The 111,189-nt window shown below is 63.3% G+C and carries 120 protein-coding genes and 1 pseudogene (1 of these 121 only partly in view); 70 read left to right on the top strand and 51 right to left on the bottom strand.

The features are described from left to right. Positions 1-770, bottom strand: the 5' portion of a protein-coding gene (locus GR167_RS12795; protein ID WP_160974009.1) for a type I glutamate--ammonia ligase. Its footprint begins 520 nt before the window's first position; only the first 770 of its 1,290 coding nucleotides appear in the window; the start codon lies at positions 768-770; its stop codon lies beyond the left edge, outside the window. 11 nt (positions 771-781) lie between these two features. Beyond that, positions 782-2,038 carry a cytochrome P450 gene (locus tag GR167_RS12790; RefSeq protein ID WP_160974008.1) on the bottom strand — a complete coding sequence of 419 codons (1,257 nt, stop codon included), beginning with the start codon at positions 2,036-2,038 and terminating at the stop codon, positions 782-784. Between the two features lie 82 nt (positions 2,039-2,120). Between GR167_RS12790 and GR167_RS12785 the strand changes: the two genes are divergently transcribed. Then, positions 2,121-2,828 (top strand): type 1 glutamine amidotransferase, encoded by a 708-nt coding sequence (locus tag GR167_RS12785; protein ID WP_160974007.1) that lies wholly within the window; start codon positions 2,121-2,123, stop codon positions 2,826-2,828. Positions 2,829-2,892: 64 nt separating this feature from the next. On the opposite strand, the gene GR167_RS12780 is transcribed toward GR167_RS12785, so the two are convergent. Genes GR167_RS12780 through GR167_RS12770 form a run of 3 tightly spaced genes read right to left on the bottom strand, consistent with a single transcriptional unit; the run spans position 2,893 to position 5,732 of the window. After that, a complete protein-coding gene (locus tag GR167_RS12780; RefSeq protein WP_160974006.1) occupies positions 2,893-3,543 on the bottom strand; it encodes a GntR family transcriptional regulator in 651 nt (216 codons plus the stop codon). Between the two features lie 7 nt (positions 3,544-3,550). Next, a complete protein-coding gene (locus GR167_RS12775) occupies positions 3,551-4,315 on the bottom strand; it encodes an aldolase/citrate lyase family protein (protein WP_160974005.1) in 765 nt (254 codons plus the stop codon). Between the two features lies 1 nt (position 4,316). Beyond that, on the bottom strand, positions 4,317-5,732 hold the full coding sequence (locus tag GR167_RS12770) for a pyridoxal phosphate-dependent decarboxylase family protein (protein ID WP_160974004.1): 1,416 nt from the start codon (positions 5,730-5,732) through the stop codon (positions 4,317-4,319). Positions 5,733-5,908: 176 nt separating this feature from the next. Here GR167_RS12770 and GR167_RS12765 point away from each other — a divergent pair, with 176 nt between their 5' ends. Next, positions 5,909-6,634 carry a transporter substrate-binding domain-containing protein gene (locus GR167_RS12765; RefSeq protein ID WP_160974003.1) on the top strand — a complete coding sequence of 242 codons (726 nt, stop codon included), beginning with the start codon at positions 5,909-5,911 and terminating at the stop codon, positions 6,632-6,634. Between the two features lie 72 nt (positions 6,635-6,706). Here the strand turns inward: GR167_RS12765 and GR167_RS12760 are convergent, their stop codons facing one another. The 5 genes from GR167_RS12760 to hmgA form a co-directional block, all read right to left on the bottom strand. Further along, positions 6,707-6,901: a DUF2783 domain-containing protein gene (locus tag GR167_RS12760; protein ID WP_160974002.1), complete on the bottom strand. Its 195-nt coding sequence runs from the start codon at positions 6,899-6,901 to the stop codon at positions 6,707-6,709. A gap of 4 nt (positions 6,902-6,905) precedes the next feature. Next, on the bottom strand, positions 6,906-8,516 hold the full coding sequence (locus tag GR167_RS12755; RefSeq protein WP_160974001.1) for an FAD-dependent oxidoreductase: 1,611 nt from the start codon (positions 8,514-8,516) through the stop codon (positions 6,906-6,908). A 130-nt stretch (positions 8,517-8,646) separates the two neighbouring features. Beyond that, positions 8,647-9,597 carry an MBL fold metallo-hydrolase gene (locus tag GR167_RS12750; protein ID WP_160974000.1) on the bottom strand — a complete coding sequence of 317 codons (951 nt, stop codon included), beginning with the start codon at positions 9,595-9,597 and terminating at the stop codon, positions 8,647-8,649. A gap of 78 nt (positions 9,598-9,675) precedes the next feature. Continuing rightward, positions 9,676-10,932 carry a fumarylacetoacetase gene (gene fahA / locus GR167_RS12745; protein ID WP_160973999.1) on the bottom strand — a complete coding sequence of 419 codons (1,257 nt, stop codon included), beginning with the start codon at positions 10,930-10,932 and terminating at the stop codon, positions 9,676-9,678. 84 nt (positions 10,933-11,016) lie between these two features. Further along, complete coding sequence (gene hmgA / locus GR167_RS12740) at positions 11,017-12,372, bottom strand: homogentisate 1,2-dioxygenase (RefSeq protein ID WP_160973998.1); 1,356 nt, start codon at positions 12,370-12,372, stop codon at positions 11,017-11,019. Between the two features lie 69 nt (positions 12,373-12,441). Between hmgA and GR167_RS12735 the strand changes: the two genes are divergently transcribed. Beyond that, on the top strand, positions 12,442-12,885 hold the full coding sequence (locus GR167_RS12735) for a MarR family winged helix-turn-helix transcriptional regulator (protein ID WP_160973997.1): 444 nt from the start codon (positions 12,442-12,444) through the stop codon (positions 12,883-12,885). Here GR167_RS12735 and GR167_RS12730 read toward each other — a convergent pair. Together GR167_RS12730 and GR167_RS12725 are read right to left on the bottom strand one after the other, a co-directional pair. Beyond that, positions 12,882-13,850: an arginase family protein gene (locus tag GR167_RS12730; protein WP_160973995.1), complete on the bottom strand. Its 969-nt coding sequence runs from the start codon at positions 13,848-13,850 to the stop codon at positions 12,882-12,884. The genes GR167_RS12735 and GR167_RS12730 overlap by 4 nt on opposite strands. Before the next feature lie 7 nt (positions 13,851-13,857). Then, entirely contained in the window at positions 13,858-14,667 is an 810-nt protein-coding gene (locus GR167_RS12725) for a division plane positioning ATPase MipZ (RefSeq protein WP_160973993.1), read from the bottom strand. Between GR167_RS12725 and GR167_RS20155 the strand changes: the two genes are divergently transcribed. The 3 genes from GR167_RS20155 (at position 14,606) to GR167_RS12715 (ending at position 16,638) form a co-directional block, all read left to right on the top strand. After that, positions 14,606-14,881, top strand: a complete 276-nt coding sequence (locus GR167_RS20155; RefSeq protein WP_212769978.1) for a hypothetical protein — start codon at positions 14,606-14,608, stop codon at positions 14,879-14,881. The two genes, GR167_RS12725 and GR167_RS20155, sit on opposite strands and share 62 nt — an antisense overlap. A 93-nt stretch (positions 14,882-14,974) precedes the next feature. Next, a complete protein-coding gene (locus GR167_RS20290) occupies positions 14,975-15,307 on the top strand; it encodes a hypothetical protein (RefSeq protein WP_160973991.1) in 333 nt (110 codons plus the stop codon). A gap of 8 nt (positions 15,308-15,315) precedes the next feature. Next, entirely contained in the window at positions 15,316-16,638 is a 1,323-nt protein-coding gene (locus GR167_RS12715; RefSeq protein ID WP_160973989.1) for a methyl-accepting chemotaxis protein, read from the top strand. A gap of 77 nt (positions 16,639-16,715) precedes the next feature. On the opposite strand, the gene rpmE is transcribed toward GR167_RS12715, so the two are convergent. The 14 genes from rpmE to ffh form a co-directional block, all read right to left on the bottom strand. Next, entirely contained in the window at positions 16,716-16,937 is a 222-nt protein-coding gene (rpmE, locus tag GR167_RS12710) for a 50S ribosomal protein L31 (RefSeq protein WP_160973987.1), read from the bottom strand. An 11-nt stretch (positions 16,938-16,948) separates the two neighbouring features. Then, complete coding sequence (gene rplS, locus GR167_RS12705; protein WP_160973985.1) at positions 16,949-17,332, bottom strand: 50S ribosomal protein L19; 384 nt, start codon at positions 17,330-17,332, stop codon at positions 16,949-16,951. Between the two features lie 308 nt (positions 17,333-17,640). Continuing rightward, complete coding sequence (locus GR167_RS12700; protein WP_160973983.1) at positions 17,641-17,979, bottom strand: YegP family protein; 339 nt, start codon at positions 17,977-17,979, stop codon at positions 17,641-17,643. 154 nt (positions 17,980-18,133) lie between these two features. After that, a complete protein-coding gene (gene trmD, locus GR167_RS12695) occupies positions 18,134-18,934 on the bottom strand; it encodes a tRNA (guanosine(37)-N1)-methyltransferase TrmD (protein WP_160973982.1) in 801 nt (266 codons plus the stop codon). Positions 18,935-18,944: 10 nt separating this feature from the next. Next, positions 18,945-19,784 (bottom strand): hypothetical protein, encoded by an 840-nt coding sequence (locus GR167_RS12690; RefSeq protein WP_160973980.1) that lies wholly within the window; start codon positions 19,782-19,784, stop codon positions 18,945-18,947. Next, a complete protein-coding gene (gene rimM / locus GR167_RS12685; protein WP_160973978.1) occupies positions 19,781-20,299 on the bottom strand; it encodes a ribosome maturation factor RimM in 519 nt (172 codons plus the stop codon). The genes GR167_RS12690 and rimM overlap by 4 nt, the downstream gene beginning before the upstream one ends. A 274-nt stretch (positions 20,300-20,573) precedes the next feature. Continuing rightward, entirely contained in the window at positions 20,574-21,203 is a 630-nt protein-coding gene (bluB, locus tag GR167_RS12680; protein WP_160973977.1) for a 5,6-dimethylbenzimidazole synthase, read from the bottom strand. 17 nt (positions 21,204-21,220) lie between these two features. Then, positions 21,221-21,610 carry a 30S ribosomal protein S16 gene (gene rpsP / locus GR167_RS12675; RefSeq protein ID WP_160973976.1) on the bottom strand — a complete coding sequence of 130 codons (390 nt, stop codon included), beginning with the start codon at positions 21,608-21,610 and terminating at the stop codon, positions 21,221-21,223. Between the two features lie 41 nt (positions 21,611-21,651). After that, positions 21,652-21,948, bottom strand: coding sequence for a chorismate mutase (locus tag GR167_RS12670; protein WP_160973975.1), 297 nt, complete (start codon positions 21,946-21,948; stop codon positions 21,652-21,654). Beyond that, the gene (locus GR167_RS12665) at positions 21,941-22,543 is read right to left on the bottom strand and encodes a GNAT family N-acetyltransferase (RefSeq protein WP_160973974.1); all 603 of its coding nucleotides are present in this window, start codon (positions 22,541-22,543) and stop codon (positions 21,941-21,943) included. The genes GR167_RS12670 and GR167_RS12665 overlap by 8 nt, the downstream gene beginning before the upstream one ends. After that, the gene (locus tag GR167_RS12660; protein ID WP_160973973.1) at positions 22,543-22,809 is read right to left on the bottom strand and encodes a GNAT family N-acetyltransferase; all 267 of its coding nucleotides are present in this window, start codon (positions 22,807-22,809) and stop codon (positions 22,543-22,545) included. Before GR167_RS12660 ends, GR167_RS12665 begins: the two co-directional genes overlap by 1 nt. Further along, positions 22,806-23,351, bottom strand: coding sequence for a GNAT family N-acetyltransferase (locus GR167_RS12655; protein WP_160973972.1), 546 nt, complete (start codon positions 23,349-23,351; stop codon positions 22,806-22,808). The genes GR167_RS12660 and GR167_RS12655 overlap by 4 nt, the downstream gene beginning before the upstream one ends. Then, positions 23,348-23,905, bottom strand: a complete 558-nt coding sequence (locus GR167_RS12650; RefSeq protein WP_160973971.1) for a GNAT family N-acetyltransferase — start codon at positions 23,903-23,905, stop codon at positions 23,348-23,350. The genes GR167_RS12655 and GR167_RS12650 overlap by 4 nt, the downstream gene beginning before the upstream one ends. Positions 23,906-23,909: 4 nt before the next feature. After that, on the bottom strand, positions 23,910-25,433 hold the full coding sequence (ffh, locus tag GR167_RS12645) for a signal recognition particle protein (protein WP_160973970.1): 1,524 nt from the start codon (positions 25,431-25,433) through the stop codon (positions 23,910-23,912). 223 nt (positions 25,434-25,656) lie between these two features. Between ffh and GR167_RS12640 the strand changes: the two genes are divergently transcribed. Beyond that, on the top strand, positions 25,657-26,406 hold the full coding sequence (locus GR167_RS12640; protein WP_235915953.1) for a putative nucleotide-diphospho-sugar transferase: 750 nt from the start codon (positions 25,657-25,659) through the stop codon (positions 26,404-26,406). Between the two features lie 37 nt (positions 26,407-26,443). On the opposite strand, the gene GR167_RS12635 is transcribed toward GR167_RS12640, so the two are convergent. Then, positions 26,444-27,040 (bottom strand): FMN-dependent NADH-azoreductase, encoded by a 597-nt coding sequence (locus tag GR167_RS12635; RefSeq protein WP_160973969.1) that lies wholly within the window; start codon positions 27,038-27,040, stop codon positions 26,444-26,446. 356 nt (positions 27,041-27,396) lie between these two features. Here GR167_RS12635 and GR167_RS12630 point away from each other — a divergent pair, with 356 nt between their 5' ends. The 3 genes from GR167_RS12630 (at position 27,397) to GR167_RS12620 (ending at position 29,523) form a co-directional block, all read left to right on the top strand. Further along, the gene (locus GR167_RS12630; protein WP_160973968.1) at positions 27,397-27,627 is read left to right on the top strand and encodes a hypothetical protein; all 231 of its coding nucleotides are present in this window, start codon (positions 27,397-27,399) and stop codon (positions 27,625-27,627) included. 137 nt (positions 27,628-27,764) lie between these two features. Then, positions 27,765-28,640 (top strand): LysR family transcriptional regulator, encoded by an 876-nt coding sequence (locus GR167_RS12625; RefSeq protein ID WP_160974296.1) that lies wholly within the window; start codon positions 27,765-27,767, stop codon positions 28,638-28,640. 1 nt (position 28,641) lies between these two features. Continuing rightward, positions 28,642-29,523 (top strand): DMT family transporter, encoded by an 882-nt coding sequence (locus tag GR167_RS12620; RefSeq protein ID WP_370741309.1) that lies wholly within the window; start codon positions 28,642-28,644, stop codon positions 29,521-29,523. 12 nt (positions 29,524-29,535) lie between these two features. Here the strand turns inward: GR167_RS12620 and GR167_RS12615 are convergent, their stop codons facing one another. Further along, positions 29,536-29,883 carry an ArsR/SmtB family transcription factor gene (locus GR167_RS12615; protein WP_235915952.1) on the bottom strand — a complete coding sequence of 116 codons (348 nt, stop codon included), beginning with the start codon at positions 29,881-29,883 and terminating at the stop codon, positions 29,536-29,538. A 252-nt stretch (positions 29,884-30,135) separates the two neighbouring features. On the opposite strand from GR167_RS12615, the gene GR167_RS12610 reads away from it, so the two are divergent. The 5 genes from GR167_RS12610 (at position 30,136) to GR167_RS12590 (ending at position 32,710) form a co-directional block, all read left to right on the top strand. Then, a complete protein-coding gene (locus GR167_RS12610; RefSeq protein WP_160973967.1) occupies positions 30,136-30,465 on the top strand; it encodes an AtpZ/AtpI family protein in 330 nt (109 codons plus the stop codon). Positions 30,466-30,518: 53 nt separating this feature from the next. After that, positions 30,519-31,226 (top strand): F0F1 ATP synthase subunit A, encoded by a 708-nt coding sequence (locus tag GR167_RS12605; protein WP_212769967.1) that lies wholly within the window; start codon positions 30,519-30,521, stop codon positions 31,224-31,226. A 53-nt stretch (positions 31,227-31,279) separates the two neighbouring features. Beyond that, entirely contained in the window at positions 31,280-31,504 is a 225-nt protein-coding gene (locus GR167_RS12600) for a F0F1 ATP synthase subunit C (protein ID WP_136340256.1), read from the top strand. Between the two features lie 78 nt (positions 31,505-31,582). Beyond that, the gene (locus GR167_RS12595) at positions 31,583-32,149 is read left to right on the top strand and encodes a F0F1 ATP synthase subunit B' (RefSeq protein WP_160973965.1); all 567 of its coding nucleotides are present in this window, start codon (positions 31,583-31,585) and stop codon (positions 32,147-32,149) included. Positions 32,150-32,152: 3 nt separating this feature from the next. Continuing rightward, on the top strand, positions 32,153-32,710 hold the full coding sequence (locus tag GR167_RS12590; RefSeq protein ID WP_160973964.1) for a F0F1 ATP synthase subunit B: 558 nt from the start codon (positions 32,153-32,155) through the stop codon (positions 32,708-32,710). Between the two features lie 94 nt (positions 32,711-32,804). On the opposite strand, the gene GR167_RS12585 is transcribed toward GR167_RS12590, so the two are convergent. Continuing rightward, complete coding sequence (locus tag GR167_RS12585) at positions 32,805-33,638, bottom strand: prephenate dehydratase (protein ID WP_160973963.1); 834 nt, start codon at positions 33,636-33,638, stop codon at positions 32,805-32,807. Positions 33,639-33,757: 119 nt separating this feature from the next. On the opposite strand from GR167_RS12585, the gene GR167_RS12580 reads away from it, so the two are divergent. From GR167_RS12580 to GR167_RS12555, 6 genes are all read left to right on the top strand, one after another. Continuing rightward, entirely contained in the window at positions 33,758-34,279 is a 522-nt protein-coding gene (locus tag GR167_RS12580) for a c-type cytochrome (protein WP_160973962.1), read from the top strand. Positions 34,280-34,444: 165 nt separating this feature from the next. Beyond that, complete coding sequence (locus GR167_RS12575; RefSeq protein ID WP_160973961.1) at positions 34,445-36,358, top strand: extracellular solute-binding protein; 1,914 nt, start codon at positions 34,445-34,447, stop codon at positions 36,356-36,358. A 9-nt stretch (positions 36,359-36,367) separates the two neighbouring features. Beyond that, a complete protein-coding gene (locus GR167_RS12570) occupies positions 36,368-37,456 on the top strand; it encodes a microcin C ABC transporter permease YejB (RefSeq protein WP_160973960.1) in 1,089 nt (362 codons plus the stop codon). Continuing rightward, positions 37,456-38,568, top strand: a complete 1,113-nt coding sequence (locus GR167_RS12565) for an ABC transporter permease (protein ID WP_160973959.1) — start codon at positions 37,456-37,458, stop codon at positions 38,566-38,568. The genes GR167_RS12570 and GR167_RS12565 overlap by 1 nt, the downstream gene beginning before the upstream one ends. Further along, positions 38,565-38,873 carry a hypothetical protein gene (locus tag GR167_RS12560; RefSeq protein WP_160973958.1) on the top strand — a complete coding sequence of 103 codons (309 nt, stop codon included), beginning with the start codon at positions 38,565-38,567 and terminating at the stop codon, positions 38,871-38,873. The genes GR167_RS12565 and GR167_RS12560 overlap by 4 nt, the downstream gene beginning before the upstream one ends. Continuing rightward, positions 38,870-40,459 (top strand): ABC transporter ATP-binding protein, encoded by a 1,590-nt coding sequence (locus GR167_RS12555; RefSeq protein ID WP_160973957.1) that lies wholly within the window; start codon positions 38,870-38,872, stop codon positions 40,457-40,459. The genes GR167_RS12560 and GR167_RS12555 overlap by 4 nt, the downstream gene beginning before the upstream one ends. Positions 40,460-40,655: 196 nt before the next feature. On the opposite strand, the gene GR167_RS12550 is transcribed toward GR167_RS12555, so the two are convergent. Both GR167_RS12550 and hemN read right to left on the bottom strand, forming a co-directional pair. Beyond that, positions 40,656-41,570 carry an endonuclease/exonuclease/phosphatase family protein gene (locus GR167_RS12550; protein WP_160973955.1) on the bottom strand — a complete coding sequence of 305 codons (915 nt, stop codon included), beginning with the start codon at positions 41,568-41,570 and terminating at the stop codon, positions 40,656-40,658. Positions 41,571-41,656: 86 nt separating this feature from the next. Continuing rightward, positions 41,657-43,012: an oxygen-independent coproporphyrinogen III oxidase gene (gene hemN / locus GR167_RS12545; protein ID WP_160973953.1), complete on the bottom strand. Its 1,356-nt coding sequence runs from the start codon at positions 43,010-43,012 to the stop codon at positions 41,657-41,659. 69 nt (positions 43,013-43,081) lie between these two features. Between hemN and fnrL the strand changes: the two genes are divergently transcribed. Further along, complete coding sequence (gene fnrL, locus GR167_RS12540; RefSeq protein WP_160973951.1) at positions 43,082-43,828, top strand: transcriptional regulator FnrL; 747 nt, start codon at positions 43,082-43,084, stop codon at positions 43,826-43,828. Between the two features lie 69 nt (positions 43,829-43,897). On the opposite strand, the gene GR167_RS12535 is transcribed toward fnrL, so the two are convergent. Continuing rightward, the gene (locus GR167_RS12535; protein WP_160973949.1) at positions 43,898-44,737 is read right to left on the bottom strand and encodes a universal stress protein; all 840 of its coding nucleotides are present in this window, start codon (positions 44,735-44,737) and stop codon (positions 43,898-43,900) included. A 223-nt stretch (positions 44,738-44,960) separates the two neighbouring features. On the opposite strand from GR167_RS12535, the gene ccoN reads away from it, so the two are divergent. From ccoN to ccoS, 9 genes are all read left to right on the top strand, one after another. Continuing rightward, on the top strand, positions 44,961-46,562 hold the full coding sequence (gene ccoN / locus GR167_RS12530) for a cytochrome-c oxidase, cbb3-type subunit I (protein WP_160973947.1): 1,602 nt from the start codon (positions 44,961-44,963) through the stop codon (positions 46,560-46,562). A gap of 14 nt (positions 46,563-46,576) precedes the next feature. Then, a complete protein-coding gene (gene ccoO / locus GR167_RS12525; protein ID WP_160973945.1) occupies positions 46,577-47,308 on the top strand; it encodes a cytochrome-c oxidase, cbb3-type subunit II in 732 nt (243 codons plus the stop codon). Positions 47,309-47,323: 15 nt separating this feature from the next. After that, positions 47,324-47,524 carry a cbb3-type cytochrome c oxidase subunit 3 gene (locus GR167_RS12520; RefSeq protein ID WP_160973943.1) on the top strand — a complete coding sequence of 67 codons (201 nt, stop codon included), beginning with the start codon at positions 47,324-47,326 and terminating at the stop codon, positions 47,522-47,524. Beyond that, a complete protein-coding gene (ccoP, locus tag GR167_RS12515; protein WP_160973941.1) occupies positions 47,517-48,383 on the top strand; it encodes a cytochrome-c oxidase, cbb3-type subunit III in 867 nt (288 codons plus the stop codon). The genes GR167_RS12520 and ccoP overlap by 8 nt, the downstream gene beginning before the upstream one ends. Before the next feature lie 383 nt (positions 48,384-48,766). Further along, a complete protein-coding gene (locus tag GR167_RS12510; protein ID WP_160973939.1) occupies positions 48,767-49,639 on the top strand; it encodes a LysR family transcriptional regulator in 873 nt (290 codons plus the stop codon). A 97-nt stretch (positions 49,640-49,736) separates the two neighbouring features. Then, a complete protein-coding gene (ccoG, locus tag GR167_RS12505) occupies positions 49,737-51,173 on the top strand; it encodes a cytochrome c oxidase accessory protein CcoG (RefSeq protein ID WP_160973937.1) in 1,437 nt (478 codons plus the stop codon). After that, a complete protein-coding gene (locus tag GR167_RS12500) occupies positions 51,173-51,628 on the top strand; it encodes a FixH family protein (protein WP_160973935.1) in 456 nt (151 codons plus the stop codon). Before ccoG ends, GR167_RS12500 begins: the two co-directional genes overlap by 1 nt. A 4-nt stretch (positions 51,629-51,632) precedes the next feature. Further along, positions 51,633-53,822, top strand: coding sequence for a heavy metal translocating P-type ATPase (locus tag GR167_RS12495; protein WP_160973934.1), 2,190 nt, complete (start codon positions 51,633-51,635; stop codon positions 53,820-53,822). A 4-nt stretch (positions 53,823-53,826) separates the two neighbouring features. Beyond that, complete coding sequence (ccoS, locus tag GR167_RS12490) at positions 53,827-53,985, top strand: cbb3-type cytochrome oxidase assembly protein CcoS (RefSeq protein WP_160973932.1); 159 nt, start codon at positions 53,827-53,829, stop codon at positions 53,983-53,985. An 89-nt stretch (positions 53,986-54,074) separates the two neighbouring features. Here the strand turns inward: ccoS and GR167_RS12485 are convergent, their stop codons facing one another. The 4 genes from GR167_RS12485 to GR167_RS12470 all read right to left on the bottom strand — a co-directional run bounded on the left by GR167_RS12485 (position 54,075) and on the right by GR167_RS12470 (position 57,623). After that, on the bottom strand, positions 54,075-55,508 hold the full coding sequence (locus GR167_RS12485; protein WP_370741307.1) for a D-alanyl-D-alanine carboxypeptidase family protein: 1,434 nt from the start codon (positions 55,506-55,508) through the stop codon (positions 54,075-54,077). A 251-nt stretch (positions 55,509-55,759) separates the two neighbouring features. Then, positions 55,760-56,296, bottom strand: a complete 537-nt coding sequence (locus GR167_RS12480; RefSeq protein WP_160973930.1) for a GNAT family N-acetyltransferase — start codon at positions 56,294-56,296, stop codon at positions 55,760-55,762. Between the two features lie 7 nt (positions 56,297-56,303). After that, positions 56,304-56,849 (bottom strand): helix-turn-helix domain-containing protein, encoded by a 546-nt coding sequence (locus tag GR167_RS12475; protein ID WP_160973928.1) that lies wholly within the window; start codon positions 56,847-56,849, stop codon positions 56,304-56,306. Positions 56,850-56,915: 66 nt separating this feature from the next. Then, positions 56,916-57,623, bottom strand: a complete 708-nt coding sequence (locus GR167_RS12470; protein WP_160973927.1) for an HAD family hydrolase — start codon at positions 57,621-57,623, stop codon at positions 56,916-56,918. Positions 57,624-57,742: 119 nt separating this feature from the next. On the opposite strand from GR167_RS12470, the gene clpS reads away from it, so the two are divergent. From clpS to hemF, 4 genes are all read left to right on the top strand, one after another. Further along, positions 57,743-58,060, top strand: coding sequence for an ATP-dependent Clp protease adapter ClpS (gene clpS / locus GR167_RS12465; protein ID WP_370741306.1), 318 nt, complete (start codon positions 57,743-57,745; stop codon positions 58,058-58,060). Positions 58,061-58,088: 28 nt separating this feature from the next. After that, positions 58,089-59,072 (top strand): class I SAM-dependent methyltransferase, encoded by a 984-nt coding sequence (locus tag GR167_RS12460; RefSeq protein WP_160973925.1) that lies wholly within the window; start codon positions 58,089-58,091, stop codon positions 59,070-59,072. Positions 59,073-59,112: 40 nt separating this feature from the next. After that, a complete protein-coding gene (locus GR167_RS12455; protein ID WP_160973924.1) occupies positions 59,113-59,913 on the top strand; it encodes an SDR family NAD(P)-dependent oxidoreductase in 801 nt (266 codons plus the stop codon). Positions 59,914-59,988: 75 nt separating this feature from the next. Beyond that, a complete protein-coding gene (gene hemF, locus GR167_RS12450) occupies positions 59,989-60,882 on the top strand; it encodes an oxygen-dependent coproporphyrinogen oxidase (protein WP_160973922.1) in 894 nt (297 codons plus the stop codon). Between the two features lie 77 nt (positions 60,883-60,959). Here the strand turns inward: hemF and GR167_RS12445 are convergent, their stop codons facing one another. Continuing rightward, the gene (locus GR167_RS12445; protein ID WP_160973920.1) at positions 60,960-61,922 is read right to left on the bottom strand and encodes an acetyl-CoA carboxylase carboxyltransferase subunit alpha; all 963 of its coding nucleotides are present in this window, start codon (positions 61,920-61,922) and stop codon (positions 60,960-60,962) included. Positions 61,923-62,072: 150 nt separating this feature from the next. Between GR167_RS12445 and GR167_RS12440 the strand changes: the two genes are divergently transcribed. Beyond that, on the top strand, positions 62,073-62,708 hold the full coding sequence (locus tag GR167_RS12440) for a GyrI-like domain-containing protein (protein ID WP_160973918.1): 636 nt from the start codon (positions 62,073-62,075) through the stop codon (positions 62,706-62,708). Here GR167_RS12440 and GR167_RS12435 read toward each other — a convergent pair. Next, a complete protein-coding gene (locus GR167_RS12435; RefSeq protein WP_160973916.1) occupies positions 62,695-63,321 on the bottom strand; it encodes a hypothetical protein in 627 nt (208 codons plus the stop codon). The genes GR167_RS12440 and GR167_RS12435 overlap by 14 nt on opposite strands. Continuing rightward, entirely contained in the window at positions 63,318-63,917 is a 600-nt protein-coding gene (locus tag GR167_RS12430; RefSeq protein WP_160973915.1) for a LysE family translocator, read from the bottom strand. Before GR167_RS12430 ends, GR167_RS12435 begins: the two co-directional genes overlap by 4 nt. A 72-nt stretch (positions 63,918-63,989) precedes the next feature. On the opposite strand from GR167_RS12430, the gene GR167_RS12425 reads away from it, so the two are divergent. The 4 genes from GR167_RS12425 to GR167_RS12410 all read left to right on the top strand — a co-directional run bounded on the left by GR167_RS12425 (position 63,990) and on the right by GR167_RS12410 (position 65,743). Beyond that, a complete protein-coding gene (locus GR167_RS12425; RefSeq protein ID WP_160973914.1) occupies positions 63,990-64,442 on the top strand; it encodes an Lrp/AsnC family transcriptional regulator in 453 nt (150 codons plus the stop codon). 118 nt (positions 64,443-64,560) lie between these two features. Beyond that, positions 64,561-64,920, top strand: coding sequence for a GerW family sporulation protein (locus tag GR167_RS12420; RefSeq protein ID WP_160973913.1), 360 nt, complete (start codon positions 64,561-64,563; stop codon positions 64,918-64,920). A gap of 8 nt (positions 64,921-64,928) precedes the next feature. After that, positions 64,929-65,489, top strand: coding sequence for a DUF2953 domain-containing protein (locus tag GR167_RS12415; protein ID WP_160973912.1), 561 nt, complete (start codon positions 64,929-64,931; stop codon positions 65,487-65,489). After that, positions 65,486-65,743 (top strand): hypothetical protein, encoded by a 258-nt coding sequence (locus tag GR167_RS12410; RefSeq protein WP_160973911.1) that lies wholly within the window; start codon positions 65,486-65,488, stop codon positions 65,741-65,743. Before GR167_RS12415 ends, GR167_RS12410 begins: the two co-directional genes overlap by 4 nt. 208 nt (positions 65,744-65,951) lie before the next feature. On the opposite strand, the gene GR167_RS12405 is transcribed toward GR167_RS12410, so the two are convergent. Continuing rightward, the gene (locus GR167_RS12405; protein ID WP_160973910.1) at positions 65,952-66,911 is read right to left on the bottom strand and encodes an L-malyl-CoA/beta-methylmalyl-CoA lyase; all 960 of its coding nucleotides are present in this window, start codon (positions 66,909-66,911) and stop codon (positions 65,952-65,954) included. 274 nt (positions 66,912-67,185) lie between these two features. Here GR167_RS12405 and dgcN point away from each other — a divergent pair, with 274 nt between their 5' ends. The 3 genes from dgcN (at position 67,186) to GR167_RS12390 (ending at position 70,167) form a co-directional block, all read left to right on the top strand. Next, positions 67,186-68,187, top strand: coding sequence for an N-acetyltransferase DgcN (gene dgcN, locus GR167_RS12400; protein ID WP_160973909.1), 1,002 nt, complete (start codon positions 67,186-67,188; stop codon positions 68,185-68,187). A 75-nt stretch (positions 68,188-68,262) separates the two neighbouring features. Then, complete coding sequence (gene dgcA / locus GR167_RS12395; RefSeq protein WP_160973908.1) at positions 68,263-69,228, top strand: N-acetyl-D-Glu racemase DgcA; 966 nt, start codon at positions 68,263-68,265, stop codon at positions 69,226-69,228. Between the two features lie 75 nt (positions 69,229-69,303). Beyond that, positions 69,304-70,167, top strand: coding sequence for a D-amino-acid transaminase (locus tag GR167_RS12390; RefSeq protein WP_160973907.1), 864 nt, complete (start codon positions 69,304-69,306; stop codon positions 70,165-70,167). 5 nt (positions 70,168-70,172) lie between these two features. On the opposite strand, the gene GR167_RS12385 is transcribed toward GR167_RS12390, so the two are convergent. The 9 genes from GR167_RS12385 to GR167_RS12345 all read right to left on the bottom strand — a co-directional run bounded on the left by GR167_RS12385 (position 70,173) and on the right by GR167_RS12345 (position 77,698). Next, the gene (locus GR167_RS12385; protein ID WP_160973906.1) at positions 70,173-70,568 is read right to left on the bottom strand and encodes a hypothetical protein; all 396 of its coding nucleotides are present in this window, start codon (positions 70,566-70,568) and stop codon (positions 70,173-70,175) included. Further along, the gene (locus GR167_RS12380; RefSeq protein ID WP_160973905.1) at positions 70,558-71,193 is read right to left on the bottom strand and encodes a DUF5671 domain-containing protein; all 636 of its coding nucleotides are present in this window, start codon (positions 71,191-71,193) and stop codon (positions 70,558-70,560) included. The genes GR167_RS12385 and GR167_RS12380 overlap by 11 nt, the downstream gene beginning before the upstream one ends. 78 nt (positions 71,194-71,271) lie before the next feature. After that, complete coding sequence (locus GR167_RS12375; RefSeq protein WP_268894240.1) at positions 71,272-72,246, bottom strand: zinc-dependent alcohol dehydrogenase family protein; 975 nt, start codon at positions 72,244-72,246, stop codon at positions 71,272-71,274. Between the two features lie 94 nt (positions 72,247-72,340). Continuing rightward, complete coding sequence (locus GR167_RS12370) at positions 72,341-73,135, bottom strand: DODA-type extradiol aromatic ring-opening family dioxygenase (RefSeq protein ID WP_160973903.1); 795 nt, start codon at positions 73,133-73,135, stop codon at positions 72,341-72,343. Between the two features lie 104 nt (positions 73,136-73,239). Next, positions 73,240-73,665: an EamA family transporter gene (locus GR167_RS12365; RefSeq protein ID WP_160973902.1), complete on the bottom strand. Its 426-nt coding sequence runs from the start codon at positions 73,663-73,665 to the stop codon at positions 73,240-73,242. 114 nt (positions 73,666-73,779) lie between these two features. Continuing rightward, complete coding sequence (locus tag GR167_RS12360) at positions 73,780-74,589, bottom strand: enoyl-CoA hydratase/isomerase family protein (RefSeq protein WP_212769950.1); 810 nt, start codon at positions 74,587-74,589, stop codon at positions 73,780-73,782. Between the two features lie 146 nt (positions 74,590-74,735). Further along, a complete protein-coding gene (locus tag GR167_RS12355) occupies positions 74,736-76,460 on the bottom strand; it encodes a calcium-binding protein (protein ID WP_160973901.1) in 1,725 nt (574 codons plus the stop codon). A 134-nt stretch (positions 76,461-76,594) separates the two neighbouring features. Further along, positions 76,595-76,909 carry a DUF1244 domain-containing protein gene (locus GR167_RS12350; protein ID WP_160973900.1) on the bottom strand — a complete coding sequence of 105 codons (315 nt, stop codon included), beginning with the start codon at positions 76,907-76,909 and terminating at the stop codon, positions 76,595-76,597. A gap of 48 nt (positions 76,910-76,957) precedes the next feature. Further along, positions 76,958-77,698, bottom strand: a complete 741-nt coding sequence (locus GR167_RS12345; RefSeq protein ID WP_160973899.1) for an N-formylglutamate amidohydrolase — start codon at positions 77,696-77,698, stop codon at positions 76,958-76,960. Between the two features lie 119 nt (positions 77,699-77,817). On the opposite strand from GR167_RS12345, the gene pyk reads away from it, so the two are divergent. The 11 genes from pyk (at position 77,818) to GR167_RS12290 (ending at position 89,675) form a co-directional block, all read left to right on the top strand. Next, positions 77,818-79,263 (top strand): pyruvate kinase, encoded by a 1,446-nt coding sequence (gene pyk / locus GR167_RS12340; protein WP_160973898.1) that lies wholly within the window; start codon positions 77,818-77,820, stop codon positions 79,261-79,263. A gap of 30 nt (positions 79,264-79,293) precedes the next feature. Then, positions 79,294-79,518 carry a hypothetical protein gene (locus GR167_RS12335; RefSeq protein WP_160973897.1) on the top strand — a complete coding sequence of 75 codons (225 nt, stop codon included), beginning with the start codon at positions 79,294-79,296 and terminating at the stop codon, positions 79,516-79,518. A gap of 122 nt (positions 79,519-79,640) precedes the next feature. Beyond that, positions 79,641-79,841, top strand: coding sequence for a 50S ribosomal protein L35 (rpmI, locus tag GR167_RS12330; RefSeq protein ID WP_160973896.1), 201 nt, complete (start codon positions 79,641-79,643; stop codon positions 79,839-79,841). Positions 79,842-79,864: 23 nt separating this feature from the next. After that, on the top strand, positions 79,865-80,227 hold the full coding sequence (rplT, locus tag GR167_RS12325; protein ID WP_160973895.1) for a 50S ribosomal protein L20: 363 nt from the start codon (positions 79,865-79,867) through the stop codon (positions 80,225-80,227). Positions 80,228-80,339: 112 nt separating this feature from the next. Further along, on the top strand, positions 80,340-81,413 hold the full coding sequence (pheS, locus tag GR167_RS12320) for a phenylalanine--tRNA ligase subunit alpha (protein WP_160973894.1): 1,074 nt from the start codon (positions 80,340-80,342) through the stop codon (positions 81,411-81,413). After that, positions 81,410-81,883, top strand: coding sequence for a hypothetical protein (locus tag GR167_RS12315; RefSeq protein WP_160973893.1), 474 nt, complete (start codon positions 81,410-81,412; stop codon positions 81,881-81,883). The genes pheS and GR167_RS12315 overlap by 4 nt, the downstream gene beginning before the upstream one ends. Continuing rightward, complete coding sequence (gene pheT, locus GR167_RS12310) at positions 81,880-84,279, top strand: phenylalanine--tRNA ligase subunit beta (protein WP_160973892.1); 2,400 nt, start codon at positions 81,880-81,882, stop codon at positions 84,277-84,279. The genes GR167_RS12315 and pheT overlap by 4 nt, the downstream gene beginning before the upstream one ends. A gap of 220 nt (positions 84,280-84,499) precedes the next feature. Beyond that, a complete protein-coding gene (locus GR167_RS12305) occupies positions 84,500-86,065 on the top strand; it encodes a PhoX family protein (RefSeq protein WP_160973891.1) in 1,566 nt (521 codons plus the stop codon). A 181-nt stretch (positions 86,066-86,246) separates the two neighbouring features. Continuing rightward, positions 86,247-87,470 carry an imelysin family protein gene (locus GR167_RS12300; protein WP_160973890.1) on the top strand — a complete coding sequence of 408 codons (1,224 nt, stop codon included), beginning with the start codon at positions 86,247-86,249 and terminating at the stop codon, positions 87,468-87,470. Between the two features lie 74 nt (positions 87,471-87,544). After that, positions 87,545-88,615 carry an imelysin family protein gene (locus tag GR167_RS12295; RefSeq protein ID WP_160973889.1) on the top strand — a complete coding sequence of 357 codons (1,071 nt, stop codon included), beginning with the start codon at positions 87,545-87,547 and terminating at the stop codon, positions 88,613-88,615. 1 nt (position 88,616) lies between these two features. After that, positions 88,617-89,675, top strand: coding sequence for a DUF1513 domain-containing protein (locus tag GR167_RS12290; protein WP_235915950.1), 1,059 nt, complete (start codon positions 88,617-88,619; stop codon positions 89,673-89,675). A 102-nt stretch (positions 89,676-89,777) separates the two neighbouring features. Here the strand turns inward: GR167_RS12290 and GR167_RS12285 are convergent, their stop codons facing one another. Continuing rightward, on the bottom strand, positions 89,778-90,671 hold the full coding sequence (locus GR167_RS12285; RefSeq protein ID WP_160973887.1) for a LysR family transcriptional regulator: 894 nt from the start codon (positions 90,669-90,671) through the stop codon (positions 89,778-89,780). A gap of 86 nt (positions 90,672-90,757) precedes the next feature. Between GR167_RS12285 and GR167_RS12280 the strand changes: the two genes are divergently transcribed. The 6 genes from GR167_RS12280 to rplA all read left to right on the top strand — a co-directional run bounded on the left by GR167_RS12280 (position 90,758) and on the right by rplA (position 94,169). Continuing rightward, positions 90,758-91,396: a class I SAM-dependent methyltransferase gene (locus tag GR167_RS12280; protein WP_160973886.1), complete on the top strand. Its 639-nt coding sequence runs from the start codon at positions 90,758-90,760 to the stop codon at positions 91,394-91,396. Between the two features lie 75 nt (positions 91,397-91,471). Next, the gene (locus GR167_RS12275; protein ID WP_160973885.1) at positions 91,472-91,921 is read left to right on the top strand and encodes a YtoQ family protein; all 450 of its coding nucleotides are present in this window, start codon (positions 91,472-91,474) and stop codon (positions 91,919-91,921) included. Positions 91,922-91,985: 64 nt separating this feature from the next. Beyond that, positions 91,986-92,183: a preprotein translocase subunit SecE gene (gene secE, locus GR167_RS12270; RefSeq protein WP_160973884.1), complete on the top strand. Its 198-nt coding sequence runs from the start codon at positions 91,986-91,988 to the stop codon at positions 92,181-92,183. A 201-nt stretch (positions 92,184-92,384) separates the two neighbouring features. Then, entirely contained in the window at positions 92,385-92,918 is a 534-nt protein-coding gene (gene nusG, locus GR167_RS12265) for a transcription termination/antitermination protein NusG (RefSeq protein WP_160973882.1), read from the top strand. A 125-nt stretch (positions 92,919-93,043) separates the two neighbouring features. Next, positions 93,044-93,469 (top strand): 50S ribosomal protein L11, encoded by a 426-nt coding sequence (gene rplK, locus GR167_RS12260; RefSeq protein ID WP_160973880.1) that lies wholly within the window; start codon positions 93,044-93,046, stop codon positions 93,467-93,469. Between the two features lies 1 nt (position 93,470). Continuing rightward, positions 93,471-94,169 carry a 50S ribosomal protein L1 gene (rplA, locus tag GR167_RS12255; RefSeq protein WP_160973878.1) on the top strand — a complete coding sequence of 233 codons (699 nt, stop codon included), beginning with the start codon at positions 93,471-93,473 and terminating at the stop codon, positions 94,167-94,169. Positions 94,170-94,277: 108 nt separating this feature from the next. On the opposite strand, the gene GR167_RS12250 is transcribed toward rplA, so the two are convergent. Further along, complete coding sequence (locus GR167_RS12250) at positions 94,278-95,816, bottom strand: calcium-binding protein (RefSeq protein WP_160973876.1); 1,539 nt, start codon at positions 95,814-95,816, stop codon at positions 94,278-94,280. 394 nt (positions 95,817-96,210) lie between these two features. Between GR167_RS12250 and rplJ the strand changes: the two genes are divergently transcribed. The 10 genes and pseudogenes from rplJ to GR167_RS20435 form a co-directional block, all read left to right on the top strand. After that, positions 96,211-96,729: a 50S ribosomal protein L10 gene (rplJ, locus tag GR167_RS12245; RefSeq protein ID WP_160973875.1), complete on the top strand. Its 519-nt coding sequence runs from the start codon at positions 96,211-96,213 to the stop codon at positions 96,727-96,729. 72 nt (positions 96,730-96,801) lie between these two features. Then, positions 96,802-97,182 carry a 50S ribosomal protein L7/L12 gene (gene rplL, locus GR167_RS12240; protein ID WP_160973874.1) on the top strand — a complete coding sequence of 127 codons (381 nt, stop codon included), beginning with the start codon at positions 96,802-96,804 and terminating at the stop codon, positions 97,180-97,182. A 255-nt stretch (positions 97,183-97,437) separates the two neighbouring features. After that, positions 97,438-101,574: a DNA-directed RNA polymerase subunit beta gene (rpoB, locus tag GR167_RS12235; RefSeq protein WP_160973872.1), complete on the top strand. Its 4,137-nt coding sequence runs from the start codon at positions 97,438-97,440 to the stop codon at positions 101,572-101,574. A 52-nt stretch (positions 101,575-101,626) separates the two neighbouring features. Continuing rightward, positions 101,627-105,868: a DNA-directed RNA polymerase subunit beta' gene (gene rpoC, locus GR167_RS12230; protein ID WP_160973870.1), complete on the top strand. Its 4,242-nt coding sequence runs from the start codon at positions 101,627-101,629 to the stop codon at positions 105,866-105,868. A 183-nt stretch (positions 105,869-106,051) separates the two neighbouring features. After that, positions 106,052-106,939 carry a DMT family transporter gene (locus tag GR167_RS12225; RefSeq protein ID WP_160973868.1) on the top strand — a complete coding sequence of 296 codons (888 nt, stop codon included), beginning with the start codon at positions 106,052-106,054 and terminating at the stop codon, positions 106,937-106,939. 7 nt (positions 106,940-106,946) lie between these two features. Then, positions 106,947-107,792, top strand: coding sequence for a glycosyltransferase (locus tag GR167_RS12220; RefSeq protein WP_160973866.1), 846 nt, complete (start codon positions 106,947-106,949; stop codon positions 107,790-107,792). A gap of 277 nt (positions 107,793-108,069) precedes the next feature. Further along, complete coding sequence (gene rpsL / locus GR167_RS12215; RefSeq protein ID WP_005621086.1) at positions 108,070-108,441, top strand: 30S ribosomal protein S12; 372 nt, start codon at positions 108,070-108,072, stop codon at positions 108,439-108,441. A gap of 12 nt (positions 108,442-108,453) precedes the next feature. After that, the gene (rpsG, locus tag GR167_RS12210) at positions 108,454-108,924 is read left to right on the top strand and encodes a 30S ribosomal protein S7 (RefSeq protein WP_160973865.1); all 471 of its coding nucleotides are present in this window, start codon (positions 108,454-108,456) and stop codon (positions 108,922-108,924) included. 22 nt (positions 108,925-108,946) lie between these two features. Further along, positions 108,947-111,064 carry an elongation factor G gene (gene fusA, locus GR167_RS12205; RefSeq protein WP_160973864.1) on the top strand — a complete coding sequence of 706 codons (2,118 nt, stop codon included), beginning with the start codon at positions 108,947-108,949 and terminating at the stop codon, positions 111,062-111,064. Positions 111,065-111,118: 54 nt separating this feature from the next. Continuing rightward, a pseudogene (locus GR167_RS20435) lies at positions 111,119-111,189 on the top strand (GTP-binding protein); the annotation flags it as partial.

The following is a 111,189-nucleotide window of genomic DNA, read 5'->3' as shown; positions in this document are numbered from 1 at the left end:
TGATCCGGCCCGCCCTTTTCGCCGCTCGACAAGGCGTTGCCGCCGGATTCGTTGACGAAGGAGAAGTTCACGTGCAGACCCGATCCGCCCGCTTCGGCAATCGGTTTGGGCAGGAAGGACAAAACGATCCCGTGTTCCAGCGCGATTTCCCGCGCCATCAGGCGGAACAGCACGATATCGTCCACCGCCTTCACCGCGTCGTCGAAGGTCAGCGTGTATTCGAATTGCGGGCTGTCGTATTCCGAGGTGATCATGTCGAGCCGGAAGCCCAGCTCATCCGCCTTTTCCCAGATCGCATCATTGAACCGCATCGGGTCGGCGAAATTGCCGGTGGCGTAAACATGCGCGCCCGGCGTGTCATAGGGCACCAGCCGGCCGTTTTCATCCGCCACCAAGGCGAAGGCTTCCAGCTCCAGCCCGACCTTGGGCGTCAGCCCCATCGCCTGCCAATCCTTCACCGCCCGTTTCAGCGCGCCGCGCCCGCACAGCGGCAGCGGTTCCCCGTCGGTGTCGTAGAGGTCGCCCACCACGATCTTGGTCGCCCGTTCCCAGCTGTCGCGAATCTCCTCGCCGCGCCAGTGCAGTTCCATGTCGGGCAGGCCCTGCATCATCATCGCGCCCGGCGCGTCGAGCAGATCCTTGTCGTAATGCACCCCGAAGGTGGACCGGCAGAACCGGGTCGTGTCGTCGCCGATCTTCGATCCGGGCAGGTACTTGCCCCGCATGATCGACAGGTGATCGCAAAATAACGCGCGCAGGCGTGTGTTCATATTCGGGCTCCCTATTTGGCGACCACCTTCACCGGCAGTTCCTTGATCCCGCCCACGAAATTCGAGCGCAGGAATTTATGCGGGCCGTTGGCCTCTATCGATGTGATCCGCTTGGCGAGTTCCTGGAACAGCACCCGGACCTCGAGCCGCGCCAGCCACATGCCCAGACAAACATGCGGGCCGCCCTGGCCAAAGGACAAATGTTTGTTGGGCGTGCGTTTCAGGTTCACCCGGAACGGATCGTCGAACACGGTGTCATCGCGGTTGGCCGAGGACCACCAGTACAGCACCTTGTCGCCCTCGCGGATGGTCTTGCCATGCATTTCCACGTCTTGCGTGGCGGTGCGGCGGAAATAGATCGCGGGCGTGGCCCAGCGGATGATTTCATCCGGCGCGGTGTCCCAGATGTCTTCGCTTTGCATCTGGCCCAGTAGTTCGGGCTGATGGCACATCGCCTGAATTCCGGCGGCGATGGAATAACGGGTGGTGTCGTTGCCCGCCGCCACCAGCAGGCAGAAGAAGTTGCGGAATTCCTCTTCGGTGATCACGCTGCCATCTTTGGCGGGCTGCAGGATCAGGTGCAACACGCCGCTGGTGTCTCCGGCCGCGTCCTTACGCGCCATCAGGTCCTTGGCATAGCTGTAAAGCTCCGCCCCTGCCGGCGAATTGAACGGCATCATGCGGAATTCATCCGTCGTCATCTTATCGAGCACGTGATCGGTGAAATCCGGGTCGGTATTGGCGATCAGCGCGTCGCCCTTTTCCACCAGCCAGGGCAGGTCTTCCTCGGGCAGGCCAAGGATGCGGCCCAGCATCTGCATCGGCAATTGGCGCGCGATGTCCTTGGTGGCGTCGAATGCGCCCTTCTGCAAGGCCACGTCGAGGATGTCGTCGCAGAGCTTACGGATATCGTTTTCAAATTCGGCGATGACCGGCTTGGAAAACGCCTTGGCCACCTTGATCCGGGTCATCATGTGTTCCGGCGGATCGGTTTCCTGGAAGGTGCGGCGGGCGAGGTATTCCTCGTAGGTCTGGTCTTCCATCCGGATGCCGCGGGCCGAGGAGAAGACCTGCGGCTGGCGGTTCATTTCGGAAATGTCGGCGTGGCGGGTGATCGACCAGAACCCTTCGCCGCCGTCCCAGTCGGTCCAGTGCACCGGGTCGTCGCGGCGCAGCCGGGCGAAGGTGTTATGCGGCGCGCCGTTCACAAAGGTATCGTGGCTGGTCAGGTCGGCGAAACCGTCGTCGGTGGGGGTCCAGACCGTCATTGTGATACCTCTTGTTGTTAACTTGTTATGTATATTAAAAGTGGCTATAAATATGTAAAGAAAAATCTCAGGCAGGACCGTCATGCGTATCGCGATCTTGATGACCAACACCGATGAAAGCGAATTTTCCGGGCGACATCCGAAGGATGGTGAAAAATTCACCGCGCTTTTGCACCTGGTGCGGCCGGATTGGCAGACGCAGGTCTTCGCGGTGAAGGACGGGGTGTTTCCCGAATCGCTCGACCGTTTCGACGGGGTGATGATCACCGGCAGCCCGGCCTCGGTGCACGATACCGATCCTTGGGTGGGCCGGTTGCTGGATCTGATCCGCGATATCGTGGCGAAGGGCATTCCGCTCTTCGGCGCATGTTTCGGCCATCAGGCGATCGCGCTGGCGCTTGGCGGCAAGGTCGAGCAGAACCCCGGCGGCTGGGTGTTCGGCCGGACCGAAACCGAGCTGACCGACCCTGCACCGTGGATGCAGGGCCTGCCCGGCAAGACCGGGCTTTACGCCGCCCATGTGGAACAGGTGACGGAACTGCCCGAGGGCGCCCGCATCCTGAGCGGCAACGCCGACTGCGCCGCCGGGGCCTTCGCCATCGGCAACCATGTCTACACCACCCAGTACCACCCGGAAATGACGCCCGGCTTCATCGCTGCCCTGACCGAGGAAATGCAGGGCAAGCTGCCCGACGAGGTGCTGGACAAAGCCCGCGCCTCGCTCTCGGCCCCCGCCGACACCGAAAGCTTCGCCGAAAGCCTCGCGCGCTTCTTCGAACAGGCGCGCTAACCGTTTCTTCTTGGTGAAAATACTCGCGGGGGAGCCCCGAAGGGGCGGGGGCGGCAGCCCCCCTTCACCCCAGTGCGGCCAGAAGATCCAGCGCGGTCACGTGATCGAAATGCACATGCGCCTCCATCGCCGCCTCGGCCTCGGCCGATTTGCGGGCGGTGATCAGGTCGGCGATCTGCCGGTGTTCGCGGGCCGAGGCCGCGATCACCCCGGAATAGTGATAGCGCGCCCGGTAATAAGCCATCAACTTGCGCGCGTTCGTCTTGATCATGTCCAGAAGGAAGGGATTGCCCGCCGCCTCGGCCACCACGCGGTGGAAATCGAGGTTGAGCTGGTAATACTGGTCCGGTTCGCCGTCGCCCAGCCGCGCTGCGTGGTCTTCGCAGGCCACCACCGCCGCTTCCAGCGCGGCGCGGTGGATGGGCGACAGGCGGCGCGCGGCCAGTCCAGCCGCCTGGCCTTCCAGCTTGGCGTGCACCTCGAGGATCGCCAGGAATTCCTCCAGCGTCGGCTTGAACACCACCGCACCCTTGCGCGGGGTGCGGCGGATCAGGCCTGCGGTTTCCAGCTGGATCAGCGCCTCGCGCACCGGCGTGCGCGACACGTTGTGGCTATTGATCAGGGTCTGTTCCTCGATCACGCCGCCGGGGTTCAGCGCGCCGCTTTCGATCGCGTCGAGGATCGCGGTGATGATCGTGTCGGTCTGCCCTGCCATCTGTCCGTTATTTCCAGTTCGCCATGGTCGCCCGCGCCGCCTTGGCCAGCATGACGACGTCGATGCCCACGGCCAGGAACTGCGCGCCCCAGTCGCGGTATTCGGCTGCCACGGCCTGATCGACCGCCAGGATGCCGGCGGCCTTGTCCGAGGCCGCGATCTTGCCCAGGCAGTCTTTGATCACCGCGCGCACCTCGTCATGGCCGCTCTGGCCCGAATGGCCCAGATCGGCGGCCAGGTCCGAGGGTCCGATGAACACGCCATCGACGCCCTCGACGGCGAGGATCGCGTCGAGGTTTTCGACTCCCTTGCGGGTTTCGACCTGCAACAGCAGGCAGATTTGTGCGTTGGCGGTCTGGATGTAATCGGGGATGTCGGAAAAGCGCGAGGCACGGGCCAGCGCGGCGCCCGATCCGCGGATGCCTTCGGGTGGGTAGCGGCAGGCGCGGACCAGGTCGCGGGCCTGATCGGCGGTTTCCACCATCGGGATCAGCAGCGTCTGCGCGCCCACGTCCAGCGCCTGCTTGATCAGCCACTCGTTGCCGATGGGCAGGCGCACGACGCCCTCGGAATGCTTGCCGTCGAGGATCTGCAGCTGGTGCATGATCGTGCGCAGGTCGTTGGGCGCGTGTTCGCCGTCGATCACCAGCCAGTCGAAATTCGCGGTGGCGAGGATTTCGGTCGCATAGGGATCGGCGAAGCCGGCCCAGCAGCCATATTGCATCTCGCCCCGCTCTAGCGCGGCCTTGAAGGTGTTGAGAGGTGCGGGCATGTCAGGCGTCCTTCAGTCGGTTGGCGGTTTCCACGATCACGTCGAAAGCGGTGTCGATATCATCCTGGGTACAATCAAATTGCCCGGCCTGGAAGCGGATGACCAGTTTACCGTCCGTCCGGGTCTGGGTCAGGTAGATGCGGCCATCGTCGTTGATCGCGTTGATCAGGGCCAGCGTGGCGTCGTCCGCGTCCTGCCCTTCGGGCGTGAAGCGGAAGGTGAACAGTGACAGCACCGGATCGGTGACGATCTCGATATCGGGCACGGTCCGCAGCTTTTCGGCCAGCGCTTGCGACCAAGTCACGTGGTTGCGGATCATCTGGCGCAGCCCGTCCAGCCCGTAGGCGCGGATCAGGAACCACAGTTTCAGCGCCCGGAAGCGGCGGCCCAGCGGCACCGACCATTCGGAATAGTTGATGATCCCGTCGGCGCCGTGGGTTTTCAGGTATTCCGGCTGGATCGCCAGGGTGCGGGTCAGGTCCTCGGGCGATTTGACGAAATGGGCCGAGAGGTCGAACTGGGTGCCGAGCCATTTATGCGGGTTGAAGACGATGGAATCGGCCTCCTCCACCCCTTGCCACAGTTCGCGGTATTCCGGGCAGATCATGGCCGCCCCGGCCCAGGCGGCATCCACATGGGTATAGAGGTCGTATTTCCGCGCCACCGCGATTGTGGCGGTCAGGTCGTCGCAGGCGCCGGTGCCGGTGCCGCCGATGCAGGCGACCACGCCCGCGGGCAGGTAGCCGGCCGCGATATCGGCCTTGATCACGTCTTCCAGCATTTCGGTGTTCATCGACCGCAGTGGCCCCTGGGTGGGAATGCGCACCAGGTTGGCCTGGCCGATCCCGGAAATCCAGATCGCCCGGTCGACCGAGGTATGGACCTCGTTCGAGCAATAGACCCGCAGCGGTTTCTGCCCCGGCAGACCGTTAGCGTTGCCATCCCAGTTCAGCGCGCGTTCGCGCATCACCAGCACGGCGGCCAGCGTGGCCGAGGACGCGCTGTCCTGGATGACGCCGGAAAAGCCGGTGGGCAGGCCCAGCGACTGGCGCAGCCAGTCCATCATGCGGGTTTCCATTTCGGTCGCGGCCGGGGAGGTCTGCCACAGCATGCATTGCGGCGCCATCGCGGTGACCAGGTTGTCGGCCAGCACGGCGGCGGGCGAGGCGTTGGAGGGGAAATAGGCGAAGAAGCGGGGATGCTGCCAATGGGTGATGCCGGGCATCACGATGGATTCGAAATCTTTGACGATATCCTCGATCGGCTGCGGCGCGTCGGGGGGCGATGCGGGCAGTTGCGCCATCACCTCGCCCGGTTTGGTCTGGGCGCGCACCGGGCGGTCGCGCAGGCCCGCGTGGTACTTGGCCGCCCAATCCGCCGCCCATTTGCCCCATTTGGGGAATTCGCTCCACCGCATTTGCGCCTCCTCATTTCATTAACATGTAAACTAGTTTGGCTTTCACCGAACCGCAAGAGCTATGCTCGAGGCTTGACCGAGGTCATGGAAGGCACCGTTGGGCCAAGCGATCATGCGCCATTGTTAGCGGGTTTGCCCGCCGCATTGAATGCATGGATTTCACCGGAGGAGGAGCGATGAAACATTTCCTTGGGGTATTGGCGGCGGCCCTGCTTTTGGCGACGCCCTCGACGGCGGATACGATCCGGCTGGCCTATCGCGCCGACAATGCGCCGTTCAGCTATGCCGATGAAAACGGCAATCCGGCCGGGTTCGAACCGGCGCTTGGCAAAGAAATCTGCCAGCGGATGGAGCTGGATTGTGCCGGGGGCCTGGTGGCCCAGGACAGCCTGTTGAGCGGGCTTGCCGAGGGGCGCCATGACGTGGCGATGGGGGCGATTCCGATGGACCGGGGCCTGCCCGACGGGTTGGACCGGACCCAGGCTTATATGTATCCCGACGTGTTTTCGGTGATCGGTCACAAGGGGCACGAACTGACCTTCGGCGTTGGCCGCCTGGCGGTGCTGCCGGGGCGCGACCTGACCTTCTGGTTCGATCAGAACAGCCGGACCCCGGTGCCCTACCCGACGATGGAGGCCGCCCTGGAAGGGCTGGAGAACGGCGAGGTCGAGGGAATTGCGGGGGAACGGCGCATCCTTGCGCCGGTGATCGAAACGCAGGGCGATACCTATGGCTATATCTACGAGGTTCGGAAATTCGATCCCGGTTTCGGTGCGGTTCTGCGCGAAGGCGATAGCGATCTGCGCTTCGCCTTCGAGGACGGGATTTTCGAGATGAGCGAGGACGGCAGCCTGCGGGCGCTGGTCTTGGAATGGTTCGGGTACAGCGCCGAACCGGGCTGATGGAAAACGGGGCCACGCAACGCGCGGCCCCGATCAGGGTTTCCAAAGGTGCCCCAGAGGGCCTGTCGGCGATCAGCCTGCCGATTTCTTGGCCGCGTCCAGCGCCTCGGCCAGCACCGCGCGGTCGCCGATATGGTTGGCCATGATCAGGATCAGCCGCGCGTTCAGCGCGTCGCTGTCTGCCTTGCTCAGCCCTTCATGGGTGGCCAGCAGGTCGGCATAGAAATCATCGGCATTGTCGATATTGGGCGTCAGGGTCAGGGACATCTGATTACTCCTTGCCAATGGCGCGGCGGATCGCGGCGCGGGTTGCGGTTTCGTCGAACTTGTCCCAGCGGGCGGCGACGTGCTGATCCGGGCGGATCAGGTAGACGGCGGTTTCCGCGTCGCCCAGGTAGCGGTCTGCCAGCGCCGGGTCGAGGGCTTCGCTGTAAAGCGACAGGCTGCCCACCTTGATGCCGCTTTCTTCCAGTTCCGCCGGGACGTCGGTGTTGATCGTCAGCAGGGTGAAGTCGTTGCCCAGCCGGTGCAGCAGGAAGCCTTCGTCCAGCGGCGCGTCGGGGCAGGGCGATCCGGGCCGGGTGCGGGCCGGGCCGCCGGGCAGCGCGTCGGGCGAATTCAGCGCCGAGCCGTCATAGGTGCAGGGCACCGACAGGCGGCCCGAATTCACCAGCGGGCGGGCGAAGGCGTAATGTTCCGACAGGTCCAGAACCGCGTCGCGGAAAATCCGGCTGGTGTCCGATTTCGGCGTGATGAAATCGGTCGAGCGCGAGGAATTGAGGATGTTTTCATCCGCGCCGTGCACCCGTTCGGTATCGTAGCTGTCGAGCAGGCTGTCGGGCGCCAGCCCTTCGATCACCAGCTTCAGTTTCCAGGCCAGGTTGTCGGTATCCTGCAGCCCGGAATTGGCACCGCGCGCGCCGAAGGGCGATACCTGGTGCGCCGCGTCGCCGGCGAAGATCACCCGGCCGTGGCGGAAGTTTTCCATCCGGCGGCACTGGAAGGTATAGATCGAGACCCATTCGAGATCGAATTTCACGTCCTCGCCCAGCATCGCCTTGAGCCGTGGGATGACGTTTTCGGGTTTCTTTTCCTTTTCCTTGTCGATGTCCCAGCCCAGCTGCAGGTCGATGCGCCAGACGCCGTCGGGCTGCTTGTGCAGCAGCGCCGACTGGCCCTTGTTGAAGGGCGGGTCGAACCAGAACCAGCGTTCGGTGGGGAATTCGGCCTCCATGATCACGTCGGCGATCAGGAAGTTGTCCTCGAAGACGCGGCCGACGAAATCCAGCCCCATCATCGAACGGATCGGCGACCCGGCGCCGTCGCAGGCGATCAGCCAGTCGGCTTCCAGCGTGTAGGGGCCTTCGGGCGTGTCGATCTCGATCACGGTGTGATCGCCCTTGTCCTCGACCTTCAGCACCTTGTTGCCGCCGCGCAGTTCGATCGGCGCGCCTTCGGCTTCCAGTTCGCGGGCGCGGTTCACCAGGTATTCTTCGAAATAGTATTGCTGCAGGTTGATGAAGGCGGGGAATTCGTGGCCGGTTTCCGGCAGCAGGTTGAATTCATAGACCTTGCGGTCGTCGAAGAAGACCTTGCCGGTGTCCCACACCACACCCTTGTCGACCATCGGGTGGCCGCAGCCCAAACGGTCGAGGATTTCCAACGGCCGCTTGGCGAAGCAGATCGCGCGGCTGCCGAAGCTGACCTTGTCGTTGTCGTCCAGAACGATGGCCTCGATCCCCTGCTGGGCCAGGTCGATGGCGGCGGCCAGCCCGATCGGACCGGCGCCCACCACCACGACCCTGCGCCGCACCGGTGCTGCCGCATCCTGATCGGCGCTGCGGGCATAGGGGTAGAGGGGGATTTCGAAAATCTTGTTCATCTGGTTCCTCCCAGCTGCAAACAAATCTCTGCCAGTCCCTTGGCGCGATTGGCCAAGGGGAAGATGCGGGGGCGCGCGCCCCCGCGGACACCGCGCCCTCTGTGGGGCACGGTATCATGCGTCTCAGAACTCAGCCTTGCAGCTGCGCCCACATGTCCAGATCGCGCTGCGCGGTCCAGATCCGCGGGTTGGCGATGCCGCGCGCTTCGTCATAGGCGCGGGCCACGTTGAACGGCAGGCAATGTTCGTAGATCGCGTAGTCGGCGAACTTGGGATCGCATTCGGCGCGCACCGCGTCCCAGGCTTCCTTCAGCGAACCGCCGCGCGCCGCGACGCGGGCCGCCGGGCGGTAGGTGCTTTCGACGAAATCGCGGGTGTTTTCGATCGCCGCGTTGACCATTTCATGGCCCACAAGCGCGTCGCCCCGGCCCGGCGCGATGGCGTCGACGTCATAGGCCTTGATCGCGTCGAGCGTGTTGCCCCATTCGTTGAAATAGCCGTCGCCGCAATAGCAGGCCGAGTGGTATTCGACGATATCGCCGGTGAACATCACGTTCTGGTCGGGCACGTAGACCACCGCGTCGCCGGCGGTGTGGGCGCGGCCCAGATGCTTGATCTCGACCTTGCGGTTGCCAAGGTAGACGGTCATCGAATCGCTGAACGTGGTGGTGGGCCAGGTCAGGCCGGGGATGCTTTCATGGCCTTCGAACAGGCGCGGGAAGCGCTGGAATTCGCTGTCCCAGTCTTCCTGGCCGCGTTCGGCGACCATGCCGCGCGCCGCATCCGACATGATGACCTGTTGCGCGCCGAAAGCGCTGGCACCCAGAACGCGCACCGCGTGGTAATGGGTCAGCGCCACGTGGGTGATCGGTTTGTCGGTCACCGAGCGCACGCATTCGATCACCTTGTTGGCCAGGCGCGGGGTCGCCTGCGCCTCGACGATCATCACGCTGTCGTCGCCGATGATGACGCCAGAGTTCGGATCGCCCTCGGCGGTGAAGGCGTAGAGCCCTTCGCCCACCTCGGTGAAGCTGATGGTTTTTTCGGTCATGTCCCCCTGGGACGCGAATGCCTTGGCCATGTCTGTGCCTTTCTTTGATCGGTGCGCCGGTGGGGCGTTCGGGACGCCTCCGGCGGGAGTATTTATGCCAAGAAGAACTTAGCGTTTGTAAGGATCGTCGAGGGCGGGAAGCACCTTGCCCACGCAATCGCCGAAGCCGATGGTGTAGCCGTCGCCCTTGGCGGCGCCTTTCAGGGTCAGGGTGTCGTTGTCCTCGATGAAGCTGCGGGTCTCGCCGGTGGGAAGTTCCAGCGGTTCCTTGCCGCCCCAGCTGAGTTCCAAGAGCGAGCCGCGGCTTTCCTTGGTCGGACCGGAAATGGTGCCCGAGCCCAGCAGGTCGCCCACGTTCATCGGGCAGCCCGACGTGGTGTGATGGGCCAGCTGCTGCGCGGCGGAATAGTACATTTCCTTGTAATTGGTCCGCACGATGGTGCTGGCGTCGCCTCCTTCGGGTTGCAGCGTCACTTCGAGGTCGATGTCATAGAGCATCGGGCCGCAATCCTTCAGGTGGTCGAGCAGTTCGACCTCGCGCGCGGGCGTGTCGCAGCGGAACGGATCGAGCGCCGCCTTGGTCACGATCCAGGGGCTGATGGTGGTCGCCGTCGCCTTGGCCTGGAACGGGCCCAGCGGCTGGTATTCCCAGGCCTGGATGTCGCGCGCCGACCAGTCGTTCAGCAGCACGTAGCCGAAGATGTTGGCATCGGCTTCGGCCACGGTGATCGGACCTTCGGAGGAGGTGCCGACGATGGCGCCCATTTCCAGTTCGATATCGAAGCGGGCACAAGGCGCGAAGCGCGGCGCGGCGTCGTTGGGACCCTTCAGCTGACCCCAGGGGCGGCGTACATCGGTGCCCGAGACGACGACCGAGGAGGCGCGGCCGTTATAGCCGATCGGGATATGCAGCCAGTTCGGCGGCAGCGCGTTTTCCGGGCCGCGGAACATGGTGCCGACGTTGAAGGCGTGGTTCTTGCCGGCGTAGAAATCGGTGTATTCGCTGACGGCGAAGGGCAGGTGCATTTCGGCATCGGCCATCGGCACCAGCAGCGGTTCGACCTTGGCGCGCTCGGCCGATCCGTCGGACAGCAGCGCGATCAGACGTTCGCGCAGCGCGGCCCAGACGGCGGGGCCTTCTTCCATCAGTTCGTTCCAGAACGGCACGTCGAACAGCGGGTAGTCGGTCAGGGTGATCACGCCCTCGGCCTCGGCCGCGGTGACGTCGAGGATCATGTCGCCGATGGCGACGCCGCAGCGCGGATCGCCGTCTTCGGTCGAGAACACGCCGTAAGGCAGGTTGTTGAGCGGGAACGGGTGGTTGGCGTCGTTGGCGCTGTCCACCCAGGATTTCATCAGGGTCATTCGCGTTTCCTTTTACGGCGTGGTGGGGCCTGGCCCCACCTTACCTTTTATCTTTAGGGTGGGGCCAAGCCCCATCCTTCACGATCACTTCAGCCCCGGCGTGCCGTCGAATTTCTTTTCGATGTCGGCCCAGCAGTCGATGTAATCGTCCTGCAGCGGCGCCTCGTTCGCGGCGAAGCCGGTCAGGTGCTGCGGGAAGCGGGTTTCGAACATGAAGGACATGGTGTTTTCCAGCTTCTCGGGGCCGAGGTTGGAATTCGACGCGCCCTCGAAGGCGTTCTTGTCCGGTCCGTGCGGCAGCATCATGTTGTGCAGCGACATGCCGCCGGGGACGAAGCCCTGCGGTTTGGCGTCGTACTGGCCATAGATGTTGCCCATCAGTTCCGACATGATGTTCTTGTGATACCACGGCGGGCGGAAGGTGTTTTCGGCCACCATCCAGCGTTCGCGGAACAGCACGAAGTCGATATTGGCCGTGCCCGGCACGCCCGACGGCGCGGTCAGCACGGTGAAGATCGACGGGTCGGGATGGTCGAACAGGATCGCGCCGACCGGGCAATAGGTGCGCAGGTCGTATTTGTAGGGCGCGTAGTTGCCGTGCCAGGCCACCACGTCCAAGGGCGACTGGCCGATCTTGGTTTCATGGAACTGGCCGCACCATTTCACCGTCAGGGTCGAGGGCGTTTCGCGGTCTTCATAGGCCGCCACCGGCGCCTTGAAGTCGCGCGGGTTGGCCATCGCGTTGGCGCCGATCGGGCCGCGCGCGGGCAGTTCGAATTTCTGGCCGTAGTTTTCGCAGACGAAGCCGCGGCAGGGACCTTCGAGAACCTCGACCCGATACACCAGGCCGCGCGGGATGATGGCGATTTCCTTGGGCTCCAGGTCGATGATGCCCAGTTCGGTGCAGAACCGCAGACGGCCTTCCTGCGGCACGACCAGAAGTTCGGAATCGGCCGAGAAGAAATAGGCGTCCTGCATCGAGGCGGTGACCAGATAGACATGGCTGGCCATGCCGACCTGGGTGTTGACGTCGCCCGCGGTGGTCATGGTGCGCATGCCGGTGAGCCAGGTCAGGTCTTCGCCGTCATGGGCGACCGGATCCCAGCGGTATTGACCGAGCGAGGCGACATCGGGATCGACGTTCGGCGCCGATTTCCAATAGGGCAGGTCGATCTTTTCATAGCGGTGCGAATGCTTGACCGAGGGACGGATGCGATAGGTCCAGGTCCGTTCCGGCGGGTTGGCGGTGAAGGCGGTGCCCGAAAGCTGTTCACCGTACAGACCGTAATTGCATTTCTGCGGGCTGTTCATGCCCTGCGGCAGGGCACCGGGCAGGGCCTCGGTTTCGAAATCGTTGCCGAAACCGGGCATATAGCCCGGGGTGGTCCCGTGCGGCGTCGGAGCCTGCACGAAACCATGCGGTTTCGTCTGCTGATTCATGGCGCGTTCTCCTTTTCGCTTGTGCTGTTAATAGTTGATTTTGTAACTAACAACAGATGGAGGCCGGAAATGACCGAAAAACATGAGTTCGATTTGCAGAATTTTCTGCCTTATCTGCTGAACCAGGCGGCCGAGGAAAGCAGCCTTGCGTTTCAGCAGGTCTACAAGGACCGCTACGGCATGTTGCGCACCGAATGGCGGGTGTTGTTCCATCTGGGAATATACGGCCGGATGACCGCAAAGGAAATCGGCCAGCGGTCGAAAATGCACAAGACCAAGATCAGCCGGGCGGTGGCGCGGCTGGGCGAACGGCGGTTTCTGACCCGCGAACAGGATGACCGCGACCGGCGGCTGGAATATCTGGAACTGACCAATCTGGGGCTGACCGCCTATCGCGATCTGCTGGGCGTGGCGCAGACCTATGACGCGAAACTGTCGGCGGGGCTGAGCGCGGAAGAGGACGCGGTGCTGCGCCGGGCGCTGCGCAAGCTGGCCGGGTTCGACGCGGATTAAGCGCGCCCGGCGTCCCGTGCGGATTGCCGGGCCAGCACGCCCAAAGTGGCGGTGATCAGCCGCGACACGGTCAGCGCACCGAGGTCGCCGACATCCGCGCCGGGCATGTATTCGACGAAATCGGCGGCCACGATGCGGCCCCTTTGGGCTGCGCCTTCGATCAGGTCGAGCGCCTGGAAATAGCTCAGGCCGCCCGGCGCGCGGCCGATCACGCCCGGCACGATGGAGGGGTCGAGCGCATCGACGTCGAAACAGATCGCGATATTGGCCCCTTCGGGGATATGCGCCAGCGCCGCCGCGACCCCGTCGCGATGCAGCGCGCGGGCGGGGACGAAGTTCACCCCCCAATAGCAGGCATCGCGGTAATCGTCGCTGTGCGCCGATCCGATGCTGCGGGCGCCGACCTGCACGATGTTGGCGACGTGATCCATTTCCGAGGCGCGGCGCATGGTCGAGGACAGGCCCATGTCTTCGCCCATGTGATCGCGGCGCCAGTCGATATGGGCGTCGATCTGCAGGATGGTCAGCGGGCCGTGGGGCGCCAGCGCCTGCAGCATCGGGATCGGCACGGAATCGTCGCCGCCCAGCAGCACCGGCACCGCGCCTTGGCCGAGGATGGTGGCAACCGCCGAACGGATCGCATCGCGGTTGGCGGCGAAATCACTGTCATCGAAGGGCAGGTCGCCGCAATCGGCTGCGCGATGCGCCGGGTCGGGGAAGGTCGGGCCGCCGAGGTCGAAATTGTGCCGTTCCAGATTGGCGGTCAGTGCCGCCGTGGCCTGGCGCAGCGCGGCGGGGGCGTGGCGGCAATAGGCGCCGACGCTTTCATAGGGCGTCGCGCCGGGCACGCCGAGCAGGGCGATCGGCGCGTCGAGCGTATTCAGGTCGTCGCAGCGGGGCAGGCCGAGGAAGGTTTCGGTCTTCGAGGCCCCGAAAAGCGCGCCAAGGTCTGCCGTGTCGGTCATGCCGTCCTCAGAAATTCGGTTCGACCCCGGGCAGGTTCAGCGCCTTGATCAGGTCGCGCAGTTCCTGCCGGGCCGCCACGTTGGAAATGTTCAGGCTGGTGACGCCGATATCCTTGAGATCCAGCAGGGTCAGCCCGCGCGGGAACAATTCGCGGAAGATGACCCGTTCGTTGAAGCCCGGCGCGACGCGGAATCCGATCCGCTTGGCCAGGTTATCCAGCGCCTTGCCCATCTTTTCCTTGTTCACCATGTGCTGGGCGCCCAGGCGGTTGCGCAGCACGATCCAGTCGATCGGCTTGAGCCCCGCCTGCGCCCGCAATTGCCGCGCGTTCCACACCATTTCGGAATAGACCGAGGGGCCGAGGATCTTCTTGCCGTCCTCGTCGATCTTGGCCAGCAGGTCGAAATCGACGAAACTGTCGTTCAGCGGCGTCACCAGCGTGTCGGCCAGCGAATGCGCCACCTGGCTGAGCCGCGTGTGCGATCCGGGGCAGTCGATCATGATGAAATCATGGTCCGGTTCCAGCGCCGCGATGGCCGCCGACAGGCGCTGATCATAGGGGTTTTCGCCCGGCTGCAGCTGCGCCGGGTCGGCCGGGGGCAGTTCGTGGTAATCGGGGCTGGGCAGGTCGAGCCCGGATTTCGCCGAGAAATTCTTGCGGTTTTCGACATAGCGGCCGAAGGTTTTCTGCCGCAGGTCGAGGTCGAGAACGCCGACCTTGAACCCCATCCGCGCCAAGGCCGTGGCGATATGCATGGACACGGTGGATTTGCCCGCGCCGCCCTTTTCATTCCCGACGACAATGATATGCGCCATTGAAAGATTTCCCCTATACCTGCCTTGTTCCGGCCGCTTTGCCACAGGATATGGTGGCGGCGGTTATTTGCAAAGCCTTGTTGATCCGTTTGGACGGCTTCAATGGCATCTGTTGCAGAAATATGGAAGAGGGCTTGCGGCCTTGCGGGTGATCCTGACGTTCAGGCGGCAGCGCTGGCGTTCTGAACGCATTGAATTTGTCGTATGTGTATGAAGGTTGCGTAGCGTCAAGCGGATAAAAGTATCAGTAGTATGCAATTGTATACTAAGTGATGCAGAGGTTGCGAATTCGTATGTCAGCGAAAACTTGCCCCGATTCTGGGGTAAATTTGATCACATGGTTAGAGTGCATCCTGTTCCCCTGTTGGCCATTGGCCTGATCGCAAGTTTCGGCACGGAATTCGCCGCTGTCGCGTTGGGCGCGCCCGATGACGCAGATGCCGCGGTTCTTGTGATCGCCCCGCCCTGGAAGGGCGGACCGGAAGCGATCGTCGCCGAGGCGGGGGGATGGGTCGTTGCGCCGGTGAATGCTCCGCTGTCGGTGATGGCAACCGGGGCGTCGCTGGATGCATTCAAGGCCGCCGGGGCCTGGTTCCTGCTGGATCCGGGTGCTTTCAGATTTTTCTGTGTATCGGGATAAATGGTAAAATGAATAGTGAACTCTCAAGCGACGTCGTGCGTTCGACCAAGATGGTGCGCCTTGTCACCCTGGGCATGGCGCCCATTCCGCCCATCGCGGCCTTTGTCGTCGGCGGGCCTCTGTCCACCGTGGTGATGGCGTCGGTGATTTTCGGCCTGATGGCGCTTGTCGCGGCGCGGGTGGATCAGAAATCGCGGCCGATGGTGCTGGCGCTGGCGCTGGTCGGTCAGTCCATCGCCTTCACGGCTGGGTTTGCCGGGCATGGCTGGCAGATCGACACCCATATGACCTTTTTCGCCGTGCTGGCCATCGTCGCCACCATGGCGGATGTCCGGGCGCTGCTGCTGGCGGTGGTCGTCACCGCCGCGCATCACCTTCTGCTGGGGGTGTTCCTGCCGGTTCTGGTGTTCCCGGAAACGACGCTTTTCGAAACCGTTCAGCGGGTGCTGTTCCACGCCGCGATCGTGGTGGTCGAAGCCGCGGTGCTGCTGTGGTCGATGATCCTGAGCCAGAAGGCGCGGCGCGAGATCGAACAAACGCATGCCAAGGCGGCGCAGAGCGCGGCGGAGGCGGTGAAGGCACAGCAAGAGGCCGAAAAAGCGCGTGAACTGGCCATCGCGGCGGCGGATCGGACCCGGCGCGAAGGTCAGCGTGCGGCGGTTGCGGTGGAACAGGTGGCCAGCGCCGCCAGCGCGGCGGCGGAAAACGCGGCCAATGCGCAGGTGCTGGTGGCCAATGCCAAGGCCGATGCGGACAAGAACGGCGCGGTGGTCGAACGTACCCGGTCCGCCATGCAGGCGATCGAGGCATCTTCGGCCGAGGTGGTCAGCATCGTGGACGTGATCGACGATATCGCGCGGCAGACCGACCTTCTGGCGCTGAACGCCGCGGTGGAATCGGCGCGCGCCGGTGAGGCCGGGCGCGGTTTCGCGGTGGTCGCCAGCGAGGTGCGCAAGCTGGCGCAGCGGTCGTCGGATGCGGCGCATCAGATCCGGGGCCTGGTCGGCACCTCGTCGCAGCAGGTGGCCGAGGGGGTCGGGCTGGTCGGTGAAACCGGCGAGGCGCTGTCGCGCATCGTCGCCTCGGTATCGGATTTGAACGACCTGATGGTCGATATCGCCGATGGCGCGACGAGCCAGGCCGAGGGGCTGGAGCAGGTGAATGTCGCCATTGCCCGCATCGATCAGATCGAATGCGATGGCACGGATGAGGGTGGCGATAGCGTGGAGGGCAAGGTCGCCCAGTCGAGCGTGTCGTTCGATCTGACGCTGGATGAGGGTGGCGATGCTGCTGCCGAGGTGGATTTCACGCCGGAGGGCCGGGCCGCCTGAACCGGGCGGCAATCCTCACCCCCAATAAAAAAGCCCCGCCGGTTGGCGGGGCTTTTCTTTGTCCATCAGGAAAGGGATCAGAAGCCCAGACCTGCGTATTTGTTCTTGAACTTCGACACGCGGCCGCCGGCGTCCAGCAGGCGCGAGGAGCCACCGGTCCATGCGGGGTGCACGGTCGGGTCGATGTCGAGAGCGAGGGTGTCGCCTTCGCCGCCCCAGGTCGAGCGCATGGTCACGATCGTGCCGTCGGTCATTTTCACTTCGATGAAGTGGTAGTCGGGATGGATGTCTGCTTTCATCGCTCCGCTCCTTACGCTTCTGCGCCCGATTTGGGCTTGTAGTTGGCGACCTCTGCGATACGGGCGGATTTACCGCGGCGCGAACGCAGGTAGTACAGTTTGGCGCGACGGACGCGGCCACGGCGGACGACTTCGATCGATTCGATGTTGGTCGAGTAGAGCGGGAACACACGTTCCACGCCTTCGCCGAAGGAAATCTTGCGGACGGTGAACGAACCGGCAATGCCCGAACCGTTCTTACGGCTGATGCAGACACCTTCGTAGTTCTGCACACGGGTACGCGCGCCTTCGGTCACCTTGTAGCCGACGCGGATGGTGTCACCGGCTTTGAAATCGGGGATGGTTTTCCCCAGGGCGGCGATTTGTTCCGCCTCCAGCTGTGCGATCAGATCCATCTGATCTTCTCCTATCTTGCTTGCGGTTGCTCCGCAAAGGTGATGTCCGTCCTCAGAGCTCTTGGCCTTCGACCGGGTCCGCCTGTTCCGATTACCGGGGCGCCCGCCAGAGATCAGGTCGTGTTTCTTATTCCGCTATCGGGTCCGTCCGTCAGGGATGCCGAAGAAGCAGCCGGAACAATACCCGAATGGCCCGCAGGCCGATTCCGGCCGCGAACGGGCGGTGTATAGGGGCAGGGGGGGAAAGGATCAAGGCCTTTCTGCGCTTGGACAGAAAGGCCCTGGGGTGGTTTTGAGGGTGGTTTGGATCAGTCTTCGGTCAGGTCTTTGACGTCGGCGTCCGGGGCGTTTTTCTTGACCGACTCGATGCCGTTGTCGCGGCCCGCTTCGCTTTCGTAGCTTTCCGAGGTGCCGATCACCTGGCCGTTGGTGGCTTTCAGGTTGAACATGTGCTTGCCCGACTTGGTTTCCTTGCGCTCGTAACGCGCGTCTTCGGGGGCGTTTTTCTTGACCGACTCGATGCCGTTCTCGGCGCTGGCGCGCTGCTTGTAGCCTTCGCTGGCCAGGATGATTTCGCCATTGCCCGCCTTCAGGCGGAAGCGGAATTCACCGGCCTTGTCTTTGTAGAGTTCGAATTTACCAGCCACTGCTCAATCTCCTTCAATGAAAGTCGTCTTTCCGGACTATTCACCACCGAAGGGCGAGCTGCAATAATTTGTTGCAGAAACAAGGGGTGTTTGAGCCCTGGGCCCGGAACAAGGCCGAAGACCGCCGGGCCAGCGCCCGGGGCGGGGCGAAGCCTCAGCTCTCGCCGCGCTTCTTGCAATAGGCATCCCACATGTCGGGGCGGCGTTGCTGCGTCAGCGCCTCGGACATCTCGTGGCGCCATTGCTCGATCTTGCCGTGATGGCCGGACATCAGCACCTCGGGGATTTCCATCCCCTTCCATTCGGCGGGACGGGTATATTGCGGATGTTCCAGCAATCCGTTGGAGTGGCTTTCCTCCTCGATGCTTTCGGCATTGCCCAGCACCGAGGGCAGCAGCCGCACCGTGGCGTCGATCATCGCCTGCGCCGCGATCTCGCCGCCGGTCAGGACGAAATCGCCCAAGGAGACCTCCTGGATGTCGTAGTGGTCCAGCACCCGCTGATCGACCCCTTCGAACCGGCCGCACAGCATCGTCACGCCATCGCATTCAGACCAGTTCCGCGCCATCGCCTGATCGAAGCGGCGGCCGCGCGGGGACAGGTAGACCAGCGGCCAGCGCCCGCGGGTGCCCTTCATCGCGTGGTCGATCGCGTTGCCCAACACGTCGGCGCGCAGCACCATGCCGGCGCCGCCGCCTGCCGGGGTGTCATCGACATTGCGGTGCTTGCCGATTCCGTAGTCGCGCAGATCGGTGGTTTCCAGCTGCCACTTGCCGTCCTTCAGCGCCTTGCCGGTCAGGCTTTCGCCCAGCACGCCCGGGAAGGCCTGCGGGAACAGGGTGATGATCCGCGCGGTCCAGACCCCGGCCAGGGTCGGGTTGTGGGTCATCAGTTCCTGCGGTTTCAGCGACAGCCGGATGGATTTGCGGCCGTATGATTTGGGTTGGTCGGTCATGGCGGGCCTCTTACCCGTTTCGCGCGGTTTCGGACAGTCCCCGTTTTACCGCGCCGCGATACTGCGCCAGCATTTCTTCTTTGGTGCGACGCAGCTCGGCCTTGGGCTTGCCTGAGCGGTTGAGGCTGAGGAACTCCGCCTCCATCTGTGGCGACTGGCCGACATTCTGCCGGTTCGCGGCGGGCAGGGCATCCTGCACCGCGCCGGGCACGCCCGCCAGGTCCAGCACCATCCCGGCCGGGCCGTGGCGGGTGTCGGCGTAATCCTCCAGCGCCAGGATATGGGTCTTGCAGGGGCGCAGGGCGCTGGCGATGCGGTGGGCCTCGGCCGTCGGATTGGGCAGGCCGGGGAATTGCGCGGTGAAGTCCTCAAAGCTTTCGGTCAGGTGGATCGAGCGCAGCAGATGGCCATAGACCGAGCGCAGCCACTTGTCGGCGGCCCGGGTGGTCAGCAGGAATTCGATCTGCACGTCGGGGCCAAAGCGGCGGCGCAATTCGCGGATGATTTCGCGCCCCACCGGCACGGCGGAATGGGCGTAATCGGAAATCACCCGGCCGCGCCAGTCGCGATGCCCCGGCATGGTGCCCGCCAGCGTTTCGCGCGACAGGAAGATCACAGGATCGTCGGGAATGCCCGCCAGGAAGCGGCGGAAGGCGCGGCGGAACATGATCCGGCGCCACCAGAAGGGTTTCTGGGCGTATTTGCGGGCATGGGTCCCGGCGGCGAGGAAATCGTCCTTGCCGTAATAGCTCAGGTAGGGGCTCAGCGGTTTGCGCAGGCGGATCAGCTGCTGCTGCAGGCTTGTCGTGCCGGTTTTGTGAAACCCGGCATGGACGATCACCCGCGTCATTCGGGGAACAGGCCTTCGGGCGGGTCGGCGACGATCCGGCCCTTGTCCAGATCGACGGTCGGCACCGCATCAAGGGTGAAGGGCAACAGCACGGTCGCCTTCAGCCCCGGCCCGTGGATTTCCAGCAGATCGCCCGCGCCGTGGTTCATCACCGATTTCACCGTGCCGAGTTTCGTGCCGCCGGTGTCGAACACCTCCAGCCCGATCAGGTCGGCGTGGTAGAATTCGTCATCGGGCAGCGAGGGCAGGCGGTTGCGCGGCACGTAGAGTTTCACGCCTTTCAGCGCGTCGGCCTCTTCCTTGCTGGTGACGGAGGACAGGCGCACCGACAGGCCGTTCTTGATCGGGCGGATGATGCCGACATCGAAGCTGCGGCTGCCGTCTTCGGTGGTCAGGGGATTGTAATCCTCGATCGCCTCGGGATCGGCGGTATAGCTTTTCAGCCGCACTTCGCCATGCACGCCGTAAGCGCCCGCGATGGCACCGACACAGATCAGTTCGTCAGGATTATCCATGCTTCGGGGGTCCTTTGCCGTTTCGCTATGGTGATAGCGCTTTGGATGGGCGGGGGCAATTCGGGTGTTGCGGGGTGTCGGATTTGGTTCCCGGCCCGAACCGCGGCGCTTGCGCCGCCGGGCAGCGCCCGACCGCCCACACGGGCGGGCGCTTCGGTGAGGTCTATGCGATACAGCAACGCAGGAAGTGGTCGGATGGATAAAGGGGCAGCCATACAGGTTTGCGCACCCACCCGCGGTCGGGCACTGCCCTATGTTGTGCCAGGGCTTACCTTCAGCGGTCCTCGACCGGCAGATGGCCACGCCGCGCGTCCCATCCGGCGCGTTCCAGTTCCGGCGTGTCGCTCATTTCCTCGGGCCAGCCGACGCAGAGGTAGCCGACCAGCGTCCAGTTCTGCGGCGCGTCAAGGTCGCGGCAGAGCTGTTCGGGGTCGAGGATCGACACCCAGCCCACGCCGATGCCGCGCGCCCGGGCGGCGAGCCAGAACAGGTTGATGGCCGAGACGACGGAATAGCGCCGGGTTTCCGGCATGGTCGCGGCGCCCAGCCCCGATCCCTTGCCGGTGCAATCGTCGCAGAACACCGCCAGCTGCACCGGGGCGTTTTCCATCCCGGTCAGTTTCAGCCCGGCGTAAAGCCGCGCCTTGTCGCCGTCATAGCCCGCGAGGGCATCGGCATTAGCGGTTTTGAAATTCTCAAGCGCGGCGTGTCGGGCGGCATCGCTTTGCACCCGGATCACCCGCCAGGGTTCCGACAGCCCCACCGAAGGGGCCATCAGAAACGCTTCAAAGCATTGCCGCAGCAATGTCTCGTCCACGGGATCTGTACGGAAGCGGCGCACGTCGCGCCGCCACCGCATCAGATCGGCAAGATCGCGTTGGAAAGAAGACGGGAAGGCCTGCATTCCAACGCTCCCCTTGCTTACTCTTCAGCCGCTGCTTCTTCGGCGGGGGCTGCTGCTGCTTCGGCTGCTTCTGCGGCCTTGGCTGCTTTTTCTTCAGCGCGGTCCTGGGCTTTCTTGCCGGGGACGGCTTTCTTGGGGTTGTTGCGCTCGGTTTTCGCCAGGGTGCCGGCGGCTTCCAGGAAGCGTGCAACACGGTCGGTCGGCTGTGCGCCCTGGTCCAGCCAGTACTGAACGCGTTCCATGTCCAGCTTCACGCGCTCTTCGCTGTCTTTCGGCAGCAGCGGGTTGTAGGTGCCCAGCTTCTCGATGAAGCGGCCGTCGCGCGGCATGCGCGAGTCGGCTGCGACAACACGGTAGAACGGACGCTTTTTCGACCCACCACGGGCCAGACGGATTTTCATAGCCATTTTGTTTTCTCCTTCAGATGGCGTTGACCGGCCGGAGCCGGTTATTCCTGATGTTTCTTATGGTGCTGAATGACTTCAGCGATGATGAAGTTCAGAAACTTCTTGGCGAAATCAGGGTCCAGGTCAGCCTGTTTCGCCAAATCTTCAAGCCGTGCGATCTGGGTGGCCTCGCGGGCCGGATCGGACGGGGGAAGGTCGTGTTCGGCCTTGAGACGGCCCACCGCCTGGGTGTGCTTGAACCGCTCGCCCAGGGTATAGACGAGGATCGCATCCAGCCGGTCGATGCTTTCGCGGTGTTCCTTGAGGAGCTCCGCGGCGCGGGTAGCGGCGTCAGTCAAGGGCAAATCCTTTCGGTTTGAAAAGCGGGTCGGCGTAATTTGCGATTTCCATCGCGATGCCGTGGGAAATCTGGGTGTCCTTCAGCTGCGCCGGCGAGGGGTGGCGATAGACCACGTCATGGCCGTCGACGGTGGCCGCCTGCGCGTCCTTCTTGGCGCCCAGACGTTCGGCCAGCCGGATCGAATCGAGGTTCTTGGGGTCCAGATAGGACACCGCGGTTTCCCAGCCAAGCGTATTGTAGAGGTATTTGCGGGCCGCGTCGGTCGCTTCCAGCGCATAGCCGCGCCCGGCGGTTTCCGGCCAGATGATCCAGGCCAGTTCCGGTTCCGGCCATTTCGCCGGTTTCCAGCCACCCGCCATGCCCAGCGGCTTGTCGGTCTGCTTGTCGTGGATCATCCACATGCCGTAGCCGCGGATCTGCCAATGGCCGATTTCGGCGGCGTAGAGCATCCAGGTTTCATAATCGTTCAGCGGCCCGCCCATGAACCGGGCGCGGTAGCTGGTGAAGGTCGATTTGAAATTCGGGTAATCCTGCGGCTCGGGGCCGCGCAGGACCAGGCGCTTGGTTTCCAGGGTGGGGATGTTCACCGACATCAGACCGCCTCCGCTTTCGGGTGGCGGTAGACGTGGCAGGCATGGCCCATCACCGCGCCCTCGCGTTCGAACCGCGCACCCAGCCGTTCGGCCAATGCCTTGGACCGCGCGTTGTCGGGCACGATGTAGCTGATCGGGGCGGTCAGGCCGAAATGGCGCGCGCCGTAGTCGCGTGCGGCCAGCGCGTCGAGGTCGCTTTCCTTCTGACCGCGCAGGATCAGCCGTTCGGTTTCGATCACCGGGATGGGGAGGGTGAAGCCGGTCACGCGGTTTCCTCCTCTGCCAGCGCCTCGGGGGCGGGGTGGCGATAGGCCATTTCGGTGTCGTGGGTGACGTTGGTAAAGTCGCGCTCAAACCGGGCGCCCAGCCGTTCGGCCAGCGCGACCGAGCGGGTGTTGCCCGGGAAGATATTGCTGGTGAGCGTGGTGAAGCCCATGTGACCGTAGGCATAGGCGCGCGCGGCATGTGCCGCCTCGTAGGCAAAACCCTTGCCTTCGGAGCCTTCGAACATCACCCAGCCCAGTTCCGGTTCGGGCCAGCCTTCGGGGTTCCACAGCCCGACGATGCCGATGATGTCGCCGCCGTCCCTGGTTTCCACCGTCCAGAAGCCATAACCGTGCAGCGCCCAGTGGCCGATATTGCTGGCGAACCAGCGCCAGGCCTCGTTGCGGCTTTTCGGGCCGCCGAAGCCCCAGCTGCGGGATTCGTCGGCGAAGAACGCCGCGAGCGCGTCGAAATCGCGCGCTTCCGGGCCGCGCAGGATCAGGCGGTCGGTTTCCACGGTGGGGATGTTCAGCGACAGGCTCATGCGTAGGCCTCCACCGAACCGTCTTGGTCCAGATCATCCGGGCCGGGGTGGCGATAGAGGATGTCTTCGCCCATGTGGACGTTGATGTAGGTGCGTTCGGCCCAGGCGCCCAGCCGTTCGGCCAGCGCGATGGAGCGCGCGTTCGACGGCACGATGTTCGAGGTCAGCGTGGTGAAGCCCAGCCCGTCGGGCGCATAGGCCCATTCGCGGGCGCGTTGGGCGGCCTCATAAGCTAGCCCCAAGCCCTCGAACCCGTCGAACACGACCCAGCCCAGTTCCGGTTCCGGCCAGCCGTCGGGGTTCCAGATGCCGCAGATGCCCGCGGCCTGACCCGAAGCCTTGTCCTCGATCACGAAATAGCCGTAGCCGCGGATATGCCAGTGACCCACCATCAACCCGAACCAGCGCCAGGCGTCGTGCCGGTCGGGGGAGGCCCCGAACCCGGCCGCGCGGTCCTGATCGCACAGGAACGCGATCACCGGCTCGGCATCCCGGTGTTCGGGGCCGCGCAGGATCAGGCGCTCGGTTTCAAGGATGGGGGCCTGGGTCAGCATCTGCTTACTTCTTCTTGCCCAGACCGCTGAGCCCGCCGGGCAGGCCCATGCCGCCGCCGAGACCCGGCAACCCGCCGGGCAGGCCCTTGGCCCCGCCCATTGCCTTGGCCGCCGCTTCCAGCGCTTTCGGGTCCATCTGCGACGGGTCCATGCCGGCCATGTCGGCGGGCAGACCGCCCTTGCCGAACATGCCCTTCATGGCCTGTTTCAGCATGCCGCCTTTGCCCATCTTGCCCATCTTCTTCATCATGTCAGCCATCTGCCGGTGCATTTTCAGCAGCTTGTTGAGGTCGGAGACCTCCATCCCGGCGCCCGCCGCGATGCGTTTCTTGCGGCTGGCCTGCAGCAGCTGCGGGTTGGCGCGTTCCTTCTTGGTCATCGACTGGATCAGCGCGATCTGGCGCTTGAGGATGGAATCGTCGAACCCCGCTTCCTGCACCTGCTTGGCCATCTTGCCCATGCCGGGCATCATGCCCATGATGCCTTCCATGCCGCCCATCTTGAGCATCTGTTCCAGCTGCATCTTCAGGTCGTTCATGTTGAACTGACCCTTCTGGAACCGCTTCATCATCCGCTCGGCCTGTTCGGCCTCGATGGTTTCCTGCGCCTTTTCGACTAGGGCCACGATGTCGCCCATGCCGAGGATGCGGCCAGCGATCCGTTCGGGTTCGAACGTTTCCAGCGCGTCCATCTTTTCGCCGAGGCCGACATATTTGATCGGCTTGCCGGTGACGGCGCGCATCGACAGCGCGGCGCCGCCGCGGCCGTCGCCGTCCATCCGGGTCAGCACGACGCCGGAAATGCCGACCTTGGCATCGAATTCCTCGGCCACCTCGACGGCGACCTGACCGGTCAGGCCGTCGACCACCAGCAGGGTTTCGCGCGGGTTGACGACGTTGCGGACCTGTTCGACCTCGTCCATCAGGACTTCGTCGATATGCAGACGGCCCGCGGTGTCGAGCATGTAGACGTCATAGCCGCCCATCGTCGCCTGCTGCTTGGCGCGCTTGGCGATGTCGACGGGTTTCTGGCCGGGCACGATCGGCAGCGTATCGACGCCGATCTGAGCGCCCAAGACGGCCAGCTGATCCATAGCCGCCGGGCGGTAGACGTCGAGCGAGGCCATCAGAACCCGCTTACCGTCCTTTTCCTTCAGCCGCTTGGCCAGCTTGCCTGTTGTGGTGGTCTTACCCGAACCCTGCAGGCCGACCATCAGGATCGGCGCGGGCGGGTTGTCGACCTTCAGCGCGCCGGGTTCGCCTTCGCCCTGCAGCACGTCGATCAGCGCGTCATGCACGATCTTGACGACCTGCTGACCCGGGGTGACCGATTTGGTGACGGCCTGGCCGGTGGCCTGATCCTGGATTTTCTTGACGAAATCGCGGGCGACGGGCAGCGAAACGTCCGCTTCGAGCAGCGCCACGCGCACTTCGCGCAGGGCGGTTTTGACGTCGTCCTCGGACAGTGCGCCCTGTTTCGTCAGGCGGTCAAAGACTCCGCCCAGGCGTTCGGATAGATTTTCAAACATTCCCGCGGCTCCTTTAACCCCGTTTCACATGGCCCTACAGGTAAGCAGGACCGGCCCAAATGCCAACTGCCCCCGTGGGCGCGACGCGCTGACGGGGGGCGATCCTTGCACAATGCAAAGGACCGGAAGACATGATCGCTTCCGGATTGGTGTTGCGCGGATACGCCGATTGCGGCCACGAGTCAAGTTGTGCCCTTCTGTAAAGGGGCAAGGCGAAGAGGGAATGACCATGACGGACGGCGTGATCCTGGTGGCGACGGGGATGGGCTATGTCGATCTGGCGGTGCAGTGCCTGGCCACGATCCGGGAAACCAACCCCGGCCTGGCCGTCGATCTGTTCACCGACCTGCCGGATGCGCCGGGGGTGGACGGGTTCGACCAGGTTCACCCGGTGCCGGGCGCGCATCCGCGGGTGAAGCTGGACTGCTTTGCCAGGGCGCGGTTCGACCGGGTTCTGTTTCTCGATTGCGACACGCTGGTGCTGGCGCCGTTCGGCGATCTGTTCGATCTGGCCGACCGGTTTCCCTTGGCCGTGGCCCATGACGTGCGCCGCCGGATGGACCTGATCCGCGAAGGCGGGCATGAAACTCCCTATGCCTTCCCGCAGATGAATTCGGGGGTGATGCTGTACCGCAACGATGCGGAAATGGCGGCGTTCTTCGCCGAATGGAAGCGGCGTTACGATGAAGGCGGCGGCGAACGCGATCAGCCGGTTCTGAAGGATCTGCTGTGGGAAAGCGACCTGCGCTTTTACGTGCTGCCGCCGGAATTCAACCTGCGTCGGGTGACAATGCTGGATGCGTGGGAGCCGCTGGATGCGGTGCCGACAATCGTGCATTCGCACCGTCTGTTGCAGCATCTGCGCGGGCGGGGCGCGCGGGTGCGCACGCTGGACGATCTGCGGCGGCTGGAACGGATCGCGCTGGAGGAGGAATGGCGCGCCGACGGGGCCGGGGCCCCGTGGCGGCGCTGAGGGCGGCAAGCCCGCCGGGGCGGGCTTGCCTTGGGGATTACGCTGCCAGGCCGGCGATGTCGTCATTGGCCGCCTTGACCGAGCTGTCGGCGTCGATGGCGAAATGGTCCGAGGCGACGAACTGCACATCGGTGATACCGAAGAAGCCCAGGATGTGGCGCATATAGGTCGAGGCGAAATCGATGTCCGATCCGATCCGGGTGCCGTTGGAGGCATAGGCGATGATCGCGCGGGGGCCTTTGATCAGGCCTTCGGGGCCTTCTTCAGTATAGCGGAAGGCTTCGCCGGGGCGCGCCAGCAGGTCGAGCCAGACCTTCAGTTGGCTGGGGATGTTGAAGTTGTAGACCGGCAGGCCGATCACGATGGTGTCGGCATTACGGACTTCTTCGATCAGCCGGTCGGACAGGGCGGCGATGTCGGCCTGTTCGGGGCTGCGGTCTTCGGCCGGGACCGAAATCGCGGCGATCCAGGCGGCATCGGTTTCCGGCAGCGGATGGGCGGCCAGATCGCGATAGGTCACCGACGAATCGGGATGGGCGCCTTGCAGACGGGCGACGATGTCGCGGGTCAGGGTTTTGGACATCGACCCTTCGGGTTTGATACTGGTGTCGATATGCAGAATGGAATGTGTCATGTCAGGTATCCTGTTTGCGGTGTTTCTGTCTGCCCGATGGATAGCCTTGTGCGAATTCGTAGTGAATTGCGCAAATCTGCGTTGTATATGTGCGTAAATGCATTGTTTCGGCGTGCCGGTCCGGGACGCAGATTCGAAATCGGCCCAATCAGGCGGGTGAAAGGGGCGTATCGAAGGTGGGGTGAAACCCTGTCGCGGGCGCCGATGCCCGCTTTCTCGCCGCTTTAAGGGGCAGGGTATTGCAATCGTGCAATAGTTTGTGTGACTAGCCAAAATTGTGCTTTGAAGGTTGTTGACAATCACCACCCCGGAAGGGTTATTTGGGGTGAGCTTTTTATTCTAATAGGGGGTATCCCATGAAATTTAAGACTGTTGCGGCCGCCGCACTCCTCGCCATTTCTCCGCTCGCAGCTGCTGCAGGCAGCCTGGCTGTTCCCGCGGAGCCCGTCGTGACCGAGCCGGAAGACGACGTTCTGGCAGCTCCGTCGTTCGGCAGCTTCGGCCTGGGCGGTGGTGCAGTTGCTGTTGCCGCTGTTGCGGCTGCTGCTGCTCTGGCTTCGTCGAGCGACTCGTCGACCACCGACTAAGTCCTACGACAAAAGAATCGGAAAAGCGCACCCGCTTCGGGTGCGCTTTTTTTATTCCGGAAACGGTTGCGGCGGGGACGCGAAGCGTATCGACTGTGCGGCGCAGCAGGTGAAAGGTCGAATCGGATATGTCGTCGATGGAAAACTGGGATGAAATCCGCACCGCCTTCCAGGTAGCACGTATGGGAACGGTCAGCGGCGCGGCCGAGGTTCTGGGCGTGCACCACGCCACGGTGATCCGTCATATCGATGCGCTGGAGGCCCAGCTTGGCGTCAAGCTGTTCCAGCGTCACGCGCGCGGCTACACCGCGACCGAGGCGGGGCAGGACCTGATGCGGGTGGCGCAGGCCACCGACGACCAGTTCAGCCAGCTGGCGGGGCGCATCAAGGGGCAGGGCAACGAGGTTTCGGGCGAATTGGTCGTCACGTCGCTGTCGGGGCTGTCGCCGCTGCTGATGCCGGTCTTGGCGGATTTCCGGCTGGCCTATCCCGAGGTGATCCTGCGGTTCCTGACCGGCGACCGTCTGTTCCGGCTGGAATATGGCGAAGCGCATGTGGCGATACGCGCCGGCCGCGCGCCCGAGGAACCCGACAACGTGGTTCAGCCGCTGCTGGATCAGTGCACCGCGCTTTACGCGGCCCAGTCCTATATCGACAGGATGGGGATGCCCGAAACCCCGGACGATTTCGCGAACCACTTTTTCGTCGGGTCGGACAACCGCGATTCGCGCGCGCCCTATTTCAAGTGGCTGTGGGAAAGCGTGCCGGAACAGAACATCATCTTCCGCAGCGCTGATCCACGGTCCCTGACCCTTGCCGTGCAGCAGGGGATCGGTATCGGCTTCATGGCCAAATGGGAAGCGGCGAAACAGGACGGGCTGGTCGAGATCTGCACCGAGCGCGACGACTGGCGCAGCGCGCTGTGGCTGGTGACCCATGTCGACCTGCATCGCACCACCAAGGTCCAGGCCTTCGTGAAATTCCTCAAGGATCGGGCCAAGGAGTGGGCGTAACGTGACGCAGGCTGCCCGCGGCCATCTGGCCATGCTGGTTTTCTCGGCCCTGGTGGCCGGGTCGTTTTCGCTGGGTGCCCTGGCGATGGACCATATCACGCCGATGGCGCTGAACGCGGCGCGTTTCGCCATCGCCGCCGTGCTGGTCGGCATCGCGGCGGGGCTGAGCACCGGCATTCCCCGCAGCACGTTCAACGCGCCCTGGCGCTACCTGCTGCTGGGCGGGGTGTTTGCCACCTATTTCGTGCTGATGTTCTACGGGTTGAAGACCGCGCAGCCGGTATCGGCGGCGGCGGTGTTCACCCTGACCCCGATCATGACGGCCTTTGCCGGCTATATCATGCTGCGGCAGGTGACCACCCGGCGCATGGCGCTGGCGCTGAGCATCGGCGGCGCCGGGGCGCTTTGGGTCATCTTCCGCGCCGATCTGTCGGCGCTGCTGCGGTTCCAGGTCGGCCAGGGCGAGGTGATCTATTTCTGGGGCTGCGTCGCCCACGCGATCTATATCCCGATGGTGCGGATGCTGAACCGCGGCGAATCGGCGATGGCGTTCACCTTCGGCACCTTGCTGGTTTGCTTCGGGGCGATCACGATCGTCGGCTGGGGTGAAATCGTGGCGACCGACTGGGCCGCTTTGCCCGGGATCGTCTGGATCGCGATCATCTACACGGCGGTCTTCGCCAGCGCGATGACCTTTGTTCTGGTGCAATATGCCTCGCTGCGGCTGCCGGGGGCCAAGGTGATGGCCTATACCTACCTGACGCCGAGCTGGGTTCTGGTCTGGGAACTGGCGCTTGGACACGGCGCGCCCACGGTCTGGGTGCTGGGCGGCGTGGCGCTGACCATCGTGGCCTTGCTGCTGCTGTTGCGTAACGAGCATTAGCGGCCCGGCCGCTTACTCCGACGCCTCGCCGCCGTCGTCCAGTTCGACCGCCAGGAACCGCTCGAACGCATCGAGGTTGATCGCCTCGAACTGGCCGAAACCCTGCATCCAGATGCTGGCATCGCGCAAGGCGTCCGGTTCCAGCTTGCACCATTTCACCCGTCCGCGCTTTTCCTGGCTGATCAGCCCGGCATTGGCCAGGATCACCAGATGCTTGGAAATCGCCGCCAGCGACATGTCGAACGGATCGGCCACGTCGGTCACCGCCATGTCGTCTTCCAGAAGCATCGACAGAATCCGCCGCCGGGTCGGATCGGCCAGCGCGGCGAATACGGTGTCGAGATCGGAAGCTGTCATCATGTGTCCTGCCTAGGGCCGCCCGGCGGGCCGGTCAACTGGGCCCGGAAAAAGATCAACCGAAAGGTTGAATAACGGATTTCGGCCATGTTGGCGCTCACAGGCGCCGCGCGGGGCTGTTCGTGCCATTCGGTGGATTTGGAATGTTGTTATTTGTCAGATGTTTATGGTGTCGTCGCGGGGGCGTTTTGCGCGCTTGACTCAGGCCGTCCCGCAGCATAGCAAGACCGCGACTATCCGTAGGGGGTTTTGCGCGTGACCGATCCCGACCAAAAGCAGCAGCTCAAGCAGCTTGAGGACAAGATCGCAGCGGCGAAGAAGGCCCAGGCACCCAAGCCCCGCGCGGACGAGCACTATTCGATGGCCAATCAGGCCTGGCGCATGGTGATCGAAATGGTTTCCGGTCTTGGGATCGGGTTTGGCATAGGATACGGGCTGGACAGCCTGTTCGGGACGATCCCGATCTTCCTTGTCATTTTCACATTGCTGGGCCTGGCGGCGGGGATAAAGACGATGATCCGCACCTCCAGGGAAATCCAGGAACAGACATTGGCCGAACAGGCCGAGAAGGACGAGAGGGCATAGACGTGGCAAGCGAAGCACATGGCGCTGAAACCGGTGGTCTGGTTTTCCACCCGATGGATCAGTTCATCGTCAAGCCGCTGTTCGGCGGCGACGAGATCGCATGGTACACCATCACCAACGTGACCCTGTGGATGGCTGTCGCCGTCCTGGCCGTGATCGCGATGATGGTGCTGGGCACCTCGCGCCGCGCCATGATCCCGTCGCGCAGCCAGTCGGTAGGCGAACTGGCCTATGGCTTCATCTACAAGATGGTCGAAGACGTCGCCGGTAAGGACGGGCTGAAGTTCTTCCCCTACATCATGACCCTGTTCATGTTCATCGTCTTCGCCAACTTCCTCGGCCTGATCCCGATGAGCTTCACCACCACCTCGCATTTCGCGGTTACCGTGGTGCTGGCGCTGCTGGTGTTCCTGACCGTCACCATCGTCGGTTTCGTCAAGAACGGCATCGGCTTCCTCGGCCTGTTCTGGGTCAGCTCGGCGCCGCTGCCGCTGCGCCCGATCCTGGCCGTGATCGAACTGATTTCTTACTTCGTGCGCCCCGTCAGCCACAGCATTCGTCTTGCTGGTAACGTGATGGCGGGCCACGCGGTGATCAAGGTTTTCGCCGGCTTCGCAGCGATCGCTGTCGTCAGCCCGGTTTCGGTGGTCGCGATCACCGCCATGTACGGTCTCGAGGTCCTGGTGGCCTTCATCCAGGCCTACGTGTTCACCATTCTGACCTGCGTGTATCTGAAGGATGCGCTGCATCCGTCGCACTAAGGTCCGACTTAAGAACCCTATCTATCCAACTTCCAATCGTAAGGAGATACATCATGGAAGGCGATCTGGCACACATCGGCGCAGGCCTGGCAGCAATCGGTTCGGGCGCAGCCGCAATCGGTGTTGGCAACGTTGCAGGTAACTACCTGGCAGGCGCACTGCGCAACCCGTCGGCAGCCGCGTCGCAGACCGCGACCCTGTTCATCGGCATCGCATTCGCAGAAGCTCTGGGGATCTTCTCGTTCCTCGTCGCTCTGCTGCTGATGTTCGCCGTCTAATCCTTACGGAACACATCCTTACGGCCGGGGGGGCGCGATGCGCCCGCCCGGTAATCGGAAGTTCCCAAGGAGGACGTTATGGCGACTGAAACGCACGAAGCCGCAGAACATGCCGCTGAGGCCATGAACGGGGCGCACGAAGCAGCCGCTTCCGCACCCGGCATGCCGCAGCTGGACTTTACCAACTGGGGCAACCAGATTTTCTGGCTTCTGGTCACGCTGGTCGTGATCTATTTCGTCCTGTCGCGCATCGCGCTGCCCCGCATCGCTGCGGTTCTGGCCGAGCGTCAGGGGACCATTACCAACGATATCGCCAAGGCCGAAGAGCTGAAGGCGAAAGCGGTTGAAGCGGAAGAGGCCTATAACAAGGCCCTGGCCGAAGCGCGTGCCGAGGCACAGCGCATCGCCGCCGAAACCAAGGCCGAAATGCAGGCCGAGCTCGACGCGGCTGTCGCCAAGGCAGACGCTCAGATCGGTGAAAAGCTGGCCGAGAGCGAAAAAGCCATCGCCGAAATTCGCGCCGGCGCCGTGGACAGCATCAAGGATGTTGCCAAGGACACCGCCGCGGAAATCGTCGCCGCCCTGGGCAGCGACGCCGATGCGAAAACCGTGGAAGCAGCCGTGGCTGCCCGGATGGAGGGATAAGAGATGCGTAAACTGGCAGTTCTTTTCGCTCTGACCGCGGCCAGCCCCGCCTTCGCCGCCTCGGGCCCGTTCTTCTCGCTGCACAATACCAACTTCATTGTGCTGCTGGCGTTCCTGCTGTTCATCGCGGTGCTGTTCTACTTCAAGGTGCCCGGCATGCTGGGCGGGATGCTGGACAAGCGCGCCGAGGGCATCAAGTCGGAACTGGACGAAGCCCGCGCCCTGCGCGAGGAAGCCCAGGCCGTGCTGGCGTCTTATGAGCGCAAGCAGCAGGAAGTCCAGGAACAGGCCGACCGTATCGTGGCGCATGCCAAGGACGAGGCCGCCATCTTCGCCGAGCAGGCCAAGGCCGAGCTGGAGAAATCCATCGCCCGCCGTCTGCAGGCCGCACAGGACCAGATCGCATCGGCCGAAGCTTCGGCTGTCCGTGAAGTCCGCGACGCGGCGATCAACATCGCCGTTGGCGCCGCCAACGACGTGATCGCCAAGAAGATGACCGCCGCCGCCGGCAACAAGCTGATCGACGCGGCCATCGAGGAAGTCGACGCCAAGCTGCACTAAGCCGCGTCACTGATCGACAGAAACAAAACACCCCGCCAGTGGCGGGGTGTTTGCGTTTCAGGGGGGGCGAAATCTGCGCAAGATTCGCCTCTCCTCAGTGGTGGCGCTTCTCGGCCGGGTAGACGCCGAGAATCTTCAGGTGGGTGGTGAAGTATTCCAGTTCCTCTAGCGCCAGCTTGACGTTGGGATCGTCGGGGTGGCCTTCGATATCGGCATAGAACTGGGTCGCGGTGAAGGACCCGCCGACCATGTAGCTTTCCAGCTTGGTCATGTTCACGCCGTTGGTGGCAAAGCCGCCCATCGCCTTGTACAGCGCCGCCGGGATGTTGCGGACCCGGAACACGAAGGTGGTCATCATTCCGGTATCGCCGCGCCGCGCATGGTTCGGTTCGCGCGACATCACCAGGAATCGGGTGGTGTTGTGGCCGTGGTCTTCGACATCGCGGGCCAGCACGTTTAGCCCGTAAATCTCGGCCGCCAGTTCCGAGGCCAGCACGCCGCGATCGGTGGCGCCGGTTTCGGCCAGCACCGCCGCCGCGCCGGCGCTGTCGGCATAGGCTTCGCCGCGGATACCGTGCAGTTTCAGGAAGTTGGCGCTTTGCGGCAGCAGCACCAGATGGGCGCTCACCGTCTTGACCTGCTCCAGCGTGACGCCGGGATTGGCCATCAGCGCGATCCGCACCCGCACGAAGGTTTCGTCGACGATATGCAGCCCGCTTTCGGGCAGCAGCCGGTGAATATCGGCAACCCGGCCATAGGTCGAATTCTCGATCGGCAGCATGGCCAGATCGGCCTCGCCGCTGCGCACGGCGCCGATCACGTCCTCGAAGGTGCGGCAGGGCAGGGCTTCCATGTCGGGGCGGGCCTGGTGGCAGGCTTCGTGAGAATAGGCGCCGGGCTCTCCTTGAAAGGCAATCCGCTGGGTCATATGTTGTTTTTCCTGTCACTTTGCGCCGCTAAGGCGTCTGGTCGCGTAAACTACACCTTGCACTGAACAAGGGGAAGCGGATACACACGCGCCGACAGACACGAAACGGATTGACCCCAATGCTTGATACGATGACCCTTACGAAGGCCGGTGGCGCGCTCTGCGGTACGCTTCTGGTGTTCCTGCTCGGCAACTGGGCGGCTGACTCGCTTTATTCGATGGGAGGCGGCCACGGTGAAGGCCATGAACAGGCCTATGTCATCGATACCGGCGAAGCCGACGGTCACGCCGCAGCGGCCGCCGATGGGCCCAGCTTCGAAGAACTGCTGGCCTCGGCCGATGTTGCCAAGGGCGAAAAGATCTTCTCGAAATGCAAGGCGTGCCACAAGATCGAGCCCGGCGCGAATGCAACCGGCCCGTCGCTCTATGGTGTTGTCGGCCGCAATGTCGGGTCGATGGAAGGCTTCGGCTATTCCGGCAAGCTGGTTGCGGTGGCCGATGTCTGGACCCCGGAAAACCTGAACCACTTCCTGACCAACCCGAAAGGGTTCGCACCGGGCACCAAGATGTCCTTCGCCGGTCTGAAGAAAGAAGCCGACCGCGCCAACGTGGTGGCCTATCTGGAGAGCCTGGTTAACTAAGCCCGGCCGATCCGACCCGAGTTTCGAAGCCGCCGCCCGCAGGGGCGGCGGCTTTTTGCTGTGCGGGTGGCGGAATTCACGGAGTGTTCAGACAATCTTGTCTTGAACCTCTCGGCGGTGCCTATAGCTTGGCTGAAACACAGAAATCCGTGCAGGAGCGTCCAGATGATCCGAACCCGCCGTGAAGAAGCGAAACGATCCACCGTGAAAGCCGCCCCGCTGCCGGCGCTATGGCGCGTGATGACGATGCTGATGGTGCTGTGCCTGGCACTGCTGGCGCTGCCGCTTCGGGCCGAGGAAAAGATCATCCACAGCCACGGGATTTCCGCCTTCGGCGATCTGAAATATGACGAGGGTTTCGCGCATTTCGATTACGTCAATCCCGACGCGCCCAAGGGCGGCGAGTTTTCGACCTGGTCGCCGGGCACGTTCGACAGCCTGTCGCCCTATATCCTGAAGGGCAACGCGGCGGCGATGTCCTCGGTCTTCTTCGACAGCCTGCTGAGCGGCAACCTGGATGAACCGGATGCGGGTTACGGGCTGGTTGCGGATTGGCTGGAATATCCCGAGAACCGCGAATGGGTGATCTTCCACATCCGCCCCGAGGCCAAGTTCTGGGACGACACCCCGATCACCGCTGAGGACGTGGTGTTTTCCTACGAGGCGCTGCGCGACAAGGGGGTGCCGGTCTACAAGGTGCTGTTCAAGGATTTCCAAAGCGTCGAGGCGCTGGACGACACACGGGTGAAATTCACCTTCAGCCCCGACGGCCCGCTGCGCGAGCTGATCATGACCGCCGGGGGGCTGCCGATCTTTTCCAAGGCCTATTACGCGACCCGCGATTTCGCCGAATCCACGCTTGAGCCGCCGCTGGGATCGGGGCCCTACGAATTGCTGTCGGTCGATCCGGGCCGGTCGGTCAGCTACAAGCGGCGCGACGATTACTGGGCCAAGGACCTGAACGTGAATGTCGGGCAGAACAATTTCGACGTCCTGACGGTGGAATATTATGCCGATTACACCTCGGCCTTCGAGGCGTTCAAGGGCGGCGCCTATAGCTACCGCGAGGAATTCCTGTCGCTGCTCTGGGCCACGGCCTATGATTTCCCGGCGATCCAAAAGGGCTGGGTGAAGGTGGAAACCCTGCCCGACGGCCGCCCGGCTGGCACGCAAGGCTGGTGGTTCAATCTGCGCCGCCCGATCTTTGCCGATCCGCGCGTGCGCGAAGCGATTTCGATGGCGTTCAATTTCGAATGGTCGAACGAAAGCCTGTTCTACGGCCTCTATGAACGCACCGACAGTTTCTGGGAAAATTCGGACATGCAGGCCGAGGGCATGCCGTCCGAGGCGGAACTGGCGCTGCTGGAACCACTGCGGGACTATGTGCCAGAAACCGTGTTCACCGAACCGGCCTTCGTGCCCGCCGTGTCGAGCCCTGACAAGGTGGCCGACCGCAAGATGCTGCGCCGCGCCGGAAAGCTGCTGGAAGACGCCGGCTGGACCGTGGGCGACGACGGTATCCGGGTCAACGCCAAGGGCGAGAGGCTGCGGATCGAGATGCTGAACGACAGCCCGTCCTTCGAGCGCATTTTCAATCCTTACGTCGAGAACCTGAAGCGGCTGGGGGTCGAGGCCGTTTACAACCGCGTCGACAATGCGCAGCTGCAGGAGCGCGAGAAGAAGTTCGAATTCGACATCACCGTGCGCCGCTATTCGATGTCGCAGACGCCGGGGATCGAATTGCGCGGCATCTTCGGGTCCGAAGCCGCCGATGCGCAGGGTTCCAGCAACATCGCGGGGGTGAAGAACGAAGCGGTGGACGCGCTGATCAAGGTGATCGAAAACGCCAAGTCGCGCGAGGAACTGAACACCGCGGTCAAGGCGCTGGACCGGGTGCTGCGGGCGATGCATATCTGGGTGCCGCAATGGTACAAGCCGGTGCACAACATCGCCTATTTCGACATGTATGAACGCCCCTATGGCGACACCCCGCCGAAAACCTCGCTGGGGGAAATGGGCCTGTGGTGGTTCAACCCGGAAAAACATCAGGCGTTGATCGACGCCGGCGCAATCCGGTAAGGCAGCAGAATGGGAGCCTATATTCTTCGCCGCTTGTTGCTGGTGATCCCGACGCTGATCGGGATCATGGTGATCAATTTCGCGCTGGTGCAATTCGTGCCGGGCGGGCCGATCGAACAGATCATCGCGCAGGTGCAGGGCCAGGGCGACGTGTTCGAAGGCATTGCCGGCGGCGGCGACGCCGGGGCGGGCGCCGGGGCCGGGGCGTCGGAAAGCGAATATGCCGGGTCGCGCGGTTTGCCGCCGGAATTCATCGCCGAGCTGGAAAAGGAATTCGGCTTCGACAAACCGCCGCTGGAACGGTTCTTCTCCATGATGTGGAACTACATGCGGCTGGATTTCGGCGAAAGCTATTTCCGGTCGATCAGCGTCACCGACCTGGTGCTGGAAAAGATGCCGGTGTCGATCACGCTTGGCCTGTGGTCGACCCTGATCGCCTATGCGATTTCGATCCCGCTGGGCATTCGCAAGGCGGTGCAGGATGGCGGCCGGTTCGACACCTGGACCAGCGCCGTGATCATCGTGGCCTATGCGATCCCCGGTTTCCTGTTCGCGATCCTGCTTCTGGTGCTGTTCGCGGGCGGCAGTTATTGGCAGGTCTTCCCGCTCAGGGGGCTGACCTCGGACAATTGGGCGGACCTGTCGCTGGTCGGCAAGGTGCTGGATTATTTCTGGCATATCGCGCTGCCGGTTCTGGCCTCGACCATCGCGGCCTTCGCCACGCTGACGCTGCTGACCAAGAACAGCTTCCTCGACGAGATCAAGAAACACTACGTGATGACCGCCCGCGCCAAGGGGCTGACCGAACGGCGGGTGCTCTACGGCCACGTGTTCCGCAACGCGATGCTGATCGTGATCGCGGGCTTCCCGGCGGTGTTCATCGGCGTGTTCTTCGGCGGGTCGCTGATCATCGAAACGATCTTCAGCCTCGACGGTCTGGGCCGGTTGGGGTTCGAGGCGGCGGTGGCGCGCGATTACCCGGTGATCTTCGGCACGCTGTTCATATTCGGCCTGATCGGGCTGGTGGTCGGCATCCTGTCGGACATGATGTACGTGATCGTCGACCCGCGCATCGATTTCGAGAAGAGGGAAGGCTGATGGCATTGTCCCCGCTCAACCAGCGCCGCTGGAACAATTTCAAGCGCAATCGCCGCGCCTTCTGGTCGCTGATCGTGTTCGCGATCCTGTTCGGCCTGTCGCTCTGCGCCGAATTCATCGCCAATGACAAACCGATCCTGGTGAAATACCGCGGCGATTTCTATGCGCCGATCTTCCGCTTCTATCCCGAAACCGCGTTCGGCGGCGATTTCCAGACCGAGGCGGCCTATCGCGATCCGGAAGTGCAATGCCTGATCCTGTCGGGCGGGTTGGAAGACTGTTTCGACGACCCCGAAGAGATGGCCGAGGCGATTCAGGAAGGCAGGTTCGACGCGGGCACGGACGGGTTCGAACGCGGCTGGGCGCTCTGGCCGCCGATCCCCTACAGTTACCACACCACGGTGGACCGGCCCGGAGCGGCGCCGCTGCCGCCGAATGAAATGAACTGGCTCGGCACCGACGACACCAAGCGCGACGTGGTGGCGCGTGTCATCTATGGTTTCCGGCTGTCGATCCTGTTCACCCTGATCGTCACCTCTCTGGCCAGCGTGGTCGGCATCATCGCGGGCGCGTTGCAGGGCTATTTCGGCGGCTGGCTTGACCTGATTTTCCAGCGGTTGATCGAGATATGGAGCGCCACGCCGTCGCTTTACGTCATCATCATCCTGTTCGCCATTCTGGGGCGCAGTTTCTGGCTGCTGGTGTTCATCACTGTGCTGTTCGGCTGGACCGCCTTGGTGGGCGTGGTGCGGGCCGAATTCCTGCGCGCGCGGAACCTGGAATATGTGCGTGCGGCCAAGGCGCTTGGCGTGTCGAACCGGGTGATCATGTTCCGTCACATGCTGCCCAACGCGATGGTGGCGACGCTGACCATGCTGCCCTTCATCGTCACCGGCACCATCGCAACGCTGGCGAGCCTCGATTTCCTGGGCTTCGGGTTGCCGTCCTCGGCGCCCAGCTTGGGTGAGCTGACCCTGCAGGCGAAACAGAACCTGCAAGCGCCGTGGCTGGCCTTCACCGCCTTCACCGTCTTCGCGGTGATGTTGTCGCTGCTGGTGTTCATCTTCGAGGGCGTGCGCGATGCCTTCGACCCGAGGAAGACGTTTCAATGAGCGCGCCCGTCTGTGCCTCCAAATGGCAATGCACCCTGAACGGGCTGAGCGGAACGGCGGTCGCCGTGTCGGTCGCCGTGCTGGGCTGGATCGGCTTCGGATTGCTGGGCGCCGACCTGTCCGGGCGTAGCCTTGGCAGGCTGCTGTGGCTTTGGGCGGTGCCCTTTGGCCCGATGGCCTTGTCGGTGCTCTATGCCGCGCTGATGCGCTGGCAGGCGCGGCCGCTGAACTGGTTCGGGCTGTCCTTCACCATCGGCGGCGCGGTCTGGGGCGTGATCATGCTGAACGCGATGAGGTCTTTATGAGCATTCTTGAGGTCAAGGACCTGACCGTCAGCTTCCGCCAGGACGGCAAGACCCATATGGCGGTCAAGGGCGTGTCCTTCAGCGTCGACCGGGGCGAAACCGTCGCCCTGGTGGGCGAATCCGGGTCGGGCAAATCGGTCACCGCGCTGTCCACCGTGTCGCTGCTGGGCGACGTGGCGCAGGTCGGCGGGTCGGTCACCTATGATGGGCAGCAGATGATCGGCGCGCCCGACAAGTTGCTGCGCCGGGTGCGGGGCAACGATATCAGCTTCATCTTCCAGGAGCCGATGACGTCGCTGAACCCGCTGCACACGATCGAGCGGCAGCTGACGGAATCCCTGGCGCTGCACCAGTCGGTGGTGGGCGATGCGGCCCGCGCGCGGGTGCTGGAACTGCTCACGAAGGTCGGTATCCGCGACGCCGAAAGCCGCCTTGGCGCCTATCCGCACCAGCTGTCCGGCGGGCAGCGGCAGCGGGTGATGATCGCCATGGCGCTGGCCAACAAGCCCGATATCCTGATCGCCGACGAACCTACCACGGCGCTGGACGTGACGATTCAGGCGCAGATCCTCGAACTGCTGGCCGAGCTGAAGCAGACCGAAAACATGGGGCTTTTGTTCATCACCCACGACCTGGGCATCGTGCGGCGAATCGCCGACAAGGTCTGCGTGATGAAGGATGGCGAGATCGTCGAATCCGGCCCCACCGCCGAGATTTTCGCCAACCCGCAGCACCCCTATACCAGGAAGCTGCTGTCGGCCCGTCCCTCGGGACAGCCGGTGGCGGTGCCGGAGGGCGGCAAGGAACTGGTGCGGACCGACGCCTTGCGCGTCTGGTTCCCGATCCAGCAGGGGTTCTTCAAGAAGGTCGTCGGCCATGTGAAGGCGGTGAACGACGCCACGATCAGCGTGCGCGAGGGCGAAACGCTGGGCATTGTCGGCGAAAGCGGGTCGGGCAAGACCACGCTGGCGCTGGCGATCATGCGGCTGATCGGCTCCGAAGGCGGTATCAGCTTCGACGGGCAGGATGTGCGCGGCTGGTCCACCAAGCAACTTCGCGCGCTGCGCAAGGAAATGCAGATCGTGTTCCAGGACCCGTTCGGCAGCCTGTCGCCGCGGATGACCTGCGAACAGATCATCGCCGAAGGGCTGAGCGTGCACGGCGTCGATCCAGGCCGCGACCGCCGCGACATGGTGGCGGAGGTGATGGAGGAGGTCGGATTGGACCCCGCCACGATGCACCGCTACCCGCATGAATTTTCCGGCGGTCAGCGCCAGCGCATCGCGATTGCCCGGGCGATGATCCTGCGGCCGCGGCTGCTGGTGCTGGACGAACCGACCAGCGCGCTGGACATGACGGTGCAGGTGCAGATCGTCGATCTGTTGCGGCAGCTGCAGGAAAAGCACGGGCTGGCCTATCTGTTCATCAGCCACGACCTGAACGTGGTGCGCGCGATGAGCCACAAGATGATTGTGATGAAACAGGGCGATGTGGTCGAGGCGGGGCCGGCGCAGGCGCTGTTCGACAATCCGCAGACCGATTATGCCCGGACGCTGCTGGCGGCGGCGATGGATTCCAGCCGCTAAAGGGGCGCAGAAACCCCGGCCCGGAACAAGGCCATCAGGTCGCCGGGCCAGCGCCAGTCCGACCGGACGGGCTGGCGCTTTGGAGAGGCTGGTTCTGCCGCAGATGGGGCGCGCGGATGTGGCTGGATAAACTGCCATGCTCAGAGGTAAGCAGCGCCACCCCGCGGACTGGCGCTGGCCCGGCTTCGCTCCCGCTTCAAATCCCTTCCAGCTCCACCACCACCGCCGCGTGATCGCTGGCATGGGGACGGTGATACCCGACGCTGGGCAGGTGCGGGCCCTCGTTGCGGCGGGTTTCCAGCCCCATGCCGCTGCGGATGATCCGGGGTACCGCATCGGGCCAGCGCCGGGCCAGTTCCGGGCTGGCCAGCATCGCGTCGGGATGGCCGTAAAGATGTTCGAACGGATTGTGCCAGGACCAGCGGTCTTCGCGCGGGATACGGTCTAGCAGGTCGATGGCGAAACCGCCGCGCAGCGGGGCGATGGCCGCTTCGTGGTTTTCATTGCGGGCCGGTTCGTTCAGATCGCCGAGGATCATCCAAAGCCCCCGTTCAGGATCGGGAAAGGCGCGTTCGACCAGCGCGCGCAGCGCGCGCGCCTCGGCCCGCCGGATCGCCCGGACCAGTTCTGTATCCGGGTAGGGCGCCTTGAAATGGCAAATGAACAGCGTCAGAGGGCCGATTTCGGCCAGCAGCACATCGCGGCGGAAAATCGGCAACTCGTCGGCCAGCCCGTCGAAATGCATCCCCAGATCGGCCGGGGTCAATTGCGCATGGGATGTCACCCGGGAAGGTTCGATCCGCGACATCACCCCCACGTCCAGCCCGCGCCCGTCATTGCCGGGCAGGCAGGCGCGGAACGGGTAATCCGCCCCGATGGGGGCCAAGTCATGGGCGTTGAAATGATCCAGCGTGGCCTGATCGAAAACCTCCTGCACCGCGACCACGTCTGCATCGGCTTCGCTTATGACCTGCGCGGTCAGGGCGCGGTCGGCCGGGTCCAGCGCCTCGGCCTGCGGGCCGCGATCTTCCGGCACGTCGCCGTCGCGGGCACCATCCAGGTGGTCCCCGCGCAGGCGCATGTTCTGCAGGTTGAAGGTGGCGATCCGCATGGCGCGCATCCTAGCAGCATGGCCGGCGTTTTCTGAGCCAGAAAACGCCGCGAAATCCGATGCGGATTTCGCCCCCCGCCGCTTGGTCAGATCGCCGCGCTGTGCCCGGCCCGCGACAGGTCGTAGGCGTCGAAGGCGCGCGCGATCATCCGGGTCAGCGGACGGGCTTCGGGCGGGATGTAGAGATCCGGACCGTGGCGTTCCAGGATGCCTTCGAACCGGTCCTCGGCCACCCTGAACATCGCGTCCAGCGTGTCGCGGCTGACCTCGAAGCGATCGAGCAATTCATCGGTGTGAACGGTGAAATCGCACATCAGCATTTCGATGATCCGGCCGCGCAGCATGTCTTCGTCGCTGAACTTGTGGCCGCGCGAGGTGGAGAACTGGCCTTCGCGGATCGCCGCGGTATGGCCGCCGGTCGAGGGATTGTTCTGGGCGTAGCCTTGCGGGAAGCGCGAAATCGACGAGGCGCCGACCCCGATCAGCACGTCGGACTGATCGTCGGTATAGCCCTGGAAGTTGCGCCGCAGCTTGCCGGCCTTCTGGGCGACCGCCAGACCGTCATTCCTGGTGGCGAAATGGTCGATGCCGATCTCGACATAATCGTCCCACAGGAACAGCCGACGGGCGGTGTCGAACAGCTCCAGCCGTTCTTCCGGCGTCGGCAGCGCCTCGGACGGGATCATCTGCTGGCGCTTGGCCATCCAGGGCACATGGGCATAGCCGTAAAGCGCCACCCTGTCGGGATTGAGCGACAGCAGTTTCTGAACGCTTTCGGTGATCCGTTCGTTCGACTGATGCGGCAGGCCATAAAGGATGTCGGCGTTCAGGCTGTAGACGCCGTGCGAGCGGATCGCCTCGACCGCGTTGCGGGTGACGTCATAGCCCTGCAGCCGGCCGATGGTGCGCTGAATCTCGTCGTCGAAATCCTGCACCCCGATCGAGGCTCGGTTCATCCCGGCGGCGGCCAGCGCGGCGAGGCGGGCATCGTCGATTTCATTGGGGTCGATTTCGACCGAGAATTCGGCGCCGTCGGCAAAGGGGGCCACATCGGCGATCGCACCGGCCAGATCGGTCATCATGCCGGGCGACAGCAGGGTCGGCGTGCCGCCGCCCCAATGCAGCCGCGACAGTTTGACACCCCTGGGCAGAATCCCCTTCAGCAGGGCCAGTTCGGCCTTCAGCGTCTCCAGGTAGGCGATGATCGGGGCTTCGCTCTGGGTACCCTGCGTGCGGCAGGCGCAGAACCAGCACAGCCGCCGGCAGAACGGCACATGGACGTAAAGAGATATTTCTGAGTCCGGTTCTACCCCCTTGATCCAATTGACAAAGTCATCTTGGGAGACATCGCCGGAAAAGTGGGGTGCCGTGGGGTAACTGGTGTAGCGTGGCACTTTCGCGTCAAACAGTCCCAGTTTTGCAAGTTGCGTTTTTGTTTCCATGGGCCTAGCCTCTAGTAGAAACAGGTTGGGTTAACTTTGACCCAGATCAAGCGCGCGAACGGTCCAGCTATGTTGCAAGATGAGAAAGTTAAAAGCCCTCACGAATGCGAGGAATGCCCAATCCGCCATCGCGCGGTATGCGCACGATGCGAAACCGACGAATTGGAACGACTGGAAGAGATCAAGTACTACCGGAACTTCGAAGCCGGTCAGACGGTGATCTGGTCCGGCGACAAGATGGATTTCGTGGGATCCGTGGTGTCCGGCATCGCCACGCTGACCCAGACGATGGAAGACGGCCGCACCCAGATGGTGGGCCTGCTGCTGCCCAGCGATTTCGTCGGCCGCCCCGGACGCGAAGGATCGGCCTATGACGTGGTGGCGACCACCGATGTGGTGATGTGCTGCTTCCGCAAGAAACCCTTCGAACAGCTGATGGAGCGGACGCCGCATATCGCGCAGCGCCTGCTGGAAATGACGCTGGACGAACTGGATGCGGCGCGCGAATGGATGCTGGTGCTGGGGCGCAAGAACGCGCGCGAAAAGATCGCCAGCCTGCTGTCGATCATCGCCCGGCGCGATGCGACGCTGAACCTGCGCCCGACCGAGGGGGCGCTGGTCTTCGACCTGCCGCTGACCCGCGAAGCGATGGCCGATTACCTGGGCCTGACGCTGGAAACGGTCAGCCGCCAGATTTCCGCGCTCAAGCGCGATGGGGTGATCCATCTGGAAGGCAAGCGTCACGTGACGGTGCCCGATTTCAGCCGTCTGATGGAAGAAGCGGGCGACGACAGCGACGGCGGCATGTTCGCCTGACCGGTTGCACCGATCGGAAAGCACAAAGGCGGGCCGGAGCCCGCCTTTTTATTTGTCCGGTTGCGCGGATCAATGCGCCATGAAGACCGGCAACTGAGCCTTTTCCAGCATGTCGCGGGTGGCGCCGCCCATGATCGCTTCGCGGAAGCGCGAATGGCCATAGGCGCCCATCACCACCAGATCGGTGCCGGTGTCGGTCGCGTGGCGCAGGATCACGTCGGAAATCCGCGGCAGAGTCTTCGACAGCACGTCGATTTCCGCCCGGATGCCGTGGCGGGCCAGGAATTGCGACAGCAACCCGCCGGGATCGGACCGGTTCGGGCCGTGGGTCGGCGGATCGATGACCACGACGCGTACCGCTTCGGCGGCCTGCAGGATCGGCAGAGCGGCGCGCACGGCGGCCATCGCTTCGTTGCTTTCGTTCCAGGCGATGATGATCCGCTGGGGATCGGTGACGACGCTTCCATCGGTCGGCAGCACCAGGGCGGGAACCTTGCCGTCGAACATGGCCGCCTCGACGATCGGTTCCAGTTCGGCACCGCGGTTTTCGCCATAGGGCTGCGGCAGCACCGCCAGGTCGGCAAACCGGGCATGAGCGGCGACATGGCGGCCGATATCGGCCAGCTGCGCCACGCCCATTTCGGTGTTCCAGCGGATGTTGCTGTTGCCCAGCCGCTGCTTCACCTTGTCTTCGACCTCTTTGGCCTCTTCATGGGCGCGGGTGATCGTTTCCTGCAGCACCATCGCGTTCGCGCCGGCGTAGTAATACCCGGTCTGGGTCCGGTCCACACCGAGGCAGAGCACGTCGAGATGGGCATCATGCGCATTGGCAAGCGCAATTCCCTTTTCGAGAACGGGTTCTACGAGGTCTGGATCGGTCAGCACCGAGAATAATGTTTTATATGCCATGATTTCCCTCTCTGGTTCAGGACCGCATGAGGTGCACATTACGAGTCGGATTTCGATACGACTTTGATACGGGTCAATAAAAACCCGCGAGGCGTGACAAAAAGGACCGTTGGGTTTTGATGCAGATCAAGGCATCTAGCCCACCTCGGGCGCAATAAACGCCCAGTCTGGAACCGCCTGCGCGGCATACGAATCGTGCGGGTCAGAGACGAAGGGACGAAAAATGGTTAACTATATCAAGCTGATCGCGCTTGGTCTGGTCACGCTTCTGGCGCTGATCGCGGCCAATTACGGACGCGATCTGGCCTATACGGTGAACGCGCTGGAAGCGGCGCTGTTCGCGTTTGTGGCCTTTATATTTATCCTGCGACGCACGGACGAACCGGCGGGCAGGGATGTTTCCGGGGAATATATGGATGGCGTGGTCCGCTACGGCGTGATCGCCACCGCACTCTGGGGTGTCGTCGGGTTCCTGGTCGGGGTGACGGTCGCCTTCCAGCTGGCCTTCCCGGCGCTCAACTTCGAATGGGCCGAAGGCTTCGTGAATTTCGGCCGGATGCGGCCGCTGCACACCTCGGCAGTGATTTTCGCCTTTGGCGGCAACGCCCTGATCGCGACCTCGTTCTACGTGGTGCAGCGGACCTCGGCGGCGCGCCTCTGGGGCGGCAACCTGGCCTGGTTCGTGTTCTGGGGCTATCAGCTGTTCATCGTCCTGGCCGCGAGCGGCTACCTGCTGGGCGCGACCCAGTCCAAGGAATACGCCGAGCCGGAATGGTATGTCGACTGGTGGCTGACCATCGTCTGGGTCGCCTATCTGGCGGTTTTCCTGGGCACCATCGTCAAGCGGAAAGAGCCGCATATCTACGTGGCGAACTGGTTCTACCTGTCCTTCATCATCACCGTGGCGATGCTGCACGTGGTGAACAACCTGGCGATCCCGGTGTCGATCTTCGGTTCGAAATCGGTTCAGGTCATGTCCGGCGTGCAAGACGCGATGACCCAGTGGTGGTACGGCCACAACGCCGTGGGCTTCTTCCTGACCGCGGGCTTCCTGGGCATGATGTACTACTTCGTGCCGAAACAGGCCGAACGCCCGGTCTATTCCTATAAGCTGTCGATCATCCACTTCTGGGCGCTGATCTTCATCTACATCTGGGCCGGTCCGCACCACCTGCATTACACCGCGCTGCCTGACTGGGCCTCGACGCTCGGCATGGTGTTCTCGATCGCGCTGTGGATGCCCTCCTGGGGCGGCATGATCAACGGCCTGATGACCCTGTCGGGTGCCTGGGACAAGCTGCGCACCGATCCGATCATCCGCATGATGGTGATCTCGGTCGGCTTCTACGGCATGTCGACCTTCGAGGGTCCGATGATGTCGATCCGCGCGGTGAACTCGCTGTCGCACTATACCGACTGGACCATTGGTCACGTTCATTCCGGCGCTCTGGGCTGGAACGGCATGATCACCTTCGGTGCGCTGTACTTCCTGGTGCCCAAGCTGTGGAACCGTGAACGGCTCTATAGCCTGAGCCTGGTCAGCTGGCACTTCTGGCTCGCCACCATCGGCATCATCCTTTACGCCGCGGCGATGTGGGTGACCGGTATCATGGAAGGCCTGATGTGGCGCGAAGTGGACGCGAACGGCTTCCTGGTGAACTCCTTCGCCGATACCGTGGCTGCGAAGTTCCCGATGTATGTGGTGCGTGGTACGGGCGGCCTGCTCTACCTCACCGGTGCGATCATCATGTGCTACAACCTGTACATGACCGTGAAGCGTGCGCCGGCTGTAGAAGCCACGAACCAACTGGTTCCGGCTGAGTAAGGAGGGACGCAAAGATGGCAATTCTCGATAAACACGCAATCCTTGAGAAGAATATCACTCTTCTCGCTATCTTCGCCTTCCTGGTCGTGACCATCGGCGGCATCGTGCAGATCGCCCCGCTGTTCTGGCTGGAAAACACCATCGAGGATGTAGAGGGCATGCGCCCCTACACCCCGCTGGAACTGGCGGGCCGTGACATCTATGTCCGTGAAGGCTGCTATGTCTGTCACAGCCAGATGATCCGCCCGATGCGCGACGAGGTGGAACGCTATGGCCACTATTCGCTGGCAGCGGAATCGCAATACGACCACCCGTTCCAGTGGGGGTCGAAGCGGACCGGGCCCGACCTGGCCCGCGTCGGCGGCCGCTATTCGGACGAATGGCATGTCGACCACCTGCGTAATCCGCAATCGGTGGTGCCGGAATCGGTGATGCCGAAATACGGCTTCCTCGAGAGCAACATGATCGACGGCAAGTATATCGGCGAGGTGATGGCGACGCATAGGTTCGTCGGCGTTCCCTACTCCGATGACATGATCGAAAACGCCCAGCTCGATTTCTCGGCCCAGGCGGATCCGGACAGCGATTACGACGGTCTGCTGGAACGCTATGGCGAGGACAGCGTGCAGGTGCGCAATTTCGACGGTCAGCCGGGGATTTCCGAACTGGACGCTCTGGTCGCCTACCTGCAGATGCTGGGGACCCTGGTCGACTTCTCGACCTTCACCCCGGACGCAAGCCGGTAAGGGTAGGGGGTAAACATGGATACCTATTCCCTGCTCAGACAGTTCGCCGATAGCTGGGTGTTGCTGGCTTTGTGTGCCTTCTTCGTCGGCGTCATCATTTTCGTGATGCGCCCGGGAAGCAGCAAGACCTACCGCGACGTCGCGGACATCCCGTTCCGGCACGAAGACAAACCCGCCCCGCGCGGTGACGCCAAGGAGGCGCGAGGAAATGGCTAAGAAACCAACTCAAAAAGAAGAAATCGGCACGACCGGCCATTCGTGGGACGGGATCGAGGAACTCAACACGCCGCTGCCGCGCTGGTGGCTGTGGACCTTCTATGCCTGTATCGCCGTCGCCTTCGTCTATTCGCTGGCTTATCCGGCATGGCCCGGGATCCACAAGGCGTCGGCCGGGTTCATGGGCTGGTCGACCCGCGGCGACGTTGCCGCGGAAATCGCCGCCCACGAAGCCCAGCTGGGCCCGATCAACGAAAAGCTGGCTTCGGCCGAGCTGACCGAGATCGCGGGCGATCCCGAACTGCAGGGCTATGCCGTGTCCGCCGGGGCCGCCGTGTTCAAGACCTGGTGCGCCCAGTGCCACGGGTCGGGGGCTGCCGGCGCCAAGGGTTATCCCAACCTGCTGGACGACGATTGGCTGTGGGGCGGCGATATCGAAGCCATCCACCAGACCATTTCCTTCGGTGTCCGCAGCGAGGATTCGGAAGATACCCGGTTCTCGCAAATGCCTGCCTTCGGCCGCGATGAACTGCTGGAGCCGGTGCAGATCGACCAGGTGGTGAACTACGTCATGTCGCTGTCGGGTGATCCGATGGATGCCTCGATGGTTGCGGATGGTGCGGTTGTCTTCGAAGAAAACTGCGCTGCCTGCCACGCCGAGGACGGCACCGGCGACATCTATCAGGGTGCGCCGAACCTGACCGACGCGATCTGGCTCTATGGCGGTGACTTCGACACCATCAAGGAAACTGTCACCAATGCCCGTTACGGCGTGATGCCCAACTGGAATGCGCGTCTGAGCGAAGCGCAGATCCGCGCCGTGGCAAGCTATGTCCACCAGCTGGGTGGCGGCGAGTAATATCGCTTAAAAGAATACCCGAGGCGTTTCGCGACGCCCCGGGTAGGCACCGGTCCTTCCGTCCTGTTCGCGCGTTTCCTGGAAGGCCGGTGCCATTTATTTCCCAATCCCGGTAAAAATCAACCCATTGCGCGGCCGGATCACCCGTGCCGCCGCGTCGATTTTTCCGTTTGCGGCGTGTGTTTGATCCGCCGTTCATAGGCGGAAGGATGGGGTTTTCCGGTTCGGATCACCGGTTTGCATCCGGCCGCGAACATGAAAGAATCTGCAAGTATCGTAAGCATCTTTGCCTCCGTCTCTGAAATTTCTGATCTTGAAATTAAGGGCGTTTGGCGCTTCGAGCGACTCTGGTAATTTTCCGCTACCGTAAGTATAGCTTACGCATGAACTTGTCCCGTCTGCCCCCGTTGAACGCCTTGCGCGCCTTTGCCGCTTTCCATCAGGCCGGCAGCATGGCCGCCGCCGGGGCGTTGCTGAATGTCAGCCATGCGGCAATCAGTCAGCAGATCAAATCGCTCGAGTCGCATCTGGGTCTTCCGCTGCTGGACCGCAAACCGCGCAAACCTGTGCTGACCGATGCGGGGCTGCAGCTGGCGCTGACGCTGGAACGCAGCTTCGCCGAGATCGCGCAGATGACCGACGCATTGACCGGGGCCGAGGCCGACCGCCCGCTGCAAATCTCCGCCACCCCCGCCTTCGTTTCCGGCTGGCTGATGCCGCGGCTGGCCGATTTCCGGCAAAAATTCCCAGAGGTCAGCCTGATGGTCGATCCTTCGGCCGAGGTGAAGCCGCTGCGACCGGGCGGCATCGACATCGCGCTGCGCTATGGCGACGGCAATTGGCCGGGGCTGGAGGTCGAGTTGCTGGTCGAATCCCCGATCGTCGTGGTCGCCTCGCCGGAACTGGTGCCGCAGCAGGTGCCGCTGACGCCTGACGAACTGGCGCGTCTGCCCTGGCTGCAGGAGCTGGGCACCCACGAAAGCAGCGACTGGCTGCGCCAGCAGGGGGTGACGGAACGGCCGGCTTCGGGGATGACGACACTGCCCGGCAACCTGATGATGGAAGAAGCCCGCGCCGGGCGTGGCGCGGCGGTTCTGGCCCGCGCCTTCGTCGAACCCGACATCGCGGCGGGGCGGCTGCGGGTGCTGTTTCAGGACGACCGCAAGAAAGGTTATTTCCTGGTCACCCGGCCCGGGGTGCAGCGACCGGCGCTCAGGGCGTTCACGAAATGGTTAAAAGGCCAGGGGCGAAAATAGATGTCTGCACCATAATCATTTTGATACAAGTCAATGCCGCCTGGCCCGAACCCTGTGAAAAGGGCCGATAAAATACCGAAATAGTCGGAGTGATTCCGTGTCCCAGACCGAACCCGAAGCGTCGTCGAGCCTCTACGCCGCCCGTGAACCCATCTTCCCGCGCCGCGTCAAAGGCAAGTTCCGCAGTCTCAAGTGGGTCTTGATGGCGTTTATGCTCGGCATTTATTACCTGACCCCGTGGATCCGCTGGGATCGCGGTCCGCAATTGCCCGATCAGGCGGTGCTGGTGGACCTGGCCAACCGCCGGTTCTTCTTCTTCTGGATCGAAATCTGGCCGCATGAATTCTACTTCATCGCCGGCTTGCTGGTGATGGCGGGCCTCGGCCTGTTCTTGTTTACCTCGGCCCTGGGCCGGGTCTGGTGCGGCTATGCCTGCCCGCAAACGGTCTGGACCGACCTGTTCATCCTGGTTGAACGCTGGATCGAGGGCGACCGCAACGCGCGCCTGCGCCTGCACCGGCAGAAGAAATGGGATTTCCGCAAGGCCCGCCTGCGGATGACCAAATGGGTGTCGTGGTTCCTGATCGCGCTGGCAACCGGCGGCGCCTGGGTGTTCTATTTCACCGATGCGCCGACGCTGCTGGTCGACCTGGTCACTCTGAACGCGCATCCGGTCGCCTATTCGACCATGCTGATCCTGACCGCCACCACCTTCCTGTTCGGCGGCTTCGCGCGTGAACAGATCTGCATCTATGCCTGCCCCTGGCCGCGGATTCAGGCCGCGATGATGGACGAAGACACCATCACCATCGGTTACCGCAGCTGGCGCGGCGAACCGCGCGGCAAGCACCGCAAGGCGGAAGGCGCGGAAAACCTGGGCGATTGCATCGACTGCATGGCCTGCGTCAACGTCTGCCCGATGGGGATCGATATCCGCGACGGTCAGCAGCTGGAATGCATCACCTGCGGTCTGTGCATCGATGCCTGCGACGAAATGATGGACAAGATCGGCAAGCCGCGCGGTCTGATCGATTACATGGCGCTGACCGACGAAGCGTCGGAACGTTCCGGCAACCCGGTCAAGAACGTGTGGAAACACATCCTGCGCCCGCGCACCATCATGTACACCACGCTGTGGTCGCTGGTGGGGGTCGGGCTGGTCGTGGCGCTGTTTATCCGCTCGGATATCGACCTGACCGTTGCACCGGTGCGTAACCCCACCTATGTGACCCTTTCGGACGGGTCGATCCGCAACACCTACGATGTGCGGCTGCGCAACAAGCATGGTGAGGACCGGCCGTTCAATATCTCGCTGACCGGCCATCCGGCGCTGCGGGTGCAAGTGGAAGGCACGCCCTATTCCTCGGTCAATGTCCCGGCCGACAGCACCTATCTGCAGCGGGTCTATGTGATCGCGCCGAAAGGCTCGGAACCGGCGGAAAGCGAACGGGTGGAATTCCGTCTGTGGGTCGAGGATACCGCAAGCGGTGATCGCGCCTACAAGGACACGGTGTTCAACGGAAGGGCCAACTGATGATCAAGGAAATCACCGGCAAACACGTTCTGATCGGTTTCGTCGCGGCCTTCGGTGTGATCATCACGGTCAATGTTGTGATGGCGGTCCAGGCGGTGAAGACCTTCCCGGGGCTCGAGGTGAAGAATTCCTATGTCGCCAGCCAGGAATTCAACAAGCGCAAGGCCGCGCAGGAGGCCCTGGGCTGGACCATCCGGGCCGAAGAGGTGGATGGCCGGATCGTTCTGAAGATCACCGACCGGCAGGGCCAGCCGGTGCGCGCGGCGAAGCTGGAGGCGACCGTTGGCCGCCCGACCGAGATCGCCGAGGACCAGGCGCCCGAATTCACCTTCGACGGCGTGTCCTATGTCGCGCCGCTGGAACTGACGGGCGGCAAGTGGAACGTGCGCCTGCAGGCCGTCGCCGAGGACGGCACCGAATTCATCCAGCGGCTGAACCTGCATGTGATCCGGTGATGCGATGACTACCGCCCTCCGCCGCCCACCCGCTTCGGCCTGTCCGGCCTGCCTCGCCGCCCCGGCGGCCGAGGCCCTGGCCGAACAAGAAGAGCTGAAAGAGGCGAAGATCGCGCTGTCGGTGCCATCGGTGCATTGTGGCGCCTGTATCTCGGCGGTGGAAAGCGCGCTGGCGGAACATCCGGGCGTGCATTCGGCGCGGGTGAACCTGACCCTGAGGCGCGCCAGCGTGGAGGCCGATCACGACGTGATGCCGCAGGAGCTGATCGGCGTTCTGAACCGGATCGGTTACGAGGCGCATGAGCTGGACGCCGGCACCCTGTCGGCCACCGCGACCGACAAGGCCGGGCGCGAATTGCTGATGCGGCTGGCGGTGGCGGGGTTCGCGTCGATGAACGTGATGCTGCTGTCGGTGGCGGTCTGGTCCGGCGCGGTGGATGCCACCCGCGACCTGTTCCACTGGATTTCGGCGGCCATCGCTTTGCCGACCATCGTGTTTTCCGGCCAGCCGTTTTTCCGCAACGCCTGGAGCGCGCTGAAGAACAAGCGGCTGAACATGGATGTGCCGATCGTGCTGGCGATCGCGCTGGCGGTGGTGACCTCGCTTTGGGAAACCTCGCTGTCGGGCGAACACGCCTATTTCGACGCGGCGCTGACGCTGACCTTCTTCCTGCTGGCCGGGCGGTATCTGGATCACCGCACCCGCGCCATTGCCCGCTCGGCGGCCGAGGAATTGGCGGCGCTGGAAGTGCCGCGCGCCTTCCTGCTGCGCGACGGCGAGGAAAAGCAGGTGCCGGTGTCGGAACTGGCCGTGGGCGATCTGATCATGGTGCGCCCGGGCGGGCGGATGCCGGTGGACGGCGAAATCGTCGAGGGCACTTCGGAAATCGACCGCTCGCTGCTGACTGGGGAAACCGTGCCGGTTTTCGCCGAAGCCGGGCAGAAGGTTTCGGCGGGCGAGGTCAACCTGACCGGGCCGCTGACCATCCGCGCCTCTGCCGTGGGCAAGGATACCTCGCTGCATCGGATGGCCGACCTGGTCGCCATCGCGGAATCGGGCCGGTCACGCTATACCTCGCTGGCTGACAAGGCGGCCAAGCTTTATGCGCCGGGGGTGCATATCCTGTCGGCGCTCAGCTTCGTCGGCTGGTACCTGTACAGCTGGGACATGCGTACCGCGCTGAACATCGCCGCCGCCGTTCTGATCATCACCTGCCCCTGTGCGCTTGGCCTGGCCGTGCCGGCTGTGACCACCGCCGCGTCGGGGCGGCTGTTCCGCCGCGGCATGCTGATCAAGCATTCCACAGCGCTGGAACGACTGGCGCAGGTCGACATGGTGGTGTTCGACAAGACCGGCACCCTGACCGCCGGTACACCGGAACTGACCAATATGGGCGATCACGCGACCCGCGATCTGGAAATCGCGCTGGCGCTGGCGCAGGGCAGCGCGCACCCGCTGTCGGTGTCGCTGACCAACGCGGTGCAGGCGGCCGGGGTGAAACCCGCGCGGATCGAGGGGCTGACCGAAGTTCCGGGTTACGGCACCGAAGGCACCTGGCAGGGTCGCCGCGTGCGGCTGGGCCGGGGTGCCTGGGTCGGCGCACCGGCGCGGGCGCAGACCACCGCCTGGCTGTCGGTCGAGGGCGAAGAGCCGCAGCCGTTCAGCTTTGCCGACCGTTTGCGTGACGGCGCCGAAGAGGCGGTCAAGGCGCTTCTGGACAGTGGCAAGGACGTGATCCTGATGTCCGGCGACGCCACCGGCGCGGTGGAAGAACTGGCCGACCGTCTGGGCATCCGTCAATGGGTGGCCGAAGCGCTGCCCGCCGACAAGGCCGCGCGCGTCGCCGCGCTGCGCGAGCAGGGCAAATCGGTGCTGATGGTCGGCGACGGGTTGAACGACACCGCCGCACTGACCGAGGCGCATGTATCGATTTCGCCCGCCTCGGCGCTCGACGCGGCGCGGGTGGCGTCGGACATCGTGCTGCTGGGTGGCGATCTGAGCCCGATTGCCGATGCCGTGACGACCGCCCGCTCGGCGACCCGCCGGATCCGCGAAAACTTCCGTATCGCGACGATCTACAATGTGATCGCCGTGCCGATCGCGGTGATCGGGCTGGCCACGCCGCTGGTCGCGGCCTTGGCCATGTCGGCCAGTTCGATTACAGTGTCGCTGAACGCGCTGCGCCTGAGGTAATGAAATGTCCGTCCTGACCTACCTGATCCCGATCTCGCTGATCCTAGGCGGCGCGGGGCTGTTGTTTTTCGTCTACACCGTGAAGAGCGATCAGTACGACGACCCCGAAGGCAACGCGCGGCGTATCCTGAACGGCGATTACGACGATCATCCCAAGCCCTGAGCGGCCAGGGACATATCCGGAAAAGCAAAACCCCGCGGCCTGTGCCTGCGGGGTTTTTCGTGTTTGCCGATACTCAGAAAGGGCCTGCCTCAGCCCGGCCCGATCATGAAACAGGTCACCTGCCGCGCCTGCAGCCGGCGGCAGGCCAGGTCGGCGCTGTCGCGGGAGAGGCCGAGGAAATTGGCGTCATAGCCGTTCTTGCGGTTCACCACCTTGCGCAGGCTGCCGTCCAGGGTGCTCATTTCCGTCAGCGCGATCTTCAGCAGCTGCCGTTCGGCGGCATAGCGCGACGGGAAGCGGCCGATATTGATGCCCCAGTGACGCCCGCCCGATGTGCTGACCCGGGTCACGACCTCGGGTTCGTTGCTGGCGGAGTCGCGGGCCAGGGTATCCTCGACCGCCGCGTCGTTCCCGGCGCTGGCCAGCACCACGTCTTCGGGCCGCATCTTGGGGGTGACGGCGGGAGTGTCTTCGGGGGTGTCTTCGCTGGCCTTGGCGGCGGTTTTCACTTCGGCCAGGGCGCTGTTGATGTCGTCCTTCAGCGCCAGCAGGACCGGCGGGTTGGACGTGTCGCCGGGCCGCACACGCGGGCGCAGGCTTTTGCTGACCGCCGTCGCCAGGCGGATGGTTTTTCCGGCCGCGTCGGACCCCGGCGTATTGCCGGCATAGGCGGGGCGCTGCGGTTTGCGCACCGCGACCCGGCTGGGTGCGCGCTGGAACCCGAGATCCAGCAATTCGGCCACCTTGGCGTTGCGGGTCGCGGAAGACCGGCCGCCGAACACCGTGGCGATGATCCGTTCGTCGCCGCGCTGCGCCGAGGCGACCAGGTTGAACCCCGCGGCGCGGGTATAGCCGGTCTTGATCCCGTCGGCGCCGCGGTAGCTGCTGAGCAAACGGTTATGCGACGACACGGTGCGAACGCCGGCATCGGCCTGCTGGCGCGAAAACAGGTTGTAATATTCCGGGTAGTCGTAAAACAGATGCCGCCCCAGCGTGGTCATGTCCCGCGCGGTCGACAGATGGCCCGACTCGGTCAGGCCATGGGCGTTCTTGAAGGTGGTCCGGGTCATGCCAAGTTCCTTGGCGGTGCGGGTCATCCGGCGGGCGAAGGCCGCTTCGGAGCCGGAGATCGCTTCGCCGATGGCGGTGGCGGCGTCATTGGCCGATTTGATCGCCGCGGCGCGGATCAGGTGGCGCAGCTTGATCCGCTGCCCGGCCACCAGCCCCAGTTTCGACGGCGGTTCGGCGGCGGCCTTTTTCGAAATGCGCACCATGGTGTCGAGGTCGATTTCGCCATGTTCGACCGCCTCGAAGGCGATATAGAGCGTCATCATCTTGGTCAGCGAGGCAGGGTGCAGGCGCTGGTCGGCGTTGCGCGAATGCAGGACTTCGCCCGAGCGCGCATCGATCACCATCGCCGCATAGGGCGCGGCGCGCGCGCTGAGCGGCACGATGGCCAGAATCCAAATGAGAGCGAATACCAGCAGGCCCAAGCGGGCCGGCTTCCACTGCCGATCCTTCACGATCACTGCCTTTACTGCCTCTGCGCCGCCGGTTTTCCGGTCTGACGTCGTTTGTTTGGATTCAGGCTAACACATGAGTTTTCACGAATAAAGCTATCATTTAGTTGGGTTTTGACCGTTTTTTGACGGTTCCGGATTGCCGCCCAACAAAGAGGCAAATCTTGGGGATCGGCGGCGAAGACCCCCAACACATGCCATCGCGGCGGCAAGATTTTTTACAACCTGCGCGGTATTGACCCGGTTCGGGCGGGTCAGGCGGGCACCGGGGTCAGGTGCTTGTACATATAGGTGGTGGAATCGAAGCGCTGGCCGGTCACGTCCAGGCAATAGCCGGGGATGACCCCGGCGGTTTCGAAGCCGAGCGAGGCATAAAGCGGCTCGGCGCTGTCGCCGCTGCGGGTGTCGAGGGTCAGCAGCGATTTTCCGGCATCGACTGCCGCCTGTTCCGCCGCCCGCATCAGCCGCTTCGCGATGCCCTTGCGGCGGTGATCGGGATGCACCAGCAGCTTGGAAATCTCGGCCCGGTGCGGCTGGTTGGCGGGGCTGGCGGTGACCAGGCTGACGGTGCCGACTACCACGCCATCATCCTGCGCGACCAGCAGCAGGCGATGGCCTTGGCGGACCTGATCGAGGATATCGCTGCGCCAGAACTCCAATGCCTCGCCCAGCGGATGGGGCAGGATGAACCCGACGCTGGCGCCGTCATGGACGCAGCCGTGCAGGATGCGGGCAAGGGCATCGGCGCCGTTTTGCAGATCGGGCGCGGTCCAGCGTTGAATGTCGATCATCGGTGCCTCACAACAGGAACAGGGTGTATTCGGCGGCGCTGTCGCCGGTTTGAAATTCGGTGGAGCCATCAAGCCGGTAGCGCAGGCAATCGCCGGGCTGCAGGCGATGCGAGCGGCCTTCGACGGTGACGGTCAGGGCGCCGGTTTGCAGCAACAGGTGATGTTCCAGCCCCGGGCGCGGTGGCCGGTCGTAGCTGATCCGTTGGTGGGCGGGCAGGTGGCATAGCAGGACCTCGCCGCTCAGCCCCGTGGCGGCATCCGACACGACTTCGCGCCGGAACCCGGTTTCGGGGTCGGTCCAGACGCGCCGGTCGCGGGCCGGGACCACGGGGCGGAAATCATCCTCCACCAGCGCCAGCAGGCGCGACATGGTGATCCCGTAGGCCGCGCAGAGCTTGCCCAGCGTGTCCGCCGTCGGGCTGACCTGCGCCTTTTCGATCCGGGCCAGGCTGGCGCGGCTGACGCCGGTCGCCTCGGCCAGCTGATCGAGGCTCCAGCCCCGGGCGCGGCGCAGCTCGGCGAGATGATGGGCAAGGCGGTCGGTCTGGGTCATTATCTCACATGTGAACGATTCTCTCGTAAATGAGAATTCACGACCCTGCGCCCGCTGTAAACCCCCTCAGCCCTCTTCGATCCGTTTCACCAGATCGGGCAGGGCGCCCAGATCGTCGATCGTCTGGTACCTTTCCGACTGGTCCGGCGCTTCGGCCTTTTCGATTTCCCAGACCAACCCATGCGGCACGTACACGCCCCAGCCGCCCGCTTCGACCATCGGCACCACGTCGGATTTCATCGAATTGCCCGCCATCAGCCCGGTTTCGGGGCCGTCGCCCAGCCGGGTGAAGATCTCAGCATAAACTGCGGGCGTCTTGTCCGACACGATTTCCACCCCGTCGAACAATTCACCCAGGCCCGATTGTGCCAGCTTGCGTTCCTGGTCGATCAGATCGCCCTTGGTGATCAGGATCACCCGGTGGGTGCCGGTCAGCGCCTCGACCGCTTCGCGCGCATGGGGCAGCAGTTCGACCGGGTGCTGCAGCATGTCCTGCCCGGCGTCGATCAGTGCCCGGATGACGGGGCCGGGCACCCGGTCTTCGGTCACGTCCAGCGCGGTTTCGATCATCGACAACACGAAGCCTTTGATGCCGAAACCATAGTGGCCGATATTGCGCTTTTCTGCCGCCAGAAGCCGGTCCATCAGGTGATCGGGATCGGTGTATTCGTCCAGAAGATCGGCGAATCGCTCCTGCGTGATGCGGAAGAACCGTTCGTTGTGCCAAAGCGTATCGTCCGCATCGAAGCCAATTGTGGTGAGTTTTCCGGCCAAGTTTTCCTTCTGCCCGCGGCAGACCTCTTTCCTAATCTAACACACAGGTTATATAGACCGTTCTAACCCACAACCGTGAAAACCGAAGAAGCGTGCTCATGATCGAACGGCCCGTCACAATGTCCGGTAAGAATGAAGACGATTCCGATGCGTCCATCGCGCTGGAGACCCGGCCGAAAACCAAGCGCCCGCCGCTCTACAAGGTGATGCTGCTGAACGATGATTACACGCCGATGGAATTCGTCGTTCTGGTGCTGGAACGGTTCTTCGGGATGAATCACGGGCAGGCGTTCGAAATCATGCTGACGGTGCACAAGAAGGGGCTGGCGGTGGTCGGCGTCTTCAGCCACGAAATCGCGGAAACCAAGGTGACCCAGGTGATGGATTTCGCCCGCCGTCACCAGCACCCGCTGCAATGCACGATGGAAAAGGAATGATCCTTTTCCGTCCTTGCGAGGTCGACAAATGAGCCATCCACGCCTTGTTCTGGCCCTTGAGGCCGGTCTTGACCTGTCCGAGGGCAGGATCGGCGTTTTCGCGCCGCGTTCCGATACCGATCTTTCCGACCTGCCGCGCGAGCGGTGCCAGGTCGTCACCGGGTTCAAGCCCGATTACGACCGGTTCGCCGGGCAGGGGTTCGACTGCGTCACCAAGGCCGAAGGCCCCTTTGCGGCCAGCGTGGTGTTCCTGCCGCGCGCCAAGCAACTGGCCCGCGCGCTGATCGCCGAGGCGGCAAAGCTGACCGGCGGCCCGGTTCTGGTCGACGGGCAGAAGACCGACGGCATCGACAGTGTGCTGAAGGACCTGCGCAAGCGGGCCGAGGTGCAATCGGTGATTTCCAAGGCGCATGGCAAGCTGTTCTGGTTCGCCGCCGGTCCCGGTCTGGAAGACTGGGCCGCGCCGGGCATGTCCGAGATCGAAGGCGGTTTCGTCACCGCGCCGGGGGTGTTTTCCGCCGACGGGATCGACCCGGCCTCGAAACTGCTGGCCGCGGCGCTGCCCGACAAGCTGCCCGCCCACATGGCCGATCTGGGCGCGGGCTGGGGATACCTGTCGCGCGCGGTGCTGGATCGTACGGGCGTGAAAACGCTCGCCGTGGTCGAAGCCGATCACGCCGCGCTGGATTGCGCGCGCCGCAATGTGGACGACGAGCGGGTGCAATTCCACTGGGCCGACGCCACCACCTGGCGGTCCGAACGCAAGCTCGACGGGGTGGTTATGAACCCGCCCTTCCATACCGGGCGCGCCGCCGAACCCGATCTGGGCCGGGCCTTCATTGCCGCAGCCGCGCGCAATCTTGCCGCGCATGGCGAGCTGTGGATGGTGGCGAACCGCCACCTACCCTATGAAACAACCCTTGCCGAGCTGTTCGTCGATGTGAAAGAAATGGACGGGGACAATCGTTTCAAGCTGCTGCATGCCCGGCGGCCGTCCCGTAAGTCACGATAGACCCGGCACCCTTAGCCATCAGATTTCAGGAGCTTCGCGCATGAGCTTTGCCATTTCGGGAAAGACAGCCATTGTGACAGGTGGCGCCAACGGCATCGGTCTGGCGATCGGCCGCCATTTCATCGGCAAGGGCGCCAACGTCATGTTCGCCGACATGGACGAGGAAAACCTGGTCCGGGAACTGGGCCCGAACGAGGAAGGCAACGCGCATCGCTATTTCGCCGGGGACCTGCGCGAAAAGCTGACCCTGGCGAACCTGCTGTCGGCGACGCTGGACGCGTTCGACAGCGTCGATATCCTAGTCAACGCCTCGCGCCAGATCATCGCTGCCGATCCGCTGAACGCCGATGATGACGCGGTGGAAACCATGCTGCAGCAGAACCTGCTGACATCCTTGCGGCTGTCGCAGATGGTCGCCAAGCGGATGATCAAGCAGGCCAATGGCAACGGCGAAGGCACCGCCGGCACCATCGTCAACCTGTCCTGCATCGCGGCGCGCCGCACCTCGCCCGACCTGCTGGCCTATTCGGTGTCCACCGCGGCTTTGGATCAGATGACCCGGTCGCTGGCCGTGGCGCTGGCGCCGCACCGGATTCGGGTCAACGGGCTGGCCTTCGGGTCGGTGATGTCCAACAGCCTGAAGGATACGCTGCGCGATCACACCGATTACCGGGGCGAGATCGAAAAACACACGCCGCTGGGCCGGATCGCTGCGCCGACCGAACTGGCCCATGCGGCGCAATACCTGTCCTCGGAAGCCTCGGGCTTCATGACCGGGCAGATCCTGACGCTGGACGGCGGCCGCACCCTGATCGACCCGGTCTCGGCCTCGGCGCATTGATCCCTGCGCCATCGTGACGGTGGCCCCCGGCTGTGCGGGCTGCTAAACCACCTCGGAAGAGAGGGAGAGGGTCCCATGACCGAAGAATTCGCAGAACAAAAACAGCGCGCGAGCGCCTGGTTCCGGCAATTGCGCGACGATATCGTCGCCGCTTTCGAAGCGCTGGAGGACAGCCAGACCGAAGGCCCCTTCGCCGACCAACCGGCGGGCCGGTTCGAAGTGACCGAAACCAAGCGGGAATCGGCGGACGGATCGGATGCGGGCGGCGGGCTGATGAGCGTGATGCGCGGCGGCCGGGTGTTCGAAAAGGTCGGCGTCAACGTGTCCACGGTTTACGGCGAACTGGGCGAAAGGGCGCAGGCGGCGATGGCCGCGCGCAAGGGCATCCCGGGGATGAAGGACGATCCGCGATTCTGGGCGTCGGGCATTTCGCTGGTCGCGCATATGCAGAACCCGCACACGCCCGCCGTTCACATGAACACCCGGATGTTCTGGACCCCGCATGCCTGGTGGTTCGGCGGCGGGTCCGACCTGAACCCCTGCATCGAATATGATGAGGATACGGCGCATTTTCACGCCGTTCAGAAGGAGCATTGCGACCGCCACGACCCGTCCTATTACCCGCGCTTCAAGGCCTGGGCGGACGAGTATTTCTACATCCCGCACCGCAAGCGGACGCGCGGGGTCGGCGGCATCTTCCTCGACGATCACAATACCGGCGACTGGGAAGCGGATTTCGCCTTCATCCAGGATGTCGGGCGCGCCTTCCTGCCGGCCTTCGTGCCGATCACCGAAAAGCGCCGCAACACGCCCTGGACCGAGGCCGACAAGGACACCCAGCTGATCCATCGCGGTCTCTATGCCGAATATAACCTGGTCTATGACCGGGGCACCAAGTTCGGACTGGAAACCGGCCATGACGCCAACGCGGTGCTGATGAGCCTGCCGCCAATGGCCAAGTGGGTCTAAGCGAAAGCTGAAACAGAAACGCCGCCCCAAAGGGCGGCGTTTTTCGTTGATCTCGCTCGGTCAGGGCAAGGCCCGGATCAGGCCGCCAGGCCCTTCGATCCCATGTCGAGGAATTTCTTGCGCCGGTCGCTGACCAGCTTCTTGGCGGATTTGCCGGACAGTTCGCCCAGCATCTTGCCAATCGCATCGCCCACCGCCTGCATCGCCGCTTCGCGGTCGCGATGCGCGCCGCCCAGCGGTTCGTCGATGACGCGGTCGGCAACGCCCAGTTTCTTCAGGTCCTGCGCGGTCAGGCGCAGCGCCTCGGCCGCTTCGCGCATCTTGCCCGAATCCTTCCACAGGATCGAGGCGCAGCCTTCGGGGCTGATCACCGAATAGACAGAATGTTCCAGCATCGCCAGCCGGTCGGCGGTGGCGAAGGCGACAGCGCCGCCCGATCCGCCTTCGCCGATGATCACCGAAATCACCGGCACGCCGATCTGCAGGCATTTTTCGGTCGAGCGCGCGATCGCCTCGGACTGGCCGCGTTCCTCGGCGCCCTTGCCGGGATAGGCGCCGGACGTATCCACCAGCGTGATCACCGGCAGGCCGAATTTTTCCGCCATTTCCATCAGGCGCACGGCCTTGCGATACCCTTCGGGCCGGGCCATGCCGAAATTGCGTTCGATCCGGCTTTTGGTGTCGTGGCCCTTTTCCTGGCCCAGCACGATCACCGGCTGGTCGTTGAACCGCGCCAGACCGCCCATCACCGCGTGATCGTCGGCGAAGTTCCGGTCGCCCGCCAGCGGGGTGTATTCGGTGAACAGCGCCTCGATGTAATCCTTGCAATGGGGCCGGTCGGCATGGCGCGCCACCTGGCATTTCCGCCAGGGCGTCAGGTTCTTGTAGAGATCCTTCAGCAGGTCGGCCGCTTTCCTGTCCAGCGCCGCGGCTTCGGCTTCGATATCCATTTCCTCGTTCTGCCGCGCCATGGCGCGCAGTTCCTCGGCCTTGCCTTCGATTTCGGCAAGCGGGCGTTCAAAGTCGAGGTAGTTGGTCATCGGGTGTCACTCTCCAGCCTTTACTGGCTGGTTATATGGCTGCGACTGGGCCCGGATGCAACTGGCAATGCTTATTGATCGGGCGCAAGGCGGCGGGCGGCCGGGCCGGGTTTAATTGGGTTGATTGGTCTGGCGCGGCGGAGGGATGCGATGGACAAGCTCGATTTCAAGAAGACCGACAAGGCGTTTTACAGCGGTAAGCAGGGGCGTTGGGACCGGATGGTGGTGCCGCCGATGCTGTTTCTGGCCATTGAAGGGCAGGGCGATCCGGGCGGGGCAGAATATGCCGCCGCCGTCGCGGCGCTCTATCCGCTGGCCTATGCGGTCAAGTTTGCCTGCAAGGCGGCGGGGCAGGATTTCACCGTGCCGCCGCTGGAGGCGCTGTGGTGGGCCGACGACATGGAGGCTTTCGTCAAGGGCGACCGGGCGAACTGGCGCTGGAAGGCGATATTGCGGATGCCCGAAGGCGTGAGCGAAGACATGCTGGACGCGGCGCGCCTGAAGGTGTTGGCGAAGTTGGCCAAGGCCAGGGACAGCGCGACGGACGCGGATCATGTCGAAGGGGTCGGGCTGTGGCGCTACGAGGAGGGCGACTGCCTGCAGACGTTGCATGTCGGGTCTTATGCAGACGAGGCACCGGTTCTGGCCGCGCTGCATCACGAGGTGATGCCGGGGATGGGGCTGACCTTCGGCGGGCATCACCACGAAATCTACCTGTCCGATCCGCGCCGGGTGGCGCCGGAGAAGCTGAAGACGATCCTGCGACAGCCGGTCAGGCCGGCGTGATCCGCGCCAGCGCCGCCCGCAAGGCCAGCTCGGGCGAGGCGAGGACCGGGGTGTTCAGGTCGGTCAACCGCTCCGCTGCCGTTGCCATCGAGGCCTGCGCCAGCACCACCGCGCCGAGGTCGTCGCGGTCTGCGGTGGCTTCGCGAACAGTGGTGGCGATAGCGACGGCGAAGTCCTCTGTCCTGCCCGCCTCGAAAAGCGGCCAGTACTGGCCGAGGAACAGCAGCTCTATTCCACTGTCATTCCCGGCCCGGTCCATTTCGCGCCGCAGCAGCGACAGGCTGGGCGCTTCGGTCGATTGCAGGCAATAGACCATCAGCACCCGGCCACCGCTTTGCGCGGCTTCCCGCATCATCGGCTGATCGATCCTCAAGGCGCCCGCAGTTTCCGCCACCGGGCCCAGCGTGGTGCAGCTGCACAGAACCGGGCCGTCCGCCGCAGCGATCGCTTCGGTGATTTCCCGCGCCAGATCGTCGTCGATCCCACCCTGCGCCCGGGCCAGCCAGTCTTCTCGCACGACATGGTGAAGCGCCGTGCCCGGCGCGATGCTTTCGCGCAGGCGGTCGAAGGTGGCGCGGTGCGCCTCGGCGGTATGGATCAGGGTCAGGGTCACAACACGCCAGGGTAAAGCACCGGGATCAGCGAGGCCACCAGCAACAGCGCCATGAAGATGTTGAAGCTGCGCAGCCGGAGCGGCGAGGACAGCACCCGCTGCATCTGCTGGCCCAGTACAGTCCAGGTGCTGACCGAGGGCAGGTTGATCAGCCCGAACACCCCCGCCACGAAGCCGATCGCCCAGATCGACCGGTCCGGCGCGTAAAGCGTGATCGCGGTCAGCGCCATCTGCCATGCCTTGGGATTGACCCATTGGAACGCCGCCGCCTGCAGGAAATTCATCGGGCGGGCATTGCTGCCAGCCTTGGGCATGCCGGCATTGGCGATTTTCCATGCCAGCCACAGCAGGTATCCGACACCGGCAAATTTTAGGATCGTGTGGCTGAGCGGGAAAGCGTCGAACAGGCCGATCAGCCCGATCCCGACCAGCACGATCATCAGGGTAAAGCCGATACCGATCCCCAGCATATGCGGGATCGAGCGGCGAAAGCCGAAATTGGCGCCCGAGGCCAGCAACATCATGTTGTTGGGCCCCGGCGTGATCGAGGAAGCGAAGGCGAAGGCGGCAAGGCCGGTGAGCAATTCGTAGGTCATGGGGCAAAATTATTCGGATCGACCCGCATTGAAATTGCGTTTTGATGCGCGTGGTGTTTAGTTTCGCAATTAATGACGAATATGGACGATATAAACCAAAAGATATTGCGCGTCCTGTCCGAGGATGGGCGGATCAGCAATCTCGACCTGGCCGAACGGGTCGGGCTGTCGCCTTCGGCCTGTCTGCGCCGGGTGCAAGAGCTGGAACGCAGCGGCGTGATCAAGGGCTATCGCGCGGTGATCGACCCGGCGGCGCGGGGCGGCGGGTTCACCGCCTATATCGCGGTGGGGCTGAGCCAGCATACCAAGGACAGCCAGGAAGCTTTTGAGCGTTCGGTATCGCGGTCACCGGAAGTGCGCGAATGCCACAACATCACCGGTTCCATCGAATACCTGCTGCGCATCGAGGTGCGCGACCTGGCCGATTTCAAACGCTTTCATACCGATGTTCTGGGCACCCTGCCGCAGGTGAATTCGATCACCACCTACGTGGTGATGGAATCGCCCAAGGACGAACGCGCCTGAACGGATTTGCTGCCGAATCGCCCCGATCCCGCTCCGTCCGTGATTCAGATCATGGCCGCGTGTGCCGTGCTGCGCGATCTCTCGGGCGGCGGGGTGAGCCCGCGATGGGAGATTTCGGATGCAAGATGTTGAAAAGCTATTGAAGGGAACGGTCGAGGAGCTCGACAGGCTGCTGAACGCGCGCAACGTGCTGGGCGAACCGATCGACCGCGAAGGCGCGACGGTGATTCCGATTGTCAGCTACGGTTTCGGCTTCGGCGCCGCGGGCGGCGAGGATGCCAAATCGGGCGGCGGCGCCGGCACCGGCGCGGGCGGCGGCATCAAGCCGGTGGGCGCGATCGTCTTTGATGGCGAAGGCGCGCGGGTCGAGGCGATCAAGGGTACGGTGTCCAACGTGGCCGAAATCCTGATCGACGCCGCATCGAAGGTGGCGGGATCGAAACTGTCCGGGCAGGGCAAGGCCGGCACCGAGACGTGATCGGGGCCATGTGGCTGGCCGTCCAGATTCTGCTTTTCCTATTGCTGGCCTTGCTGCTGGCGATACTGGCGCTGGCCGCGTTGCCGGTACGTTTCGCCATGACCGGCGAGATTGGCGCGGCGGCGCGGTTGCGCTTGACCATCGGACTGTTGGGCGGGGCGATCCCCGCGCTGACGATCTATGACAGCGCGAAGCCGGGAAAACCGCGCGAGAAGAAGCCCCGGAAGGAACCGAAGCGCCGGAAGGCGTGGCGCGGAAAGGGATCGGCGCGCATGGCGGGCGAGGTTCCGGCGCTGCTGCGCGGTCTGCTGCGGCAGATCGAGTTGGAGGAATTCCGGCTCAACGGCCGCTTCGGGACCGGCGATCCCGCCGATACCGGGGCAGTTTTCGGGATGGTGTCGCCACTCCTCTATGGCCTGCCGACGCGGCGGGTGAGTATCGCGCTGAAGCCCGATTTCAATGAGGCCTGTCTGGACGGCCGGTTGCGGGCGGCGTTGCGGATCACGCCGATCGCGCTGCTGCCGCCGATTCTGCGCTTTGCCTGGCGGGCGTTCGGGCCGGTGCGATGATCGCATACGATATCGAATTTGTCCGGCTGCCGCAGGGCCGCGTGGCGGCGATCAGCGCCCGGTGGGTGCGGGGTGCCGCGCTGGGGGCTGGGGTGTTCTTTTCCGGGGAGAAGGCGCCGGTGGCGTTCCTGCTGCAGGGGCCTGACGGGGTGTCGTGCTGGAATGCGGATGGTGGGCGGATCAGCGAAGAGGCGGTGGAGCGCCTGTACCCGGGGGCGCTGGCGGAATTTCGGGACGGGCTGGGAGAGGGCTGATCCGAAGTGTGAGGCTGTGCCACGCTTGATGCGCTTCGCTTAGCGGCGAAGCAGGGGGGGGCGCTGCCCCCGTCACGCTTTGCGCGCTCGTCACTGAAATTGATTCACAGGATCAATTTCCAGGCGTTCCTCGCCCCCCCGGGATATTTGTGAAAAGAAGAAGCGGGAAGCGGCGCCCGGGTATGGGGCGACGCTTCTTGTTCATGGATCAGCTGTTGGCGATCAGGTCGGCCTGGGCGACGATGACCTCGGCCTGCTTGATGCTGGCGATATCGACCAGCCGGCCCTTGTAGACGGTGGCGCCTTCGCCCTTGGCCTTGGCCTCTTCCATCGCGGCGAGGATTTCGCGCGCCTCGTTGACGGCTTCCTCGGACGGAGTGAAGACCTCGTTGGCGAGCGCGATCTGTTTCGGGTGGATCGCCCATTTGCCGACCATGCCCAGCGTCGCGGAGCGTTTCGCCTGGGCGATGAAGCCCTCGTCGTCGGAGAAATCGCCGAACGGGCCGTCGACCGGCAGGATGCCATGGGTGCGGCAGGCGGCGACGATGGCGGTCTGTGCCCAGTGCCACGGGTCGGACCAGTGTTTCGCGCCCTCGTGCAGCATGTAGTAGTTTTCCTGGGTGCCGCCGATGCCGGTGGTCTGCATCCCCATCGAGGCGGCGAAATCGGCCGCGCCGAGGCTCATCGCCTGCAGGCGGGGGGACGCGGCGGCGATGGCTTCGACATGGGCGATGCCGGCGGCGGATTCGATGATCACCTCGAAGCTGATCGGCTTGGTCCGGCCCTTGGCGCGTTCGATCGCGGTAGCCAGCGCGTCGACCGCATAGACGTCTTCGGCGCAGCCTACTTTCGGGATCATGATCTGGTCGAGCCGGTCGCCGCATTGTTCCAGCAGGTCGACCACGTCGCGGTACCAATAGGGCGTGTCGAGCCCGTTGATCCGGACGCTGAGGTATTTATTGCCCCAATCGACGGTATTGATCGCCTCGATCGCGTTGGCGCGGGCCATGTCCTTGTCGCTGGGCGCCACCGAATCTTCCAGGTCGATATTGATCACGTCCGCCGCCGAGGCCGCCATCTTGGCGAACAGCTTGGTGTTGGAGGCCGGGCCGAACAGCTGGCAGCGGTTCGGGCGGGCAGGCGCGGCGGGCTGAATGCGGAAACTCATGGCATGATCCTTCGGGTAACGAAATTGCGAAATTGTCGCCTTGAGAGTTATGAAATTGCGCGGCGTTTCGCAAGTTCATTTTGCAGCTGCGGCATGGTCTGCGCCGGGATGGTGGATCATGCGGATGTTCCATCTCTGGTCAGGAGAAAATTCGACAAAATAGAAAAATGTGGGAAAATCTTGCGTAACGGATCGCTGCGCCGCCAATTTCGCAAAGCAATCCCGCCGCGAACCCCGACAATGAGCGTTAACAAGTGAATGAGAGGCCGAAACGATGATTCAGACCCCCTATCTTCTGTTCCTGGGCGATGCCCCCGACCAACTGGCCGCGAAAGTGGCGCAAGGCATCAAGGACTGGCGCCCGGAATTCGCCGTCGGCCAGTTCCGCATGGACGGCTGCAAGGCCGACATGGGCCTGACCGACATGACGCTGGAAGAGGCCAAGGCCGCCGGCGCCAAGACGCTGGTGATCGGCGTGGCCAACCGCGGCGGCATCATCAGCCCGGCCTGGAAAAAGGTCCTGGTGCAGGCGCTGGAAGAAGGCTTCGACCTGGCCAGCGGGCTGCATAACCTGCTGCGCGACGAAGCCGACCTGGTGGCGGTGGCCGAAGCGACCGGCCGGGCGCTGCATGACGTGCGGGTGCCGGAGGTGGATTACCCGATCGCCAATGGCGTCAAGCGGACCGGCAAGCGGCTGCTGGCGGTGGGCACCGATTGTTCGGTGGGCAAGATGTACACCGCCCTGTGCATCGAAAAGGAAATGCGCGAACGCGGCATGAAGGCCGATTTCCGCGCCACCGGCCAGACCGGGATCCTGATCACCGGCAACGGCGTGCCTCTGGATGCCGTGGTGGCCGATTTCATGGCCGGGTCGGTGGAATACATCACCCCCGACGCCGATGAGGACCACTGGGACATCATCGAGGGGCAGGGCAGCCTGTTCCACGTGTCCTATTCCGGCGTGACGATGGCGCTGGTGCATGGCGGTCAGCCCGATGCGCTGGTGGTCTGCCACGAACCGACCCGCGAACATATGCGCGGCCTGCCGGGCTACAAGCTGCCTTCGCTGGAAGCGGTGCGCGACATGGCGACCTCGCTGGCGCAGGTCGCCAATCCCGATGCCAAGGTCATTGGTTACGCGATCAACACCCAGCACATGACCGAGGACGAGGCCAAGGCCTATCTCGCCAAGGTCGAGGCCGATCTGGGCCTGCCCGCCACCGACCCGTTCCGCTTCGGCGCGGGCAAGCTGGTGGACGCGCTGGCGGCGATCTGATTGAAATCTTGTGGGGCGTCCCTGGCGGGCGCCCCGCTTGTTTGAGTATTTAGACCAAGAAGAAGGGGCAGGCACGTGTCGATCACCGTAGAAAAGGATGTGTTTCCACTGGCGCAGGTGTTCCGGATCAGCCGGGGCGCACGGACCGAGGCGCAGGTTCTGACGGTGAAGGTGACCCGCGACGGGATCACCGGCTGGGGCGAATGCGTGCCGTATGCGCGCTATGACGAAACCCTGGACAGCGTGACCGAGGAAATCCTTGGCCTGCCGTCCGAAGTGGGCCGCGAGGCGCTGCAGAACCTGCTGCCGGCCGGGGCCGCGCGCAACGCGGTCGATTGCGCCCTGTGGGACTGGGAAGCGAAGAAAGCGGGCAAGCGGGTCTGGGAATTGGCCGGACTGCCCGCGCCGAAGCCGGAAATCACCGCCTACACCCTGTCGCTGGACGAACCCGCCGCGATGCAGGCGCAGGCCGAGAAGAACGCCTTCCGGCCGCTGCTGAAGATCAAGCTGGGCACGCCGGACGACATGCCGCGGCTGGAAGCGGTGCGCGCCGGTGCGCCGAAATCGAAAATCATCATCGACGCCAACGAGGGCTGGAGCGCCGAGGTCTACAAGGACCTGGCGCCGCATCTGGTGCGGCTGGGCGTGGCGCTGGTCGAACAGCCGCTGCCGGCCTCGCAGGACGATGCGCTGCTGGGGATGGAACGCCCGGTGCCGGTCTGCGCCGATGAAAGCTGCCACGACCGCGCCTCGCTGCCCGGGCTGAAGGGCAAATACGACGTGGTCAACATCAAGCTGGACAAGACCGGCGGTCTGACCGAGGCGCTGATGCTGCGCAACGATGCGCTGGCGGAGGGCTACGATGTCATGGTCGGCTGCATGGTCGGCAGTTCGCTGGCGATGGCGCCGGCGGTGCTGGTGGCGCAGGGCGCGATGGTGACGGACCTTGACGGGCCGCTTCTTCTGGCAGAAGACCGCGACAACGCATTGCAATACGATGCCGACGGCGTGCACCCGCCCGTCGCGGCCTTGTGGGGATAACGAATACCCGGAAAACGATCCGGGGGATCGTTTTCAGTGAGGACCGGGCGGAGCCCGAAACAAAAGGAAAATACCATGACCCGTACCGTCTATCTCAACGGTGAGTATCTGCCTGAAACCGAAGCCAAGGTTTCGATCTTCGACCGGTCGTTCCTGATGGCCGACGGCGTTTACGAAGTGACCTCGGTGCTGGAAGGCAAGCTGATCGATTTCGACGGACACCTGGCGCGTCTGGAACGCTCGCTGAACGAGCTGGATATGGAAAAGCCCGAAGCGTTCGATGACCTGCTGGAGATTCACCGCAAGCTGGTCGAACTGAACGACATCGACGAGGGGATGATTTACCTGCAGGTGTCGCGCGGCTCGGCCGGCGACCGCGATTTCGTCTTCCCCGACCCCGAAGTGGTGAAGCCGACGCTGGTCCTGTTCACCCAGTCCAAGCCCGGCCTGGCCAACAACCCGGTGGCGCAAAAGGGGCTCAAGGTCATCTCGATCGAAGACATCCGCTGGGGCCGCCGCGACATCAAGACGGTGCAGCTGCTGTACCCGTCGATGGGCAAGATGGCGGCGAAGAAGGCAGGCTGCGACGATGCCTGGCTGGTCGAAGACGGCCATGTGACCGAAGGCACCTCGAACAACGCCTATATCGTCAAGGGCGGCACGATCATCACCCGCGACCTGTCCAGCGACATCCTGCACGGGATCACCCGCGCCGCAGTGCTGCGCTTTGCCCGCGAAGCGCAGATGACGGTCGAGGAACGGCCCTTCACCATCGAGGAAGCACAGGGCGCGGATGAGGCGTTCGTCACCTCGGCCTCGACCTTCGTGATGCCGGTGGTGGAAATCGACGGCGCCAAGGTGGGCGCGGGCGAACCCGGCCCGGTCGCCAAGCGCCTGCGCGAGATCTACCTCGAAGAAAGCATCAAGTCGGGGATCTGATCGCCTCAGGGCGTATAGGTGTATTGCAAGCAGCCCGTGGCGCGGTCGAGAGACGCGGCACGGGTTTCTATTATCCAGTCGGGGTCTTCGAACTCGGCGCAAAGCCGGTAGGCCGTGTCGGACACCCGTTCATAGCGGTAATCCTCGCCGGTATAGGGGTCGGCCAGTCGCAGGTCGCGCTGGCAGGTGTCCACCGGGGCCAGCGTGTCGGGCAGGGTCTTGTCCTGGGTATCGGCGACGCAGCGGACGAATATGCTGAGGCTTTGCAGGTCCGACAGCCTCGTGCCGTCGCGCTTTTCCATCCGGCCCTTGCCGGGGCCGCCCACCGTCAGCAGACCGAAAACGATCAACCCGGCGACCAGCGCCGCCAGGGCGGTTTGGGCGATCTTGTCAGCTTGCATCTTCGGCCTCCGCCGTTTCGCCGCGGAAATAGAGGAAGATCAGCCCGGCGGTCAGCGCCACCAGCGCCGCCTTGGCGAAGAATCGCGTGGTCAGGTCGCCGCTGAGCAGCGCGTAGATCACCGCGATCAGATCGCCCAGCAGGGCCAGTGCGGCCAGGAACAGGGTGATGTAGCCGAACCATTTGCGCACCGCCGAACGGCGCTTGCCGGGATCGGCCCTGGCGGCGCTCTGGGCGCGGCTGTTCATCCACAAGAACAGCGGGAAGAACACCACCAGCACGGAAATCGACCAGCGCACCGTGCTGACATTGTAAAGCGAATAGCGGTCGGTCACGTCGTGCAGCCACAGTTCGATCAGTTCGAACCCGAGCGTGGTAATGTTCCACGCCGTCATAGCGAGCGCCAGGAACATCAGCCCGTACAGGAACGCTTCGCGCGCCGATACATAGGGGCGCGGGCGCGGCACCGGCGGGATGAAAGCGGTATCGGCCCAGGCGTTCAGCGCCTCGGCCACCTCGTTCTGGGCCCAGCCGGCTTCCTGCAGGGCGGCGGCGATTTCGGCGCGGGTTCGTCCTTCTTTCAGGGCGTCGGCCACGAATTGGGCAATCTGATCTGCCGGGCGCATTGGCAACCTCCCTTAGGTTTCAGGGGAAAGCATGGCATTTTGGGCGCCATGACGCACGTGATTTCGTTGGAGGGGCGCTCATGGCACCAGCACCGCCGCCCCCTGCAGCCGCCCGGCGCGCAGGTCGTCCAGCGCCTCGTTCGCCCGCTCCAGCGGGTAGGGGATGGTTTCGGTTTTTACCCCGGCCTTTTGCGCCAGCGGGAAGAACGCCTCGCCATCGGCGCGGGTCAGGTTGGCGACCGACAGGATTTCGCGTTCGCCCCACAGATCGGCATAGTGGAAGCTGGGAATATCGCTCATGTGGATGCCGCCGCAGACCACCCGGCCGCCCTTGCGCACCGCCTTCAGCGCCAGGGGCACCAGCGCGCCGATCGGGGCGAACAGAATCGCCGCGTCCAGTTCCACCGGCGACGGATCGGACGATCCGCCGGCCCACTTGGCGCCCAGCCTGCGGGCGAAATCCTGTGCCTGCGCGTCGCCGTCGCGGGTGAAGGCGTAGACCTCGATCCCCTGCCAGTTGGCGATCTGGCACAGGATATGCGCCGCCGCGCCGAAGCCGTAGAGGCCGAGCCGTTCGACCTTGCCCGCTCGCACGAAGCTGCGATAGCCGATCAGCCCGGCGCATAGCAGCGGCGCCAAGGCGACCGGATCGGCGTCTTCGGGCAGGGCGAAGATGAAATCGGTATGGGCCAGGCAGTAGTCGGCAAAGCCGCCATCGAACGTGTAGCCGGTGAACAGCGGATCGTCGCAGAGGTTTTCCCGCCCGTGGTCGCAGTAATAGCAATGGCCGCAGGCATGGCCGAGCCAGGGCACGCCGACCCGTTGACCCGGTTCCAGCCCGGTGACGCCGGGGCCGAGCGCATCGACGCGTCCGACGATTTCGTGGCCGGGAATCAGCGGCAGTTTGGGATGTTCCAGCTCACCGTCGACGATATGCAGGTCGGTGCGGCAGACGCCGCAGGCCTCGATCCTGATCCGCACCTGCCCTTCGGCGGGCTCCGGCAAATCCATTTCGGTCAGCCGCAGTGGCTGACCGGATTTTTCAAACACCATCGCGCGCATGGTCTGGCCCTCACCCTGTGAATGGGCCCAGCCTGCCAGCCGCGCGGGGCGCGCGCGTTGATCCCGGTCAAACCGGGGCCGGGGATCAGCCGAAGCGGAAGCTCGATGCCGTTACGCCACCGCGAATGCCGGTCTGGTGATAGGTCCGGGTCGCGGGGTCGTTTTCGGCAGCACCCAGGGCGGCGAACAGCGGCACCAGGTGGTCTTCCTTTTCGTGGCAGGTGCGGGCCTGCGGGGCCTTTTCCCACTCCAGCAAAGCGGCGGTGCGTTCCGCCGGCGGCAGGGCCAGGGTTTCGGTCAGCCAGCCGTCGAACACGGTCGAGGGCGTCTTGGCGCCGGGGCCGAACATGCGCAGGTTATGGAAGCTCAGCCCCGACCCGACGATCAGAACGCCGCGATCGCGCAGCGGCGCCAGCGCCCGGCCCAGTTCGAAATGTTCCGCCGGGTCGTAATTGTGGCGCATCGATACCTGGAACAGCGGCACGTCGGCCTGCGGGTACATCACCGCCATCGGCACGAAGGTGCCGTGGTCATAGCCGTATTCGTCGTCCAGCCGCGTCGGCAGCCCGGCGGCATGGATCATATGCGCCACTTCCTCGGCCAGTTCCGGCGCGCCGGGGGAGGGGTATTGGATTTCGTAGGTTTCCGGCGGGAAGCCGAAATAGTCATAGACCATCGGCGGGCGGGCCGAATGCATGACGGCGAATTCATCGCTTTCCCAATGGCCCGAGATCATCAGGACGGCCTTGGGCTTTTCGCCGATCTCGCCGGGCATGGCGCGGAAGGATTCGCTGAGCGGTTCCAGTTCGGCGGCCATCTGGGGAATCCACGGCCACGGGCCGCCGCCATGGGAAATGAAATAGGTGGGAAGGGTGGTCATCTTGGGCCTCTGTCAGGTGTTCATATCAACTGAGATGAATGTATGCGCCTGCCGAGGCTGCGCACAGGCCCATGGGTGAACAGGACTTGTGCGGCTTTGCGCGTTCAGGCCAGCGCCACCAGAACAGCGCCCAGCGAAATCAACCCGACGCCGGCCCAGCCCAGTGGAGATTGGGTTTCGCCCAGAAACAGCGCCGCAAAGATGGCGACGAAGACAACACTCAGCTTGTCGATGGGGGCGACCTGGGACGCCTGGCCCAGTTTCAGGGCGCGGAAATAGCACAGCCATGACGCGCCGGTGCCGAGGCCGGAGAGGATCAGGAAGATCGCGGTCTTGGCGCTGAGGGTGGAGACGGATTGAAACCCGTCGGTCGCCCAAAGCAGGCAGATCAGGAAGACGACCACGACCAGCGTGCGCAGGAAGGTGGCGAAGTTCGACCCGATATCGTTGACCCCGACCTTTGCGAAGATCGCGGTGAGGGCGGCGAAGACGGCCGAAAGCAGGGCCCAGAATTGCCAGGATTGCATCATGCCGGCAGCTTAGCACAGCATTTGACGAGGTGGACGGAAATCGTCCTTGTTGCGAGGATGGGCGCAGGTCTTGCCTGTATTTCCGGCAACAACCGTCCCGAACGCTTCCGTTCGCTAGTTGCCAGTGAATGTTGCGTCGCGCCCTTCAAGGAAGGATTTCACGCCTTCTTCGTGATCCTCTGATCCCTGCATCAGCGCGAACTGGTCCATGTCCATCGCGCTGACCGCCCGGTTCAGCGGTTTTGTCGCCGTCTCGATCCCCTGCTTGATCATCCGCACCGCCACGGGCGGCATCGCGGCGATCTTTTCGGCAACCGACAGGGCGGTTTCCATCACCTTGCCGTCCTCGCCGATGTAATCCGCCCAGCCCCAGTCCGCCGCGGTGCCCGCGTCGATCTGTTCCGCCACGATGGCCAGCCGCTTGGCGCGGGCCGGGCCGACCAGCCCGGCGATGCGCGGCAGCGATCCCCAGCTCATGTTCAGGCCGCGTTCGATTTCGGGGATATAGAATTGCGAGGACCGGCCGCAGACCCGTAGGTCCAGCGAGGCCGCCAAGGCGACTCCGCCGCCGACGCACCAGCCTTCGATGGCGCAGATGGTCATCGGTTCCAGGTCTTCCCAGGCGCTGCACATGCGCGGGCCCAACTGCAGCAGCTGGCGGCGTTCGTTCAGCGGCAGGTTGGGGGCGTCGCGGAATTCGGGGTCCTTCAGGTCCATGCCGAGGCAGAACCGGTCGGCCCGGCCGGTCAGGATGATCGCGTTGGTGTCCGCGTCGCCTTCGAATGTGCGCGCCGCGGCAGTGAGCTGGCGCATCAGTTCCTGCGACAGGGCGTTCGCCTTGGCCCCGGTGTCGAAGCGGACGATGGCGATGCGGTGCCCGTGTGGCGTTTCCGCGCGTTCGATCGTGACCATCTGTGCGGTCATCTGCAGCTCCCTGATTTACGTGACCTGTGACATGAAAAGGCCCGGCGGGGGCGCCGGTGGCAATAGGAAAATTGGCCAGCGCGGTGCAGAGGCTTCGCTCAGCAGGGCAGACCGGCCAATTTCAAGGAGACCGCCTAGAACTTCGATCAGCCTGCGATGACCATGACGTTAGAGCCGGATAGGTCGGCCGACACTGTGTTCTGCAACCGAGCCAGGATCAGGTCGCCCGATCGGACGATGGCATTGGCGCCGTCCTGTTCGAAGGTCAATGCATCGGCCGTGTCGGGCAGCCCGCGGAGCCCGATGACTTCGGTCGCGGGATCGAAATCGGTGAAAACGACGGCCGCGTCATCCGTTTCGTCCCATTCAATGGTGAAGCTGTCGATACCGGCACCGCCGGTCACAGTGTCGCCGTCATCGGCCTCGATCGTGTCGTCCCCGTCACCGGCGTCGATGCTGTCCGTGGCCAGGGTGTGATAGGGGGAGGAATCGTTCGCGTCGATGTAATCATCGCCCTGGCCGGCAAGGATCGTGGCCGTGGCGTTTGCGCTTTGGATCGTGTCATTCCCCGCGCCGCCGTCGTAGATGTTTTCACCATTATCATCCGAAAGCAGATCGTTCCCGTCACCACCGCGCATGACGTCGTCTCCGCTATTGCCGTAAAGGGTGTCATCGCCAGCGCCGCCTTCCAGCGTGTCGAAACCTCTTTCACCGGCGATGCGATCATCGCCTTCGCCGCCATGGACAAGGTCATCGCCAAACCACGCATAGATACTGTCGTCCCCGTCGCCACCGATCACGGTGTCATTGCCCGAGCCGCTGTGGGCAAACTGCCCGGTATGGGCCGCGGAATAGTTCAGGAAATCATCGGCCCCGCCCGCATCGAATTGCGTTTCCGCAGCTGGTTCGAGGCCCACCAGCCAGTCTTCAATGTCGTCCGCCGAATAATTCTCTATCCTCGCGATAACGGTCGATCCGGACTGAAGAAGCGTGTCGGCGCCGTCCTGGACGAAAGAGATTTCTCCGAGGCTGTCGCTTTCGTCCAGCACGATCAAATGGTTCTGAATGCCAGAATCGAAATCCGTGATGGTGACCGGCTCGGCGCCTTCGCGGAAATGGATGTAGAAGTAATTTTGGCCTTCCCCACCCGAGAGCAGATCGCCATCGTCCCCGACGATGGTGTCGCTGCCCGCGCCGCCAAAGATGGTGTCGGGGTTGCCAAGGTCACGATCCACGGCAAGCAGGTAATCGCTGCCTTCCTCGCCATGGATTTCATCCCGGCCCAGAACATCCTCAATGCTGTCGTTGCCGGATCCGCCGAAATAGGTGTCGTCGCCACTGTCGCTCGAATCTTCCCGGGCGTGGATTTGCGCGTCGTAAGTGTCCGCGTTTTCCGGGTCGAAATAGCGTTGTGCCGCGAGCATATCTGTGTAGGCCGACACGCTGTCGTCGCCTTTGCCGAGATAGATGAGGTCATCGCCGCGTCCGCCCCTGACCCAGTCGTCCTGGCCGTCCGCATAAATAGTGTCATTGCCCGTGTTGCCTTGGATAACGTCTTGGCCTTCGCCGGCCCGGATACGATCCGCACCGTCCCCGCCGGATACCGTATCATCGCCGTCCCCTGCTGAAACGCGATCATCCCCGCCCGCCAGCGCGATGCTGTCGGCCTCGGTTGTGCCCGTGACGCGGTCGTTCACGCCGTCTTCGTCCAGGAAGGCAGGAGTTTCTTCGCCTTCGTCGGTTCCCATCGCGGTTTCGCGAAATTCAGGATCGGATGCCTGCGCCGGGTCTTGTTCGGGGGTGTCGCCCCAAAGATCGATGGCATAGCTCAGGCCGATCATCATCGGCAGGGATGCGAGAAGGAAAAGCATTGAATACACCTAAAAGTTTCAATGCCTATACCTATGAGATAAAGCGATTTATGATCAAGTCCTCGCTGTCGCGGCGCGAAATTCAAGGACAATTTTGTTTCTGCGGTGGGATTGTTGCGCAGGTTGCGACAGTGTCAGCCCTTGTCGCCCACGTTCTCGGCGAAGGCTTTCTTGAACTCTTCCTGTTTCTCGGCGCTGGCTGCGGTCTGGTTCTGCGCCTTCCAGTCGTCATAGGGCATGCCGTAGAAAATCTCGCGTGCCTCGTCCTTGCTCATCTCGATGCCGCGCTCAACGGCGGCTTCCTGGTACCAGCGGCTCAGGCAGTTGCGGCAGAACCCGGCCAGGTTCATCAGGTCGATGTTCTGCACGTCGGGGCGCTTTTCCATCAGGTGTTCGCGCAGGGTGCGGAAGGCGGCGGCTTCGATTTCGATCCGGGTCTGGTCGTCCATTGTGTTTCTCCTCAACCGGCGCCGGCAGCGGCGTCGTGGTCCCGGGGGCTAGAGCCCGGTCTGGTCCAGTACTTCCTGCAGCATCGGGGCAAGGCGCTGCGCCCAATCCTGCTGATGCTGTTCATTCTCGATCAGATCGTTGCGGATTTCCACCAGCACGTTCAGGCGCTGATGGGCGATGGCGTGGCGCGCGATGGCGTCGCCGGGCAGGTGGCCGCCATAGGGTTCGTTTTCGCCGACGCACAGATCGTGTTCCTGTTCCAGCCGGCGGATCAGCGGCTTGGCCAGCCGGCTGTCGGCGGCATAGAGAACGCCGATATGCCACGGCCGCGGGTCGCGGCCCTGCAATTGCCGGGTGAAGCTGTGGATCGACAGGATCACCGTATCGTCGCGCCGCGCCGCCAGTTCGGTCAGCGCGGTGTGATAAGGGCGGTAACAGGCGTTCAGCCGGCGTTCCAGCTCTTCGGGGCCGGCGTGGCGGTTGGCGGGGATGATGGTGCCGTCGTAAAGCTTCATCAGCAGGGTCGGGTCGTCTTCGCCCCGGTTGGGGTCGATCACCAGCCGGGAAAAATTCGACAGGATCGCGGGGGCATCCAGCGCATCGGCCAGCGCTTTGGTGACCCCGGCGGCGCCGACATCATAGGCGATGTGGCGTTCCATATCGCCCTTGGCCAGCCCCAGCTGGCCATCGTTGACGAAGGGCGGCACGGTGTTGGCGGCATGATCGCAGGTGACCAGCCAGCGTGACGGGCGGTCGGCCCCAATGATAGAGTAGGGTTCGTAAGTCATGAAAATTTCACTTCCTTTGATGCCCCTGTACGGCAGAATGCGACAAAATGGAATTGTCTCTGGCGCCGCAATTGCGGTAAGTTAGCGATAACATAACGACAAGGCAGCGAGTGGATAAGATGAGACGCTTTCGCAATGTAAAAATCGTGGCAACGCTGGGACCGGCTTCGAACGATTACGAAATGATCCGCAAGCTGCACGAAGCGGGCGCCGACGTGTTCCGCCTGAACATGAGCCACGGCAGCCACGACGAAATCCGCGAACGCCACGCGATCATCCGCCAGGTGGAAAAGGATCTCGACAGCCCGATCGGCATCCTCGCCGACCTGCAGGGACCGAAACTGCGCGTCGGCACCTTCGCCAATGACGAAGAGATGCTGGAAAACGGCGCGCGCTTCCGGCTCGACCTGGACGAAACGCCGGGCGACGTGACCCGGGTCTGCCTGCCGCATCCCGAGATTTTCCAGGCGCTGGAAGACGGCGCGACGCTGCTGGTCAATGACGGCAAGATCCGGCTCAAGGTGCTGAGCTTCGGGGCCGATTTCGCCGAATGCGAGGTGATCAACGGCGGCATCATTTCCAACCGCAAGGGGGTGAACGTGCCCGACGTGGTGCTGCCGCTGGCGGCGCTGTCGGAGAAGGACCGGCGCGATCTGGAATTCGTCTGCGATCTGGGCATCGACTGGCTGGCGCTGAGCTTCGTCCAGCGGGTTGAGGATGTGGAGGAGGCGCGCAAGCTGGCCAATGGCCGTGCCGCGATCCTGTCGAAGATCGAAAAGCCCGCGGCGGTGAAAAGCTTCGACGACATCCTCGCGGTCAGCGACGGGGTGATGGTGGCGCGCGGCGATCTGGGCGTGGAATTGCCGGTGCAGAACGTGCCGCCGATTCAGAAACAGCTGATCCGCAAATGCCGCAGGGCGGCCAAGCCGGTGATCGTCGCCACCCAGATGCTGGAATCGATGATCGAATCGCCGATGCCGACCCGGGCCGAGGTGTCGGATGTGGCCAACGCGATCTATGAGGGCGCCGATGCGATCATGCTCAGCGCCGAATCCGCTGCCGGGCAGTTCCCGATCGAGGCGGTGACCACGATGGACAACGTCGCCAAGGAAGTCGAGGCCGACGAAACCTATCGCGACGTGATCGAGGCGTCGCGTTCGGCCGACCGCGCCACGGTGGCCGACGGCATCGTCGCCGCCGCACGCGAAATCGCCGAAACCACCCATATCAAGGCGATCTGCTGCTTCACCCAGTCGGGTACCACGGCGCTTCTGACCGCGCGGGAGCGGCCGCGGGTGCCAATCGTCGCGATGACCTCGCTGCGCGGCACCGCCCGGCGGCTGGCGCTGAGCTGGGGCGTCGATTGCGTGATGACCGGCGAGCTGGAGCGGTTCAAGCAGGCGGTGGTCAGTGCCGCCCATGCCGCACGCAGCCGCGGCTATGCCACCGAGGAAGATCAGATCCTGGTCACCGCGGGGCTGCCCTTCAACGTGCCGGGCACCACCAACATCCTGCGCGTCGCCCCCTGCGCGGAACGTTTGATCTTCGCCACCGATCCGGAGTAATCTTGCCGCATTTCGATGCGGAGAGCTTCGATGAATTCGGATTTTGTTTTAGTCATTGGGCTGGCGGTGGCGGTCTTTGCCTTGGCATCGGTCGTCTCCGCCTGGAGCGATCACCGCCCGGTCGTGGTGTCGGGGCTGCTGCTTGCCATCGGGGCCGCGCTGACCGTCTATGCCTGCGCCCTGAACGATTGGCAGTATCAGCTGCGCGACGTGCCGATGGCCTTTCTCAATGTCATCGGCATGGTGATGCACTGAGCGATGCACTGATTTTCGCTTGCAACCCTATCCTTGCCCGCGTATAGGGGCGGCCTGTCTGCGCGGCCGGCCGGAGTGGCATGCCGAGTCGCGTGTAATCGTTAGAAGACAAGGAGACGAAAATGCCCAAGATGAAGACCAAGTCGAGCGCCAAGAAGCGCTTCAAGGTGACTGCCAAAGGTAAGGTTATGGCTGCTCAGGCAGGCAAGCGCCACGGCATGATCAAACGCACCAAGAAATTCATCCGCGATGCACGCGGCACCACCACGCTGTCGGCCCCCGACGCCAAGATCGTCAAGGGCTTCATGCCCTACGACCGCTGATAGCTGTAAGAGGAGATTGAGATATGTCCCGCGTTAAAGGTGGTACCACGACTCACGCCCGTCACAAGAAGGTCATCAAGGCAGCCAAGGGTTACTATGGCCGTCGCAAGAATACCTTCAAAGTCGCCCGTCAAGCGGTCGACAAGGCGAACCAGTATGCAACTCGCGACCGTAAGGCCCGCAAGCGCAATTTCCGTGCGCTGTGGATCCAGCGGATCAACGCAGCCGTCCGTTCGCATGACGAAGCGCTGACCTATTCGCGCTTCATCAACGGCCTGAACCTGGCCGGCATCGAAGTGGACCGTAAGGTTCTGGCCGATCTGGCCGTGCACGAACCCGAAGCGTTCGGTGCCATCGTCGAAAAGGCGAAGGCCGCGCTCGCGTAAATCCCGCTCAGGGATAAAGTTTAGGAAGCCGCGGACCTTTTGGGGTCTCGCGGCTTCTTGCGTTTTGGGCCTGTGCTGGGTAGCAGGGTCCCAACGGAATTGGAGGGGTCGGATGGACGATCTGAAACAGAAATACCTCAGCGCCATCGCCGATGCGGGCGATGAAGCCGCTTTGGAAGACATCCGCGTTCAGGCGGTGGGCAAGAAGGGCGAAGTCAGCCTGAAGATGCGCGAGCTGGGCAAGATGAGCCCGGAAGAGCGCCAGGTCGCCGGCCCGGCGCTGAACGCGCTGAAGGATGAACTCAATTCGGCGCTGGCGGCAAAGAAGACCGCGCTGGCCGATGCCGCGCTGGACGAGCGTCTGCGTACCGAATGGTTGGACGTGACCTTGCCGGGCCGTGGCCGCGGGCAGGGCAGCATCCACCCGGTCAGCCAAGTCAGCGAAGAAATCGCCGCGATCTTTTCCAACCTCGGGTTCGCCGTGGCCGAAGGCCCGCAGATCGAAACCGACTGGTACAATTTCGACAGCCTGAACATCCCGCCGCACCACCCCGCGCGGCAGGAATTCGACACGTTCTACATGTACCGCGACGCGGCCGACGAACGCCCGCCGCACGTGCTGCGCACCCATACCTCGCCGGTGCAGACCCGCGCGATGGAAAAGCAGGGCGCGCCGATCCGCGTGATCGCGCCGGGCCGGGTGTATCGTTCCGATTACGACCAGACCCACACGCCGATGTTCCACCAGGTCGAGGGCCTTGCCATCGACCGCGACATTTCGATGGCGAACCTGAAATGGGTGCTGGAGGAATTCTTCGCCGCCTTCTTCGAGATCGACGGCATCAAGACCCGTTTCCGCGCTTCCCACTTCCCCTTCACCGAACCCTCGGCCGAGGTCGATATCCAGTGCTCTTGGGTCGACGGTCAGCTGAAGATCGGCGAAGGCGACGACTGGATGGAGGTTCTGGGCTCCGGCATGGTGCACCCGAAGGTGCTGCAGGCGGCGGGCGTGAACCCCGACGAATGGCAGGGCTTTGCCTTCGGCATGGGGATCGACCGGCTGGCGATGTTGAAATACGGCATCCCCGACCTGCGGGCGTTCTTCGATTCCGACCTGCGCTGGCTGCGCCATTACGGGTTTGCGTCGCTTGACGTGCCCACCCTGCATGGGGGGCTGAGTAGGTGATCGTTGGTTATCTAATAACCGCGTTTGTGACACTAGTTGTTGCGACACTGGTTTTTTGGTGGCAGCGAAAACTGACCTACAATTTTGAACTGCGAAAAGAGAAGCGAGAAGTCTACCGCGAACTGCACTTCGATATTGAGCAAGCGATGAAGTTCTCATGTGTTTTTGGGATGGACAACCGCGAGACCTCCGAAGCTATCGGCCGGTTAATGGCTAGAATCTATGGGGTGGCGCTTTTCGAGAATCCGAGCGTGAATGCTCAGCTACTTAAGATAAAGGATGCCATTGGATATGTGGCAGCTTTGCATGACCTTACTACGCGGCGGCAAGCTTTAGCTGGCATTTACTCTGAACTAGAGTCTCTAAATCGGTTGCTTTGCTCAGATTTGGATAAAACGACTGCGATTGAATTCGCGCCCAATATCCTAGGTGGGAAGTTGGGCACTCGCAATAATGGAGTGAACAAATGAAATTCACCCTCTCCTGGCTGAAAGAGCACCTCGAGACCGAGGCTTCTCTGGATGAAATCCTCTACGCCCTGACCGATCTGGGTCTGGAAGTGGAAGGGGTCGAGGACCCGGCCTCGAAACTGGCCTCCTTCACGCTGGCCAAGGTCAAGCATGCCGAACAGCATCCCGATGCCGACCGGCTGCGCGTCTGCACGGTGGAAACCGACGAGGGCGACAAGCAGATCGTCTGCGGCGCGCCGAATGCGCGCGAAGGGATCACCGTGGTGCTGTGTAAGCCCGGCGATTACGTGCCCGGCATCGACGTGACGCTGAGCGTCGGCAACATCCGCGGCGTCGAAAGCCACGGCATGATGGCCTCGGAACGCGAACTGGAACTTTCGGACGAACATAACGGCATCATCGAACTGCCCTCGGGCGAGGTGGGCGAGAAGTTCACCGACTGGCTGGCCGCGAACGACCCGGCCAAGGTCGACCCGGTGATCGAGATCGCCATTACGCCCAACCGTCAGGACGCCCTGGGCGTGCGCGGCATCGCCCGTGACCTGGCGGCGCGTGGCCTGGGCGAGATGAAGCCTGTGGACGAGCCCCGGGTCGAGGGCCAGTTCCCGTCGCCGATCACCGTGACCATCGACGACGATGCAGCCACCGACGGCTGCGAGGTCTTCGCCGGACGGCTGATCAAGGGCGTGAAGAACGGGCCGAGCCCGGAATGGCTGCAACAGCGGCTGAAGGCCATCGGGCTGCGCCCGATTTCGGCGCTGGTCGACGTGACCAACTTCTTCACCTATGACCGCAACCGGCCGCTGCACGTGTTCGACGCCGACAAGGTGCAGGGCAATCTGCGGGTGCATCGCGCCAAGGCGGGCGACACGCTGATCGGTCTGGACGACAAGGAATACACCTTCCCCGAAGGGGCGGTGGTGATTTCCGACGACAACGGTATCGAATCGATCGGCGGCATCATGGGCGGGCTGGCGACCGGCTGCACCGAGGAAACGGTGAACGTGTTCCTTGAAGCGGCCATCTGGGACGCCATCCAGATCGCCAAGACCGGCCGCGCGCTGAAGATCAATTCCGATGCGCGTTACCGCAACGAACGCGGCATCGATCCGGCCTACAACATGCAGGCGATCGAGGATGCGACGCAGATGATCCTCGACCTTTGCGGTGGTGAGCCGTCGAACGTGATCGTGACCGGCACGGTGCCCAATACCGACCGGGCCTACAAGCTCGACGCGGCGCGGGTGCAATCGCTGGTGGGGATGGAAATCCCCGAATCCGAACAGCGCCAGACCCTGACCCGTCTGGGTTTCCGGATGGAAGGCAACATGGCCCATGTGCCCAGCTGGCGCCCCGACGTGCAGGGCCCGGCCGACCTGGTCGAGGAAGTGGCGCGGGTGGCCTCGCTGACCAAGCTGGAACCGATCCCGCTGGCGCGGCCGACGGTCAGCGTGCCGAAGCCGACCCAGACCCCGCTGCAGCGGCGCGAAACCATCGCGCGGCGCACTGCGGCGGCGCTTGGGTATAACGAATGCGTCACCTATTCCTTCATCGATCGCAAATCGGCGGAACTGTTCGGCGGCGGGTCCGATGCGACCATGCTGGACAACCCGATTTCCAGCGAGATGAGCCATATGCGCCCCGACCTGCTGCCGGGCCTGTTGCAGGCCGCCGCACGCAATCAGGCGCGCGGGTTCCACGATCTGGCGCTGTTCGAATGCGGCCCCGCCTTCATGGGCGGGGAACCGGGCGAACAGCGGTTGCAGATCACCGGCCTGCTGATCGGGCGGACCGGGCCGAAGGACGTGCATGGCGCGTCGCGCGCGGTCGATGTCTATGACGCCAAGGCCGATGCCGAAGCGGTGCTGGCCGCCATCGGCGCGCCTGCCAAGGCGCAGATTTTCCGCAATGGCGAAGCCTGGTGGCATCCGGGCCGTCACGGTCAGGTCTGTCTTGGTCCGAAAAAGGTGCTGGGCGTCTTCGGCGAGCTGCACCCGAAGGTGCTGGCCGAGATGGACGTCAAAGGCCCCGCCGTGGCCTTCACCGTCTGGCCCGAGGAAGTGCCGATGCCGAAGAAGAAATCGGCCACCCGCCCGGCGCTGGAACTGCGCGACCTGCAGGCGGTGGAACGCGATTTCGCCTTCGTGGTGGATGACACGGTCGAGGCGCTGACGCTGGTCAACGCCGCCGCCGGTGCCGACAAGGCCCTGATCGAAGACGTGCGCGTCTTCGACCAGTTCATCGGCGGGTCCCTGGGCGAGGGCAAGAAATCCATCGCCATCACCGTGCGGCTGCAACCGACCGAAAAGACGCTGAAGGAAAAGGACATCGAGGCGGTCGCCGCCAAGATCGTCGAGAAAGTGTCGAAGGCGACCGGCGGCACCCTGCGCGGGTAAGCCGGGGGAACCCCACGCTGTGAAATTGGAAAAGGGCCGCGCGTTGCGTGGCCCTTTTGCTTTGCCGGGGGCCGGGGCGGGGGACAGGATGTCGCCTTATATGCAATGTTTACAATCTGTCATCTGATCGTCGCATCCCTGTTACTTGCACCCGGTTAAGAGGCGGCGCTGCGTCCCGGGGTCCTCCCGGGACCCATTCCACCGTTTTGGGAGATACTCCATGCAAACTCGTCGCGTAGCTGCCGCTTTCGTTCTGCTCGGCACCACCGCCATCGCTTCGACCGCCGTCGCGGAAAGCCTGACCCGCATTGTCACCGTTCCGCTGGAAGCGGAAATCACCGGCATGTACGAACAGGGCACCGACCTGTTCTTCAACATCCAGCACCCGAAAAACGACCTGGGCAACAAGTTCAACCGTGCCTCGGTCGGCGTGATCGCCAATGCCAACTGGGCCGGCGGCGAACAGGCCGTCCCGACCGACGATGCCGGCAAGTCCGTCGTGCTGTCGTCGCTGGGCGAATACCAGGTCCTGCTGCAGGAAGGCGATGCCGGCAAGGTCGGCGTGATCAAGTCGAAGGGCGGCAAGGAACTGCTGGTGTCCAACGACCCCGACTTCAACGGTTTCCTACCCACCGGTCCCAACCAGGGTTTCCTGTTCACCAACTGGGAAAACCGTCCCGGCGGCATGTCCCGCGCGCTGCTGACCCGCGCCGAAAACGGCACCTGGTCGGCCGATCTGGCAAAGACCAAGATGCTGGACTTCTCCGCAGTCCGCGGCACCTGGGTGAACTGCTTCGGCACCATGTCGCCCTGGAACACCCCGCTGACCTCGGAAGAACTGTATTTCGACAACACCGCCGAGTGGAACAACCCGGAATACAAGTATATCGAAGACACCAAGCTGCTGACCGACTACCTGGGCGGCGAATATCCGAACCCCTATGACTACGGCTACATCGTCGAGATCACCGATCCCGCCGGTAAAGCGATGCCGGTCAAGCATTTCAGCATGGGCCGCTTCAGCCACGAAAACTCGGTCGTGATGCCCGACAACAAGACCGCCTACATGTCCGATGACGGCACCGGTGTGGTGTTCTACAAATTCGTCGCCGACACCGCGGGCGATCTGAGCTCCGGTACGCTTTACGCCGCCAAGATCACCCAGCTGGGCGACGCCGGTGCGCAAAGCGCCGACACCGCGTTGCAGATTTCCTGGGTCGAACTGGCGCACGGGTCGAACGACGAAATCGCCGCCTGGATCCGCGATTACGACGGCATCAGCATGGAAGCCCACAAGGCCGGTGAAACCAGCTACATCTCAGACGAAGACGTGGCGACCTGGGCCGCGGGTGACGCTGCCGACAACCGCGTGGCATTCCTGGAAACGCGCCGTGCCGCCGTCGCCAAGGGCGCAACCGGCGAATTCCGCAAAATGGAAGGCGTGAACATCAACTACGCCGGCGCGGCTGACGGTTCGGTGCCCTACATGTACATGGCGATGTCGGAAGTCGCGAAGACCATGTCGGATGGCGAAGGCGATATCGACCTGGCCGAAAACAAGTGCGGCGTGGTCTACGAGATGAAGCTCGACGCCAAGTACAACGTCGGCAAGATGGTCCCGGTCGTTGCCGGTCACGGCTACAACAAGGAAAACAAGCCGAACGCCTGCCCGGTCGAGTCGATCTCGAACCCGGACAACATCGTTGTGCGCGCCGACGGTTCGGTGGTGATCGGTGAAGACACCGGCAACCACGAAAACAACGCGATGTGGGTCTGGAAGCGCTGATCGCGTCTCCCTCCACGTGATCTTGGGGGGCCAGTGGCCCCCCATTTACATTGTCGACCCAAACTGTTCCCTTGGCCTGAAGGTGGGGGAACGCGACTAGGCAGACATGCGGCGTTTTTTCCAATCGGCCGCCCGATGCGGCGGTCCAGAAGACACTCACAGACACCGAAGGAACCCAGCCATGAAACACCTGCTTATTCCCTTCACCTTCGCCGCCTCGTTCGGCACGGCAGCGATGGCCGCCGATCTTGACGCAGTGATCGACAATTACGCCGATATCGCGCAGGCCGGTTACGAGGACAGCCTGAGCCGCGCACAGGTTCTGAAAACCGCCGTCGACGCGCTTGTCGCCGCGCCCGGCGACGCCACCCTGCAGGCGGCCAAGGACGCCTGGCTGGCCGCCCGGGTGCCCTATCAGCAGACCGAGGCCTATCGTTTCGGCAATCCCCAGGTCGACGCCTGGGAAGGCAAGGTGAACGCCTGGCCGCTGGACGAGGGGCTGATCGATTATGTCGACCCGCTGGCGGGCGGCAATGACGAAAACCCCTTCGCCACCGCCAACGTGATCGCCAATCCGCAGCTGGCGCTGAATGGCGGCACACTGGACGCGGGCAAAATCACCCCGGACCTGCTGCGCGAGCTGCATGAACTGGACGGGGTCGAGGCCAATGTCGCCGCCGGTTACCACGCCATCGAATTCCTGCTTTGGGGCCAGGACCTGAACGGCACCGGCCCGGGCGCGGGCGCACGGCCCGCCAGCGATTACGACACTGCCAACTGCACCGGCGGCCATTGCGACCGCCGCGCCGATTATCTGCGGGCGGCGACCGATCTGCTGGTTTCCGATCTGCAGGACGCTGTCGCGCTGTGGGCCGAGGGCGGCGCCGCGCGCGCCGAGGTCAGCGAAGACCCTGAGCAGGGTCTGGTCATGGCCCTTGTCGGGCTGGGATCGCTGAGCTTTGGCGAAATGGCGGGCGACCGGATGAAGCTGGGCCTGTTGCTGCACGACCCCGAGGAGGAACACGATTGCTTCTCGGACAACACCCATAACAGCCACTATTACGACGGCATCGGCATCCGGAACGTCTATACCGGGCGGTACGAACGCATCGACGGATCGGTGGTCGAAGGTCCCTCGCTGCAAGACGTGATCGCCGAACGCGACCCGGCGCTGGCCGACAACCTGATGTCGGACATCACCGATACGGTGACGGCGCTGAGCGCGATCAAAACGACGGCCGAGGGCGGGATGGCCTATGACCAGATGCTGGACCCGGGAAATCATGCCGGGGGGGCGCTGATCCAGACGGCAATCGACGGGCTGACGGCGCAGACCCGCAATATCGAACGCGCCATCGCGTTGCTTGGTCCGAACGGATCGGGCGAAGGCGTCGAGTTCAAGTAAAGCGACAGGGGCCGGTTCCCGTTCCGCCGCGGGCGGCAACCGGCCCCTGCTCAAAACCGAAAAGAGGTCCCAGTATGAAACGTATCCTGCTGCTTCTGACGGCCGTTCTGATGGCCGCCACCGCCTCTGCCCAGGAGGGAGCCTATAGCCCCGATTCGGGCCTGCCCTATTGGGCACCGGGCCGGGGCGAGGTGGATCACGAGGCGCTGCGCCGCCGGGCGCTGGTGGTGCTGGAGCGCGAATTCGGCGCCTTCAACGACGCCACCGGTCACCTGGCGCAGACCGCCGTGGCCTATTGCGACGCGGGCGCGCCGCGCGAGGATCTGATCGCGGCCTTCCGCGACACCTGGCTGGCCTGGGCCCCGCTCGACAGCTATCATTTCGGCCCGGTCGAGGCCAACGCCGCCGCGCTGACGGTGAATTTCTGGCCCGACAAGAAGGGTTTCGTCGGCCGCGCCCTGCGCGAGCTGCTGGCGCAGCCGCCCGAGGCGCAGCGCGACCCGGCAACCGTGGCCGCCGGATCGGCCGCCGCGCAGGGGCTACCCGCGCTGGAAATGCTGCTTTACACCGAGGCGCCGGAATGCCCGGCGGTGATCGGCATCTCGGCCTATCTGCACCAGACCGCCGAAACGCTGTATGCCGATTGGTTCGACCCCGATGGCTGGGCCGACCTGGCGCGCGCGGCGGGGCCGAACAACCCGGTCTACCTGTCGGCGGCGGAATTCACCAAGACGCTGTATACCGCGCTCGACTTCGGGCTGATCCGGATCGCCGATCAGCGTCTGGGCCGCCCGTTGGGCAGCTATGAGCGCAGCTACCCGCAGCGGGCCGAAGCCTGGCGCTCGGGACTCACCGTCGACATCATCGGCGCCCAGCTCGACGGCATCGCGGACATGATCGAGCACGGTTTCGCTGGTGACATCCGCGAACCCGACCGCGCCTGGGTGTTGCAGGTGATCGGGCAGGCCCGAAGCCGGATGGACAAGATCGGCGCGCCGATTGCCGATGCGGTGGCCGACCCGGCGCACCGGATTCGGGTGGAAGGATTGCAGACCAAGGTCAATGACATCCGGTCCGTCATGGCGCAGGACATTGGCCCGAACCTGGGCGTGGATACCGGGTTCAGCCCGGCAGATGGAGACTGACATGCGACGCAGGGATTTTCTTTTGACCACCGGCGCGGGGCTGATCGGATCGGCCGCCTGGAGCGAGGCGGGCGCACCGAAACTGCTGGCCGCGGCCAATGACGCATCCAAGCGCGCCTGGCTGGTGGCGCTGGACCAGAACGCGGCCGAGGTGTTCCGCCTGCCGCTGCCCGCGCGCGGCCATGCCGCCGCCGCCCATCCCCACCGCGCCGAGGCGGTGGCGTTTGCCCGCCGTCCGGGCCGCTATGGCGTGGTTCTGGATTGCCCGGCGGGGCGGGAAAAGGCGCGGTTGGACCTGCCCGAGGACCGGCATTTCTTTGGCCACGGCGCCTTCACCGCGGACGGGCGATACCTGCTGACCACGGAAAACGATTTCGACAAGGGCGAGGGCCGGTTGGGGGTCTGGGACACCGCGGATTACGCCCGGATCGACGACCTGCCTTCGGGCGGGATCGGGCCGCATGAAATCATCCGGCTGCCCGATGGCGGTTTCGCGGTGGCCAATGGCGGCATCCTGACCCATCCCGATTTCGGCCGCGCCAAGCTGAACCTGCCGACGATGCGGCCGAACCTGAGCTATCTGAGCGCCGATGGCCGGTTGATGGAGATGGTGGAGCCGCCCGAGGCGCAGCGGCAGAATTCGATCCGCCATATCGACGTGGATGCGCAAGGCCGGGTGGCGATCGCGCTGCAATGGCAGGGATCACCGCTGAAACAGGTGCCGGCGCTGGCGCTGCACCAACGCGGCGGGGAATTGCACTATGCCGATCACCCCGACACCGCGCGGCTGAAGCATTATGCCGGGTCGATTTCCTTTTCGCCGGACGGGGATGAGATCCTCGTCACCGGGCCCAAGGGCGATTACCTGCTGGTCTTCGACGGCAGGACCGGGGCGGCCAAGGGCGGATTGGCGCTGCCGCAGGCAAGCGGCGTGGCGCCGCTGGGGGCCGAGCTGGCGGTCACGGTTGCGGGCGGGCTGGTGATCCGGCAGGGCGGCGGGTTCAGCCGCGTTGCGGCGGAAACCGGGCTGGTCTGGGACAATCACCTGGTGCCGGTCTGAGGCGCGTCTGCGAGAATAGCGGGCGGGCAGGGGGCGCTGCCCCCGTCGTGGCAAGCCACGACTCCCCCGGGATATTTTTGAACAGAAGAAGGGCAGGGGCGGTCAGGTGCCGCGCGACAGGTGGTCGGCCAGCAGGTCGAAGACCAGCCGGATGCGGCGGCTGGTATGCAATTCGCGGTGGGTCGCCAGCCAGACCGGGAAGACGATCGGTTCGAGATCGGGCAGGACCCGTTCCATGCCGGGCGTGCCCTGGGCGAGCTGATCGTCCATCGCGACGATGCCGAAGCCCTGGCGGGCGAGTTCCCAGCCCACCAGCCCGCTGTTCGAGCCGATATGGAAATTGTCGAGCGTGACCGGCAGGCCGATCGGATTGAGGTAATCGCGCATCGCTTCGGCATCGCCGTAATGGATGAAGTCGTGATCGACCAGGTCGTCCGGGCTTTGCGGCCGTCCCATGCGATTGAGGTAATCGGTCGAGGCATAGAAATTCGCCGTCGCCTCCTGCACCAGCCGGGCGATCAGGTCGGGCTGTTCGGGGCGCACGTTGCGGATGGCGATATCGGCCTCGCGCCGCATCAGGTCGCGGATGTCGTTGGAGGCGACGATGTCGATGCTGAGTCGGGGCGCATCCTGGCGCAGCCGTTTCAGCGCCTGCGGCAGCTCGAAGGCGGAAAACACGTCCGAGGCGGTGATGCGGATCAGCCCCTCAACCGATTGCGACTGGCCCGAGGCGACCAGTGCCACCCGGTCGGCCGCTTCGCCCATGGCGCGGACATGATCCAGCAGTTCGGTTCCCGCCCGGGTCAGCACCAGGCTGCGTCCGACCCGTTCGAACAGCATCAGGCCCAGTTCGTCTTCCAGCGCGGCGACCTGGCGGCCCAGCGTCGGCTGGGTCAGGTGCAGCTTGCGCGCGGCGGCCGACAGCGATCCTTCCTCGGCGGTGGCAAGGAAGGCGCGGACATGGTTCCAATCGAATTGGCGGCTGCTGTCATTCATGCGTTTGTGTATAATGCGCCTGCGGATTTCCGCAATTTCTATCGCGTATTCGCATGGGTATTCAGGGGCGAGATAGGAGAACAGCCATGATCACCGCCGCGAAATTCTGGGACAAGACCGCCGAACGCTATGCCAAGTCGCCGATTGCCGACATGGATTCGTACGAATACACGCTGGGACGGACCCGGTCCTATCTGCAGGACACCGACCGGGTGCTGGAACTGGGCTGCGGTACCGGCACCACGGCGATCAAGCTGGGCGATGCGGCCGGATCGGTGGTGGGCAGCGACCTGTCGGCCAACATGGTGGAGATCGGCCAGCGCCGCGCGGCGGAGGCCGGGGCGGGCAATGTCCGCTTCGTGCAGGCCGATGTCGATGACGAAGGGCTGCGCGAAGACCCCTATGATGTGGTGATGGCCTTCAACCTGCTGCACCTGATCGAAGACACCGACAAGGCGCTGGCGCAGATCGGCGAGATGGTCCGGCCCGGCGGGTTGTTCATTTCCAAAACCGTCTGCCTGGCCGAGGGCGGCGGGGCGCTGAAGTTGCGGTTGTTGATGCTGGCGCTGCCCCTGATGCAGATGCTGGGCAAGGCGCCCTTCGTGCGGTTCCTGAAGGTGGCCGAGCTGGAAGGCGCGCTGGAGCGGGCCGGGTTCAAGATCGTCGAGGCGGGCAATTTCCCCGCCAAGCCGCCGGCCCGTTACCTGGTGGCGCGCAAACTGTGACCATCTGGCCCGGGCCATGAGGCTGGGCTTTGGCGGCCGGGGGCGATAGATACGGGCCCAAAGACGGAGGGTCCAATGGCTTTGAAAGTGTATTTGTCGGGTGAGATTCACACCGATTGGCGCGAACAGATCATCGCGGGCGCGCAGGGGCTGGATGTCGCATTCAGCGCGCCGGTGACCGATCACGACGCCAGCGACGATTGCGGCGTGGCGATCATGGGGGCGGAGCCGAACAAGTTCTGGCACGATCACAAGGGCGCCAAGCTGAACGCGATCCGCACCCGCAAGGGGATCGAGGATGCCGATATCGTCGTGGTGCGCTTCGGCGAGAAATACAAGCAGTGGAACGCGGCCTTCGACGCGGGCTATGCCGCGGCGCTTGGCAAGTCGCTGATCGTGCTGCACGGGCCCGATCACCAGCACGCGCTGAAAGAGGTCGACGCCGCCGCGCTGGCCGTGGCCGAGGAGCCGCGCCAGGTGGTCGAGATGCTGCGTTACGTGCTGACCGGCACGCTGCCGGGCTGAGCCCCCTTGAAATCGGGCCGCGATACGCGTATCTGCGGCCCATTCGAGAGAGAGAAGAAGACGCATGGCACGCACAAATCCGCTTCAGTTCATCCAGCAGGTCCGCAGCGAAGTGGGCAAGGTGGCTTGGCCGACCCGCCGCGAAGTTCTGCTGACCACCGTGATGGTGTTCCTCATGGCGACGGTGACCGCGATCTTCTTTGCGCTGGTCGACCTGGCGATCAAGGGTGGGCTGCGCGGTCTGCTGACGCTGTTCGGCTGATCCCGGCCGGCGCGGTTTGGCGCCTTTTCTCTTGAATTCCTGAGGGTTCGGGGGTAGGTGACAGGCCTCATCCGGAAATGGCGTGCGGCGATTCGAGTTGCACGCCGCTTTTTTATTTCCGGGAGAGATCGGGCAAATGCCCGGAATTGATTGGAATTTTCGGCCCCCTGGCGGGCGCGTGGATGCAAGGACAGGATCAAGATGGCGAAGCGTTGGTATTCGGTAAGCGTTCTCTCGAACTTCGAGAAGAAGGTCGCCGAGCAGATTCGTCAGTCCGCCGAGGAAAACGGGCTTCAGGATGAAATCGAAGAAGTCCTGGTTCCGACCGAGGAAGTGATCGAGGTCCGCCGCGGCAAGAAGATCACCACCGAGCGCCGTTTCATGCCCGGCTATGTGCTGGTGCGGATGGAAATGAGCGACCAGGGCTATCACCTGATCAATTCGATCAACCGCGTCACCGGTTTCCTGGGCCCGCAAGGCCGCCCGATGCCGATGCGCGACGCGGAAGTGAACCAGATCCTGAACCGGGTGCAGGAAGGCGAAGAAGCGCCGCGCACCCTGATCCGCTTCGAAGTGGGCGAGAAGGTGAAGGTCAACGACGGCCCGTTCGAAGATTTCGACGGCATGATCGAGGAAGTGGACGACGACGCGCAGAAACTGAAGGTTTCGGTGTCGATCTTCGGCCGCGAAACCCCGGTCGAACTGGATTTCACTCAGGTCACCAAGCAGGGCTGAGTTGAACGCCGCCCCAGGGCGGCACCGAGCGTGGGAGGCGAGGGCATCGCGATGTCCGGACCAGACCACACAACTGAGAAGCCCTTCGGACGCGTCCGCGGGGTGTTGGAAAAAGGAGAGGCCTCATGGCCAAGAAGCTCGTAGGCACGCTGAAACTGCAGGTGCCCGCCGGTCAAGCAAACCCGTCCCCGCCGGTTGGTCCGGCCCTGGGGCAGCGCGGCATCAACATCATGGAATTCTGCAAGGCGTTCAACGCCAAGACGCAGGACATGGACCCGGGCGCACCCTGCCCGACCGTCATCAGCTACTACCAGGACAAGTCCTTCACCATGGACATCAAGACGCCGCCCGCGTCTTACTTCCTGAAGAAAGCTGCCAAGCTGAAGTCGGGCGCCAACAACCCCGGCCGTGAAACCGTGGGTTCGGTGACCGTGGCACAGGTGAAAGAAATCGCCGAAGCCAAGATGAAAGATCTGAACGCCAACGACGTCGACGCGGCGATGCAGATCATCCTGGGCTCGGCCCGTTCCATGGGCATTGAGGTGAAGTAAGATGGCAAAAGTCGGAAAACGCACCGCAGCAGCTCGTGAAGCCTTCGCAGGCAAGCAGAACCTGACGGTTGAAGAAGCCGTCGCACTGGTCAAGGCAAACGCCAACGCCAAGTTCGACGAAACCATCGAAATCGCGATGAACCTGGGCGTCGACACCCGTCACGCAGACCAGATGGTTCGCGGCGTGGTCAGCCTGCCCAACGGCACCGGCAAGACCATGCGCGTCGCCGTGTTCGCACGTGGCCCCAAGGCGGAAGAAGCCCAGGCCGCAGGCGCGGATATCGTTGGCGCCGAGGACCTGATGGAAACCATCCAGGGCGGCACGATCGAATTCGACCGCTGCATCGCCACCCCGGACATGATGCCGATCGTCGGCCGTCTGGGTAAGGTTCTGGGTCCGCGCAACCTGATGCCGAACCCCAAGGTCGGCACCGTGACCATGGACGTGAAAGAAGCCATCGAAGCCGCCAAGGGCGGTGAGGTTCAGTTCCGCGCCGAAAAGGCAGGCGTGGTTCACGCCGGCGTCGGCAAGGCATCGTTCGATGAGGCCAAGCTGGTCGAGAACATCAAGGCATTCGTGTCGGCCGTGGCCAAGGCCAAGCCGTCGGGCGCCAAGGGTGCCTACATGAAGAAGATCGCGATCAGCTCGACCATGGGCCCGGGCGTCAGCGTCGACATCGCATCGGCCAACGTCGAGTGATTTCGGCACTCATGCCGGAACAGTGAATTGAAAAGCACCCCCCTCGGGGGTGCTTTTTTCTTGTCTGCCTGAATGTCATCGATCGCGGGATTCCCGGTCGGGGTGGCTCTAGGGCAGATCGGTCAGCGCTTGCACCTGCTGGATCTGGTCCGCGGTCAGCGATTGACCGCCGTGAACCTGCGCGACGACGGCGCCGTCCAGCAGGATATCCGCGCCGGTGCCATCTTCCCAAACCTCGACCGAAACGGTTTCGTAGCTGGACCAACCGTAAATGGGGCCCATCTGCACCGCGATACTGTCCTCGGCCGGGTCGAAATCGGTGATCACGGTCGGCGCAAACGCCAGGTTTTCGGTATGTTCCGGCGTTTCATGCGCGATGCCAAAGACATCGGCACCTTCGCCCCCGGTCAGTTCGTTGCCGTTGTAGGACAGGAACACATCGTCGCCTGCGCCGCCAATCAGCGTGTCTGCCTGGTTCGTGAGATGGGCCTCAACCCAATTCCCCTCATCGTCCCAGGCAGAAGAGTCATACAATCCGCCTTGGCCTTCCAGCGTATCGTTGCCGGCGCCACCGAAGGCCATGTCTTCTCCGCCGTTGGAGCCGACCTGGTAATAAATGCCCTGCCCATTCGCGAGGAGGAGCGCGTCATCCCCGTCGCCGCCTTGCAGGATGTTGTCGCTGCCATTGCCGGTGATCGTCGTGTTGGCCGCGCCGTCCTGGTAGTCGTCGACCGAGGGGGCCAATACGACGACGAATTCCACATCGCTCTCCTGCAGGCCCGCCGCGCCGGGCAGGGTGGCGATGACGTTGTCGCCGAGCAGGATCTCGGCCCCGGTTCCGTCCTCGGTGTCCGAGACCGAAAACTGGTCGGTGGTTTCGGTTTCCAGCTCCAGCACGATCTGCAGCCGGTCTTCGGCCGGATCGAAGTCGGTGATTTCGGTGACGCTGCTGCTGTCCTGGGTCTGATAGACCATTATTTCGTCTTCACCGTCGCCGCCGGTGATCGTGCTGCCCGCATCGACCTGTATGGTGTCGTTTCCGGCGCCGCCATCGACCAGGCTTTCGTTGGGCCCGTCATAATATGCGAGGTCAAAGTCGATTATCTTGTCGTCCCCGTCGCCGCCGATAAGCGTGTCGGTGCCGCCATTGCCGCCCAGCCAGTCGTTGCCGGCATCGCCATAGAGAAGGTCGTTGCCAGGTTGATCGCCGCCGATGCCTTGCTGTGGCGCGTCGCCGGCTAGCGTGTCGTGCCCACTGCCGCCAATCAGCGTGTCCGAATGATCCCCGCCGTTCACGGAATCGGCCATGGTGCCGGCGTCGATCCAATCATTTCCGGCGCCGCCATCGATGATATCGGCGCCCGTGCCGCCATAAACGGTGTCGTTGCCGTCCGCGCCGAAAATCCTGTCTTGGCCTTCGCCGCCATCAAGCAGGTCGTCGCCTTCGTGGCCAAGCAGTGAATCGCTATCGCCCGCGCCGCTGATCGTGTCGTTGAGCGCGCCGCCCTCGAGCGTGTCCCGTTGGTCGCTGCCGGTCAGGTCAAGCGGTTCCTCAACGGTTTCATTGTCTGCCGGTTCGTCCTCGGACGTGTCCGAGGCGAACAGGGGGACACCGATCAAAAGAGTTGCCAAGAGAAGGAGTTCCATGCAGAAAGCCTTAAATAAAATTTCTAAAAACACCCTCAAGTTAGCATAAATTTGCCGCAAATCAATCATGTAGCGAATTTTGGTTGACAGGCAGTATTGGCATTGATGCCGAAGGGGGCGAGATTTTTTACTTGCTACCCCCTTGGAAAGCTCCTGGAACTGTTCTATTCACACCTGCGGAGTAAAGCGTGCGATTCGTCGTGCGCTTTATTTCGTTTCGTCCAAGACGGTGGGTGGTGTCATCCGATGCCTTAATTTCCTGCCTGAGACGGGAGTAACCAATTCAGCCTGGGGTTCCTCGGGCGATTTTGGCTTAGCCCCGTAGTCGGACTTAGTCGCCGGGTTCGCCCGGCTAAATGAGCCGGGGGGCAACCCCCATAATTGGAGTGAAACTGTGGATAGAGCACAAAAAGAGAAGGTGGTCGAGGAACTCGGCCAGATCTTTGAAAGCTCTGGCGTTGTGGTCGTAGCCCATTACGCAGGTCTCACGGTTGCTGAGATGCAGGACCTTCGCGCACGCGCACGCGAAGCGGGTGGGTCCGTTCGCGTCGCCAAGAACAGGCTCGCCAAAATCGCTCTGGAAGGAAAGCCCTGCGCAAGCATTGCTGATTACCTTTCGGGCATGACCGTTCTGACCTATTCCGAGGACCCCGTGGCAGCAGCCAAGGTGGCCGAGGGCTTCGCTAAGGAAAATTCGAAATTCGAAATCCTTGGCGGTGCAATGGGCGAGAACGCTCTGGACCGTGCCGGTGTTGAAGCCGTGTCGAAAATGCCTTCGCGCGAGGAGCTTATTGCCTCGATCGTTGGTTGTATCGGCGCCCCCGCTTCGAACATCGCCGGCGCGATTGGCGCACCTGCTTCGAACATCGCGAGCATCCTTTCGACCATCGAAGAGAAGGCGGAAGCCGCGTAAGCAACCCTTTGATCTGCGTGGGGTGAATAACCTTCACGTTGGAACACATCTAAACGAACGGAAAACAGTAAAATGGCTGATCTGAAAGCACTTGCTGAGCAAATCGTGGGTCTGACCCTGCTGGAAGCTCAAGAACTGAAAACCATCCTGAAAGACGAATACGGCATCGAGCCCGCCGCTGGCGGCGCTGTGATGGTCGCGGCTGCAGGCGGCGACGCCGGTGGCGCAGCTGCCGAAGAAAAGACCGAATTCGACGTCATCCTGAAGTCGGCCGGCGCCTCCAAGATTAACGTGATCAAGGAAGTCCGCGGCATCACCGGTCTGGGCCTGAAAGAAGCCAAAGAACTGGTCGAAGCAGGCGGCAAAGCCGTGAAAGAAGGCGTGTCGAAAGACGAAGCCGAAGAAATCAAGAGCAAGCTGGAAGCAGCTGGCGCAGAAATCGAACTGAAGTAATCGGTTCGGGGACAGAATTGTCCCGCTGAAAATTGAGGCTGGGTCCGGGAAATCCGGGCCCAGCCGAACCTGTCTTAGCAAGGGCCCCTCGATCTGGTAGGGTAGGGGCGTTTCCTAAGGTTTGGTTCTGTGATCGGGAGGCTTCTGGTGGGACAGAGGCCATGAATGGATCGTAATCGACCTGTTTCAAATGGACGTGCCGCCGGTGCCCGACGGCAGGCATGGACCGATTGGAAACGAAAGGTGACGACTGTCATGGCTCAAAGCTTCCTTGGCCAGAAACGTTTGCGTAAATATTACGGCAAAATCCGCGAAGTGCTGGAGATGCCGAACCTGATCGAGGTTCAGAAATCCTCGTACGACCTCTTCCTCCGTTCCGGCGATGCCGAACAACCCACCGATGGCGAAGGCATCATGGGCGTGTTCCAGTCGGTTTTCCCGATCAAGGATTTCAACGAAACCTCCGTCCTGGAATTCGTGAAATACGAGCTGGAAAAGCCGAAATACGACGTCGAGGAATGCATGCAGCGCGACATGACCTACAGCGCGCCGCTGAAGGTCACCCTGCGCCTGATCGTGTTCGATGTGGACGAAGACACCGGCGCGAAATCGGTCAAGGACATCAAGGAACAGGACGTCTTCATGGGCGACATGCCCCTGATGACTCCGAACGGCACCTTCATCGTGAACGGCACCGAACGCGTGATCGTTTCGCAGATGCACCGGTCGCCGGGCGTGTTCTTCGATCACGATAAAGGCAAGACTCACAGCTCGGGCAAGCTGCTCTTCGCCTGCCGCATCATTCCCTATCGCGGCTCGTGGCTGGATTTCGAATTCGACGCCAAGGATATCGTGTTTGCGCGCATCGACCGTCGCCGCAAACTGCCTGTGACCACCCTGCTGTACGCACTGGGCCTGGACCAGGAAGGCATCATGGATGCCTATTACAACACCGTCGATTTCAAGCTGGAAAAGGGCAAGGGCTGGGTCACCAAGTTCTTCCCCGAGCGCGTGCGCGGCACCCGTCCCACCTATGACCTGGTCGACGCGGCCACCGGCGAAATCATCTGCGAAGCGACCAAGAAGGTCACCCCGCGCGCCGTCAAGAAGATCATCGACGAAGGCAAGATCACCGAACTGCTGGTTCCGTTCGAGCACATCGTCGGCAAATTCGTCGCCAAGGACATCATCAACGAAGAAACCGGCGCGATCTATGTCGAAGCCGGCGATGAGCTGACCCTGGAATACGACAAGGACGGCGATCTGATCGGCGGCACCGTGAAGGATCTGGTCGATGCCGGCATCACCACGATCCCGGTTCTCGACATCGACAACATCACCGTGGGCGCCTACATGCGCAACACCATGGCGGCCGACAAGAACATGGGCCGCGACACCGCGCTGATGGACATCTACCGCGTCATGCGCCCGGGTGAGCCGCCGACCGTCGAAGCAGCCTCGGCGCTGTTCGACACGCTGTTCTTCGATTCCGAGCGTTACGACCTGTCCGCCGTTGGCCGGGTGAAAATGAACATGCGCCTGGCGCTGGATGCCGAAGACACCCAGCGGACCCTGCGCAAGGAAGACATCATTTCCTGCATCAAGGCGCTGGTCGAACTGCGCGACGGCCAGGGCGAAGTCGACGACATCGACCACCTCGGCAACCGCCGCGTCCGGTCGGTCGGCGAACTGATGGAAAACCAGTATCGCGTCGGCCTGCTGCGCATGGAACGCGCGATCAAGGAACGCATGTCGTCGGTCGAAATCGACACCGTCATGCCGCAGGACCTGATCAACGCGAAACCGGCTGCCGCTGCCGTCCGCGAATTCTTCGGCTCGTCGCAGCTGTCGCAGTTCATGGACCAGACCAACCCGCTGTCGGAAGTCACCCACAAACGCCGCCTGTCGGCGCTTGGGCCGGGCGGCCTGACCCGCGAACGCGCGGGCTTCGAGGTCCGCGACGTGCACCCGACCCACTATGGCCGGATGTGCCCGATTGAAACGCCGGAAGGTCCGAACATCGGTCTGATCAACTCGCTGGCCACTTTCGCCCGCGTGAACAAGTACGGCTTCATCGAAACCCCGTATCGCGTCGTCAGCGACGCCAAGGTGACCGACGAAGTGCACTACATGTCCGCGACCGAGGAAATGCGTCACACCGTGGCGCAGGCCAACGCATCGCTGGACGAGGACGGCAAGTTCATCAACGACCTGGTGTCGACCCGTCAGTCGGGCGATTACACCCTGGCGCCGCGTGAAAGCGTGGACCTGATCGACGTGTCGCCGAAACAGCTGGTTTCGGTCGGTGCCTCGCTGATCCCGTTCCTGGAAAACGACGACGCCAACCGCGCTCTGATGGGTGCGAACATGCAACGTCAGGCGGTTCCGCTGCTGCGCGCAGAAGCGCCGCTGGTCGGTACCGGTATCGAAGAAATCGTGGCCCGCGACTCGGGCGCTGCGATCATGGCCAAGCGCGGCGGCATCATCGACCAGATCGATGCGCAGCGTATCGTGATCCGCGCCACCGAGGATCTGGAACTGGGCGATGCCGGCGTCGACATCTACCGGATGCGCAAGTTCCAGCGTTCGAACCAGAACACCTGCATCAACCAGCGTCCGCTGGTGAAGGTGGGCCAGACCGTCACCAAGGGCGAAGTGATCGCCGACGGCCCGTCCACCGATATGGGTGAACTGGCGCTCGGCAAGAACGTGATCGTCGCGTTCATGCCCTGGAACGGTTACAACTACGAAGACTCGATCCTGATCTCCGAGCGCATCGCGCGCGACGACGTGTTCACCTCGATCCATATCGAGGAATTCGAAGTCGCCGCCCGTGACACCAAGCTTGGGCCGGAAGAAATCACCCGCGACATCCCCAACGTCGGTGAAGAAGCGCTGCGCAACCTCGACGAGGCTGGCATCGTTTACATCGGCGCGGATGTGGAACCGGGCGATATCCTGGTCGGTAAGATCACCCCGAAGGGCGAAAGCCCGATGACCCCGGAAGAAAAGCTGCTGCGCGCCATCTTCGGCGAAAAGGCATCGGACGTGCGCGACACCTCGCTGCGCGTGAAGCCGGGCGATTTCGGCACCGTGGTCGAGGTTCGCGTCTTCAACCGTCACGGCGTCGAGAAAGACGAACGTGCGCTGCAGATCGAACGCGAAGAGGTCGAACGTCTGGCCCGTGACCGCGACGACGAGCTGGCGATCCTGGATCGCAACATCTATGCCCGTCTGAAGGACATGATCCTGGGCAAGGTCGCCGTGAAGGGCCCGAAAGGCGTCAAGGCGAGCTCCGTCATCACCGAGGAACTGCTGGAAACCCTGACCCGCGGTCAGTGGTGGCAGCTGGCGCTGGAAGAAGAATCCGACGCCCAGGTGGTCGAGGCGCTGCACGAACAGTACGAAGTGCAGAAACGCGCCCTGGATGCCCGTTTCGAGGACAAGGTCGAAAAAGTCCGCCGTGGCGACGACCTGCCGCCGGGCGTGATGAAGATGGTCAAGGTCTTCATCGCGGTGAAGCGCAAGCTGCAGCCGGGCGACAAGATGGCCGGCCGTCACGGCAACAAGGGTGTTATTTCCCGCGTTGTCCCGATGGAAGACATGCCCTTCCTGCAGGACGGGACCCCGGTCGACTTCTGTCTGAACCCGCTGGGCGTGCCGTCGCGTATGAACGTCGGTCAGATCCTTGAAACCCACATGGGTTGGGCCGCACGCGGTCTGGGTCTGAAGGTGGACGATGCGCTGCAGGATTACCGCCGTTCCGGCGACCTGACCCCGGTGCGCGAAGCGATGCGGATCGTGTATGGCGACGACGTCTATGAAGAAGGCATCGCCGACATGGACGAAGACCGTCTGGTCGAAGCCGCAGGCAACGTGACCCGCGGTGTTCCGATCGCGACGCCGGTCTTCGACGGTGCGAAGGAAGCGGATGTGAACGACGCGCTGAAGCGCGCTGGTTTCGACCAATCCGGTCAGTCGGTTCTGTACGACGGCCGTACCGGCGAACAGTTCAGCCGCAAGGTGACCGTGGGTATGAAATACCTGCTGAAACTGCACCACCTGGTCGACGACAAGATCCACGCACGTTCCACCGGCCCGTACAGCCTGGTCACCCAGCAGCCGCTGGGCGGTAAGGCACAGTTCGGCGGTCAGCGCTTCGGTGAGATGGAAGTCTGGGCTCTGGAAGCCTACGGCGCCGCCTACACCCTGCAGGAAATGCTGACGGTGAAGTCGGATGACGTGGCCGGCCGGACCAAGGTCTATGAAAGCATCGTCAAGGGCGAGGACAACTTCGAGGCCGGCGTGCCGGAATCGTTCAACGTTCTGGTCAAGGAGGTCCGGGGTCTGGGCCTCAACATGGAACTCCTGGATGCGGAGGAAAAGGAGTGAGGGCGCGCGCCCTCTCTCCCATCCCCCCTTCCGCAAGATTTGAGGTATCAAAATGAACCAGGAACTCACCAACAACCCGTTTAACCCGCTGACCCCGCCGAAGGTATTCGACGAAATCCGCGTCTCGCTGGCATCGCCCGAGCGGATCCTGTCGTGGTCCTATGGCGAGATCAAAAAGCCCGAGACGATCAACTACCGGACCTTCAAGCCCGAGCGCGACGGCCTGTTCTGCGCCCGGATCTTTGGCCCGATCAAAGATTACGAATGTCTGTGCGGCAAATATAAGCGGATGAAATATCGCGGCGTCGTCTGCGAAAAATGCGGTGTGGAAGTCACGCTGCAAAAGGTCCGCCGCGAGCGCATGGGCCATATCGAACTGGCCTCGCCGGTCGCTCATATCTGGTTCCTGAAATCGCTGCCGTCCCGCATCGGCCTGATGCTGGACATGACGCTGCGCGATCTGGAACGTGTCCTGTATTTCGAAAACTACGTCGTCATCGAGCCGGGTCTGACCGACCTGCAATACGGCCAGATGATGACCGAAGAAGAATTCATGGACGCCCAGGACGCCTATGGCATGGACGCCTTCACCGCCAATATCGGCGCTGAAGCGATCCGCGAAATGCTGGCCGCGATCGACCTGGAAGCAGAAGCCGAACAGCTGCGCGCCGACCTGGCCGAAGCCACCGGCGAACTGAAGCCCAAGAAGATCATCAAGCGCCTGAAAGTGGTCGAAAGCTTCCTGGAGTCGGGCAACCGTCCGGAATGGATGATCATGACCGTGATCCCGGTCATCCCGCCGGAACTGCGCCCGCTGGTGCCGCTGGACGGTGGCCGCTTCGCGACCTCGGACCTGAACGACCTGTACCGCCGGGTGATCAACCGGAACAACCGTCTGAAGCGCCTGATCGAACTGCGCGCGCCCGATATCATCGTGCGCAACGAAAAGCGGATGCTGCAGGAATCGGTCGACGCCCTGTTCGACAACGGCCGCCGCGGCCGCGTGATCACCGGCGCCAACAAACGCCCGCTGAAATCGCTGTCGGACATGCTGAAAGGTAAGCAGGGCCGCTTCCGTCAGAACCTTCTGGGTAAGCGGGTCGACTTCTCGGGCCGTTCGGTCATCGTGACCGGCCCGGAACTGAAGCTGCACCAGTGCGGTCTGCCCAAGAAGATGGCGCTGGAGCTGTTCAAGCCGTTCATCTATTCGCGGCTGGAAGCGCGCGGTCTGTCTTCGACCGTGAAACAGGCCAAGAAGCTGGTGGAAAAGGAACGTCCCGAGGTTTGGGATATCCTGGATGAAGTGATCCGCGAACACCCGGTTCTGCTGAACCGTGCGCCGACGCTGCACCGTCTGGGTATCCAGGCGTTCGAACCCACGCTGATCGAAGGCAAGGCGATCCAGCTGCACCCGCTGGTCTGTTCGGCGTTCAACGCCGACTTCGACGGCGACCAGATGGCTGTCCACGTGCCGCTGAGCCTGGAAGCGCAGCTGGAAGCGCGCGTGCTGATGATGTCGACGAACAACGTTCTGTCGCCCGCCAACGGCGCGCCGATCATCGTTCCGTCGCAGGATATGATCCTTGGCCTTTACTACACCACCATCGCGCGCGATGGCATGGTGGGCGAAGGCATGGTGTTCTCCTCGATCGAGGAAGTGCAATACGCGCTGGATACCGGCGCTGTGCACCTGCACGCCAAGGTCACCGCACGTATCCCGCAGATCGACGAAAACGGTCTGGAAGTGGTCAAGCGCTATGAAACCACGCCGGGCCGGGTCCGTCTGGGCGCGCTGCTGCCGCAGAACGCCAAGGCGCCTTACGAGCTGGTCAACCGCCTGCTGCGGAAGAAAGAAGTGCAGCAGGTCATCGACACCGTCTACCGTTACTGCGGTCAGAAGGAATCGGTCATCTTCTGCGACCAGATCATGTCGATGGGTTTCCGCGAAGCGTTCAAGGCCGGGATTTCCTTCGGCAAGGACGACATGGTGATCCCCGACAACAAGTGGGAAATCGTCGACGAAACCCGCGATCAGGTGAAAGACTTCGAACAACAGTACATGGACGGCCTGATCACCCAGGGCGAAAAGTACAACAAGGTTGTCGACGCCTGGTCGAAGTGTAACGACAAGGTCACCGACGCGATGATGGGCACCATTTCGGCCGTGAAGACGGACGAAAACGGCGCCGAGATGGAACCGAACAGCGTTTACATGATGGCCCACTCCGGTGCACGGGGCTCGGTCACGCAGATGAAACAGCTGGGCGGGATGCGCGGCCTGATGGCGAAGCCGAACGGCGACATCATCGAGACGCCGATCATCTCGAACTTTAAAGAAGGCCTGACCGTGCTTGAGTACTTCAACTCGACCCACGGCGCGCGGAAAGGTCTGTCGGATACGGCTCTGAAGACGGCGAACTCGGGTTACCTGACCCGTCGTCTGGTGGACGTTGCGCAGGACTGCATCATTCGCGAAAACGATTGCGGCACCGAGAATTCGATCTATGTCGAAGCGGCGGTGAACGACGGTGAAGTCGTCGCAAGCTTGGGCGAACGCATCCTGGGCCGTGTCACGGCCGAGGACGTGAAGGTTCCGGGCACCGAAGAGGTTCTGTTCGCGAAAGGCACTCTGATCGACGAACGCACCGCCGACGCGATCGAGGAAGCCGGCGTTCAGTCGATGCAGATCCGCAGCCCGCTGACCTGTGAATCCGAAGACGGCGTCTGCGCCACCTGCTACGGTCGTGACCTGGCGCGTGGTACCAAGGTGAACACCGGCGAAGCCGTCGGCATCATCGCGGCGCAGTCGATCGGTGAACCGGGCACCCAGCTGACGATGCGGACCTTCCACATCGGCGGCGTTGCGCAGGGTGGCCAGCAGTCGTTCCTCGAAGCCAGCCAGTCCGGCAAGATCGAGTACGAAAACGCACAGCTGATCACCAACGCCAACGGCGAAGTTCTGACCATTGGCCGGAACATGAAGCTGCGGATCATGGACGAGAACGGCGAAGAGCGCGCCAGCCACAAGCTGGGCTACGGCACGAAGCTATTCGTGACCGAAGGCCAGCAGGTTTCGCGCGGCGACAAGCTGTTCGAATGGGACCCCTATACCCTGCCGATCATCGCCGAGAAGTCCGGTACCGCGAAATTCGTGGACCTGGTCAGCGGTATCGCCGTGCGCGACGAAACCGACGAAGCCACCGGCATGACCCAGAAGATCGTGATCGACTGGCGTGCCGCGCCCAAGGGCAACGAGCTGAAGCCGGAAATCATCCTGGTCGACGCCGATGGCGAACCGGTCCGCAACGATGCGGGCAACCCGGTGACCTATCCGATGTCGGTGGATGCGATCCTGTCGATCGAAGACAGTCAGTCGGTTCAGGCCGGTGACGTCGTCGCGCGTATCCCGCGTGAAGGCGCCAAGACCAAGGACATTACCGGTGGTCTGCCGCGGGTTGCGGAACTGTTCGAAGCGCGCCGTCCGAAGGATCACGCGATCATCGCCGAAATCGATGGTTACGTGCGCTTCGGCCGCGACTACAAGAACAAGCGCCGCATCTCGATCGAGCCTGTGGATGAATCCCGCGAGCCCGTGGAATACATGGTGCCCAAGGGCAAGCACATCCCGGTGCAGGAAGGCGACTTCGTGCAGAAGGGCGATTACATCATGGACGGCAACCCGGCGCCGCATGACATCCTGGCCATCATGGGTGTCGGCGCGCTGGCCGATTACATGATCAACGAGGTGCAGGAGGTCTATCGTCTGCAGGGCGTGAAGATCAACGACAAGCACATCGAAGTGATCGTGCGCCAGATGCTGAAGAAATGGGAAATCGACGACAGCGGCGATACCACCCTGCTGAAGGGCGAACATGTCGAGAAGGCCGAACTGGACGAAGCCAACGAAAAGGCGATCGCCCGCGGCGGCCGTCCGGCGACCGGCGCGCCGATCCTCTTGGGGATCACCAAGGCGTCGCTGCAGACCCGGTCCTTCATGTCGGCGGCGTCGTTCCAGGAAACCACCCGCGTGCTCACCGAAGCTTCGGTTCAGGGCAAGCGCGACCGGCTGATCGGCCTCAAGGAAAACATCCTTGTCGGCCGTCTGATCCCGGCCGGGACCGGTGGCGCCACCGCGCGGGTGCGCAAGATCGCCCGTTCGCGCGACAACATCGTGCTGGAAGCCCGCCGCGAGGAGGCCGAAGCGGCCGCAGCGCTGGCGGCTCCGATCGACGATGCGGTTGGCGGCGACGAGTTCGACAACCTGGTGCAAACGCCGGAAAGCCGCGACGAGTAAGCGGTTCCCAAAAGATCAGGAAAAGGCCCCCGCAGCGCGGGGGCCTTTTTCGTTCGGGGCAGGGGCAGGGCAAGCGATCCGGGTAGGTCCCGGCTAAGGCCCTGCGCGGGAAAGTGGTTTTCCCTCTGGACCCGGCGCGGGAAATACGCAGGAATGACCGGACTGAATTTTCGAGAGTCCTAGATGCCCCTGTCCGACAATATGCGCGGCGCGCTTTTGATGATGGCCTCGATGGCGGCCTTCACGATCAACGACACATTCATGAAGGCTCTGGCCGGGGCTGTGCCGCTGTTCCAGCTATTGTTCCTGCGCGGGGCGCTGACCTCGGTGCTGACCGGCATCTGGGTCTATCGGGTCAGGGCGATGCACCTGCGGATGCCGCGCCGCGACAAGGGGTTGATCGGGCTGCGGGCGGTTGCCGAGGTCGGGGCGGCCTATTTCTTCCTCACCGCTCTGTTTCACATGCCGATCGCCAATGTGACGGCAATCCTGCAATCGCTGCCGCTGACAGTATCGCTGTGCGCGGCGCTGTTTTTCGGTGAAACGCTGGGCTGGCGGCGGTTGAGCGCGATCCTGATCGGGCTGGCCGGGGTGATGCTGATCGTGCGGCCGGGGGCGGAAGATTTCAATTTCTATTCGGTCTATGTGCTGATCGCGGTCGCCTTCGTCACGCTGCGCGACCTGGTGACCCGCAAACTGTCGGCGCAGACCCATTCGATCTTCGTGTCCTGGACCACGTCGATTTCGATCATGGTGGTGTTCGGCCTAGCCAGCCTGGGGCGGGATTGGGTGCCGATGGACCTGCGGGCCTGGGGCTTCACCATCGCGGCGTCGGTTTCGATCATCGGCGGATACCTGTTTTCGGTGCAGGTGATGCGGGTGGGGGAAATCACCTTCATCGCGCCGTTCCGCTATACCGGGCTGATCTGGGCGCTGGTGCTGGGATGGTTCGTGTTCGGCGACTGGCCGGCGCCGCTGACCCTGATCGGCGCGGCGATCGTTGTCGGCAGCGGCATTTTCATGCTCTATCGCGAAGGGCAGATCGCCCGCAGGGCCAAACGCAACCGGTGAGCAACGCTTGACGATAGACGTGCAAATCCTCGGCCTGTGCCGCTGGTCCTATCCGTCCGCCCCGGGCGCGTTTCAGAAGGACACCGCGGGCGGCATCGACGCGATCCGCGCGGCGCTTTACGATCCGGTCCGGCTGCAGCTGCGTCTGTTCTACCTCGAACACGTGGTGTTGCCGTCGCTCAGGGTGCAGACCGATCCGGATTTCACCATCGTCATGCTGATGGGCGAAACCCTGCCCGATCCGGCGCGTTCAAAGGTGCTGGAACTGATTTCCGACATCCCCCAGATCAAGCCGGTCTTCGCGCCGGAAGGGCGGCTGCATCAGGATATCTGCCGCGATGTCATGGTCGCCGAGCGCGACATGGAGGTGCGCGCGGTAGCCGAATTCCGGCTCGACGACGATGATGCGGTGGCGGTGGATTTCGTCGAACGGACCCGGGATTTCTTCTATAAAGTGAAGGGGATTTACCGCAACGGCGGCAAGTTGGCTCTGGATTTCAACCGAGGCTTCATTCTGCGCACCGACCTGTCGGGGATTGACCTGATCCCGGTCACCGCGCGTTACTGGACGCCGGGGCTGGTGCTGTATCTTCGGCCGCAATCGGACGAAAGCCTGCTGCATTTCAACCATGCGCAGATGTGGAAGCGCATCCCGATGCTGTCCTTCCCGCGGGTGCCGATGTTCCTGCGCGGGGCGCATGGCGAAAACGACAGTTCGGTCAGCTACAAGCCGTATAATTCCGAAGAGGCCTGGGTCGACAAGGACAAGCTGTCCGAGATCATGCACGAGAGGTTCAACATCCCGCTCGACCGGCTGAGAACGGCCTGGGAGGCGGCGCTGAGCGCGGGATAACGCCATCCGGGCTGGCCTTGTTGACAAGCCCGGCGACTCCCCCTATACGCCCACCATCCGGCAAAGAGGGACGCCCCTGACGCCGATATCAAAATTGCAGTGGCCAAGTCCCGAGCTACTTTGAAGCTTCGGACCTCTGGGAACTCACCGCGTCGTTCGCCTCGGAATGGGAACGATTGCGGTTTTTGCGTTATGCGGACGCGCGTGATGCAGCGAATTGAAACCGTCGGAGGCTCCGGTCTCCGGCAGATGTGTTAGGAAACGGGAAAGCGACCCAATGCCAACGATTCAGCAGCTGATCCGCAAACCGCGGCAGCCCAAAGTAAAACGTTCGAAATCCATGCACCTGGAACAGTGCCCGCAGAAGCGCGGCGTCTGCACCCGGGTTTACACCACGACGCCGAAGAAGCCGAACTCGGCTATGCGTAAGGTTGCCAAGGTCCGCCTGACCAACGGTTTCGAAGTCATCTCGTACATCCCCGGTGAAAGCCACAACCTTCAGGAACACTCGGTTGTCCTGATCCGTGGCGGCCGTGTGAAAGACCTTCCGGGTGTCCGTTACCACATCCTGCGTGGTGTTCTGGATACCCAGGGCGTCAAAGACCGTAAGCAACGTCGTTCGAAATACGGCGCCAAGCGTCCGAAGTAAGGAGATCACAGAATGTCTCGTCGTCACGCTGCTGAGAAGCGCGAAGTCCTGCCCGACGCCAAGTATGGCGATCGCGTGCTGACCAAATTCATGAACAACCTGATGATCGACGGTAAGAAATCGGTCGCGGAAAAGATCGTCTACAATGCGCTGGACCGCATTGAGAGCAAGATCAAGCGCGCCCCCGTCGAAGTCTTCCACGAAGCCCTGGACAACATCAAACCGGCCGTCGAAGTTCGTTCGCGCCGCGTTGGTGGTGCAACCTACCAGGTGCCCGTCGAAGTGCGCCCCGAGCGCCGCGAAGCCCTGGCGATCCGCTGGCTGATCTCGGCCTCGCGCGCCCGCAACGAAAACACGATGGAAGAACGCCTCGCAGGCGAGCTGCTGGACGCCGTCCAGTCGCGCGGTTCCGCCGTGAAGAAGCGCGAAGATACTCATAAGATGGCCGACGCGAACAAAGCGTTCAGCCATTACCGCTGGTAATTCCACAAAGGTTCATAAACCAATGGCACGCGAATATCCGCTCGAACTGTACCGCAACTTCGGTATCATGGCGCACATCGATGCAGGGAAAACCACCTGCTCGGAACGTATCCTGTACTACACCGGCAAATCCCACAACATCGGTGAGGTGCACGATGGTGCGGCCACCATGGACTGGATGGAGCAGGAACAGGAACGCGGCATCACCATCACCTCGGCTGCGACCACCACTTTCTGGGAACGCACCGAAGACGGCGAAAACGCCGATACCCCTAAGCACCGGATGAACATCATCGACACCCCCGGCCACGTCGACTTCACCATCGAAGTTGAACGTTCGCTGGCGGTTCTCGACGGTGCGGTTGCTGTTCTCGACGCCAACGCCGGCGTTGAGCCGCAGACCGAAACCGTGTGGCGTCAGGCTGACCGCTACAAGGTTCCGCGGATCGTCTTCGTCAACAAGATGGACAAGATCGGCGCGGACTTCTTCAACTGCGTTCGCATGATCGAAGACCGCACCGGCGCGCGTGCCGTTCCCGTCGGTATCCCGATCGGCGCAGAAACCGAGCTGGAAGGCCTGATCGACCTGGTCACCATGGAAGAATGGCTGTGGCAGGGTGAAGACCTGGGCGCATCGTGGGTCAAGGCCCCGATCCGTGCCGAGCTGCAGGACATGGCCAACGAGTGGCGCGAAAAGATGGTCGAAGCCGCGGTCGAAGAAGACGAAGCCGCGATGGAAGCCTACCTGGAAGGCGAAGAGCCCGACGTCGCCACCCTGCGCAAACTGCTGCGCAAGGGCACCCTGGCTCTGAACTTCGTGCCGGTTCTGGGCGGTTCCGCGTTCAAGAACAAAGGCGTGCAGCCGCTGCTGAACGCCGTGATCGACTACCTGCCCAGCCCGCTGGACGTTGTCGATTACATGGGCTTCTCGCCGGATGACGAAACCGAAGAGCGTAACATCGCCCGCCGCGCGGACGACGACATGCCCTTCGCTGGCCTGGCGTTCAAAATCATGAACGACCCCTTCGTCGGCTCGCTGACCTTCACCCGGGTTTACTCGGGCGTTCTGAACAAGGGCGACAGCATCCTGAACTCGACCAAAGGCAAGAAAGAACGCGTTGGTCGTATGATGATGATGCACTCGAACAACCGCGAGGAAATCGAGGAAGCCTTCGCAGGCGACATCATCGCGCTGGCGGGTCTGAAAGACACCACCACCGGTGACACCCTGTGCGACGCCAAGGCGCCGGTGGTTCTGGAAACCATGACCTTCCCCGATCCGGTGATCGAGATCGCGGTCGAACCCAAAACCAAGGGCGACCAGGAAAAGATGTCTCAGGGTCTGGCCCGTCTGGCCGCAGAAGACCCGTCCTTCCGCGTGGAAACCGACCTGGAATCGGGTCAGACCATCATGAAGGGCATGGGCGAACTTCACCTGGACATCCTGGTTGACCGTCTGAAGCGTGAATTCAAGGTTGAGGCCAACATCGGTGCGCCGCAGGTGGCATACCGTGAAACCATCAGCCACGAAGCCGAAGTCGACTACACCCACAAGAAACAGTCGGGTGGTTCGGGTCAGTTCGCGCGCGTCAAAATGGTCATCACCCCGACCGAGGCGGGCGAAGGTTATTCGTTCGAATCCAAGATCGTTGGTGGTTCGGTGCCGAAGGAATACATCCCCGGTGTCGAAAAAGGCATCCAGTCCGTCATGGACAGCGGCCCGCTGGCCGGCTTCCCCGTGATCGACTTCAAGGTTGCCCTGATCGACGGTGCCTATCACGACGTCGACTCGTCGGTTCTGGCCTTTGAAATCGCCGCCCGTGCGGGGATGCGCGAAGGTCTGAAAAAGGCCGGTGCGAAACTGCTGGAACCGATCATGAAGGTCGAAGTGATCACCCCGGACGAATATACCGGCGGTATCATCGGCGACCTGACCTCGCGTCGGGGCCAGGTGTCGGGCCAGGAAAACCGCGGCAACGCCATCGCCATCGATGCGAACGTTCCGCTGGCCAACATGTTCGGCTACATCAACACCCTGCGTTCGATGTCGTCGGGCCGCGCCCAGTTCACCATGCAGTTCTCGCACTACGATCCGGTGCCGCAGAACATCAGTGACGAAATTCAGGCGAAATACGCCTAAGCGAATTCGGGGGTCCGGGCGACCGGGCCCCCCTTCAAGATAAAGGAGGCCATCATGGCAAAGGAAAAGTTTGAGCGTTCTAAACCGCACGTTAACATCGGCACGATCGGCCACGTTGACCACGG

The organism is Thalassovita mangrovi (assembly GCF_009857745.1).
In the GTDB taxonomy this organism is placed as follows: Bacteria; Pseudomonadota; Alphaproteobacteria; order Rhodobacterales; family Rhodobacteraceae; genus Thalassobius; species Thalassobius mangrovi.
Note: the sequence above shows the minus strand (reverse complement) of the source record. Positions and strands in the feature narration are given on the sequence as shown.

Coding starts and splice junctions, on each gene's coding strand:
- GR167_RS12760 (WP_160974002.1), bottom strand. CDS start 6,901: ATGTCCCTGACCCTGACGCCCAATATCGACAATGCCGATGATTTCTAT.
- GR167_RS12305 (WP_160973891.1), top strand. CDS start 84,500: ATGCAAACTCGTCGCGTAGCTGCCGCTTTCGTTCTGCTCGGCACCACC.
- GR167_RS12365 (WP_160973902.1), bottom strand. CDS start 73,665: ATGATGCAATCCTGGCAATTCTGGGCCCTGCTTTCGGCCGTCTTCGCC.
- GR167_RS12725 (WP_160973993.1), bottom strand. CDS start 14,667: ATGGCGCATATCATTGTCGTCGGGAATGAAAAGGGCGGCGCGGGCAAA.
- GR167_RS12755 (WP_160974001.1), bottom strand. CDS start 8,516: ATGAACAAGATTTTCGAAATCCCCCTCTACCCCTATGCCCGCAGCGCC.
- GR167_RS12775 (WP_160974005.1), bottom strand. CDS start 4,315: ATGCCCGCACCTCTCAACACCTTCAAGGCCGCGCTAGAGCGGGGCGAG.
- pheS (WP_160973894.1), top strand. CDS start 80,340: ATGGACGATCTGAAACAGAAATACCTCAGCGCCATCGCCGATGCGGGC.
- GR167_RS12655 (WP_160973972.1), bottom strand. CDS start 23,351: ATGAGCCTGTCGCTGAACATCCCCACCGTGGAAACCGACCGCCTGATC.
- GR167_RS12300 (WP_160973890.1), top strand. CDS start 86,247: ATGAAACACCTGCTTATTCCCTTCACCTTCGCCGCCTCGTTCGGCACG.
- GR167_RS12360 (WP_212769950.1), bottom strand. CDS start 74,589: ATGACCGCACAGATGGTCACGATCGAACGCGCGGAAACGCCACACGGG.
- GR167_RS12565 (WP_160973959.1), top strand. CDS start 37,456: ATGGCATTGTCCCCGCTCAACCAGCGCCGCTGGAACAATTTCAAGCGC.
- bluB (WP_160973977.1), bottom strand. CDS start 21,203: ATGCAGGCCTTCCCGTCTTCTTTCCAACGCGATCTTGCCGATCTGATG.
- hemF (WP_160973922.1), top strand. CDS start 59,989: ATGACCGAAGAATTCGCAGAACAAAAACAGCGCGCGAGCGCCTGGTTC.
- GR167_RS12535 (WP_160973949.1), bottom strand. CDS start 44,737: ATGGCATATAAAACATTATTCTCGGTGCTGACCGATCCAGACCTCGTA.
- GR167_RS12625 (WP_160974296.1), top strand. CDS start 27,765: ATGGAAAACTGGGATGAAATCCGCACCGCCTTCCAGGTAGCACGTATG.
- GR167_RS12590 (WP_160973964.1), top strand. CDS start 32,153: ATGCGTAAACTGGCAGTTCTTTTCGCTCTGACCGCGGCCAGCCCCGCC.
- rpoC (WP_160973870.1), top strand. CDS start 101,627: ATGAACCAGGAACTCACCAACAACCCGTTTAACCCGCTGACCCCGCCG.
- GR167_RS12370 (WP_160973903.1), bottom strand. CDS start 73,135: ATGACCACCCTTCCCACCTATTTCATTTCCCATGGCGGCGGCCCGTGG.
- GR167_RS12425 (WP_160973914.1), top strand. CDS start 63,990: ATGACGAATATGGACGATATAAACCAAAAGATATTGCGCGTCCTGTCC.
- GR167_RS12600 (WP_136340256.1), top strand. CDS start 31,280: ATGGAAGGCGATCTGGCACACATCGGCGCAGGCCTGGCAGCAATCGGT.
- GR167_RS12520 (WP_160973943.1), top strand. CDS start 47,324: ATGGATACCTATTCCCTGCTCAGACAGTTCGCCGATAGCTGGGTGTTG.
- GR167_RS12380 (WP_160973905.1), bottom strand. CDS start 71,193: ATGCGCCCGGCAGATCAGATTGCCCAATTCGTGGCCGACGCCCTGAAA.
- GR167_RS20155 (WP_212769978.1), top strand. CDS start 14,606: ATGGACACGGTGGATTTGCCCGCGCCGCCCTTTTCATTCCCGACGACA.
- GR167_RS12275 (WP_160973885.1), top strand. CDS start 91,472: ATGGCTTTGAAAGTGTATTTGTCGGGTGAGATTCACACCGATTGGCGC.
- GR167_RS12790 (WP_160974008.1), bottom strand. CDS start 2,038: ATGACGGTCTGGACCCCCACCGACGACGGTTTCGCCGACCTGACCAGC.
- fnrL (WP_160973951.1), top strand. CDS start 43,082: ATGTTGCAAGATGAGAAAGTTAAAAGCCCTCACGAATGCGAGGAATGC.
- rpmI (WP_160973896.1), top strand. CDS start 79,641: ATGCCCAAGATGAAGACCAAGTCGAGCGCCAAGAAGCGCTTCAAGGTG.
- GR167_RS12785 (WP_160974007.1), top strand. CDS start 2,121: ATGCGTATCGCGATCTTGATGACCAACACCGATGAAAGCGAATTTTCC.
- GR167_RS12575 (WP_160973961.1), top strand. CDS start 34,445: ATGATCCGAACCCGCCGTGAAGAAGCGAAACGATCCACCGTGAAAGCC.
- GR167_RS12335 (WP_160973897.1), top strand. CDS start 79,294: ATGAATTCGGATTTTGTTTTAGTCATTGGGCTGGCGGTGGCGGTCTTT.
- secE (WP_160973884.1), top strand. CDS start 91,986: ATGGCACGCACAAATCCGCTTCAGTTCATCCAGCAGGTCCGCAGCGAA.
- GR167_RS12630 (WP_160973968.1), top strand. CDS start 27,397: ATGAAATTTAAGACTGTTGCGGCCGCCGCACTCCTCGCCATTTCTCCG.
- rplT (WP_160973895.1), top strand. CDS start 79,865: ATGTCCCGCGTTAAAGGTGGTACCACGACTCACGCCCGTCACAAGAAG.
- hmgA (WP_160973998.1), bottom strand. CDS start 12,372: ATGAATCAGCAGACGAAACCGCATGGTTTCGTGCAGGCTCCGACGCCG.
- GR167_RS12580 (WP_160973962.1), top strand. CDS start 33,758: ATGCTTGATACGATGACCCTTACGAAGGCCGGTGGCGCGCTCTGCGGT.
- GR167_RS12445 (WP_160973920.1), bottom strand. CDS start 61,922: ATGACCAACTACCTCGACTTTGAACGCCCGCTTGCCGAAATCGAAGGC.
- GR167_RS12280 (WP_160973886.1), top strand. CDS start 90,758: ATGATCACCGCCGCGAAATTCTGGGACAAGACCGCCGAACGCTATGCC.
- fusA (WP_160973864.1), top strand. CDS start 108,947: ATGGCACGCGAATATCCGCTCGAACTGTACCGCAACTTCGGTATCATG.
- GR167_RS12295 (WP_160973889.1), top strand. CDS start 87,545: ATGAAACGTATCCTGCTGCTTCTGACGGCCGTTCTGATGGCCGCCACC.
- GR167_RS12405 (WP_160973910.1), bottom strand. CDS start 66,911: ATGAGTTTCCGCATTCAGCCCGCCGCGCCTGCCCGCCCGAACCGCTGC.
- GR167_RS12350 (WP_160973900.1), bottom strand. CDS start 76,909: ATGGACGACCAGACCCGGATCGAAATCGAAGCCGCCGCCTTCCGCACC.
- rplA (WP_160973878.1), top strand. CDS start 93,471: ATGGCAAAAGTCGGAAAACGCACCGCAGCAGCTCGTGAAGCCTTCGCA.
- GR167_RS12635 (WP_160973969.1), bottom strand. CDS start 27,040: ATGACACATTCCATTCTGCATATCGACACCAGTATCAAACCCGAAGGG.
- GR167_RS12550 (WP_160973955.1), bottom strand. CDS start 41,570: ATGCGGATCGCCACCTTCAACCTGCAGAACATGCGCCTGCGCGGGGAC.
- GR167_RS12735 (WP_160973997.1), top strand. CDS start 12,442: ATGACCGAAAAACATGAGTTCGATTTGCAGAATTTTCTGCCTTATCTG.
- GR167_RS12585 (WP_160973963.1), bottom strand. CDS start 33,638: ATGACCCAGCGGATTGCCTTTCAAGGAGAGCCCGGCGCCTATTCTCAC.
- rpoB (WP_160973872.1), top strand. CDS start 97,438: ATGGCTCAAAGCTTCCTTGGCCAGAAACGTTTGCGTAAATATTACGGC.
- GR167_RS12250 (WP_160973876.1), bottom strand. CDS start 95,816: ATGGAACTCCTTCTCTTGGCAACTCTTTTGATCGGTGTCCCCCTGTTC.
- rimM (WP_160973978.1), bottom strand. CDS start 20,299: ATGGATAATCCTGACGAACTGATCTGTGTCGGTGCCATCGCGGGCGCT.
- GR167_RS12375 (WP_268894240.1), bottom strand. CDS start 72,246: ATGGTGTTTGAAAAATCCGGTCAGCCACTGCGGCTGACCGAAATGGAT.
- GR167_RS12560 (WP_160973958.1), top strand. CDS start 38,565: ATGAGCGCGCCCGTCTGTGCCTCCAAATGGCAATGCACCCTGAACGGG.
- GR167_RS12570 (WP_160973960.1), top strand. CDS start 36,368: ATGGGAGCCTATATTCTTCGCCGCTTGTTGCTGGTGATCCCGACGCTG.
- clpS (WP_370741306.1), top strand. CDS start 57,743: ATGTCCGGTAAGAATGAAGACGATTCCGATGCGTCCATCGCGCTGGAG.
- GR167_RS12290 (WP_235915950.1), top strand. CDS start 88,617: ATGCGACGCAGGGATTTTCTTTTGACCACCGGCGCGGGGCTGATCGGA.
- GR167_RS12500 (WP_160973935.1), top strand. CDS start 51,173: ATGATCAAGGAAATCACCGGCAAACACGTTCTGATCGGTTTCGTCGCG.
- GR167_RS12665 (WP_160973974.1), bottom strand. CDS start 22,543: ATGTCGGTGAACATCCCCACCCTGGAAACCAAGCGCCTGGTCCTGCGC.
- rplS (WP_160973985.1), bottom strand. CDS start 17,332: ATGGATCTGATCGCACAGCTGGAGGCGGAACAAATCGCCGCCCTGGGG.
- rpsG (WP_160973865.1), top strand. CDS start 108,454: ATGTCTCGTCGTCACGCTGCTGAGAAGCGCGAAGTCCTGCCCGACGCC.
- GR167_RS12765 (WP_160974003.1), top strand. CDS start 5,909: ATGAAACATTTCCTTGGGGTATTGGCGGCGGCCCTGCTTTTGGCGACG.
- ccoN (WP_160973947.1), top strand. CDS start 44,961: ATGGTTAACTATATCAAGCTGATCGCGCTTGGTCTGGTCACGCTTCTG.
- GR167_RS12455 (WP_160973924.1), top strand. CDS start 59,113: ATGAGCTTTGCCATTTCGGGAAAGACAGCCATTGTGACAGGTGGCGCC.
- ccoP (WP_160973941.1), top strand. CDS start 47,517: ATGGCTAAGAAACCAACTCAAAAAGAAGAAATCGGCACGACCGGCCAT.
- rpmE (WP_160973987.1), bottom strand. CDS start 16,937: ATGAAAGCAGACATCCATCCCGACTACCACTTCATCGAAGTGAAAATG.
- fahA (WP_160973999.1), bottom strand. CDS start 10,932: ATGACCCTGATGAAATCCTGGGTGGACAGCGCCAACGACGCCAACCAC.
- GR167_RS12475 (WP_160973928.1), bottom strand. CDS start 56,849: ATGACCCAGACCGACCGCCTTGCCCATCATCTCGCCGAGCTGCGCCGC.
- GR167_RS12605 (WP_212769967.1), top strand. CDS start 30,519: ATGGATCAGTTCATCGTCAAGCCGCTGTTCGGCGGCGACGAGATCGCA.
- pyk (WP_160973898.1), top strand. CDS start 77,818: ATGAGACGCTTTCGCAATGTAAAAATCGTGGCAACGCTGGGACCGGCT.
- GR167_RS12595 (WP_160973965.1), top strand. CDS start 31,583: ATGGCGACTGAAACGCACGAAGCCGCAGAACATGCCGCTGAGGCCATG.
- hemN (WP_160973953.1), bottom strand. CDS start 43,012: ATGGAAACAAAAACGCAACTTGCAAAACTGGGACTGTTTGACGCGAAA.
- GR167_RS12345 (WP_160973899.1), bottom strand. CDS start 77,698: ATGACTTACGAACCCTACTCTATCATTGGGGCCGACCGCCCGTCACGC.
- GR167_RS12420 (WP_160973913.1), top strand. CDS start 64,561: ATGCAAGATGTTGAAAAGCTATTGAAGGGAACGGTCGAGGAGCTCGAC.
- GR167_RS12285 (WP_160973887.1), bottom strand. CDS start 90,671: ATGAATGACAGCAGCCGCCAATTCGATTGGAACCATGTCCGCGCCTTC.
- ffh (WP_160973970.1), bottom strand. CDS start 25,433: ATGTTTGAAAATCTATCCGAACGCCTGGGCGGAGTCTTTGACCGCCTG.
- GR167_RS12385 (WP_160973906.1), bottom strand. CDS start 70,568: ATGCAAGCTGACAAGATCGCCCAAACCGCCCTGGCGGCGCTGGTCGCC.
- GR167_RS12750 (WP_160974000.1), bottom strand. CDS start 9,597: ATGGCCAAGGCATTCGCGTCCCAGGGGGACATGACCGAAAAAACCATC.
- trmD (WP_160973982.1), bottom strand. CDS start 18,934: ATGACCGACCAACCCAAATCATACGGCCGCAAATCCATCCGGCTGTCG.
- GR167_RS12650 (WP_160973971.1), bottom strand. CDS start 23,905: ATGCTGACCCAGGCCCCCATCCTTGAAACCGAGCGCCTGATCCTGCGC.
- GR167_RS12640 (WP_235915953.1), top strand. CDS start 25,657: ATGACCATGACGGACGGCGTGATCCTGGTGGCGACGGGGATGGGCTAT.
- GR167_RS12715 (WP_160973989.1), top strand. CDS start 15,316: ATGAATAGTGAACTCTCAAGCGACGTCGTGCGTTCGACCAAGATGGTG.
- GR167_RS12355 (WP_160973901.1), bottom strand. CDS start 76,460: ATGCTTTTCCTTCTCGCATCCCTGCCGATGATGATCGGCCTGAGCTAT.
- GR167_RS12780 (WP_160974006.1), bottom strand. CDS start 3,543: ATGGCAGGGCAGACCGACACGATCATCACCGCGATCCTCGACGCGATC.
- GR167_RS12730 (WP_160973995.1), bottom strand. CDS start 13,850: ATGACCGACACGGCAGACCTTGGCGCGCTTTTCGGGGCCTCGAAGACC.
- rpsP (WP_160973976.1), bottom strand. CDS start 21,610: ATGGCTATGAAAATCCGTCTGGCCCGTGGTGGGTCGAAAAAGCGTCCG.
- rplK (WP_160973880.1), top strand. CDS start 93,044: ATGGCCAAGAAGCTCGTAGGCACGCTGAAACTGCAGGTGCCCGCCGGT.
- rplL (WP_160973874.1), top strand. CDS start 96,802: ATGGCTGATCTGAAAGCACTTGCTGAGCAAATCGTGGGTCTGACCCTG.
- GR167_RS12410 (WP_160973911.1), top strand. CDS start 65,486: ATGATCGCATACGATATCGAATTTGTCCGGCTGCCGCAGGGCCGCGTG.
- rpsL (WP_005621086.1), top strand. CDS start 108,070: ATGCCAACGATTCAGCAGCTGATCCGCAAACCGCGGCAGCCCAAAGTA.
- GR167_RS12480 (WP_160973930.1), bottom strand. CDS start 56,296: ATGATCGACATTCAACGCTGGACCGCGCCCGATCTGCAAAACGGCGCC.
- GR167_RS12460 (WP_160973925.1), top strand. CDS start 58,089: ATGAGCCATCCACGCCTTGTTCTGGCCCTTGAGGCCGGTCTTGACCTG.
- GR167_RS12495 (WP_160973934.1), top strand. CDS start 51,633: ATGACTACCGCCCTCCGCCGCCCACCCGCTTCGGCCTGTCCGGCCTGC.
- ccoO (WP_160973945.1), top strand. CDS start 46,577: ATGGCAATTCTCGATAAACACGCAATCCTTGAGAAGAATATCACTCTT.
- GR167_RS12225 (WP_160973868.1), top strand. CDS start 106,052: ATGCCCCTGTCCGACAATATGCGCGGCGCGCTTTTGATGATGGCCTCG.
- ccoS (WP_160973932.1), top strand. CDS start 53,827: ATGTCCGTCCTGACCTACCTGATCCCGATCTCGCTGATCCTAGGCGGC.
- dgcN (WP_160973909.1), top strand. CDS start 67,186: ATGATTCAGACCCCCTATCTTCTGTTCCTGGGCGATGCCCCCGACCAA.
- GR167_RS12510 (WP_160973939.1), top strand. CDS start 48,767: ATGAACTTGTCCCGTCTGCCCCCGTTGAACGCCTTGCGCGCCTTTGCC.
- GR167_RS12390 (WP_160973907.1), top strand. CDS start 69,304: ATGACCCGTACCGTCTATCTCAACGGTGAGTATCTGCCTGAAACCGAA.
- GR167_RS12690 (WP_160973980.1), bottom strand. CDS start 19,784: ATGACGCGGGTGATCGTCCATGCCGGGTTTCACAAAACCGGCACGACA.
- GR167_RS12440 (WP_160973918.1), top strand. CDS start 62,073: ATGGACAAGCTCGATTTCAAGAAGACCGACAAGGCGTTTTACAGCGGT.
- GR167_RS12430 (WP_160973915.1), bottom strand. CDS start 63,917: ATGACCTACGAATTGCTCACCGGCCTTGCCGCCTTCGCCTTCGCTTCC.
- pheT (WP_160973892.1), top strand. CDS start 81,880: ATGAAATTCACCCTCTCCTGGCTGAAAGAGCACCTCGAGACCGAGGCT.
- GR167_RS12770 (WP_160974004.1), bottom strand. CDS start 5,732: ATGCGGTGGAGCGAATTCCCCAAATGGGGCAAATGGGCGGCGGATTGG.
- GR167_RS12415 (WP_160973912.1), top strand. CDS start 64,929: ATGTGGCTGGCCGTCCAGATTCTGCTTTTCCTATTGCTGGCCTTGCTG.
- GR167_RS12555 (WP_160973957.1), top strand. CDS start 38,870: ATGAGCATTCTTGAGGTCAAGGACCTGACCGTCAGCTTCCGCCAGGAC.
- GR167_RS12615 (WP_235915952.1), bottom strand. CDS start 29,883: ATGATGACAGCTTCCGATCTCGACACCGTATTCGCCGCGCTGGCCGAT.
- nusG (WP_160973882.1), top strand. CDS start 92,385: ATGGCGAAGCGTTGGTATTCGGTAAGCGTTCTCTCGAACTTCGAGAAG.